Consider the following 115343-nt stretch of genomic DNA (forward strand, 5'->3'; position numbering starts at 1 on the left):
GGCGGCCCGCTGCTGGAACAGGCCGAGCGAGTCACGGTCGCCGTAGTGGAGGTTGCGGAGCGAGGACTCCTGCAGTGCGGTGGCGAGCGCGACGACCCAGCCGTAGACCGGAACGCCCAGTCGTTGGCCGACGGCGATGATGGTCCGCGCGTTGTCGAGCTGCTCGGCGTCCAGCTCGGCGGTGTCGGTGATGGACACCCGCACGGTCGTCGGGCCGCACTGCTGGGTGCTCGTGGTGGAGTCCTCGCTGCCAAGGGGTGCGAGCACCGCGAGCATCGCGGAGCCGATGCCGCCCAACACGGCCAAGGGGAAGAGCAGGATCGCGACCGCCAGCCCGATGACCACGGTCCTCCCCGACGACGCCCTGCCCGTGACGACCGTGGTGCGCACGACCCGGCGTCCCGCCCGTCGGGCGGCCGCCCGGGCGAGTCGTCGGCTCGTTGCCTTGGCGGCGGTGAGGAAGGGTGCCATCAGGGCGCCTCGCTGCGGGGGGTCGAGCGCGACGTCGGGGCGGGGGTGTGAGGGGCGACGCTCGCCGGTGGCCTGGCTGGTGTGCCCAGCGGCTGGCCGGCCTGCCAGCCCGGGGCGGTCACGTCCGGGCTGGGTCCGTCCGCTGTGGCCGACTGCGGTGCGTTGGTCGACGTCGTGGTCGGTGCGGGGGAGGCGCTGGGCGACGGAACGCCGGTGTCGGGGAGAACCTCGGCCACGCGCCATCCCGTGGTGTCGAGGACGAGGTTGCACCGGACGGCGAGGCCGTTGTCGAAGCGCGTCCGGGTCGCGGCGGCGTACGGCGTGGCGGTGACGAGCTCGGGCTGGCCGGTCATGGTGGCGACCGGCAGGTTCGCCGGGTCGGTCTCAGCCAGCCGGGAGGTGAGCCACTCGGTGGCGTACGGGCGGATCCGTTCCCGGCGCTCGTCGGGGGTTCCCGGTCGTTTCCACTCGGTCAGGAAGCGCACGGTCACCTCGAGGATCGCCGCCTTGGTGCGCTCGTCCGGCACGTACGCCACCTCGTCGTCGTGCGCCGGACCCTGCACCGGTGCCGTGGAGGTCGCCGGGCTGCGGAGAGCTCCGGCCGGTTCCGGCGTCCCCTCGACGGACGTCTGCTCCGGTGTCATGACCTCCTGCGGCTTGGCGGACAGATACGTCGTGACGAGGAGCGCGACGACGGACACCACAGCGGCGACGGAGGCCAGCACCGCGGCGATCCGCACACTCCTGTTGTCCATCGATCGCTCCCGTGGGTTCGGACGTCGCGACGCCCGGGCGCTGCTCCCGAGTGTCTCCGAACGCTGCTACCCAAGTGTCTCGAACACGGTACGGGACGTAGCGATCTCGCGGGAGACGTGACGGGCTGTGGCGTGACCGGATGCGTCGACGCGTGCCTCGGTCAGACCAGACGCCGCAGGACGGGCACCTGGCGCAGCACGAACGTCACGACGGCGCACCCCACCACCAACGCGACGATGACGCCGAGGTGGAAGGCGATGTCGACGTACGGGGAGGCGAACTCCGGTTGGTCGCGGCGCACCAGGAGCTCGAGGGGGAGCGGGTGCAGCAAGAAGACGCCGAACGTGAGGTCGGCGTAGCGTCGTACCCGAGGAGTCACCCACCACGGCCGTCCAGCGGCCGATGAGGCGGGACGCGCGGTGTCAGGCTGCGCGGTGCCAGGGCGTGCGGGCACCGTCGCGGTGCCGAGGTCGTGGTCGCCGAAGACCGCGCGCAGGAAGAACGCCATCGCGATGCTCGCCACCACGATGGTGGGGGCGTGGTAGTCGTAGAGGATCCGGCCGTGCTGGACCCCGAGCGCGCCGAACATCCACCACGTGCCGACGTGGACGGTCACGGTGGTGCCGACGAACACCGCCGCCGCGCCGAGCGCCACGGTCCGGCGGGGCCAGGGCAGGCGGGTCGTCGCGACGACGTAGCCGGCTAGGTAGTAGCCGAGGAACGGCACGAAGTAGCTGAAGGCGTTGAAGCCGCCACCGCCCATGTAGAAGTGCTGGATCTTGTCGAGGCTGGACAGGCCGAGCAGGCACACGGTGGCGGCCAGCACCATGCGACGGTCGGCCGCGGCGACGAAGGTCCGCAGGAACGGCGTCACGAGGTAGAGACCGGCGACGACATACAGGAAGTACAAGTGGTAGTACGGCTTCCCCCACAGGAAGCCTTGGACGAACAGGTACGGCGTGATCGGCCGGCCGTGGGTCCACGCGTCGAAGACGAGGTAGCCGCAGGTCCACACCACCAGCGGGATGGCGACGCGGGATGCCCGTCGCCGGTAGAAGTCGCGGAGGCGCTCCCCTGGCCGCGGCCGTAGCAGGACGGCCCCGGAGACCATGAGGAACAGGGGGACGCTGAACCGGCTGGCCGCCTGCAGGAACGTGCCGAAGTGCCATTGCCGTGCGGTGACCGTACCCCACTCGAGGGTGAGGTGGGAGTACACGTGAATGGTGACGACCCCGACGATGGCCACGATGCGCGCCCAGGACAGCCAGGGCACGTGGCCGGTGGTCGTGTGGCCGAGGTTCGCGCGTTCGATCGGGCCGGCCGCTCGTGCCGTGGCGCCGGTGGGACCGCCGGACCGTGACCGCGTACGCGCCATCGCCCGCCCGTCACGAGGAGGATGACCGACGTCGCTGGGCGAGCGCTTCGCGCATGACCAGCGCGACGAAGGTGATGTTGCCCAGGACGTAGCGGCGGAGGAGCCGGCGCGGTTCCTGGCGCATCCGGTGCAGCCACTCCAGGCCGGCCTTCTGCATCCACAACGGCGCTCTCGTCACCTCGCCGGCGACGACGTCGAAGGAGCCGCCCACCCCGACCGCGAGGGGCACGTTCAGCTCGTACAGATGGCGGTGGAGGAAGCGCTCCTTGCGGGGGGTCGGCAGGCCGACGAACAACAGGTCCGGCCGGGCGCGAGCCACCTCCTCGACGACGGCGGGTTCCTCCTCCTCGGTCCAGTAACCGTCGCGTGCCCCGACGATGTCGACACCCTGGGACCGCGCCACCTCGGCCGCCTTCAGAACGGTCTGCCGCTTGGACCCGAGGAGGAAGACGCGGTAGCCCTTCGCGGCCGCGACCTCCCACATGCGCAGCATGAAGTCGATACCGGTGACTCGCTCCGGAAGCTGTGGTCCGAGCAGGCGACTCGCCCAGACGACGGACTGGCCGTCAGCGTTGGCGATGGCGCAGGACTCGATGATGTGGCGCAACTCCGGGTCGCGCCTGGCCGCGACGACCTTCGCGGCGTTGATGGCGACGTGCTGGTGGGGCTGGCCTGTGGCGATGAGCTCGCAGGCGGCCGCGATGGACTCCTCCATGGTGAGGATGTCCACCGGAATCCCGCAGATGCGAATCCGCCGAGTGCCTGTCGGGCGCGTGGCGGAATCTCGGGCGCCGGCTTGCCCCGATGCCATCAACCTTCCCTCCCGTACAGGACTTCCCGGCACACCGTGCTCACGGTGCGTCCACGGTGGGTCGTCCTGTGCTCTCCCACGGATGGGACCGTGTGCTCCTCTCCCAGACGCCGACTCGCCCGACTGAGCCGGCGACAAGCATGCCAGGCCGGGACGGGTTGGGTCGACACCGGGACCGCCGTCATCGCCGTGGATCTGCGATCGCCACCTGTGTGCGTACCGAGCTGTGCGTGCTCACCTTACGTGGTGAGCGGTGCGGATGGCTTGGGGAACCCACCCTTGTGTCGCACAATCCGGGCCGTCGCCACCAGGTCACGCCGGAACAGGACGCAGAAGATCGCGAGGTACCCGACGACGCCCACGCCCACCACGATGGGCTGTGGGTCGGCGACGGCGAGCCAACCCAGGCCGACGCTGACGAGCAGACTGAGAACGACACGTGCCGCCGTCGCGGGACGCGGCGGCCCGATGCGGCGGAACGTGATGGTCAACGGTGTCCCGGCCTGGACGAGCATGCCGGCGAGGTAGCCGCACGCGACGCCGACGGCGCCGAGTCGCTCCGCGAGCACGAGCCACGTGACCGCGCCGACGAGGCCCCCGACCGTCGACGCCAACGGCGGGATGCGGGCGAACCGCAGCGGTTGAGCAGACAGGACGTTCACCGAGGGAACCGCCAGGACGTAGAGCAGGACCGCGCCCAGCAGGATGGCGAGGACCGGGCCGCCGCCCTCGTAGGACGGGCCGAACACCAGACGCAGCGCCGGCGTCCCGACGATCGCGGCGACCGTGAGCGCCGGCGCCGCGGCGAGCCACAGCAGCCGCGTGAGCTGCCGGGTGTGCTGAGCGAGCGCCCGATCGTCGCCGCGACCGACGGCCTCGGCCGCGGCCGGGAAGAAGGCCAGGGCGAGGGCGCGCGGGAGGAAGAACGCCGGGCTGACGAGTGCCATCGCCGCCGCGTAGGCGCCAGCGTCACCGCCGTCAGCAGTGTGTCGGGCGACCACCATCGAGATCTGGAAGAAGCCCTGTCCCGCCGCGATACCCAGCGCCGTGAACGCGACGAAGCCGCCGAGCTCAGCACCGACCGGCGGAATCGGACCGGGCACGTGCCGGGGCGTCGACAGCGTGGCGCCGATCGCGAACGCCGCGTACCCGATGACCAGGGGAGCCAGCACCAGGTCCGGCGCCCACCAGACCGCGGCCACGGTGAGGACGAGGATCGCCGTGTCGGCGCACACCTCGAGCACGGCGTACCGATGGGCCAGGTGGAATCCGTAGAGAACCGACTTGGTGTAGGAGTAGGCGCCGTACGCGACGGTGAGCGCGCACACCTCCACCACGCCGTCGTACCCGGTCCCAGGAAGCAGCCAGGGTCCTAGAGCGGCGATGCCGGCCGTCACCGTTCCGGTGCTGAGGATCGTCCAGTGGCGCAGGCGGCGCCGGACGGCGGCGGCCGCGGCGGGCCCCGAGCTGGCGGTGAGGAGGGGCAGGAACTTCGACGCCCCGGCGCCGGTCGCCGCGGCGGTCGCGAACGTGGCGAAGAAGGCCAGCGACACCTGGGCGTTGACCTCGGCCAGCCGCGCCGGGTCGCCGGTCCGGCCGACGAGCGCGGTGTAGATCAGGCGGGTGAGGCCGAGCGCCGCGATCCCCACCATGGACCAGGCCGTACCCCGCAGCAGGCGCCCGACCAGGCGCCGATGCGCCGCCTGGCCAGCCGCACCGGGCAGGGTATCGTTCCGCACTGTCATGTCCACGACCTTGATCCGACCGACCCCCACCGCGCGGGCTGGGGCCCCGCTTCGAGGCACACTCGGGCGTTGAGCGGCGCCTTGCATCATGCCCGAGTGGCCGACCGTGGGCTCACGCCGGTCGCGGGCGGGCGCCGAGGGCGAGCTGGGATTCCGGAGCCACTGTGAAGCCGCACCTGCGCATCGTCGTTGTCACCAACCTGTGGCCCAGCCGACGCCGGCCCGCGTGGGGGTGCTTCGTCGCCAACCGGGTCGAGGCGCTCCGCCAGCTCGGTCACGACGTCGAGGTCGTGGCGGTCGAGGATCACCCGTCGGCCGCTCGCCGGTACGCGAGCCTGCTCGCCGGCGTCGGACGAGCGGCGCTGTCCCGACGTCCTGTGCAGCCGACCGTCGTCGAGGCGCACATCGCCTACCCCACCGGCCCGCTGGCCTGGCCCCTGGCGGTACGGCTGGGAGCACCACTCGTCCTGTTCGCCCATGGCAGTGACGTCCTCCGCCTGCCTGACCGCTCCCCCGTCGACCGTGCGCTGTGCCGCTTCGTCTTCGGTCGAGCCTCGCTCGTCGTCGCCAACAGCACCTTCCTGGCCGGCGAGGTGGAGCGGCGACTGGGTGTCCCACCCGAGCGGGTGGCCTTGGTCTCTCCTGGCATCCGCTACGCCGACTTCGCCGCGGCGCGAGAGGCCGTGAGACGGGAGGACCACCTCCTCTTCGTCGCCAACCTCATCCCGCGCAAGGGCCTGGACGTCCTCCTCGACGCGCTGGCGGAGCTCGGCCGACGGAGCGAGGAGGTCCCGCCGCTGCGCGTCGTGGGTGATGGTCCGGAGCGGGCGACGCTGGAGGAGCAGGCGAGGCGGACGGGTGCGCGGGTGGAGTTCGTCGGGGCTCTCCCGCAGGAGCGTGTCGCGGCGGAGATGGCCGCCGCCGAGATCCTCGTCGTCCCCTCCCGGGAGGAGGCGCTGGGCCTGGCGCCGCTGGAAGCGATGGCGGCCGGCTGCGTTCCCGTGGTGTCTGGGATCGGCGGACTCGCCGAGTCGGTCACCGACGGTGTCACGGGGTTCACGTGTCGCCCTGAGGATCCCGGCGACCTCGCCGACGCGCTGGTGCGAGCGCTCAACGCCGTGCGCGACGCGGACCGCCGTGCCGCTCTGGTCCGCGCGGGTGACGAGGTGGCGCGCCAGCACGACATGGTGGCCGCCGCCGAGCGGACCGTCCATCACTACGTCTCCCTGCTCGGTCTGCCGGCCGCGACCCGCCACCAGGTGGCCGGATGAGCGCGCCGACGCGAGGGACGCCGCTGACGGAGGTGATCCGGCGGGCGACGCCCACGCTGGCGTTGGTGGCGGCGGCCGTGCTGGCGGTGAGCGTGGTCGCCGACATCGCGATGCCGCCCGCCAGGGCCAACCTGCCGTCCACGCTCTACGTCGACCGGCGCATCGGCGCCGACCACCACGATGGGCGGACCCCGGAGACTCCGCTCGCCACGCTCGAGGAGGCGGTCCGTCGGGCCGAGCCCGGCACCACGATTCTCATCACGGGCTACGGCCACCGGCTGGTCTATCCGGGCACCGGCACCAAGTGCCTCACGGTGCGGGGCACGCCGGATCGTCCCGTCGTGATCCGCCGCAACGTCTACACCAACACCCTGAACCCGACCGTCTTCACCACCAACCGGAGGGTGCCCGGACCGTGGCGGCTGGTCGAGGAGGAGAGCGACGGCCGCCAGACCTGGAGCACGCCCTGGCCGAACCACATCCGGCTTTTCGGAGACCCGGATCTCGGGCTGGTGCGCGTCGGCGGGATCGCCATGACCGGCTACCCACGCAGGCCTCCGGACACCGCTGAGGAGGCGTCGTGGTGGGAGCACGGGACGCTGTTCATCCGCACCCGACGCGCGAACCCCAACAACTACCCCGTCTTCGTCAAGGACGGCGACGGCATCTGCCTGTCCGGCCGGTCGCGTCACGTGCGGATCAAGGACATCAAGGTGGCTGGCGCCGTCCACGCGGTGCGTGCCGAGCCGGGCGCGGTCGACATCCGGGTCCAGCACGTGGTGCGGGAGAACGTCCTCGACGCGGACCGGTTGCCTGGCGCGGGCGAGGGGGAGGGGCGGCGATGATCTCCCTCGCCTTCGGGGTCGCCGCGGTGGTGGCGGCGCTGGCGGTGTGGCGGTGGACGCCGACCTTGCGGCGGTGGACGCCCTCGTTCGGCCTGCTCGTCGCTGTCCTCACGGTCGTCCCGCCGCACCAGACTGTGGCGTTCGGCATCGGCGCCGACGACGCCCTGTTCCTGCTGGGTCTCGTCGTGCTGCTGCCGGGCGCGGTGCGGCGGGGGCGCCTGGACCGGGTTCCGTTCGGGCGGACGCTCGTGGTCGGTGTGGGCCTGGTGGCCGCGGGCGCGTGCGTCTCGTCATTCGTCAACGCCGAGACCGTGCCGGAGACGGTGGGGATGCTGCTCCGCGGGCCCGCCCGCGTGCTGCTCTACCTCGTCATGGCCGTCGTCGTGCTGGCGCAGACGCCGCGCGACCTGACCCGGTACGTCGTCGGTCGGGCGCTCGCCGGGGTCGGGATCTTCGAGTCGGCGTTCAGCCTGGTGGCCTACGTCGTCGGCTTCCCCGGCGGCTTCGGTCTGCAGGAGGCGAGCGGCAACACCGCGCTCGTGGGCGAGATCCCAGGTCGGGTGACCGGCACGCTGGACCTGTCACCCAACTTCCTGGGCGCCCTGCTCGTGCTGTCGATCCCCGTCACGTGTGGCATCGCCCTCGACGCGACCTCCACCCGGCACCGGATCGGTTGGCTGGCCGGGGTTGTCGTCCAGGGGATCGCGCTGGTGCTGACGTACACCCGGAGCTCGCTCGCGGTCACCGTCGTCGCCTGCCTCCTGCTGCTCGTCCTCACCCGCCGCTTGGCCGGGCTGGTGGATGTCCTCCGGCAGCGCCGTCGGTGGGCGCTGGCGGGGGGCGCGGTGGCGGCCGTCGGTGTCGCGGCGCTGCTCGTGTGGACACCGCTGCTCGACCGGGTGCTCCATGACCGGACCGACCGCCTGGCTCTGTACACCTCCGCGCTTCGGGTGTTCGCCGACTATCCGCTCACCGGTGTGGGGCCGGGCGAGCAGGCGACGTTCACCGCCGCCGATCCGGAGCGCTACCGCGCGACGTCGTTCGGGGTGGCTGGCAGCAACGCGCACAACACGGTGCTCCTCGCGGCGGCCGAGAACGGCGTCCTCGGTCTGGTCGGAGCGCTCCTGGTGAACGTCGGGCTGGCCGCCGTCGCGATCACGGTCATTCGTCGAGCGCGCGAGCGAGCCGGGCTCGCCCGGGCGGAGCCGCTTGGCATCGGAGTAGCCGTGCTGGCGTTCCTCATCCAAGGAATGGCGAACAACCTCTTCACGGTGACGTTGACCGCGAGCGCTCTCGTCATGCTCGTCGCCGGGTGTGCGCTGCCGTGGCTGGCGGAGGACCCGCGGGTCGAGGAGCCGGTGACCGAGTTGGGTCCCGATCCCCTCGCTCGCCAGATGTGACCTAGACAACACGCGAATCGGTTTCGATCATGGCGTCACCGGACCGATACGTGACGTCACCCACCCGCCGTGTCCTTCGGGCCGACCGGTCTCACGGGCCCTGCAGCAGGGATCGTTGATCCGCGCCGGACGGCGCGACCGGAGCCGGATGCCAGCAGCCTGGCGGCCCGCGCAATCCCTCGAGGAGTGATCGTGATGAGATCACCGGTTCCTCGGTCCAGCCGACGCGATCTGCTCCGGCTCGGCGTCACCACTGCCGTCACGGTGGCGGTGGCCGGGTGTGAGGCGTTGTCCGTCAAGCCGGCCGGGAAGGCTGACAGCGCCTCGCGTTCCGCGGACCGCGCCCTCAAGGAAGCACCGGCGCTCGCCGAACAGGTCAAGGCCGGCGCGCTTCCGCCACGGGCCGAGCGCCTTCCGGTGAAGCCGATGGTCGTCCGGCCCGCCGAGCGCATGGGCAGGTACGGCGGCACCTGGAAGACCATCCTCACCTCTGTCGACGCTGACCCTCACCTGGTCGGGTCGGCAGCGTACGAACCTCTCGTGCGCTGGGACGCCGACCAGCGGAACGTCTCCGCCAACGTCGCGGAGTCGTGGGAGGTGTCACGGGACGGCCGGGCCTACACCTTCGCCCTTCGTGAGGGCATGAAGTGGTCGGACGGCGAGCCCTACACCGCCGACGACCTGCTCTTCGCCTACGACGACGTGTTGAGCGTCAAGGAGCTCTATCCGGTGATGTCGGCGCAGTTCGCTCCGGACGGCGTTCCGGCGAAGCTGGAGAAGCTCGACGACCACACCGTGCGCTTCACCTTCTCCGAGCCGCACGGCTTGTTCCTCGAACAGCTCGCCTCCAACGGTGGGTCGCAGCTGCACACCCTGCCCCGGCACTACCTGGAGCAGTTCCACCTGAAGTACAACCCGGACGCCGACGAGCAGGCCAAGGACGAGGGGTTCGCCGACTGGACGGAGATGTTCCTGGCGAAGGGTGGCACGGGCCCCGGCGAGCTCTCGGCCTGGCAGAACCCCGACCTGCCGTGCATCTTCCCGTGGCGTGTGGTCGAGCCACTGACCGGCAACCGCCTGGTCCTTCGGCGCAACCCCTACTACTGGAAGACCGATCCCGAAGGCCGGCAGCTGCCGTACCTCGACGAGGTGGTCTTCGACATCATCACCGATCCCCAGGTCAGCACCCTCAAGCTCACCGAAGGCGGCTACAGCTTGGTCACCCCGGGCCTCGTGACGTTGCAGAGCAAGCCGGTCTTGGCGGGCGGCCGCGACAAGGGGCGATACCACTTCATCGACATCGTCTCGTCGCGGATGAACGACGCGACGTTCGTCCTCAACCTCACCCACAAGGACCCCGCCATGCGGGCGGTCCTGCAGAACAAGGACTTCCGAATCGCCCTCTCCCACGCGTTGAACCGCGAGGAGCTCATCAAGGTGGTCCTCCTCGGCCAGGGTGAGCCGTGGCAGACCTCGCCGCGTCCGGAGTCCGGGCTCTACCTGGAAGGGCTGGCCACGCAGTACCTCGAGTACGACGTGGCGAAGGCGAACGACCATCTGGACGCGGCCGGCTACCGTCGGCGGGATCGGGACGGGTTCCGGCTGCGTCCGGACGGTCGGCGGCTGGGCTTCACCCTGGAGGTCCGCACGAACTTCAACCCGCTGTGGGCGGACATCGCGCAGTTCGCCTCCCAGTACTGGAAGCAGATCGGCGTGGACGTGCGGGTGAAGATCCAGGACCCCACCCTGTTGTTCACCCGGATCGAGGCCAACGAGCACGACGCGGTCATGGACGACGGTGACGGAGGCCTGCTGCCCTTGCTGACCCCGCAGTGGTATTTCCCGGTCAGCGTCGACGCGGCCTATGCGGTGGAGTGGGGGCGGTGGTACCAGACCGGCGGAACGGCGGGCGTCGAGCCCCCTCCGGGCCCGCGCCGGCAGATGGAGCTCTTCGACGAGATCAAGATCACGCCGGACAAGCGGCGGCGTGAGGAGCTCTTCATGGAGATCCTGCGGATCAGCCAGGAGGAGTTCTACGTCATCGGCACCGCGCTCCCGGCCGCGCGCTACAACGTCGTCCAAGACGGGCTGCGGAATGTCGTGCGATCCATGGTCGACGACTGCTGTGAGCCCGGACCGTCCGGCCCCGAGCAGTACTTCTGGTCTCCGGAAGACCGCTAGGCGTCTCTAGGGGAATCTAGTGCTTTCGCTAGACGGCGCGATACACCGTCATCGACTTCCTCGGGCGAGGCGGCGCTTCCGCGAGGGGGTGGTTCACTCGCCGACTCGACACGCGACTATCCGCTTCTAGCGAAATCTAGGGTTCTCGTTAGATTCGCCCATACTCTCGCAGCGTGGACCCCGTACGAAATCCCTACGCCCCCGGGGCCGGCCAGCGTCCTCCCGAGCTCGCCGGCCGCGACCGTGAGGTACGCCAGTTCGAGGTCGTCCTCGAACGCGTCGCAGCTGGGCGTCCCGAGCGAAGCCTCGTCCTCTCCGGCCTTCGTGGCGTGGGCAAGACCGTTCTGCTCAACGCCATGCGCTCACTCGCGCTCACCCGGGCCTGGGGCACCGGCAAGGTCGAGGCCCGACCGGACCGACCGATCCGGCTTCCGATCGCGCAGGCCCTCCACGCGGCGAGCCGCGAGCTGGCCCCACGCCACCGAGATCCGGACCGAGTCGACGAGTTCCTGGGCGTCCTCAAGGCGTTCGCGCTCCAGACGTCGGCCAACGAGCGCAAGGGAGTCCGCTGGCGACCTCCGTACGACGTCCCGGCCGCGCGCGGCCGGGCCGACTCGGGCGACCTCGAGACCGACCTCATCGAGCTGTTCACCGCCGCGGGAGAGCTCGCGCGTGACCTCGGCGTGGGCATCGCCGTCTTCATCGACGAGATGCAGGACATCCCGTCCGAGGAGCTGGCCGCGCTGTGTGGCGCCTGTCACGAGATCAGCCAGCTCGGCGTGCCCTTCGTGGTGGTGGGTGCGGGCCTCCCGCACCTCCCGACCGCCTTGTCGGCGAGCAAGTCGTACGCGGAACGGCTGTTCCGTTACGTCTCCGTCGGGCGTCTGGACCGGGCGGCGGCCGACCGTGCGCTCACACTCCCCGCGGCCAGCGAGGGGGTGGAGTACGAGCCAGCGGCGCTCGACGCGCTCTACGAGGTCACCGACGGCTACCCCTACTTCATCCAAGCCTTCGGCAAGGCGACCTGGGATGTCGCGCCGAGAAGCCCGATCACCGCCGACGACGTCAAGGTCGCCACACCCGAGGCGGAGGCGGAGCTGGCGGTCGGCTTCTTCGGGTCACGGTACGAACGCGCGACCCCGGCGGAGCGCGACTACATGCGTGCCATGGCGGAGCTGGGGGCCGAGCGCGGGGACGGTCCCGTCGCCACGGGCGATGTCGCCGCGCTGCTCGGTCGCAAGCCACAGAGCCTGTCACCGGCGCGTGACGCCCTCATCAAGAAAGGGCTCGTGTACGCCTCCGAGCGCGGCCACGTCGCGTTCACGGTGCCGCACTTCGGCGCGTTCCTCCGGTCGCAGCCCACGTAGGTGGGCTGGAGAGTGACCGTGACCACCCGTGCGTGGCGGGCTTCAGACGGTGCCCCGGCACAGCCCGGCCTGCGCCGATGGGTAGTGCCGGACAGGTAGGCTCGCGCGCGTCCCGTCCGACTTCGACGATGAAGGCCTTGTCCATGCGCTGTCCACGGTGTGGCTTCCACGGCTCGGCGAGCTCTCATGTCTGCCCTGGTTGTGGACTAGCGCTCGCCGATCCCGGCGAGTCGACACCAAGCGTGCCGGGCACCTGGACCCCGCAGCGCCCGACGTCAGCGCAGGGATCACAGCCGCCAGCCCCTGACTCGTCCGGACAGCCGTCCGGTCCCGGTGAGTCAGCATCTCCCGGCGGGCCGGCGGCATCCGTGGAGGGCGCGACGTACCCCGGTACGGCCGGTACGCCTCGACCGGTGCCGCCGTCGTGGGCTCGCCAGGCGCCGACCCGTGAGTCGCCCCCGTGGTCGGGTTCGGAGGACGCCGCTCCCTGGCAGACGCCACCTCAGTACGCCAGCGGGCGTTGGACGGCTCGTCTCCCGGAGGCGTCGGTGTCGCAGCTGCCGCCCGAGCCACCGCGGCCGCGCACCGTCGTCTCCAGACTTCTCGCGCGCGTGGTGATCGGCGTTCTCGCGCTCGAGGCGGTCGTGGCCGTGGTCTACGGCGTCTTCGCACTAGGGCCTAGGCGCGGCATCTTCGCCGACTTGGCGGCCGCACCTGACGAGGTGACCCGAGAAGCGGCCACCCGAAGCGACGACCTCAACCTGGTGCTCTTCCTGGTCGCCGCCGTGGTCACCGTGGCCGCGGCCGTGCTGACCGGCGTCCTGCTCGTCAAGCTCCGACAGGTCGGGGGTGGGTTCGCGTTGCCCTGGTGGTTGCTCACGGGAGCGGCGTTCGCTGCCATCGCCGTCGCCCTCGGCCTCCACGTGAGCACCGACCCAGGGCAGATCGTCGTCGGTTACGTCATCCTCGGCGGTGGCGCGCTGCTCGTCGCGGTGTCCGCGATCTGGGCAGCCGTCCAAGTTCGCCAGACCACCCGGGAGAGCGTGACGGTGGAGTTGTGATGGCGGGCAGGGATGTCGTCCCGCCTCCGGCTCAGCGCCACGCCAGTCAGGAACGTCAGCGGGGATCGGCTTACCCAATCAACCCAGGCGGGGTCACGAGAACCGACGTCAGACATGGGTAGATCCCGGCCACGAGGTGACCGGGATCTACCCACTGCCGACCGTGCGACCTGGTCACTGAAAGAGCGTGGTGTTGGCCCGCTCGGTCGCGGTGTAGTTCGTCCTGATGTTCTCGACCGCAGCGCCAAGCTGGGCGAGCACATCGTTGAGCTCACCAATGGCCTTCTCCCACTGGGCCTTGGCCTGCCAGTAAGCCTCCCTGGCCTCACCGCTCCACTCGGCGAGCTTCTGCTCGAGCTCCCTCTCGAGGTCGTTGGTCTCGTCCTCGACACCGCGGTAGGCGAGGCGCAGGTTCGCCTGAAGCTGGTCGAGCGCCTCAGCATTCCATCTGGTGAAGTCGGTCATGGATGTGAAACCTCCGTGCGATGGTGGTCGAGTTCAGGGAGGGCCGGATCAGGTGAGGCCGTTGAGCAGCGCGTCGATCTTGTTGACCGCCTCCTGCTGCTGCTCCTCGGTGGCCTCGTAGCTCATCCGAGCGGCGCCCATCTTTTCCCGCAGGTCGTTGAGGGCGTCACAGACCACCTGGAACTTCTCGTCGAAGGTGTCCATGACCCTGCTGAAGGCGTTCGCCGCGTTGCCTTCCCACTGGCCGAGGGCCTCGGACTTGTACTCGCGCAGCTTGCCCTTGATGCCGACGATGACGTCGAAGGCGTCGCCAACTCGCTGCGCGGCCTCCGCCATCGCGGCTCTGTCTTGCTGGGCTGCTCCCACACCTACCTCCTCGTCTCGACCCGGTTGTCCCGGGCGCTGCCTGTCGCGGGACCTGCCTCCGCTTCACAACGTCGGGGTGCCGAATCGCTTGTGACCTGAGTGCCCGTCTGCACGACGGTCGGAGGCCCCTCGCTGGTTGGCACCCAGCGCTGCACCACGCTAACGCGAAACGGGGCGTTCCCGTCAGAGGGATTCACCCCGCCTGTGGATAACTCCCGGTGGGCGTCTCCACACACCGCGATGTTGATCACGATAGGCCCGCGGGACGGGGCACGCCAGGCGGCGAGTCCGCGCAGACACCTGGGGAACGCGCGACCTGCTGGTGAGCTCCCCACGCGGCACGCGCCCGTCCCGCTGGGCACGATTCACTGACGAGAGGGTTCGAACGCCGCCGTGCGGTGCGCCGCTTCCGTGGTGAGCGCCGGCCCTTGGGGGATGAGGCGCAGCATCGACGGCGGCACCAGGAGCGGGTCGACGCCGTTGTAGCCCAGCTTGGCGAGCGTCTGCCGATCGGGCACGGGGTACTTCACGCCGTCTTCGGTGATGAGGAAGTAGCCCTGCGGGTCGAGGTCGCGCCCGGGCAGGAGGCCCACGATGGTGCCCTTCCCCGGCGGGACGAGGACACGGTCGGCCAGACCAACCGTCCCGCCACCGGTGTTGGGGTCGTCGGCCGTGTCCGTCGCGGTCTCCGCGGGTGCCGGAAGCCTGCCGCCGGTGAGGACGGTCACACCCTCCTCGGGGTCCTCGTAGGACAGGCACACCGGCACGCCGTCCGCGCTGCCCAGGTCGACCAGCTCCGGTGGCGTCTCAGGCAGGTCAGGGACGAGCATCGTGGCGGTCTGCGAGCTCGCCTGGTTGACCGCGCTGATCGGGATCTCGGTGGGCTCGGTCTGCACGCGTCCGCCCTCGCGGGCGGTGCCACTCCCCAAGAGCAGGAGCGCCTGCACCTCGGAGATCCTCGAGAAGCCGTCCTCCAGCATCACGAAGTAGGCGTCCGGGCTGGGCGTGTGGAAGACCTGGCCGATCGTCGCGGTGCGACCCTCGATCTGGAAGGGGCTGGGGTTGCCACGCTGGGGGACCACCGGAGCGGCCAGCGGTTGTCCAGCCTCGATCGTGCCGAGCCACATCTCGCTCACGGGGACGGCCGACGACGGCGAAAGGCTCAAGCTGCGCAGAGCGTCCGCGTCAACCTCGAGACGCTTGCCCTTCCACACCAGGTGGGTGGTGCCGTCGGGAGCGCTCACCAAGAGCCCACGGTCCCCGATCGGGTCGGCGTCGAGCTCCTCGTTCGCGGTCCCGATGACGAGGTCGACGCGAAGCCGAGTCTGGTCATCGACCGTGCGAGCCGTGGAGCACACCGTCCACGGCGCGAAAACCAGGTTCTCCTTGTCGGGAACGGAATTGGGAGCCAGCGGGATCCCGACCCGTGGTCCGCGAGGGATCCCCTCGAGCGACTTCTTCGACACCCGGACGACCTTCACCGGACCGTCCAGGATGAGCTGCGCCGAGGTGTAGTTGAGCACCTGGACGAGGACCATGTCCTTCTCGTCGCGCTCACCCGTGAGGCCAGCTGGCGGCTCCGGCGTCGCGGGCTGGTCGCCGCCGGACGCGAGCTGAGACTTCGGCAGGTAGAGGTAGGCGGCGTTGGTCTCCTTCTCGACGATGAGCGCGTTCGGCTCGTTCTTCCACCTGGTGGCGTTCGTGTCGGCGAGCCACCCATACAACGCGACCCCGGCACAGGCCAGCGCGCCGACCATGGCGCCGGCGAACGTCGCGGTGGAGACTCGGCGCATGGGCTGCTCGAGCGACTCCGGTTCACTGCCGAGCATCGCGGCGAGAATCCGGCGCAAGAGGTAGCGATACGCCTGCAGTTGGTCGCGTCGGGTTTGCATCGTCGTCCCTCGTGGTCGCGATCTGGATCCGGCCGCGGTGGTGTCGGGGCGGTCGGATCGCGGCGCCGGGCATCGCCGGCGCCGGCGGGGCGCCGGACGGCGACACTACGATATGCCGGCGAGCCGGATGCCGGGCTCGTGCCGCCGTCGCGATTGTGGCGTCGCCGGCAACGCACCGGAGCCCGGTCGACGGGAGGAGAGCCATGGCCGCCGTGCGGGAGCAGCCGATCAGCGCGCCACCGCGCCGCCCAGGCGCCCAGGCACGCGCGACGCAGGCGAGCGCCCGGCCGCGCCGAGCTCCGGCCCGCTTGGTCCGCACCTACCCTGGCGCTCACCTCGGTCCCGTGCCGGTCGCGCCGTTGGTGGCGTGGCAAGTCGGACTCGGCCTCGTCGCGGTGGGCCTGAGCACCGGCGGGTGGGTGCTGGTCACGAGCGTCGTCGTCCTCCTGGTCATCGCCGTCCTCACCGTCGTGTGGTGGAACGGGCGTCCTCTCTGGAGGTGGCTGCGGGTCTGGCTCGCGTTCCGCGCGCGCAACACGAGGGCGACGGTCGCGCCTCCGCACGACCCGGGCCTCGCCCCGCTGCGGGAGTGGCTCCCCCACTTCGAGCTCGCCTCGCTCCCGGGCCGCCGTGGTGGGCGTCCGGTCGGTGTCGCGCATGACGGCTCCGGCTACGTCGTTCTGCTCGGACCCGACCGTGAGGACCTGATCGCGTCCGCCGACCCGGTGGCCATCCCGCTGGGTGCTCTCGCCACGCTCGCCGAGGCGGAGGGCGTGCGGTTGGCGTCCGCTCAGGTCGTGATGCGGGTGCTGCCTGCTCCCGCGCCCTCCCTGGGTCCCTACGGCGCCCAGCTCGGGAGCTCGTATTACGAGATCAGCCAGGGCATCACCCCAGCGGTCATGTCGTGGTGGGTCGCGCTGCGCCTCGAGCCAGGGCGGGGTGGCACGGCGGCGACGCTGGACGGCGACACGGTCGACGCCGTCCGTCGCGCGCTGCGCGCCATCGCCGGGCGGGCCACCAAGGTCTTGTCGTCGTCCGGCCTGCCGTGCCGTCCGTTGGAGGAGAGCGAGCTGCGCGACGTCCTCACCCTCACGTTGAACGTCGACCCGCACTACACGCCGATGTCCCGTCGTGAGCGTCGAACGGCTGAGACCTGGCGTGGATGGAGCTGCGATGGCGTGGCTCACGTCGCCGGCTGGGTGCGGGGCGTGCCCCAGACGGGCCTGCCCGCTCTGTCGAAGGTCCTCGCCGCCATGGCAGGCTTGCCCGTCCTCTCCGCCACGGCCTCGCTGACGTTGACGTGGACGCCGGAGAACACCGTGCGCTGCTCGTCGTTCGTCCGGGTGACCGCGGAGAACGCCAAGACCGCCCGGAGATCGTTCCACGAGCTGTCCAGACTGGCAGGCAGGAGCAAGGTCGGGCTCCTCCGCCTGGACGGTGAGCAGCTCCCGGGTGTGCTCGCGACGGTTCCGCTGGGCGGAGGTGCCCTGTGAACCTCCTGCCGCGGGTGCAAGCGCACGAGACGCATGCGCAGGAGCTCGCCGACACGAGTCTGGTTCTCCCGCCGTCTGGTCTCGTCCTGGGCTCGGGGCAGTCCGGCGCGCTCGTCGTCCGCCTGTTCCGGAGCGACCCCGTCCGGATGTGCGTGGTGTCGCCCGGCCGGCTCGCGCAGCTCATCGCCTTCCGGGCGGTCGCAGTGGGCGCGCATGTGACGGTCGTCACCGACGCGGTCGCGGCGTGGAGCCGACTGGTGCAGGCGGTGCCGCGCGGTCCGGCCTGGCTCACGGTGCTGCCGACGGGCGCACGAGTGAACGCCACCGGCAGCGTGGCTCGGCCCTCCCTCGTGGTCGACGCGACTCGTGACCATCAGGCGCTGCCGCGGTGGGAGCAGGGCGACTGGCAGACGTTCGTCTGCGTCCAGTCCGACTTGGCGCCCGCCGATGAGGCCCGGCTGCGCTCCTACGACCTCCTGGTCACCCAAAGGTTGTCGAGTCAGGCCGCCGACGTGGCCCGGCGGGGTTTCGGGTTGGCCAAGGACCGTGCCGCGTGGCTCACGCAGATGCCGCCGGACGTGCTCGCGGTCGCCGCCGCGGGACAGCTCGCGTTCGGTCGGCTCGGCCTCAGCACGCTGGAGCAGCGCCTGTTCGGTCCTCTGGGATGAGCGGGCTGCTCGCTCACCCGAACAGCTCGAGGATGGCTCGGTAGACGCCCACGGCCCCCAGGGTGAGAGGCACGACGCCCAGCAGGACGAGCACCTCGAAGATGTCGGTGGCCCGGCCCCAGTAGGGCGACAGCCGTCGACCCGGCATGCTCACCGCCCAGACGGCCAGGCTCGCGGCAACCACCAGGCACGGCAGGCCCACCGCGAGCACCACGAGCAGCACGTTGTCGAGGTTCGCGAGCCGGAAGACCACGAGCACCGAGATGAGGGCACCGCCGCCGACGAGCCAGCGACGGTGTGTCCGACCACGGAAGTGCCTGGAGCGGAGGAACAGCGCCAGCGCCGTCACCGCGGTCAAGGACAGCCCGAACCAGCCCGGCTCCCCCGACAGGTAGAGCGATCCCACGACACAGACGGTCGTGGACGCGGCGACGAGTGCGGCCATCAGTCGATCGGCGGTGATGGCCTGCTGGAGCACGGTCGGGCCGGGCAGCACGTCGGTCTGTCGGCGGAGGTCTTCGGAGCTGGTGGGCAGCTGGGGGAGGGGGAGCTGCGCCAGGCGGGCGCACCACGTGGGCAGGAACGGGACGACCGCGAGCGCCACGGCGACGGCGACCGCCGCGGCGGCCGACGCGGTGACGTCTTCCAGCACCAAGACAGCTGTGGTGGCGAGCATCCCGACGAGGCACGCTGCCGCCGCGCCGAAGAACCCGTCCCAGCCGTGCTGGACGGCCAGGCCGGCGAGCGCCGACATCACGAACATGAGGCCGAAGGCCATGAGCAGCTGGGCGGCACCGAACGAGCTGATGCCACCGTCGCCACCGAGCGCGACCAGGCCACCGACGCCGGCGTAGGCGACCGCCGCCGCGCCGAGCAGGACGCCCACCCGCCCGTGACCGAACGCTCGCGACATGGCGGCGGCACCGCCGAGCAAGCCCACCGCGCCGACGAGCGAGACGATGGTCGGCAGCAGCCAGGGCGGACCGCTCCAGAGGATCGTCAGAGTGCCGAGCAGGAAGAACAGGCCTCCCACGGCGAGCGCCGCGCTCCGCGCATCGGATGGCTCCCAGGCCGCGCGTCGCTCACGGGTGGCGACCGCGATGGCGTCCGCGACGTCATCGAACGAGAACTCCGGGATCGACAGCTCGCGGTGACGGAGGTGTAGCACGTCACCGTCCCGGATGCCGAGGCTGGACAGCCGCTGGGACGGGTCGAAGGGCTCCTCCCCTAGGCGCTGCAGCACCCATCCACCGCGCAGGAACGCGGGGTCGTCAGGGCTCTCGCCGGCGTACCGGAGAAGAGTGGGGAGTAGGTCCGCCAGCGGGGTGTCGGTGGGAAGGGCGAGATCCATCCGAGTGCGCGGTGCGACGACCGTGACGCGGCACAACTCGACACCGCTGTTGACCTCCACGGTTGATCTCCTCGTCCGGCTCGAGCACTCTGATGGAACCCGGAGACTACCGACTTCCGGGAAGGCACGGGGTCGTGCCACATCGTTAGCATTCTCCGGAGCCTCCGTGGGCGGGGTCGTGGCCGGGTCAGCGTTTCGATCACTCACCGCGGAGGCGGGAAGCCGGGGTCCAGCCGGCCGAGGTAGGACTGGCACAGGTACTCAAGTGACCTCGTCCGACGCTGGGTGCCGCGAGGGCGGCCAGCCGTGGGTGAGGGACGAGGCCGGCCTCGAACGTCGGTCCTCGTCCGGCCGTCGAAAGGCGGGCCACCGCAGAGGAGGAACAGCCGCGTGAGCACGGTGCTCTACCGCCGACCAGGCCGCAAGCCGCCACCGGCGATGCCCAAGGGGGAGATCCTCTTCGAGGCGCCGCCGGAGCTGCCCGAGGTCACCCCGGGCAGTGCCATGCAGCGCTTGTTCGGTCTCCTTCCGATGCTGGGTGGCGCCGCCGTCATGGCGTTCATCATGTCGAGCGGAGGCGGCCAGGGCATCCGCATGATCATGAGCGCCACGATGGCCGTCTCCATGCTCGGGATGTACCTGAGCCAGCTGAGCGGTGGCGGCAGGGGCGGTGAGCGCAAGCACCAGGTCGACGCGAGTCGTCGGGACTACCTGCGCTACCTCAAGCAGGTCCGCAAGCGAGTGCAGACCGCGGCGAGCCGCCAGCGCGAGGCCCTTGAGTGGCGCTACCCCGATCCCGACTCCCTGTGGGTGCTCCCCCTCAGCCGTCGCCTGTGGGAGCGGCGCCCGGTCGACAACGACTTCGGCCACGTCCGCCTGGCTCGTGGGTCGCAGCGCTTCGTCCTCAAGCTCATCGCTCCCGAGACCAAGCCGGTCGAGGACCTCGAGCCGGTCGCCGCCGGCGCGCTGCGGAGGTTCATCCAGACTCACCGCACGGTCCGGGACGTGCCCATCGCGGTGAACCTTCGGGCGTTCGCGCACGTCCGTCTCGACGGCGACCCGGAGGCTATCCGGTCCTTGATGCGGGCGATGCTCGCCCACCTTGCGGCGTTCCACGCGCCCCACGAGCTGATGGTGGCCATGTGTCTGGCGCCGGACCGGCGCGCGGAATGGGACTGGGTCAAGTGGCTCCCGCACGCGTTGCATCCCACCCACACGGACGGCGCGGGCCACGTCCGCCTCGTCGGCTCGTCGCTGTCGGACCTCGAGCGTCTGCTCGCCGACCAGCTCGGCAACCGTCCCTTCTTCGCCCCCAATGCCAAGCCACTCACCGACCAGCCGCACGTCGTCGTCATCGTGGACGGCGGCCACGTCAGCCACGACTCCAAGCTGCTCAACGCTCCGCCCCAGGGTGTCACCCTGGTCGACCTCACCGGCAACGCCGTGCGCCGGCCCGGTGACGGCGTCATGCGGTTGCGGGTCACCAGTGACGAGGTCTTCCACATCAGCGTCGACCGGGATGGTTCGGAGCGGGAGACGCTGCTCGGTCGGCCGGACAAGCTGACGGTGCTGCAGTCCGAGGCGTTCGCCCGTCAGCTCGCGCCCCTGCGGTCGACCACCCGGGCGGGTGGAGGGGCTGCGGCCACCGAGGCGGAGGAGGTCGAGGAGAAGCCCCAGTACGAACTGGAGTTGATGAGCCTCCTCGGCATCCCCGACGCCTACAACCTCGACCCAGAGGTGATCTGGAAGCCGCGGCCGCGACACGAGCGGCTGCGGATCCCGTTCGGGCTCACCCCGGACGGTCAGCCGGTCGAGCTCGACATCAAGGAGTCCGCGCAAGGAGGCATGGGCCCCCACGGCCTCGTGATCGGCGCCACCGGTTCCGGTAAGTCGGAGGTGCTGCGCACGCTCGTGCTCGGCATGGCGGTGACGCACTCGCCCGACGTCCTCAACTTCGTCCTCGTCGACTTCAAGGGTGGTGCGACGTTCCTGGGGCTGGACAGCCTCCCGCACGTCTCGGCGGTCATCACGAACCTCGAGGAGGAGCTCATCCTCGTCGACCGGATGCAGGACGCGCTCGCCGGTGAGATGAACCGGCGGCAGGAGCTGCTCCGGCACGCCGGCAACTACGGATCCCTCCGCGACTACGAGGAGGACCGGGCCAAGGGCAAGCCGCTCGACCCGCTGCCGTCGTTGTGGATCGTGGTCGACGAGTTCAGCGAGCTGCTCTCGGCCAAGCCCGAGTTCATCGAGCTGTTCGTGATGATCGGGCGGTTGGGTCGAAGCCTCGGCGTCCACCTCTTGTTGGCGTCGCAGCGTCTGGAGGCGGGGCGCCTGCGCGGCCTGGACACGCACCTGTCCTACCGCATCGGTCTGCGGACCTTCTCAGCCGCCGAGAGCCGGGCCGTCCTCGGTGTCCCCGACGCCTACGAGCTGCCGCGCGAGCCTGGTGGTGGTTACCTCAAGGTGGGCACTGAGGACCTCGTTCGCTTCAAGGCGTGCTACGTCGGTGGCATCTACCAGCCGCCGAGCGTCCGGGCCGCGCAGAAGAAGCGGCCGGCCAAGCCCGGCGAGAAGCGCTGGGTTCCCCAGATCACGGCGTACACGACGGACTACGTCGAACCCACCATCGTCGAGGTGCCACCCGAGCCCGAGCCCCAGGCGCCAGTCCAGGCTCAGCCGGACGGTCGTGAGCCCAAGGTCTTGGTCGACCTCGTCGTCGAGCAGCTCCAGCGTCTGGGACGAGCCGCCCACCAGGTCTGGCTGCCACCGCTGAACGAGCCTCCCACGATCGACCAGCTGCTACCCGGCCCGCTGGAGGTCACCGAGGAGCACGGGCTCACCGTCGCGTGGGAGGGGCGTGGTCGGCTGCAGGCGCCGGTGGCGCTCGTCGACAAGCCGTACCACCAGCGGCGTGACCCGCTGTGGCTGGACCTGTCCGGCGCGGGCGGGCACGTGGCCATCGTGGGTGGACCGCAGAGCGGTAAGAGCACCGCGCTCCGGACCCTCATCACGGCGTTGGCGCTCACGCACCGGCCGGACGAGGTGCAGTTCTACTGCCTCGACTTCGGTGGCGGTACTCTCCCCGGCCTGCTCGGCCTGCCCCACGTCGGTGGGGTCGCGACCCGGCTGGACGCGGACGCGATCCGGCGAACCGTGGGTGAGATGACGACCCTGCTGGAGCAGCGCGAGCGCGCCTTCACCGAAGCCGGCATCGACTCGATCGCGACGTACCGGCGACTGCGCCGCGAGGGCAGGATCCCGCCCGACCGGTTCGCCCCCGACGTCTTCCTCGTCGTGGACGGCTGGGGCACGGTTCGGTCCGACTACGAGGCCATCGAGAACCAGATCACCCAGCTCGCCGCGCGTGGTCTCGGCTTCGGCATTCACGTCGTGGCGACGGCGAACAAGTGGTCGGAGTTCAGGATGGCCATCAAGGACCTCATCCAGACCCGACTCGAGCTCAAGCTCGGTGACCCGTACGACTCCGAGATCGACCGGAGGGTCGCGGCCAACGTGCCGGCCAACCGGCCCGGTCGCGGTCTCTCGCCGGACAAGCTGCACTTCCTCACCGCGCTTCCGCGCATCGACGGTGTCACCAGCGCCGACGACCTCGCCGACGGTGTCAAGGCGATGTGTGAGGCGGTGTCGAAAGCCTGGCGTGGGGAGCCGGCGCCGCCGGTGCGGCTGCTCCCCGAGCACCTGCCGTTCCACACCCTGCCGACGCCGGGATCCGACCCGCTCCCCGGTGTCCCGATCGGGATCGACGAGGACGAGCTGGCGCCGGTCTACCTCAACTTCGACGAGGAGCCACACTTCGTCGTGTTCGGGGCGACCGAGTGCGGCAAGTCCAACTTGCTCGAGATCATCGCGAAGGGGATCGTCGCCCGTAAGGACCCGAAGGAAGCGCGGATCATCATCGTCGACTACCAGCGGTCGTTGCTCGACGCCGTGAAGGGGGACCACCTCATCGGGTTCGCGCCGTCCTCGGACGCCGCGACGTCGCTGCTCAGGGACACCGCGGCGGCGTTGCGCAAGCGGCTGCCCGGCCCGGACGTCACACCCGAACAGCTCCGCAACCGAAGCTGGTGGCAGGGTGCTGAGCTCTACCTCATCGTCGACGACTACGAGCTCGTCGCCACGTCGAGTGGGAACCCACTGGCGCCCATCGCCGATCTCGTGAGCCAGGCCCGCGACATCGGCTTGCACGTCATCATCGCCCGTGGGTTCGGTGGCGCCGGACGAGCGATGTACGACCCGGTGATCCAGCGGATCCGCGACATGGGCAACCCGGGCCTCATCATGTCCGGGAACAAGGACGAGGGCCAGCTCTGGGGTGGTGTCCGCGGCAAGCCGCTGCCACCGGGCCGGGGCACGCTCGTGAGTCGACGCCTCGGTACCAAGCTCATCCAGACCGCCGAGATCATCCGCGACGGCAGCGTCTGAGTCGCGAGTCTTCCTCGAGGCTCGTGAGTCGGTCGACCGCCGCGGCTGACCTAGGCGGTGGGCTCGGGCGGGACGGCGCCAGGGCGCCAGCGCCGTTCCCGTCCCCGCCGGTAGATGGCCACCCCGCCGAGCACCACGGCGACGAACCCCACAGCACCACCGGCGACGCTGAGCGCGACGACGCGAGGCAGCGGGTCAGGTGCGGGCGGCGCCGCGATCGGCGCGATGCCGGGCTCCTGGCGAGGGGTGGGCAGCGTGGCCCCTTCCGGCAGGATGGCCGTCAACGCCTCCGTCGGATTGACGACACCCCAGCCGTACCGGGGGTCGGGGAGGTCGAGGCCTGGATGGTCGGCGGTCAGCTGCAGCCGACGCTTCACCTCGATCGGGCTGAGCTCCGTGCCGAACCGTTCCAGCAGGAGTGCCGCGACGCCGGAGACGAACGGCGCTGCGAAGCTCGTGCCCTGCTGGTTCGTCAGGTGGCCCAGTCGCGGAGCGGTGCTCACCACCCCGTCCCCGGGCGCGACCACCGTGATGGGGACCGACGTGGTCGTGAAGTCGGTGGCCTGGCCAGCCTGGTCGACAGCTCCGACGACGATGAGGCCCTCGAAGCCCTCCTCAGCGGCGAACGCCGCGGGCCAGGTCGGCGCGTTGCCGGCCTGGCCGCCGGTGTTGCCGGCCGCCGTCACCACCACGACGCCCTTGCGAAGCGCGTAGCGCACGGCATCGCGGAGGGTTCCGCGTGGGCTCATGGTGACGACGGAGACGTTGATGATGTCGGCGCCTTGGTCGACCGCCCAGTAGATGCCCGCCGCGAGCTGGTCCGCCGAGCCCGACTCGCTTCCCGACGAGACACGGACGGGCAGGATCCGCGCGTGCGGCGCCACACCGAGGAACCGGAGGTCGGGGAACTCGCGGCCGGCGATGATGCCCGCCACGACGGTGCCGTGGCCGTCGCAGTCTCTCGTCGGCGGGACGGCGTCGTCTTCCAGCGAGACGAAGCTCGCGGGCGTCATGTCGGGGTCGAGCTTGCCAGCGAGCTGTGGGTTCTCCACGTCGACCCCGGTGTCGACGACCGCGACGGTGACCCCGCGGCCGGTGGCGAAGGCGTGGGCGCGGTGGAGCTGGAGACGGGTCTGCTGCCAGGGGGTTCGCCGGAAAGTGGGTTGGGCCCGTTGGTTACGGCAGAACCCGGTGAGCAGCGCGGGGTTGGTGGGGGTCAGCGCGGGACGGTTGTAGGAGTCGGAAGGGCTGGGATCCGGGCGGCTGGCGGGCTCGTCGGGCGTCGTGGTCCCGTCGGGGGCGGGGTCGTCGAAGGATGCCGTGACGAGCGACCGGTCGTGCGTCGCACCTGCGGCGGCGTCCGCGGCGACGGTGAGGGCTGGGCGTTCAGCAGGACGGTGGCTCGCCGCGACGGGACGGGCGAGGCCGGAGTCGGCCACCGATGGGCCGGTGTGCGGCTGTACGGAGAGCAATCCTGTGACTGGGACCAGCCCCAGCAGCATCCCTGTCGCTCGCGTGACCGCTCGCCTCGACCACCTCACGGTGTGCGAGAGTACCGGCAATGGGAGGATAGATCGGGTCCGAAGCCCGGCGTGCTCGCCTCCGTCGTCGGGTTCACCGAGCGCTCGTGCGTGCCGAACGACGCTCCCTGGGCGTGGGGAAGGGGTTTCCCGACGGACGACCCAGGGAAGCAGATCGTCGTGCGTGGAGCGCAGGCGGGGTGGAGCGGGGCGAGCGGAGGTCGAAGGAGAAGGCGTGACGGTGGCCCAGGTCGAGAGCTCGGCGGCCGCGACTGTCTTGGAGCTGCCCTTCGAGGTGGGCAGTGCGCGGACGGCGCGGCGTCGGCTCGAAGCCGACCTACGTGAAGCGGGCACATCTGACGACGATGCCCACGACGCCTTGCTGGTGTTGAGCGAGCTCGTGGGCAACGCGCTCCGCCACGCACGTCCTCTGCCGGCGGGAACCCTCCGGGTGGCGTGGACTCGAGAGCGGGACGGTCTGGAGATCTCCGTGACCGATGGCGGTGGGCCCACCCATCCGCGCATGCTCGACCTGCCTCCGTCCGCCCTCGGTGGGCGTGGTCTCGCCATCGTCGACGAGCTGTCGAGCGCGTGGGGCGTGCGCCGTGACGGCGAGTCCACCACCGTCTACGCGATCCTTCCGCTTCGCTCGTCGGAGTGAGCGGGCCGTCTAGGCAAGCGGTTCCCCGTGGCCGGTCCGGCACGATGGAGTCATGGCACCCGCGCAGTCTCCTGAGCAGGGGCGACGGCCAGTCCTCCTCTACGACGGTGACTGCGGTTTCTGCACCTGGTCCGCGGAGCTGCTCGACCGGTGGGTGGGGACGTCCGCGACGCTGATTCCCTGGCAGCTGGCTGATCACGCCGCCTTGGGAACGACGCCGAGCCGCGCTGAGCGCGAGGTGCTCTGGGTCGGAACGGATGGTCGAGTCGAGGGCGGCGTGGCGGCGGTCGCGCGGGTGCTGCGGACGGGTCGTCGTGGTTGGCGCCCGCTGGGCGTGCTGCTGTCCCTCCCACCGGTTCGATGGCTGGGCTCCGGGCTCTATTGGCTCATCGCCCGCAACCGACACCGGCTGCCTGGAGGTACGCCGGCGTGTGCGCTACCGGTGGAGAGGCGCCCCGGTGGCGACCGCGGAGAAGGTCGCTGAGGTGGTCGCCCCCCGCGGACGGCCGACGGCCTCGTGCGGCGTGGCGCGCACGAGGCGAGAGGGTCGCCGCACACACTGTGGTGAACCACGGTCGCGCGATGTGAGAGGCCAGGATGCCCGGTTCGCCCCCGTAGGGAACGTTTCGCCGGGTCGCGACGTCTACGGAGTGACCGCCGCTCCAGGGTGCCCTCCCGCGGCACGACGCCCTCTCGGTGCCACTGTGGTGAGTCAACGGAAGGGATCACGTCCCATGACTGGCACGCTCCCGGCCAGCGTGACGGGCTCGGTGGCCCGCTGGGCCGGCCTGGCCAGGGCCTACGACGTTCCCTGGACCGACCTGCTCCTCCTGGCGCTCAACGTCCACGGTCTCCGGTCAGCGGTCGGATCGCGAGTTCGGGTCCTTCTCCGGGTGCACGGTGACGAGGAGCCCCGGCTCGTCGTCGTCCCGTCCGGCCGTGCCAGCTCGCCGTTCGAGCTCGTCGGTGACACCTTGGTCGTGGACGGACAGCCGGTGGCGACGGTGGAGCGGCGGGTGAACGACGATGCGGTGGCCGGCTACCTCCGGTGCTGGGACGGGCGGCGGTGGCGTGCGGCCACCTTGAATCCGAACTCGCGCAGCCGTTGCACCGGCTGTGCCTTCTGCCCGACGGCGCTCGAAGATGCCGTCGATCCCCGCCTTCGGCTCGACGACGAGATCGCCGCGCTGCTCGCCGCGCTCGCGACGGAACTCCCCGAAGGGGGATCCCTCACCGACCTGGAAGACATCACGATCTCAACGGGGTGCTTCCACACCGAAGCGGCGGCGTTGGACCACCTGCGCACGGTACGTCGGGTGCTGACCGAGCACGGCTTGCATCCCCGGATCGGGCTGCTCACCTCGGTGGTGAGGAGCACGGAGGCGTTCGAGCGGATCGCTGAGGAGGTCGCGCCGTTCGTGCTGCACCTCACCGCGGAGTGCGTGTCCCGGCGGGACATCCTGCTCAAGACCAGCAAGGCGAGCCTGCGGCCGGAGCAGATGCCGGACCTGCTCGCGCGTGCTCGGGGCGCCGGACTCGACACGTCGTTCACCTACATCGTCGGTCTGGACCCGTACGAGCAGATGCGGGACTTCCTGCGCGAGCTCCTGCCGCACGTCACGGTGTTCCCGTCGGTGCAGGTGTACCAGTCCCACACGGCGCTCATGGACCTGCTGCGCGCGCCCGGCGCGGATGACCTCGGCTACTACGTGCGCATCCGGCGTGATCTGGAGGAGTGCGCGGCACCGCTCGGCCTGGTCCCCGAACGATGGCGCTGCTACCGACCGCTGTGGTACACGACCTTCGCGGGCGCGGCCTTGACGGGGCCGTGCCGGTAAGGGGCCGGCTGTGAGCGGGGCGCCGGTGAGGACGGAGGCGACGTCCGTCGGGGAGGTGTCGACCGCACCCCACCGGCAAGAGCACCGCCGACGAGAGACGTCCACGGTGGTCGTGCACGGTCACCGATACGACGACGTCCGTCTGGGCGACGAGGGTGCGCGGGCCTACGTGCTCGAGGAGCGGCTCGTCGGCTACGACAGCTACCAGGTCGCGGAGCTGGCGCTTGCGGACGGTACGACCGTCGTGCGGGTCCGTGTCCTCACGCTCGACGACGTGACGACCGTGTGGCCCTTGGCCGGTGAGCCGAGCCTGCCGGACCGTTGGGAGGGTCGGCTCCTCCTGCGCTCGCGGGAACGTGGCGGGAGAGTGCCGCCCGACCTCGCGAGCGCCCTCGACGCCGCTGGCCTCGACCTCGCGGTGCTCGATGCCGCACAGCGCCGACACCTCGTGGGCTTCGTGTCCGAGGCGCATCCTGGACCGACTCGGGACGCCCGCCTCGCCGTCGCCGTGGCCGCTGTCGCCGCCGCCCAGCGTCGTGGCCGAGGTTCGGCCTAGCGGCTGACGAGCTCGAAGGACACCGCGAGCCGACCGGAGAACCGGGGCGCGACCGCTCGCGCGAAACCGAGGAGCAGGTCGCGGGCGTACTCGTGTGGGTCCTGGTCGGTGAGCCCGGCGATGTAGGCGCGGTGCTCGGCGAGCGAGGCGATGCCGCGCTCGAGTGTGTCGGTCACGTCCACCGCGTGGGTCGCTCGCGGTGAGGCGGCCACCGCGACCCAGCGAACACCATTCCACGGCTCGAGGCCACGGTCGGCGAGCTCAGGGAAGATCCATCGGTTGCCCGCGTCGCCCACGGCGTCGAGCGTGGCGCGACCTACCGCCCGGTGGTCGGGGGTGTTCCACCCGCCGGGCTCCCAGGTGTCGTGGTAGTTGAGGGTGAGGACGAGCTCCGGGCGATGCCGGCGGATGGCGGCGGCCAGGTCCCGGCGGAGCTGGAGCGATTCCTCGATCACGCCGTCCCGATAGTCGAGGAACTCGACCGAGTCCACGCCGACGACGGCCGCGCTGGCCCGCTGCTCTCGCTCGCGCACAGGAGCGGCCTGCTCGGGTGGTATCCCGTCGATGCCGGCCTCGCCTCGGGTGACGAGCAGGTAGGCGACGTCCTTGCCGGCCGCCGTCCAGGACGCGATCGCCGCCGCCGCGCCGTACTCCAGGTCATCGGGGTGGGCGACGATGGCCAAGCAGCGCTGCCAGTCGTCCGGCATGGGTGCGAGCGGCTGGTCGGTCATGGGACTCCTCACTCTGCGATAGCTGTCCACGATGGCTGTCACTCTGGGCAGGCGCCGCGGCGGCGTGGCCGCCGCTCCATCCTCGCGGACGCTTCGGTCACTCACGGCGCCACACGAGTCCGCAGGAGACCTCGCTGCGGCCGCCCAGACCCCATGAAAGGTCATGTCCTCTGTCCTCCGATGTCCTCCGAGCAGACGCGGCGAGCTGGGGAGCCTGCCAGAGCGGTGGCGATACTGGGACGCCGTGTGGTCTTTCGAGGCGGCCGCCGTCGAGCACTGGCGCGCACGGTGGACGTCGTCGGACTGGGCGCGCCGGACGGAGCGGGACGACGCCGAGCCGTGGGCGATGCCGCTCGTCGTCCGGGTCGAGAAGACCACGCCGCCGGACCACTGGCGTGCCCTCGACGCCGCCGCGCTCAGCGTCGTCCGGCTGCTCTCGCACCCCCACACCGCACCAGGTCGGCCCTGGCACACCCCGCTTGCCCGCTGGATGGATGGTCGCATCCGCAAGGTCGTCCGCCGGGCGCGGGGAGTGCGGTGGCGGGACGTCGAGGCCCTGCCGGGCGTCACCGTCGAGGTGAACGGAGCGCAGGTGCGGGCTCTGCTGCCGCACCCAGTCCGGCAGGCGCCGTTGGAGGTCGCGAAGCTCCAGGTCGCGGGTCTGGACCTGGCGGCCGATCCGGAGCGCCAGCCCGGTCCGTTCCCGCCTTCCACGTCGGGCCCGGTCCTCACGATCCTCCTCGCACCGGACCTTCGCCTCTCGACCGGCAAGGCGTGCGCGCAGGTCGGTCACGCGGCACAGCTCGCGCTGCTGCACCTCGACCAGGCGCTCTCCTGGGCCGCAGCCGACTTCCCGGTTCGCATCGTCGAGTCCACACCCGACCAGTGGGCGTGGGTGACGCGTCACGTGGCCGCCGTCGTCGTGCGGGACGCCGGCTACACCGAAGTGACTCCCGGGACCCAGACCTGCGCCGCCACGTTCGCCGCTCCGCCACACGTGTGACGGACCTCACCGCGGCTCGCCTCTGCTTGCGCGCCTCCTCCGTGAGTGACCGGACGGTGGGGCCGTGGCGCGGGCTCTCGTCGCCGGAACTCCAGCACGGCCGGAACAGTCCAGCGACTGGAACAGTCCAGGACGGCCGGAACAGGTCGGCCATCGACGGAACCCACCCCGTGCGAGCACTCGCCGCGCGTATGGTCTACTTAGGTAAGGCTTACTTACGTCAGACCGCCGAGGGATGGAGCCGGGTGCGTATGACCGTCACGACTGAGAGGGCGCCGTCGAGGCCAGTACGCCAGCGACCGGCTCCTGAGATGGCGTTCTTTCGGACCCACGTCCGCGCGGTCCAGCGACTCAACCCCCACCTGGCTCGCATCACCCTGGCCGGCGAGGACCTCACCGGCTTCGTGAGCGACGGGCCCGACCAGCGGATCAAGATCTTCCTCCCGCGCGAGGGCCAGCCCGACCCGGTTCCGCTCGCGCGGCCGCCGGCCGACTGGTACTCCATCTACCGCGCGATGCCGCTGGAGGTTCGCCCGTACATCCGCACCTACACGATCCGGCGGCACCGTCCGGAGGTCGGCGAGGTCGACATCGACTTCGTGCTGCACGGTGACGAAGGTCCGGGCAGTCGCTGGGCGATGCGTGCCAAGCCCGGCGACCCGCTGCTCTTCTTCGGCCCGTGGGCCGACTACGAGCCGACCTTCGGCACGGACTGGCAGCTCATCGCCGGGGACGAGACCGCTCTGCCGGCGATCGGCGCGATCCTCGAGTCGCTGCCGGCCGGAACCCGGGCGCTGGTGTTCGTCGAGGTGCCGGACGAGAGCGCCCGCCAGTGGATCGAGACGCGCGGCGACGTGACGCTCACGTGGCTCTACCGTGACCACGCAGTGCCGGGCGCACAGCCGCTCCTCGACGCTGTCCGGGCCGCGACCTTCCCCGCCGGCCGTCCCTACGTGTGGCTTGGCGGTGAGTCGTCGATGGTGCGCTCACTGCGTCGGCACCTCGTCAACGAGCGCGGCGTCGCCCGCCACGACCTGTACTTCGCGGGGTACTGGCGTCGTGGGCGTACCGAGGACGACGCGTACGCCGAGTACGACGCTCGGACGGCCCGACGTTCCTGACCGCGCTCAGGGTGCGCCGGTCGGCTCCGCCGGGAGCCGGCGACAAACCCGGGGCACGCCTGAGGCTCCGCTGGTCGAGCGGCCGCGGCTATCTCCGGTGGAGGGCGAGCCATTCCGCGAAGGTCGTCGTGCCCAGGCGCGCGTTCGGGCCGGGCGTCAGCGAGGTGTCGGCCAGCTCGGTTCCGAAGTAGCGGGCATGCTCGTCGTCGACGACCTCGCGCGGGTCGTCGGCGATGGCGAGGACGCGGCGGATCAGCTCGGCGAACGGGATCTTCTCCGGCCCGGCGATCTCGATGACTCCGTTCACTGGATGCGAGACGGCGACGTCGGTCACCGCGGTGGCGACGTCCCTGGCCGCGATCGGCTGGAGCTTGGCCGTCGGAACGCGCACGGTGTCGCCCTCGGTGGCCGCGTCGGCGGTGGCGCGCATGAACTCGAAGAACTGGGTGGAGCGAACGATCGTGTACGGCCGGGAGGCCCTGCGGATCAGCTCCTCCTGTACGAGCTTGGCGCGCATGTATCCGCTGTCGGGTACCCGGTCGGCGCCGACGACGGTGAGCGCGACGTGGTGCCCGACGTCTGCCCGCTCCTCGGCCTCGAGCAGGTTTCGGCCGGAAGTCTCGAAGAACTCGAGCACCGCGGCGTCGTCGAAAGACGGCGAATTGGTCACGTCAACGACGACGTGCGCACCCGTGAGCGCTGCATCCAGGCCTTCACCGGAGATGGTGTTGACCCCGGTGTTCGGTGAGGCGGGCACGGCCTCGTGACCTCGCGCGCACAGGTTCTCGACGACGTGCCGGCCGATGAGCCCAGTCCCACCAATGATGACGATTCTCATGTCTGACCATCAACTTGTGTGATGTGACAACCCGCGTGGTGTGACAACCCGCGTGGTGTGACAACCTGCGTGGTGTGGCAATCCCGTGCGTGGCGGAACCCACGTCACGCGTCGGATGGGGTGTTGCCTTCCACGCCATCACCGGGTGCTCGAGCCCGCCCAGGGGATTTGTGCCCGACCTCGCGTGCGAATAGCCGATCTGCGGATGGCTCATGCCGATGGCTGACGTGCGGATGGGTGGTGCGTCGGTCGTGGCTCCTGTCCGGGTCAGGGAGCGGATGACTCCACGGAGCCTTGGGAGAGCAGCCAGGCCAGGGCGGTGCGCAAATCCTCGGGCGACCGGTAGACCACGCCGGTCATGCCCAGCGTCCGGGCGGCCTCGACGTTCTCGGCGCTGTCGTCCACGAACAGGCAGCGGTCAGGCGTCACTCCCAGACGTTCGGCCGCGTGTCGCATCACCCGGACGTCGGGTTTGCAGACGCCGAGCCGTGCGGTGTTGACGACGGCGTCCACCGCGTCGAGGAGGCCGAGCGAGGCCAGGTCGTGCTCCAACCGGGTGGTCGCGTTGGACACCAGGGCGACCGGCACGTGTCGCCGAGCAGCCGTGAGCAGGTCGAGGACGGTGTGGTCGACCTCGCCGACGAGGGCCGACCAGTCCTTGACCAGTCGTCGCGCGCGGTCGAGCGAGCCGCAGGGTGTGGCGAGGTCGTAGGCGACCGACTCCCGCCACTCCTCGTCCGTCACCTGGCCCGTGATCGCCGGGTACAACCGGTGGGGAGCGAACGCGTGGGCGGCGAGCGTACCCGCTGGGAGTCCGTACGCCGCGTCGAGCTGTTCCATCCCGTCGCCCCACAGGCGCACGACGCCGTCGACGTCACACAGGATCGCGTCGAACGATCGGGACGAGCGGGCGGCCATAGTCGACATCCTGTCAGCTGACGAGACGGTCGCTGCCGTCCGGTGACGGACACGGTCCGTGGAAGTCACGGGACTCAGTGGAAGTCGCGAGACATGGTGCGGATCGTGAGCGGCAGTCGGGCGAACTTCTCGGCGACGAGGTTGGTGACGCCTTCGGCGCGCTCGAGCCGCCCGCGCACGAGCAGGGCTGGTGACTCGCGGGCGATCCGCCGGTGCCGCTCCCACACCGCCGCCGGGCAGATGACGTTGATCATGCCGGTCTCGTCCTCGAGGTTGAGGAACGTCACCCCGCCCGCGGTCGCGGGGCGCTGTCGGTGAGTGACCACGCCACCGACCACGATGCGGCGGCCGTTGTCGATGGTGCGCAGGCGCTCGGCCGGGACAACCCCCATCGCGTCGAGCTTGTCGCGGACGTGGCGCGTGGGGTAGTCGTCGGGGGAGATGCCGGTGGCCCACAGGTCCGCCATGACCCGTTCGGCTGGGCTCATCTCCGGGAGCAGCGGCACCTGTCCGTGGATCTCATCCGAGCTCGCTGGCCTTGAGATCGTCGTCTCTGAGGCCGCCGACGCTGAGCCCGTTGCGTTGGTGCTGCGCGAGGGAAGGCTGCGCGAGGGAAGGCTGCGCGAGGGAAGGCTGCGCGAGGGAAGGCTGCGCGAGGGAAGGTGGTCCGGGCGTTCTTGCGCGGCGCTGCCCGCGAGCCACAGCGCCTCCCGACGGGACAGGCCGAAGCAGCTGAACGCCCCAGCGGTCGCCAGCGCCTCCATCTGGGCGGTGGTGAGCCCCACCCGTCGCGCCAGGTCCGCCAGATCAGCGTAGGGGCCGTGGGTCTCCCGCTCGGTGACGATCCGTGTCGCGAGCTCCTCGCCGATCGACCGGATGCCCGCGAGGCCCAGACGGACGGCGAACCGGCCGTCGCGGCGGTGCCGCGCGTCGTCCGCCGGCGCGTCGGGGTCGAACGGACCGGGCGGCGGCTGCTGCTCCGCCAGGCAGGCGGGGTCGCCGGTCGGCTCCAGCCGGTGAGGGCAGTCGCCCGAGGCGCCGACCGGGCCGTCGAGAGGTTCCAGATCGGCGTGGACGCCGGAGGCGTGGAGGTCGGCGTGGCGGACCTCCACCCCGTGCCGCCGGGCGTCGGCGACCAAGGTCTGCGGGGAGTAGAAGCCCATCGGCTGGGCGCGCAGCAGCGCGGTCAAGAACACCGCCGGATAGTGCAGCTTGAACCACGCGCTCGCGTAGACGAGCAGAGCGAAGCTGATCGAGTGGCTCTCCGCGAACCCGAAGTCGGCGAACGCCTCGATCTTCTCGTAGATCATGTCGGCGGTCTCGCCGGTGATGCCGCGCGCGGCCATGCCGGCGTACAGCTTCTCCTTCAAGGTGGAGATCTTCTCCAGCCCGCGCTTGGAGCCCATCGCCCGCCGCAACAGGTCGGCGTCGTCGGCGCTGCACCCGCCGACCTCCATCGCGATCTGCATGAGCTGTTCTTGGAAGAGGGGAACGCCGAGAGTGCGTTCCAACACGGGCGCGAGCGTGGGGTGGGGCGGTGTGGGCGGCTCCTTGCCCAGCTTGCGGCGGATGTAGGGGTGGACGGCGCCGCCTTGGATGGGGCCGGGCCGGATGAGCGCGATCTCGATGACGAGGTCGTAGAACCGACGAGGGCGGAGCCGGGGCAACGTGGCCATCTGGGCGCGGCTCTCCACCTGGAACACCCCGACCGAGTCGGCGCGGCACAGCATGTCGTAGACGCCCGGCTCCTCCTTGGGGATGGTGGCGAGCGACCAGTCCTCGCCCAGGTGCCGTCGGATGCCGTCCATCGTGTACTTGAGGACGGCCAGCATCCCCAGCCCCAGCAAGTCGAACTTGACGAGACCCATCCAAGCGCAGTCGTCCTTGTCCCATTGGAGGACCGTGCGCCCCGGCATCCGACCGTGCTCGATGGGACAGACCTCGCCGACGGGGCGGTCGGTCAGCACCATGCCCCCGGAGTGGATACCGAGGTGGCGGGGAAACGTCAGCAGCTGCTCGGCGAGCTCCACCACCGGTCGGGGGATGTCGCTCTCCACGGTCGCGACCGAGCCCCACGCGTCGACCTGCTTGGACCAGGCGTCCTGCTGCCCGGTGCTGTACCCGAGCGCCTTCGCCATGTCCCGCACCGCGAGCTTGGGGCGGTAGGTGATGACGTTGGCGACCTGCGCGGCGTTGTACCGGCCGTACTTCTCGTAGACGTACTGGATGACCTCCTCGCGACGGTCGGCGTCGAAGTCGACGTCGATGTCGGGCTCCTCGTCCCGCGTGGCGGACAGGAAGCGTTCGAACGGCAGGTCGTAGAAGATGGCGTCGACCGCGGTGATACCGAGGACGTAGCACACCGCGGAGTTGGCCGCCGATCCCCTGCCCTGGCAGAGGATTCCCCGGCTCCGCGCGAACTCGACGATGTCGTGGACGATGAGGAAGTAGCCGGGGAAGTCCTTCTCCTCGATGACCCGGAGCTCCTTCTCCAGCCTGGCGTACGCAGCTTCGCGGAGCTCGCCCTGGTAGGAGCCGTAGACGCGCTCGGCGCCCCGGTACACCAGCTCCCGCAGCCAGCTCATCGGCGTGTGGCCCTCGGGAACCTCCTGCCGGGGCAGTCGTGGCGAGGCCTTGCGCAGCGGGAACGCCAAGGCTCGCGCGTACTCCACGGTGCGCGCCACCGCGCCGGGGTAGCGGGCGAACCGCGCGGCCATCTCTGCGCCCGACCGCAGGTGCGCGGTCCCGGCGGCGGGCAGCCATCCGTCCATCTCGTCGAGGCTGCGCCGGGCGCGGACGGCGGCGAGCGCGGTGGCCAGCCGTCGACGGTCGGGGGTGGCGTAGTGGACGTTGTTGGTGGCGACGACGGGAAGCCCGCGTGACCGGGCCAGCTCCGCCAAGGCGTCGTTGCGTTGGGTGTCGTGGGGGTAGCCGTGGTCGATGAGCTCGACCACCACCTGGTCGCGGCCGAACAGCGCCACCAGTCGGTCCAGCTCACGGCCGGCGGCCCGCATGCCGTCGCTGCCGTTGGTCTCCAGGGCCCACGGGACCAGCCCTTTCCGGCAGCCGGTGAGAACCAGCCACTCCCCGTTCGCCTGGGCGGCGAGCTCCTCGAGGTCGTAGACGGGTCGCCCCTTCTCCCCTCCGCGCAGCTGGGCCGTGGTGATCGCGCCCGCCAGACGGTGGTAGCCCTCCTCCCCGCGGGCGAGGACCAGCAGGTGGTGGCCTTCGGGGTCGGCGACGCCGCTCTGCGGCTTGGACAGGCCGAGCGACAACTCGGCGCCGAAGACCGTGGCCAGGTCGGTCACCTCCGCGGCCTCGGCCATCCGGACCACGCCGTAGAGGCCGTCGTGGTCGGTGAGAGCCAGCGCCTGCAGGCCGAGTCGCACCGCCTCCTCGACGAGCTCCTCGGGGTGGCTGGCGCCGTCGAGGAAGCTGAAGTTGGAGTGGCAGTGCAGCTCGGCGTACGGGACGACCGGGCCGGGCGGGCGTCGCGGACGCAGCTCCGGCGGCGGGTCGTACGGCGGGCGGACCGAGCTCCACGCCGGGCTGTCGCCGCCGTCGGCGTCCGGAGGCGGGCCGCCTGGTCGGCGTCCGGACAGCTTGCGCTCCAGCTCCGACCACGGGATCGGCGGGTTACGCCATCCCATCGACCTCACCTCCCGTCGACGGGGTGAGCCGCTCGCCGCGGGTCAGCCGCTCAGTCATAGCGAGCCTCGATCCACCACCGGCCCTTCTCGTGGAGAAGGACGTAGGCGTTTCCCGTGGCGCACGCGACCTGGAACCGGGCGTACCGGCGGGCGGTCGCGGGATCCCACCACCGTTCCTCGACCGGCCAAGGGCCGGCCCAGCCGACGACGGGTTCCCGCTCCGTGCCGTTCCGGACCAGGAGCTGGCACGGTGCCGACATGCCGTACCGGTCGTCGAGCGTCACCACCTGGCCGGTCGCGTCCAGCACGTCGACCGGCTCCGGCTCGGGCAGGACCGTGGCGGGGGCCGGAGGCGGAAGGTGTCCCGGCCACGGTTCGTCGGTGGGCCGCGCGGGGGTGGCGTCGTCTCCCCACGGCACCAAGGTGACGCGCTCGGCTGGTGCTCGCCCGCCGGAGAGGACGGCGGTCACCACCGCCTCGTGCCCCAGCATGCTCTGGATCCGGGTGAAGGCCCGGTGGATGCGTTCGTCCGGCGCCTGGTCTCCCCACAAGCCGTCCTGGTAGGCCCCGGTGGGGGCCACCTCGTCGGGGATCAGGTCGACCCGGACGACGCCTGAGGTCAGCTCCTCGGCCGGGCCGTCGCTGGTCGTGCGGGTGCCTTGGAGCTGCCAGCGCACCCGGTCGACGACGTCCGCGGCGGTGAACCACCGGGGGTGGCGCCACCGCCGGCCGCGGGGTTCGTCGTCCTCGGTCCGGATCTCGACGCGGAGACAGGCGCAGACCAGGTCGCGCTCGGCGAGGCCGTGGACGAGCCGCTCGGCCGCCTCACGGATCCCGAAGGCCACCTGGTCGACGCGTTCCAGTGGCGGCTCGAAGGTCGCGGATGTCGCCAGCTCCGGCGGTGGGCGGCGGGTGGCCAGCGGTCGGTCGTCGCGGCCGGACGCGAGCCGGTGGGCGGCCGCGCCGACGGTGCCGAACCGCGTCACGACCTGGCTGAACGGCAGGGCGGCGAACGCGCCGAGGGTGCGAATACCCAAGCGCCGCAGCAGGTCGATGAGGTCGGAGCGGTCCACGTCGGCCTGGCCTGGGAGGCGCCCCTCGCGGAGGGCGTCGATCGGGAGCGGGGCCAGGCAGCGAGCGGACTCGCCGGGCGGGAACGCCAGGACCGTCTCGCCGGCCTGCTCAGCCAGCCGGGCCGCCTGCTCGGCCGCGAACGGACCGTCGGCGATTCCCACGACGCAGCCGAATCCCGCGTCGCTCAGGCGGTCGTGCAGGACCTGGGCGAAGGTCAGCTCGCCCTTGGCCAGGTCGGATCCGCCGTAGTAGCGACTCGGCCCTCGGGCGCCGACCGCGCAGATGCCCGGCCGGATGATCTCCACGCCGGGCGCGAGCTCCTCGACGAGCGTGACCACCGGCTCGAAGACGCGGGCGTCCACGGCCGGGTCGTAGGGCAGCGTCACCAGCTCGGGGCAGCGGGCCTGCGCCTCCCTGACCCGCAGGCCACGCCGGACGCCGTCCCGACGGGCGGTCGCGGAGCAGGCGAGGACTCGACCGCGGTCGAGGACGGCGAGGGGGACGTCCTCGGGGTGACCGGCCTCGCGTGCGGCGGCGGTCACCGGCCAGTCGGGGCACCACACCACGACGGTTCGAGTCATCCCGCCCGCACCTCCAGGGCGTCGACCCGCCCGGTGAACGGCAGGACGGGCGCCGAGACCGAGGGTGGGCTCTCCGCGTGGACGCACCGTGCGTCCGTGTCGTCTGCCGGCGCCGCCTGCGCAAGGGAGCGGACCTGGCCGTCCCTGTCCGGCAGCCACAGCCGGGTCGCTCGCCGGCGACCGCCGGTGCCGCGTCCGACCGCCTCGACGGTGGCCTCGCGGGCGGTCAGCTGTCCGTGGCCGGCGCCCAGCCCGTGCCAGCGGCTCGACGTGACCGTGAGCCGCAGCTCGCACCCGGACCAGTCGGAGCCGTGGACGAGGAGGACCGCGCCGCGTTCGCGGACTCGGGCGGCCAGCCGGCGCGCCTCGGCGTCGTAGGCGGGGCTGGGTGGATGGACGACCACCAGGTCGAGGACGTCGACCAAGGTCGCGACCACGGTGAGCCAGTGGCGTCCGGGGGAGGGCACCAGCACCAGCCGGGTGAGGTCGACGCCCGTCGCGGCGGCGGCCTCCGCGCCCAGGCCGGGCAGCCCGACGACTCCACACCATGAGCCGGCCTGGGAGGGTCCGGCCAGGAGGGCCAGGGTGAGCGTGGTCGACACCTGGACGACGTAGCTCGCTCCCCGTCGGAGGCCGCCCTCCGGCAGCACATCGGCGAACGCGGCCAGTGCGGGGAGGGTGGGGACGATCGCGGTCGCCGCGGTCGGCATGGCGGCGAGCTCGGCTCGTAGCTCTGCGAGCACGGCGGCTCGGTCGGCCACGGAGACACGTCCCGCTCGGTCGGTCAGGCGAGCCACACCTCGACTCCCACGGCCGGTGGGTGGGACGTCCGCCGTGTCGGTCGTGTCGGTGGGCGGACCTACCCTGTCGGTCCGACGCCCTCGGATCGCGGCATGGGACATCGCGGCATGGGACATCGCGGCATGGGACAAGGCCCTCGCGGTGTCGGTACGCGAGGCGGCCGCCTCGGCGTCTCGGTGAGGCGGGACGACGTCCAGGGGGCGTACCCGCGACGAACCGACCACCGTTCGATGGTCGAACACATGTTCGAGATTGTCAACTGGCTCGAGGTCCTCGACCCTCCTGACCTGGGCCGACAAACCCGGCGAACGAGGCACTCACCATCTGGGCGGGGGCGGGCGTGAGCCAGCGGTCTATGGTCACCACCATGAGCCATCGCGACCTCGACGCGCCGGCCGACACCGGCTCGTCGGCCGACGACGGGGCGGCCGCCCCCACCGACGTGCCGCCAACCGTCGAGTCCGGCGGCACCTACGACGTCAGGGACGATCCCGGCTACCTCGATCTCGGGTATGGGCGGCTCGACACCGACCGGCTCGCCCGGACCGGTGATCCTGAGGTCATCTACGGCGCCGGCAAGACGCCTGAGCAGGTGGTCGAGCTGCTGCGACGACTGCGACAGGCGCATCCGAGCCGGGCGGCGCTGGCGACCCGGCTCGGGCCGGAGGCGCTGGCCGCCGTCCGTGCGACGTTTCCGGAGGCGTCGATCAGCGAGGACGCCGGCGTGGTGACGGTCGGACCACTGCCGCAGGCCAGGGGCCTGGTGTGCGTGGTCTCGGCGGGGACGTCGGACGCCCGGGTGGCCACGGAGGCGGCGGTCACCGCCCGCGCGTTCGGCGCCGGTGTCCGCCAGATCAGCGACGTGGGGGTGGCGGGCATCCATCGGTTGCTCGCCGTGAAGGACGAGCTCGACCAGGCTGACTGCCTGGTCGTGGTGGCCGGGATGGAGGGCGCGTTGCCGTCCGTCGTCGGTGGGCTCACCGGTGTCCCGCTCGTCGCGGTGCCGACGAGCGTGGGGTACGGCGCGTCGTTCGGAGGCTTGGCGGCGCTGCTCGCGATGTTGAACTCCTGCGCGCCAGGCGTGGTCGTCACGAATATCGACAACGGATTCGGCGCGGGCGTCTTCGCCGCGCGAGTGGCGCGTCGGGCCCGCCGAGATGGAGGAGCGCGGTGATCAACCCTCTACGCGGCTGGCGGGGCCGGCGGATCGCCTGGCTGGACTGTGGCTCGGGCGCCAGCGGTGACATGCTGCTCGGGGCGCTGGTGTCGGCGGGTGTCCCGCTCGAGGTGCTCACCGAGGCGGTCGACGCCGCCGCACCGGAGGGCGTCGAGGTCACGGCCGCGCTCGTGACGCGCAACGGCCTCGCCGCCACGCTGGTCTCGGTCGAGGGCACGGATTCCACCCACGAGCGCACGTGGCGGGAGATCCGAGCCCTGCTCGAGGCCGCCGAGCTGGACGACCGTGTGCGCGAGCGTGCGTTGGAGACGTTTCGGCGGCTCGCCGAGGCGGAGGCGAGGGTGCACGCCACGAGCCCGGACGAGGTCCATTTCCACGAGGTGGGCGCGCTCGACGCCATCGCGGACGTCGTGGGAGTCTGCGCGGGCCTGGCCTACCTGGAGGTGGACGAGATCTACGCCTCGCCTGTCGCGGTCGGCTCGGGCTACGTCCGCACCGCACACGGCCGGCTGCCCGTGCCGGTGCCCGCCGTCGTGGAGCTGCTCGCCGCGGCGGGAGCGCCGTCGTATGCCGGCGAGAGTGACGGGACGCCTGCCGGTGAGCTGTGCACGCCGACGGGTGCGGCGTTGCTGGCGACCCACGTGACTCGCTGGGGGGCCCAGCCGCTGATGCGTGTCCGCGCGCACGGGGTCGGCGCCGGGACGAGGGACACGCCGGGGCGGGCGAACGTCGTCCGTCTCCTCCTCGGCGAGCCCGTCAACGACGTCCCGAGCTCTCGCCGCGACGCCTCGCCGTCGAACGAGGTGGCTGGCGGGCGTGAGAGGTCACCCGCGACCACGAGCCAGGTCGTCGTCGAGACCAACGTGGACGACCTCGACCCACGGATCTGGCCAGCGGTGCTGCACCGGCTTCTCGCGGCGGGCGCCGCCGACGCGTGGCTGACCCCGATCCTGATGAAGAAGGGCCGGCCCGCGCATACGCTCGCGGTTCTCGTCGACCCGGATCTCGTCGACGAGGTGTGTCGCGTCATCTTCACCGAGACGTCGGCGATCGGGGTCCGCAGCTATCCGGTGGTCAAGCAGCCGCTGGAACGCGTGACAAGGACGGTCGCGCTGCCGGACGGACTGGTCCGGGTCAAGGTCGCCTCGTACGACGGCAAGGTCGTCAACGTCCAGCCGGAGTACGACGACGTCGTCGCGCTCGCCGAGCGGACCGGACGTCCTGTCAAGGATGTCTTGACCGAGGCGCACGCGCGCGCGAGAGACGACGCGGAGATCTAGTCCATCGAGCGCGACGAGTAGCGAGTGCGAAGGCCAGGCGAGCGAGGAACGGCCCGGAAGGGGCTCGTCCCTCCGGGCCGCTCGACCGTTCTTCCGCGCCGGGCGGGGCGCCTCACTCGTAGAGGACGGCCTGAATCTCCTCGTCGTCGATGTTGGACTTGTCGTACCAGTAGAAACCGGTGTCGATCGTCTTCGGCAGCTGCTCGCCGTTGATCGCCTTGACGGCGGCCTTGACGGTCTCGTAGCCGATTCCGATCGGGTTCTGGGTGATGGCGCCGGCCATCGTGCCGTCCTTGATCGCGTCGATCTGCGCCTTCCCGGAGTCGAAGCCGATCACGACGATCTCGCCGGCCTTTCCGAGTTCCCTCACCGCGTTGATGACGCCGATCGCCGAGCCCTCGTTGGCTCCGAAGATGCCGGCGATGTCGGGGTTCCCCTCGATGATGGCTCGGGTGAGGTTGGTCGACTCGAGGTGGTCGCCGCCGCCGTACTGGACGGGCAGGATCTCCACGTCGGGCGCGTTCTCCTTGATGTACTCAATGAACCCGTCGCGACGTTCGACGCCGGTCACGCTGGTCTGGTCGTGGACGACGAGCGCGACCTTTCCTTTCCCACCGATCAGCTCGACCATGTGCTCGGCCGCGAGCGCCGCGGCCGCTCGGTTGTTCGTGGCGGCGGTCGTGAGCGGAACGTCGCTGTCGACTCCGGAGTCGAACGCGATCACCGGGATGTCGCGACGCTTCGCCTCTTCCATCAAAGGTGCGGCGGCCTGGCTGTCAAGCGCGGCGAATCCGATGGCGTCCGGTTTGCGGTCGAGAGCCGCTTGCAGCATGTCGATCTGCTGGGCCACCTCCGACTCGGAGTCGGGGCCCTCGAAGGTGACCTCGACGTCGAACTCCTCCGCCGCCTTCTCAGCGCCCTGGCGGACGGCCTGCCAGAACTGGTGCTGGAAGCCCTTCGAGACAAGGGCGATGGTGGGTCGGTCGCCGCCCGAGCCGCCCGAACCACCTCCCGGCGTGTCGCCTGACCCGCCGCATGCGGTGGCGATGAGAAGCGCCGCTGCCATCACGCCAATGAGGCCTGGACCGCGCTTCCTCATGGGATCCTCCGTGGTGGTGAAAACGTGGTAGGTGTCGCGGTGCTGTGGTGTCAGGTGCTGGCTCGACCGCGACGCAGGATGTCGGTGTAGACCGCCAGCAGGATGACGATGCCGATGATGACGGTCTGCCATTCCGGCTCGACGGACATGATGCGAAGGCCGTTGGTGACCGTGCCAACGATCAACGCCCCGATCAGAGTGCCGAGGATGCTGCCCTTGCCGCCCTGCAACGACGTTCCCCCGATGACGACGGCCGCGATGGCCTGCAGCTCGTAGCCCACGCCGAGCGCGGGTTGGGCGGAGTTGAGTCGGGCGGCGAGGACGAGACCGGCGACTCCCATGAACGCGCCGGAGAGCGTGTAGACGGCGATCTTCCACCTCCGGACGTTGACGCCGGAGATCTTCGCCGCCTCCTCGTTGCTGCCGATCGCGAAGGTGTAGCGGCCGAGCAGCGTCTTGTTGAGGACGATCGCCGCGATGACGGTGAGGACGAACAGGATGAGCACGCCGTTGGGCAGCCAGGGGATGAGCGTGCCTCGAGCGATACCGGTGAATCCCGCGACCTCACTGAAGTAGATCGGCGCGGCGCCGGAGATGACCAGCGCCAGGCCTTCGGCGATCAGCATGGTCGCGAGCGTGGCGATGAACGGCGGGATCCCGAGAAACGCGATCGTGGTGCCGTTGATGAAGCCGATGAGGGCACCACTGAGGATCCCGCAGAGGACGCCGACGGGCAGCGGCAGGCCAAGGTGGACGAGGAAGATCCCGGTGAGCACGGCTGTCAGCGTCATGCCGGTGCCCAGGGACAGCTCGATGCCGCCCGTGATGATGACGAAGGTGGTCCCCAGCGCGAGGATGCCGACCACCGTCGTCGACTCGAGGATGCCGGTCAGGTTGGACCGACTCGAGAAGTGAGGGTTGACGACGGAGAAGAAGATGACGATGACGAGCAGACTCGCGAACGCGAGAAGCTGTTGGAACTGCCGTCGCACCAGCGACGGGGTGAGCTCGAGCCACCGGTGCGGCGCCGCCAGGTAGGACCGGGGTGATGTCGACGAAGCCGAGGTGGCCGTCTCCTTCGTCGCCGGCGCGTCGCTGACCCGTCTCATACCGCGATGCCTCCGTGAGCACCGGCCTGCGTGGCGTAGGCCATGATCGTCTCTTGGTCCGCGTCGGCGTTGTCGAGGATGCCGGTGACCCGACCCTCGCACATGACGACGATGCGGTGGGCGAGCCGGAGAACCTCCGGCAGCTCGGACGAGATCATGATGATCGACTTGCCCTGCTCCGCCAGGCTCGTCAGGAGCTCGTAAATCTCCTCTTTCGCGCCGACGTCGATGCCGCGAGTGGGTTCGTCCACGAGGAGGATGTCGCAGTCCTTGGCGAGCCACCGGGCGAGGACGACCTTCTGCTGGTTGCCGCCGGACAACGCTTGGGTCTGCTGGCGTACGGACGTCGCCTTGACGCGCAGCGACCGCACGTAGTCCTCCGAGACCTCTCGGATGCGCTTGTCCCGAACCAGGCCGAGCGGCCCGGTGAACGACGGGAGCGAGGACAACGCGACGTTGAGGGTGATGTCTTGGTCGAGCAACAGACCGAAGCGCTTACGGTCCTCGGACAGGTACCCCATGCCGAGGCGAGCGGCATCGGCGGGGCTCTTGATCCTCACCCGGCGTCCACGCAGGTAGATCTCGCCGCGCTCGATCGGATCGATTCCGCACAACGCCCGCGCGACCTCGGTGCGCCCCGCGCCCATGAGCCCGGCGAAGCCGAGGATCTCGCCTTCTCGCACGTCGAAGCTGACGTCGCGCAGCAGGTCCTTCGTGGTGAGTCCACGAACCTCGAGGACCGTCGGACGTTGTCGGGTGGACCGTGCGGGCCGCGTCTGGTGGGTGATCTCGCGGCCCACCATGAGCGCGATCACCCGACGGACATCGGCGTCCGCGGTCGGCATGGTCGCGATGTACTCACCGTCGCGCAGGACGGTGATGCGGTCGGAGATCTCGCGCAGCTCTTCCAGTCGGTGCGAGATGTAGATGATGCCGGTGCCTCGCCGCTTCAGGTCGCGGATGATGCGAAACAACACCCGCGTCTCCTGCTCGGTGAGCGCCGCTGTGGGCTCATCCATGACGAGGATGCGGGCGTCGAACGACAGCGCTTTGGCGATCTCGACGACCTGTTGCTGAGCGACCACGAGGTCGCCGACCTTGGTCCGCGGATCGAGATAGATACCGAGCTGGTCGAAGAGCTGAGCGGCGCGGCGGTTGAGGTCCTTGTTGTCGACGAACGCCCACCAGCGGCGCTTCTCACGTCCGATGAAGATGTTCTCGGCGATGGTGAGGTCGGGCATCAGCGACAGCTCTTGGTGGATGACGCTGATGCCGAGCGCCTGCGCGGTCTGTGGTCCGTCGATGTCGACGGGCTTTCCGTCGATGAGGATCGTGCCGGCGTCCTTGGCGTAGACGCCGGTGAGGATCTTCATGAGGGTCGACTTCCCCGCGCCGTTCTCGCCGACCAGCGCGTGGACCTCGCCGGCGTGAAGGTCCAGCGACACGTTCGACAGCGCCCGGACCCCGGGGAAGCTCTTGCTGATCCCCTCAAGCCTGAGCAGCTGGTCGGTCACGTCGCTCCAGTCCGTCGTCAAGAGGTGAGGCGCATGCGTCGTCGGCGAGGAAGGAAGGCGACGCGGACGGCGTACGGCGGCTCGATCGTAGCGACGCCCACGTGTTCGATGTCAACGTTCCACGATCGCCCTACGTGGCCAAAAGCTGCAAGGAGGTAGTCGCGTCCTCCACGGCGCGGCTATGGAGTGAATCTATGGGTCGACGCAGGATGGCCGTCCTCGGCTTGGCCGCGCTGTGCGTGTCGTTCGGTATCTCGGACGTCGATATCGCGGAAGCCCATGGTGGTGGAGGATCGACAGGCGTGGTCGCGTCCGCGCTCGCCGAGCGGACGACACCGGCGTACCGTCTCTGGTACACCCAGCCGGCGACGAGCTGGGAGCGTGAAGGCCTGCCGGTCGGCAACGGCTCGCTGGGCGGCGTGGTCTTCGGCGGCGTCAACGTCGAACGCCTGCAGTTCAACGAGAAGACGCTGTGGACGGGCGGGCCGGCGCCCGGCCGCGAGTACACCAACGGCAACTGGACCTCGCCACGTCCCGGCGCCTTGGCAGAGGCCCGTCGTCTCATCGACGAGCAGGTGCAGGTCGATCCCGAACGGATCACGGAATTGCTTGGCCAGCCGAAGGTCGGCTACGGCTCGTACACCACCTTCGGCGAGATTCGCCTGGACTTCGGCGACCTCGGACCGGTGCGCGACTACGTCCGGGACCTGACCTTGGACGAGGGGATCGCCTCGGTCAGCTTCGAGGCCGGCGGGGTGCGGTACCGGCGGGAGTTCTTCGCCAGCTATCCGGACCAGGTTCTGGTCACCCGCCTCACCGCCGACCAGCCCGGCGCGCTGACCTTCACCCTCAGCCAGACGGTCCCGGAAGGTCGCGGCAACACCCAGGTCACGCGAGACGGCGCCCGGCTCACGGTTGCGGGAAACCTCGACGACAACGGATTGCGGTTCGAGTCCCAGCTGCACGTCACCGCCGAGGGCGGCACGGTCAGCGGCACCGCCAGCACGGTCACGGTGACTGGCGCGGACGCGGTGACCATCGTCCTGGCCGCCGGTACCGACTACGCGGACGAGTACCCGACGTACCGGGGTGAGGACCCGCACGCGCGAGTGACCGCGACCGTCGACGCCGCGGCCGCCAAGCCGTACGCCGAGCTGCGGGCGGCGCACGTGGCCGACGTCGTGGCGCTCTTCGACCGCTTCCACCTCGACCTCGGCCAAGAGCTCCCTGACATCCCCACCGACGAGCTGCTGCGTCGGTACGGCGAGGGGACACTCGAGCCTGCGCACGCCCGCTACCTCGAGGCCTTGTACACCCAGTACGGCCGCTACCTGCTCATCGGCTCGTCGCGACCTGGGTCGCTGCCGGCGAACCTCCAGGGCGTCTGGGCCGAGGGGGTCTCGAACCCGTGGGGCGCGGACTACCACGTGAACATCAACCTGCAGATGAACTACTGGCTGGCGGAGGTGACCAACCTCGCCGAGACCACGCCGCCGCTGCACGAGTTCATCGACGCCCTGCGCGCGCCCGGGAGGGTCAGTGCGCGGGAGATGTTCGGCGCCGACGGCTGGGTCGTCCAGAACGAGACCAACCCGTTCGGCTACACCGGGGTCCACGACTGGTCGACCTCGTTCTGGTTCCCCGAGGCGGGCGCGTGGCTCACGCGCCACCTGTGGGAGCACTACCTGTTCACGCTGGACCGCGACTTCCTCGCCGACCGGGCCTATCCGGTGATGAAGGAGACCGCAAAGTTCTGGCTCGACTTCCTCGTCGAGGATCCCCGGGACGGCACCCTGGTCGTCTCGCCCAGCTACTCGCCCGAGCACGGCCCCTACACCGCGGGGGCGTCGATGTCGCAGCAGATCGTGTGGGACCTGCTGACCAACACCATCGCCGCGAGCGAGGAGCTCGGCGTCGACGAGGAGTTCCGCGAGCGGCTGAGAAAGACCCGGGACCGGCTGGACCCCGGCTTGCGAATCGGGTCGTGGGGGCAGCTGCAGGAGTGGAAGATCGACAACGACGACCCGACCAACGACCATCGCCACGTCTCGCACCTGTACGCGCTGCACCCCGGCAACCAGATCTCGCCCCGGACCACGCCGGAGTACGCCGAGGCGGCGCGGGTCTCGCTGCGGGCACGCGGTGACGGCGGCACCGGCTGGAGCAAGGCCTGGAAGATCAACTTCTGGGCCCGCCTGCTGGACGGCGACCACGCCCACACGATGCTGCGCGAGCAGCTCACCCATTCGACGCTGCCGAACCTGTGGGACACCCACCCGCCGTTCCAGATCGACGGCAACTTCGGCGGTACCGCCGGCGTCGCGGAGATGTTGGTGCAAAGTCACCTTGACGCCATCGACGTGCTGCCCGCGCTGCCACGCGTCTGGCGGAACGGCAGCGTCGACGGGCTCCGGGCGCGGGGCGCGTTCACGGTCGGGGTGACCTGGCGCGAGGGCGCGGTGACCGAGGTCCGCCTCCGGTCGGACAAGGGTCGGGACGCCGTGTTGCGCCACGAGGCCTTCCGCGGTCCGGTGCGGGTGTACGGGGCGGATGGCCGTCCTGCGCCGTTCCGCGTCGAAGGTGACCGGATCGTGCTGCCGACGAAGGCGGGCGCGAGCTATCGGATCGTTCCGCAGGCGGTCATCGCGACCGACGCGCCGGTGGAGGTCGTCCGGCCTGGCTCGCCGATCTCGGTCGATGTCACCGTGACGGCCAACGACCGGCGGGCCGTGCCGGCGACCCGGGTGTGGCTGGACACACCCGAGGGCTGGTCGGTGTCGGACACCGTCCAGCTCCCGCCGGTCCGGTCCGGGCGCTCGGCGACCGCGTCGTTCACGGTCGACCTGCCGGCCGACGTCGCGGACGGGACGTACGCGCTGACCGCGCGGGTCGCGTCCGACGACTGGACCGTGTCGAGCCGTGTCGTCGTCGACGTCGCGCGGGAGAACCTCGCCCTCGGCAAGGCGACGACGCAGTCGAGCACGGCCTTCGATGGTGAGGCGGCACGTGCCGTCGACGGGAACACCAGTGGTGTGTGGAGCGCGGGCTCGGTGACCCACACTGACTTCGAGCCCGAGGCATGGTGGCAGGTCGACCTCGGCGCCGTCACGGAGGTCGACGAGATCCGGGTGTGGAACCGGACGGACTGCTGCGCCGAGCGGTTGACGGACTTCTACGTCCACGTGTCCGACCGGCCGTTCGCGTCGACGTCCCTGGCGGAGACCCTGGCCGATCCGGACGTGTGGTCGTACCACCACGAGGGCACGGCCGGAACACCCAGCGTCGTGGAGGTCGGCAGGACTGGCCGGTACGTCCGGGTCCAGCTGGCCGGCGACAACGCGCTCTCGCTCGCGGAGGTCCAGGTCTACGGCGCATGAGCCGGTGAGCCGAGGGACCGCGTGCGAACCTCACGAACACCAGCACTTCGGGAGCACGGTCCGCGAGCACGCTCGCCTCGCAAAGTTGTGGGCCCCACCACGCGGTTGGTGGGGCCCACGTCAGGACAGCCGGCGCTCGCGCTGGCCTAGCGGAGGCGGACGAGCGCCTGCACCGGCCAGTGGTCGGAGGGGGTGTGTCCGTCACGGCTCCAGGTGTTGATGCCGATCTTGGAGACGCTCACCTGCGGCGTGACGAGGATCCAGTCGATCCGGTCGCCGCCCTCGACGGGCGTGGTGTTCCAGGAGTTGAACGTGTTGTACTCCGGGGTGAGTCGCTCGCTCGCACCCTCCCATGTGTCGACGAGCCCGCCTTCGGTGAGGATCTGGTACGACGCCGAGACGCCGGCCGTGCTGTTGAAGTCGCCGGTGACGATGACGGGCACGTCGAACTCGGCGACCACGTCCCGGACCATCTCGGCGCTGCGCTGACGCGAGTTCTCCGACTGGTGGTCGAAGTGGGTGTTGAGGTGCACGAACTCGCGTCCGGTCTTGAGGTCGTGGAAGCGCACCCACGTGAGCATGCGAATGACGGTGTTACCCCAGGTCGCCGAGCCGATGAGCCGCGGCGTGTCGGACAGCCACAGGTGGTCGTAGGCGACGGGTTGCAGGCGGTTGGTGTCGAAGTAGATCACCATGCCCTCGCCTTGGCTGCCGCCGTTGCGGAACAGGTGGATGAAGTCGTAGAAGGGCGGCAGCTCGTCGCGGATCTGCCGCGCCTGGTGGTAGAGGCCCTCCTGCGTCCCGAGGATCGTGGGGCGTTCCCGGCGCAGCTGCTCGGCGATCAGCGGCAGCCGCTCCGGCCACGAGTCCGGTGACGGGTCAGGCCGGTCGTATCGGATGTTGTACGTCATCACGTGGATGTCGTCGCCACGCGCGGGACCGATGAGCGGCGCCTCCGCCGCGTGGGCGGTGCGGGTGAACACACCGGAGACGATCGGGACGGCCCCGAGGGTCAATCCTGCGGTGAGAAGCGTGCGACGGCGCATGTCATCGGACACGGGAAACCTCCTTGCGGGGATGGCCGTCCCGGAGAGTAGAGAAGCCGCACGATCATGACGAGGCCTGTCGACGGCCGGTTGGGGTCAGATCGGTGAACCCTCGGTGTCGATGGGCGGGCGTGCTGCCGAGGAAGCTGACGACGCAGAGGCGGGTCGGCCCTGCAGGCACCGTCGAGGTGTCGTCAACCCTGCCTTGCGATCGTGGTCGTTTCCGGCATCGGCCACGGTGTGGTGGTGGACGGGTCCCATCGGGGGACCGGCGGGGCCCCTTCGGAGGACGACCGAAGGGACCCCGCCTCCCGATGGTCCGGTCGGTGCGAACCGGGCTAGGAACCGACGCGCGACTCGACGGGCAGGCCGGCCGCAACCCAGTCCTGGATGCCCTCGCGATACTTGCGCACGTTGCGGTAGCCAAGCTGCTCGAGCTTGGTGGCCACCGCCTGGCTGTTGCCGCACGCGGCGTTGGCGCAGTACGTCACGATCGCCGCGGCTCGGTCGGGGAGGAGCTCGGCGGCCCTGGTCGCGACGTCGGCCTCGACCAGGTTGATGGCCCCGGGCAGGTGCTGCTTCGCGTAGTACTCGGCGGGGAGGGTGTCGACGACGATCACTGTGCCGGCGGTGATCGCGGCCTGGAGCTCCTCGCGACTGATGAGTGCGGTCATGGTCCTTCCTTTCAGGTCAGGCGCGCCGGCGTCGGCCGACCGAGAGGCGTCGCTCGTCCGGCCGAACCGGACTACAGTCCTGTTCGACATGAGAGATAAAGGCGGACCACAGTCCGGTTATTCCCAGGACGTAGAGCTCCTCTCGATCGGCACCGAGCCGCGGAAGGAGCGGGCCGACGCAGCCCGGAACCGGGCCAGGATCCTCGCCGCCGCCGCGCGGCTCTTCGCCGTCCACGGCGTCGCGGCCGTCTCCATGGACCAGATCGCGGCCGAGGCCGGCGTCGGCAAGGGCACTCTCTTCCGTCGGTTCGGCGACAAGGCCGGGCTTGCGGTCGCCCTCCTCGACCAGCGCGAACGCGACCTGCAAGACGCGATCCTCAGCGGGCCGCCACCGCTCGGACCGGGCGCGCCACCGCTCGAGCGGCTCGTGGCGTTCCTCCGGGCGTATGCCGAGTTCCTCGACGAGAACCTGGAGCTCATCCACCTCTCGGAGACGGCGAGCCCGGGGGCCCGCTACCGCATCGGGGCGTACCGGCTGTGGCATCGCCACGTCGCTCTCCAGATCGCCGCGGCGCGGGACGACCTCGACGCCGAGTACCTGGCGCACGTCCTCCTCGCCCCGCTCGCCGCCGACCAGCGCAAGGCCCTGCGGGAGGAGTTCACGCTCAGCCGAGTCCAGGACGGCCTCGCCGGCGCCGCGCGCGCGATCGTCGAACAGCCGACCACCGGCCGACGTCGTCCGTCGTCCTCCCGGCGACAGCGCTCGTCGAGCCGTGGTCGCCAGGGCCGCTCGTCCACCCGACGAGGCGGCTCCTAGCGGCAAGGCCTCGAAGGTTCGACCGGCGCTTCCCAGCGTTCGTCCCGCGCGGGGGTCGCCAGACCGGCGCCACCGCTAGTCGGCTGGGGCCGGTGGCGCGGTTCGGTAGAGGCCGACGAACCCGATGCGCGGTGTTGCCCGAGCCTGGAGGACGTGGATGCGAAGTCTATCCGTGGTGATCGGCTCGTCCAGGACGAGGATCCGGCTGTAGCCGATCGTCGTCGCGGTCCGCGGTCCGCTCGTGGACGTCAAGCGGAGCCAGTCCGTTCCGTCCCAGGCCTCGACGACGAACTGCTCAACCTGCTGACCACGGGTGATGTCCTCACCGAGCCGTATCTGATCGAACGTCCGCGTCCCGGGCAGCCGAATCTCGACCGTGCCGGTGGTCGCCTTGCGTGGGGGCGACCAGGCGGTCGTCATGTCGTCGTCGGTCAGCAGCTCGATGAGCTTCCGGTCGCTCGGGGACGGCTCGGGATCGTTCGGCTGGCGTTCCAGCAGATTCGTCGCGTACGTGGCGCGGATGGCGGCGCCGAACGACCGCAGGACCGCCACGTCGTCCTCGTGCACGACACCGTCCGGCGTCGGTGGCACGTTGAGGAGCAGGACCGCGTTACGGCCGACGGACTGCTGGTAGGTCCGGACCAGGTCCTCGGCGCTCTTCGGCCGCTCCGTCGGGTGGAAGAACCACCCAGGCCGGATCGAGGTGTCGGCCTCGGCCGGGTACCACTGGAGGAACCGCACCCGTGGGTCGGCGAGCACGTGGCGGGACCCGATGTCCTCGGCCATGGCACCACCCGCGATGAGCCCTTCGTTGTGGGCGGTGTCGGGGTCACCGGTCATCGGGACGACGCTCCACTCGGTCGTCCGCGCGACGCCCGCCTCGTTCCCGACCCAGCGGGTTCCCTGCGGACCCGCGAAGACCAGCGTGTTCGGCGAGAGCTGTTTGATGAGCCAGAACCACGTCGTGAAGTCGTAGTCCTGGGTGATGCCCGAGCCGGACCACGGGTTGGCGCCGTCCAGCCACAGCTCGTCGATCGGGCCGTACTCGGTGAAGATCTCGTAGAGCTGGTTGAGGTAGTAGGCGTCGTAGTCGTTGACGGTCACCCGGAACGACGGCAGCTCGCCGGAGGCGACCTTCTCGGCTCGGTCGTCGTTGGGCACCAGCGTCGGGATGATGCGCGGCTTGGGCTCGCTGCCGTTGCCGAAGCGGCCCAGCCCGGCCGGGGGCGCCGGTGCGTCCTCGAGCGTGGCTCGCTCGGCGGCGTTGCGCTGGTCGGCCGGCTTGGCCTCGATCATCGGGATGTAGGTGTTCTTGTGCCACTCGTGTGGCAGCTCGGCGCCGTCGGAGGGCGAGAGATAGACCCCCACGCGCAAGCCTCTCGCGCGGGCGGCGTCGACGTAGCGACGCAGGATGTCGCCGTCCGGGTTGACGCATCCGACGTCGCGGACCTGCCAGTACGCGTCACCCAGCCCTTCGCGACGTCGCTCCTCGGCCCGCGCGCGGGCGGCGCGCACGGCGTCGGCGTCCTCGCAGCCGTCGAGACGCACCCACCACGGGCTGGCGATGACGGAGTGGGGCGTGTAGCGGGTGGGGTAGAGGACGAAACCGTCGTGGTGCTTGGCGGTGAGCATGGCCAAGCCCGCACCCATGTCCACGAAGCTGTCCATCCACTGGTCGACGTCGATCCGAATCGGCGCGAACCGCTCCTCCTTCTCCATGCCGGAGCCCCACTCCCGGTTGGTGAACGTGTTCATGCCGACGTGGGTGAAGCCGGTGACCTCGAGCCGCTGCCAGTCCAGGTGTCGCCGCTCCGGAACGATGGCGGACGCCTTGGCCAGGACGCGGTCGAAGCCATCGCACTCGAGGACCGGGAGGACGGGCGCGGGACGAATCGCGGACCGACAATCGGGGCTTGCCATGGGCGCCTCCACCTGGTGCGACGACGGGGACCCGGCATTCTCCGCCGCCGAGGGGGACGCCGCGCTCGAGGGTGCCGTGGCCAGCACCGACACCGTCAACGTCACGGCTGCGGCGACAGCGGGTGCGGTTCTCCGCGATCGGGCGGGGGTGTGGCCTCGTCGCGAGACCCCGTGGTGCCAGAAGCGAACCGCAGGATTCCAGGACGCGGGTGCGGACGCGGGCTCAGGCATCGTCGACTCCCCTTCGACGTGTGGCGCCTGTTGGCTCGTGAGCATGGTCGTGGCTCGTGAGCATGGTCGTCTGACTCGCGCTCGGAAAGGAACGTCCTGGCCTGGAACGGAACTGGCCTGCAAAGGACCGGTCTCCGAGAAACCGCGCAGAAGCCGGCCACGAAGAGGAACGACCCGGCACGGACCTCCCGGGAGCCGACCTGGACAGCATGACGTCGGCCACTTACGGAACAGAGCGGTGCTCGTCCTCGACAACGATTCCGGGCGTGACTTAGCTGGCACACGGTCGACGCGCGGCTGGTGCGAGGAGGGGGCGATGAAGGTCGTACGTCGGACGTTCGTGGTGGTCGCTGCCTTCCTGCTGCTCCTCGCGACACCCGTGGGCGTGGCGAGCGCCACCGCCCCCAACCCACCGCCCCAGGTGATTCCGTCCCTCACGAACTGGTCCGGCGGCCAGGGTACGGTCACGCTGTCCACGCGTACGCGCATCCTCGTCCAGCCGCGCGCCGTCCGGGTCCACCAGGACGCTCTCGAGTTCGCCCGGGAGCTCGAGGAGCGCACCGGCCACCGGCCTAGGGTCGTGCGCGGCCTGGCCGCGGCGAGGCCCGGCGACCTGGTGCTCGAGGTGGACCCGCAGCGACACGACCTGGGCGGTGAAGGCTACGACCTCCACATCGACGACGTCGTCCACGTCACCGGTGCCACGCCGACCGGCGTGTTCTACGGCACCCGCACCATCCTCCAGGTCCTCGCCACGACGGACGCCCTCCCGCGTGGTCGCACGATCGACGTCCCGACCTACCCGGAGCGGGGTGTGGGTGTCTGCGCGTGCTACATCCACGTCTCGATGGCGTGGTTCGAGCGCCTGATGAGGGACATGGCCTACCTCAAGCTCAACCAGCTCTGGATCGAGGCGAAGGTCAAGAGCGACCGGTACCCGGGAACGGTGTTCTGGGGCTACTACACCAAGGACGAGGTGCGGCGGCTGTCGGCTCTGGCGCGGAAGTACCACATCACCCTGGTGCCGGAGATCAACTCGCCCGGCCACATCGACCCCTACCTGGAGAACTATCCCGAGCTGCAGCTCGTCGACCGCTACGGCAACCGGCAGCCGTCACGGCTCGACATCACCAAGCCGGAGGCGTTCGACTTCCTCACCGGTCTCATCGACGAGGCGCTCGAGGTGTGGGACACGCCGTACTGGCACATGGGCGCGGACGAGTACATGCTCGGCTCGGCGTACGAGGACTATCCCCACATCCTCGAGTACGCCCGCGAGAAGTTCGGCCCCGACGCGACACCCCAGGACGCGTTCGTCGACTTCATCAACCGGGTGAACGCGCACGTCAAGAGCAAGGGCAAGACCCTGCGCATCTGGAACGACGGTCTCGCGGGCGAGAACACGATTCCGCTGGACCCGGACATCGTCGTCGAGCACTGGGACGGCCGCTCCCACATCCTGCGTCCGTCGCAGTTGCTCGAGGCCGGCCACCGGGTCATGAACTCCTCGTACGCGCTGTACCTCGTGCGGGGCGGCTTCCAGACCGACACCCGGCAGCTGTATGAGACCGACTGGACGCCGCTGCGCTTCGAGAACGAGACGCTGACTGCACGACACCCCGATCTTACCGGCGCCAAGATCACGATGTGGCCCGACAACGGTCGGGGGCACACGGAGAACGAGGTCGAGGTCCAGGCGTTCATGCCGCTGCGCCACCTCGCGCTGACCACGTGGGGCGGGCCGAAGCCGACCGACTCGTACGACGAGTTCGTGGCGCTGGCCGAGGCGATCGGTCACGCGCCGGGCTGGGAGAACATCGACCGTCAGCCACTGCCCGCGGGCACCTACGCGTTCGTGGACGTGACGCCGAAGGGAGCCCGTGACGTTCCGCCAGGCGGCGACCGGCTGGCCCCCCTGGCGGCGGAGCCAGGGGCGGCCGCCGGCTTCGTCGCCGGATCCTCCGCGACGTGGGACCTGCTGCCCACCTCGGACGGCTACTACCGCCTCCGGTCGACGGGGACCGACGTGTGCCTGACGATCGAGGAGGGGCGACGGTACCTCAACGTGCCGCTCGAGGCTGGCGCGCCGTTCACGCTCATCGAATGCTCGACGGCCGCGTCGCAGAAGACCCAGCGCTGGCAGCTGGTCCCTGGTCCGGGCGGGGCCGTTCGACTGGTCAACGCCGTCTCCCAGCTGCCGGTGACCCGAGGGGAGGCGGACGTCGCCGTGCAGATGCCGCCCGACGAGCGCACGCCGGCGCTGTTCACGGCTGTCCCTCTTGACTGAGGGGCTGTCCTTCTCGACCGAGCGACCCTCTCCCCTGTCTCCCCCGCAGACTCCCTCCCCTCCAGACTCCCCTGGAGAGGCCGCCGACCGCGGGTGCGCGAGCCAGGGCGTCGGTGGGCGCGAGCGGTCAGGGCAGGCTCGCGCCGGAGGTCTGGCGCTGGCGGGCGGACAGGATGCGCCGCGCCACCTGCCCCGCTCGCGCCCCGTAGCTCCCGCCGTACATCGCCGCGTGCGCCAGCAGCGGGTGCAGGTGGTGGATGAGCAACCGGTCCCGCCAGCCGTCGGCGAGAGGGTAGACCTCCTGGTACGCCGCGAGGAGTCGGTCGAGGTGCGGCGCGCCGAACAGGACGAGCGTGGCCAGGTCGCTCTCCCGATGTCCGCCGTACGCGGCCGGGTCCACCAGACGAGGGACGCCATCGGGCGACCAGATGATGTTGCCGGACCAGAGGTCGCCATGGATGCGTGCGGGCGGCTCCGGTGGTCCGGCGAGCTCGTCGAGGTGGTCCAGCACTCCGCAGATCGCGTTGGCGTCGCCGGCGTCGAGGCGGCCTCGGTTGAACGCCATCCGCAAGTACGGCTCCACCCGGTAGCGACCGTAGAACTCCGGCCACCGCTCGCTGGGCGCGTTGGGTTGCGGCAGAGGGCCGATGAAGCCGTCGACCTCCGCGCCGAACGTCGGCGCCCCGGCGAGGTGGGTGTGAGCCAGCGCTCGACCCAGCCGCTCGGCGGCCTCCGGTGTCGGGCGCCCGGTCTCCACCCAGCTCAGGACCAGACACTCCCGGTCGTACCCCAGGACCTCTGGGACCGCGGCGGCGTCCTCTCCGGCCGCGCGAAGCCAGGCGAGGTTGCGGGCTTCGGTCGCGAAGAAGCTCTCAGGGGCGCCAGGCCGGGTCTTGACGAAGACGCTACGCCCGTCGCCGAGACGGACGCGGGTCGCGACACAGAGGTTGCCACCGGCTACCGGGCTGGTCGCGATGACCGCGGTGCCGAGGAGACCTTCCACGTGGTACGCGATGCTTGCCTGCCGAGCCATTCGTCGATAGTAGGTCGCTCGGTCACAAAATGTGCAGTTTTGATATCTCTATGTGATTACGAGTGGGTCTCTCGGCGTGTCCGGTCGCGACGGGTCGGCCCTAGTCCTCGTCTTCAGTCCTCGTCTTCCTCGCCGAGGATGCGCAGGATCCGTGTGCGCGTCTCTCGGAGGATCTGCGCGATCCGCCGGAGCTGCGCCTCGTTGGCGCCCTGGGCGGCGCTCATCGCGGTCACCATCAGGCTCATGCCCGCCGCGCGCAGCTCCGCCCACGGCGAGTCGGCCGGCTCCGTCAGGTCCTCCCACGGGGCGGCCCCACCGCGCGCGTCGACCTCAGCGCGGCCCGCGTCGGTGAGCGAGTACACCTTCTTGCCGTCCCGCTCGGTGGCCGTCACCAGGCCTTCGTCCTCCAAGAGCTGGAGGGTCGGGTAGATCGATCCGGGACTGGGCCGCCAGATACCTCCCGTGCGGTCACGCAGCTCCCGGATCATCTCGTAGCCGTGCATCGGCTGGTCGCTCTCGGCGAGGAGGTGGAGGATCGCCGCGCGGATGTCGCCGCGGCGAGCCCGAGGACCGCGTCGGAAGCCATGGGGGCCGAACCACGCTCCCCAGCCGCCCCAGGAACCGGCGCCACCCCACGGGGCGCCCCAGGGACCGAACCCGCCGGCGTGCGGACCTCCGCTGTGGAACCGGCGGCGGTGTGCCCGGAACCCCCGCCCGCCCGTGGGCCCCGCGGTGCTCTCGAACGTCCGCCAGAGGGCGTGCGGGAGCGCGCCTAGCAGGCGCCCGAACGGCCACGTGTGCCTCGGTGACCCGAACGGCGATGTCCCGAACAGCGGTGTCCCGGACGGTGATGTGTGGTGTGCTCTCACGCTCGCACACTCCTCCCTCGCGCTTGACGATGCTTCACGATACCTTGACGATGCTTCACGATATATCGCCGATACAGCGTCGACAAGGGTGTCGCGAGGCGACAGGGGCGAGCGGAGCTGAGGCGAGCGCGAGGCAGTGGTGCGGTGGCGAGACAGCGGCGTGCGAGGCCGAGGGATCAGTTCGCGGGTGCAGGAAGTCGCGGGTGCCGGAAACCGGGGTGGTCGGCGGGGAGCGAGCGCCGGACGACCCACGCACTGACCGCCACACACGCGGCCACGAGCGGCCAGCTCAGCGCGACCCGGGCGATGCCAAGCGCGACCACGGCGTTCGCCGCGTACAAGACCCCGAACACCACCACCCGGACGGTGTACTGGCAGACCCACACCCAGGACGCGCGGCAGTACGCGCGGAGCAGGTCCGGGTCCCTGCGCCAGCGAGTTCGCTGCCCAAGGGCCGCGCCCACCACGACGCCGAGGAGGGGCCAGCGGACCACGATGCTGACGGCCCAGGCCAGGGCGCTCGCCGCGTTGCTCGCGAGCTGGACCAGGAAGAAGTCGACTGCCCGACCGGTTCGAAGGGCGACGGTGGCCGCGACCGCCACGCCGAGCAGCCCGAGGAGGACCGCGCGAGGGCGGGTGCCGCGCAGCAGGCGGTATCCGGCGAGGAGGACGGCCACCGCGATCGCGGCGCCGGCGCCGGCGCCGATGGAATGACCGGACACGAGCCAACCCACGACGAACGCGACCGGTGGCAGAGTGGCGTCGGTGGACGCCCGCCAGCCGCCGAGCAGCTGCGACAGCGACTCCGGGCCGGTCGTCTCCGGACGGGACTGCTCGAGGTCAGGCACGTGCACGGCACTTAGCCTGCCCTAACCAGCGTCGGGGTGGAGAGGGCTTCGGCGGCCGGTGGTTGTGGTATGGCCCACCCCGGCGCCTCGTAACCTCTCGGTTACGCGGTAACCCTAAGGTGAAGCCATGACCGCACCTGGACCTCGCCTGCGACGCGCCCTCGAGGGCATCCCGTCGTACAAGCCAGGCCGTTCGGCGACGTCGGCGACGGGGCGGCCGACGTACAAGCTCTCCAGCAACGAGTACCCTTTCCCGCCGCCGCCCGAGCTGGTCGACGCCGTTCGTCGAGCGGCGGAGACGATCAACCGCTACCCCGACCTGACCTCCGGACGACTGGTGGCGAAGCTCTCCGAGCGGTTGGGGGTTCCGACGAGCCACCTGGCCGTCGGCACCGGCTCGGTCGCCCTCCTCTACCACCTGCTGCACGCGGTCTGCGAGCCCGGCGACGAGGTGATCTACGCCTGGCGCTCGTTCGAGGCGTACCCGGTCGCCGCACAGGTGGCCGGCGCCACCAGGATCGAGGTGCCACTGACCCCGGATGCCCGGCTCGACCTCGACGCCATGGCGGAGCGGGTCACCGATCGGACGCGTGCGATTCTCGTCTGCACGCCGAACAACCCGACCGGTCCGGTCGTCCATCACGACGAGCTTGCGGCGTTCCTCGCGCGAGTGCCCACGGACGTTCTCGTCCTCGTCGACGAGGCCTACCTGGAGTTCGTCCGCGACCCGAACGCCGCTGACGCGCTCGCCCTCTATCGCGAGCACCCCAACGTCTGCCTGCTCCGGACCTTCTCCAAGGCCTACTGCCTGGCCAACCTGCGGGTCGGGTACGCGATCGCGCACGAGCCGGTGGCCGACGCGCTGCGCGCGTGCGCGCCGCCGTTCGCGGTCTCGTCGCTGGCCGAGGAGGCGGCGCTGGCGGCGCTGGCCTGCGAGGACGTCCTGCTGGCGGCGGTGGAGCGACTGGTCGAGGAACGGCGCAGGGTCGCCGTGGCGCTCCGCGAGTACGGCTTCGACGTCCCCGCCACCGAGGCCAACTTCGTCTGGCTTCCCTTGGGCGACGAGGCGGAGGTGTTCGCCGCCGCGTGCGAGGCGGAAGGCGTCATCGTGCGCACGTTCGCCGGAGACGGCTGTCGGATCAGCATCGGCGAGCAGAAGGCGAACGACCTCGTGCTCGAAGTGGCGGCCCGGTGGGCCTCGAGTCGCGGACTCTCCTCCCGCGACCACCGCTGAGGGTGCTGCTGGCGCGGAGCCGTGCCGAAAGGGAACCGCTGGCGTTGCGTCCAGCCGCCGCGCCGTCATTGCCGGTTATGGCCACCGCAGCCAGCTCCCGAGATCGACGCGAGCGTTCAGCCCGGGGGATGCCACCGTTACGCTTCCCGCCATGACGCTCCTCGGGCAGCTCCTGCGGGGAACCCTCGTGGGTGTGGGCCTTGTCCTCCAAGCACTCGTGGGCCTCGACGTGTCCGGCGTCGAGCTCGGCCCCCTCGACCTCAACGACGACCAGCTCCCCCTCTTCCCCTGGATCGGGCTGGGCTTCCAGCTGTCGGCTGTCGCGCTCGCCGTCGGCGCGGTCGCGCGCGTGCAGGCCGCGATGGTCGAGGAGGAGGACGACGAGACGATCGGTGACGTCCAGCGCGACGACAGACGCGCGCGTGGTCGGGTCGAGACCGAGTTCCCGGGCCGGAGCGAGGTGCCGACCCGGACTGAGACGACGGGTCGCACTGACCGGCCGGGCGGTGCTGAGCTGGCAGGCGGCGCTGACGTGACGAGCGGCATGGCAGGCCGCACGGAGATGCCGGGCTACGGCGGTCTCGCCGGCGATGACCCGCACGGTGAGGGCTACCACACCACGCGCTGGCACGACTACCCGCCCCACCGGGCCCACGAGGAGTCGTCGGAGCCGGCCACCGAGCGCCCCGCAGGCTATCCGATGGAATCCGCGTACCAAGGGATGGAACCGTACTCCGGCGCGCAGCAGAGCGGTTCCAGTCACCGGGGGATCGATCCGACGGTGGCCGATCCCGCGTCGGCGGATCCCACGAGAAGCGATCCCACCCAGGATCTGCACCGCCCGTCCGAAGCCGATCCGTGGTCTCAGCGGTTCCCCGGCCCGGAGCACGCCTCGTTCGACGATCACACGCCCTATCCGCAGGCCTACGACTATCCACGAGACGAGGATCGTCTGTCAGGACCCGACCACTATCTGTCGACGCCTGGCCACCTGTCGCCATCCGACCACTCCCGCAGGGATCCGTCGTCCCCTCGGCCAGACCACTACTCGGCACCAGACCGCTACTCGGCGTCAGACCGTTACCCGACACCAGACCGCTACCCGGCATCAGACCACAGCGCGGCACCGGAGCAACGGTCCGAGCAGTGGCCCCCCTCACCACGTGGCCGCCGTGCGCTGCCCGGGCAATCGGGTCTGCCTTCGCAGGAGAACCAGCCACGCTGGCCCGGTGACCAGTCGTTCCAGTGACCGGATCCGGTCTTCCGGCGCTTGGGCGTGGCCGCTCATTGGCCGTGGCCACTTACGGATGGCTGGATCCTCGCTCATCGGCCGTATTCGATTGACGCAAAGCCTTACCCTGGACGAGGTCATCGTTGACCTGGCCGGATTGTGGGGAGGCCTTCACGCGATCCGGCGGAGCTTCCCGCGTGTCCTTCGGTCGATACCTCGGTGAGGAGTGGCCTACTCGACCATGCCATCAGATACCTCGGCGGTTGCCGCCCAGCAGGACTCTGAGACGTCCAGTCATCAACCTCGGTTCCATCGCCTTCACGCTCTGTGGAGGTTGCGCTCCTACCTTCGGCCGTACGTAGGCCGGCTGATCTTCATGCTCTTCGCCGCCCTCGCGGGGGTGGGCGCGAGCCTGGCGATCCCCCTCGTGATCCGAGAGATCATCGACGGTCCCATCGCCCACCGAGACAGCAAGGGTCTGGTGCTGTTGGGACTGCTCGCGATCTTCCTCGGTGTCACCGAGGCGTTCCTCATCCTGGTTCGGCGCTGGATCCAGTCTCGTGCCGTCCTCGGCCTGGAGACGAAGATCCGCGACGACCTCTACGAGCACCTGCAACGACTGCCGATGGCGTTCCACGGTGGCTGGCAGAGCGGTCAGCTGCTCTCCCGCGCCACCACGGACCTGTCGGTCATCCGACGCTTCCTCGGCTTCGGCCTGCTCTTCCTCATCACCAACGTCGTGCAGCTGACCACGGTCACCGTGCTGTTGCTGCGCATGTACTGGCCGCTGGGGCTCGTCGTGGCGGCCTCGGCCGTGCCGATCATCATGCTGTCGCTGCGCTTCGAGAAGCGCTACATCCGCATCTCGCGGCAGGTCCAGGACGAGCAGGGTGACCTGGCGACCGTCATCGAGGAGAGCGCCGTCGGCATCCGGGCGATCAAGTCCTTCGGACGCCGGCACTACATCTTCGACATCTTCGATGAAGGCGCCCGGCAGGTCTACGCCACCTCGATGGAGAAGGTTCGCCTGTCCTCCAGGTTCTGGACGTTCCTGGGCTTCGTGCCCAACGTCACCCTGGCGATCGTGCTCCTCCTCGGCGCGGTCGCCGTGGGCTGGGGGTCGCTGACGCTCGGCACGCTCGTCGCCTTCACCACGCTCATGCTCCAGCTCGTCTGGCCCATCGCGTCGCTCGGCCACATCCTCGCCATGGCTCAGGAGGCCATGACGGCTGCCGAGCGGGTCATGGAGGTGCTCGACACCAAGCCGACGATCACGAGCGGCTCGCTCGAGCTCGCCAACCCCAAGGGTCACCTGCGGTTCGAGGGAGTGAGCTTCCGGTTCCCCGACGACGACACCGACGTCTTGCGCGACGTCTGGCTCGACGTCCGCCCGGGCGAGACGGTGGCCATCGTCGGAGCCACCGGATCCGGCAAGACGACACTCACCGCGCTGGTTCCTCGGCTGTTCGACGTCACCGGCGGTCGCATCACGATCGACGGTCATGACATCCGTGACCTGACCCTGCCGTGCCTCCGGTCGATCGTCGCGACGGCGTTCGAGGAACCCACGCTGTTCTCCATGAGCGTCCGGGAGAACCTCACCCTCGGTCGCCCCGACGCGACGGACGAGGAGATCCGCGAGGCGCTCGAGGTGGCCCAGGCGACGTTCGTCTACGACCTGCCGTGGGGGCTGGACACCCGGATCGGTGAGCAGGGCATGGCGTTGTCGGGTGGCCAGCGCCAGCGGCTGGCGCTCGCGCGTGCCGTCCTGACCAAACCGAAGATCCTCGTGCTCGACGACACGCTGTCCGCGCTCGACGTCGAGACGGAGGCGCTCGTCGAGCAGGCGCTCCGTCACGTGCTCGAGTCGGCGACCGGGATCGTCGTCGCCCACCGGGCGTCGACGGTGCTGCTGGCGGACAAGGTGGCGCTGTTGCAGAACGGCACGATCACGCACGTCGGCACGCACCACGAGCTGCTGGAGAAGGTTCCGCAGTACCGCGAGCTGCTCGCCCAGGATGCCGACCTCGACGCGGAGGAGGTGCTGTCGTGACGACCTCCTCCACCTCGACCGCTCCTGCCGAGCCCAAGGACGGGGTTCGGGACCCCCGCACCGCCAAGGGCGGTGTGGACACCCGCGACTGGCGAGGAGTCGCCGCGGAGCAGCACGACGACGTTCCCGAGAAGGCGTCGCTGTTCCTGCGGGAACGCTCGCGGCGGCTGCTCGGGGACCTGCTCCGGCCGCACAAGAAGGTGCTCCTCTGGCTGGTCGCGATCGTCATCGCCGAGAACGGCCTTCGGCTGGCGATCCCGTACCTGGTCAAGGTCGGCATCGACCGGGGCATCCCACCTTTGATCGCGAACGAGGGCGCGACCACGCTCTTCACCGTGGTCGCCGCGATCGTGGTGGCGGCGGTCGGCCAAGCCGCGACGCGGCAAGCCTTCCTCCAGCTGTCCGGTCGGATCGGCCAGGACATCCTGCTGGAGCTGCGGCGTCGGGTCTTCAACCACTTCCAGAAGCTGTCGCTCGGCTTCCACGAGAAGTACACGTCTGGCCGGGTGGTTTCCCGGCTGACCTCCGACATCGACGCCATCTACGAGCTGTTGCAGTCGGGGTTCGACGGGCTCGTCAGCGCGGTGCTCACGCTCGTGGGTACCGCGATCCTGCTGCTCTTCCTCGACGTGCACCTGGGTCTCGTGGCGCTCGTGCCCATCCCGATCCTGCTCGTCTTCACGCAGTGGTTCCGGCGGCAGTCGAGCATCGCCTACCGCCGGACCCGGGAGACGGTCGCGGCCGTCATCGTCCACTTCGTCGAGTCGATGACGGGTATCCGGGCCGTGCAGGCCTTCCGGCGCGAGCCGCGCAACCAGGAGATCTTCGAGGAGCTGAACATCGCCTACCGCGACGCCAACATGCGGGGCATGCGGCTCGTGGCGGTGTTCATGCCGGGCGTCAAGGTCATCGGCAACCTCACCGTCGCCGCGATCATGTTGTACGGCGGATGGCTGGCGTTCCACGACGAGGTGACCGTCGGTGTGCTCGCCGCCTTCCTGCTGTACCTGCGGCAGTTCTACGAGCCGATGCAGGAGATCAGCCAGTTCTACAACACCTTCCAGTCGGCCAGCGCCGCGCTGGAGAAGCTGTCGGGTGTCCTGGAGGAGGAGCCCGACGTGCCCGAGCCGGCCAAGCCGGTGCCGCTCCGTCACCCGCGCGGTGAGGTCCGCTTCGAAGGTGTCGCGTTCGGGTATCGCCGGCAGCCGGCCGACCGCAAGCAGGCCGAGGCCTCGGACCAGTCCGAGGAGCCGCAGCTGGTCCTACCGCGTCTCGACCTCCGGATTCCCGCTGGTCAGACGGTCGCCCTCGTCGGCGCGACCGGTGCGGGCAAGACGACGCTGGCCAAGCTGCTCGCCCGGTTCTACGACCCGTTGGAGGGTCGGGTCACGCTCGACGGGGTGGACCTGCGGGACCTCGACGAGGCGACCCTGCGCCGCGCGGTGGTGATGGTGACGCAGGAGAACTTCCTGTTCAGCGGCACCGTGGCGGACAACATTCGGTTCGGTCGTCCGGACGCGTCGAGGAAGGAGATCATCGCCGCCGCCCAGGCGATCGGTGCGCATGAGTTCATCTCGGCGTTGCCGCAGGGGTACGACACCGAGGTGGGCAAGCGCGGTGGTCGGCTCTCCGCCGGCCAGCGTCAGCTCGTGGCCTTCGCCCGTGCCTTCCTCGCCAATCCGGCGGTGCTCATCCTCGACGAGGCGACGTCGAGTCTCGACGTGCCCAGTGAGCGGCTGGTCCAGCGCGCCCTGCGTACGATCCTGGCCGAGCGGACGGCGTTGATCATCGCGCACCGGCTCTCGACGGTGGAGATCGCCGACCGGGTGCTGGTGATGGAGCGCGGTCGGATCGTCGAGGACGGTCCACCCGACCAGCTCATCGCTCGAGCCGGCCGGTTCGCCGACCTGCACCGGGCCTGGTTGGACAGCCTGGCCTGAGCCGGCTCACCGTCGAACGAGGCTGGCGGGGGCTCGAGCAGCGTGGACGGTGTGGGACGGAGACAGCCTCCGTCCCACACCGTCGCCTCCGTCCCGCACCTTCCCTCGTGTCTCAGCTCGCGACGGTGCGTGTTCCAGTCCGCGACGTCCAGTCGGCGACTGTGTACGGTGCGCGACTCGTCCTGTACTCGGCGCCACTTTTCTTTGCTGTTGCGTGACGGTTGACTCGCCGAAATGGACAAATCCGACGCCAGGGTGGCATGCTCGCAACGGGCTTGAGTACCGTCGACGAGCAACTAGCCCGTCCAGGGGTCTGGTCGGACGAGGCATGCCGTGCGGTGGGGGGTGCCGATCCGTGCAGGGTCGGCCGTCGGTCCAGTAACGTCCGGCCCGCCCGCGGTGGGAGGACCCACCCGGGTGTCACCGCATGAGGTGGACGGCCCCGAGTGCTCCGCCGTGACTGGCGTCGATGTCGACGTGTGGTGCGCGACAAGAACGACGAGGGAGCCCGTGCCGGCCGTACGTGCGCAGAAGCTCTACAAGCTGTTCGGTCGCCGCGCTGACGAGGCCGTGCGACTGCTGGAGCAAGGAGCCGATCGCGAGGCGGTCCGCAAGCTAGGCGTGACCCCGGCCGTGATCGACGCGTCCTTCGAGGTCGAGGATGGCGAGATCTTCGTCGTCATGGGCCTGTCCGGATCCGGCAAGTCCACCTTGCTCCGGATGCTCAACGGTCTCCTGCGACCGACGTCGGGTGAGGTCCACATCGACGGAACACGGCTGACCGGGCTGTCGGCGAAAGCGCTGCGGTCCCTGCGCCAGCAGAAGGTCAGCATGGTGTTCCAGCACTTCGCGCTGCTGCCGCATCGCACGGTCGGGGAGAACGCCGCGTACGGCCTGGAGGTGCAGCGCGTCCCGAAGGCCGAACGCGAGGAGCGCGCGCGGAAGGCGCTGGACCTCGTGGGCTTGGGTGCGTGGGCCGATCACCTGCCGACGCAGCTCTCCGGCGGTATGCGGCAACGTGTGGGGCTCGCCCGCGCGCTCGCGGCGGGAACGGACGTGCTCTTGATGGACGAGGCGTTCAGCGCGCTCGACCCGTTGATTCGCCGTGAGATGCAGGACCAGCTGCTCGAGCTGCAGTCACGGCTGGGCAAGACGATCGTCTTCATCACCCACGACCTCAACGAGGCGATGCGGCTGGGGGATCGCATCGCGATGATGCGAGACGGACGCATCGTCCAGATCGGCACCGCCGAGGAGATCCTCCAGGACCCGGCCAACGACTACGTCGCGCAGTTCGTGCAAGACGTCGACCGGTCGCGGGTGCTCACCGCGAGCGCGGTGATGGAGCAGCCGGTCGCTGTGGTGGGGGCGCGCTCTGGACCACGCCAGGCGTTGCGCAGCATGCGTGAGCACCAAGTGGGCGCGGCGTTCGTGGTCGACCGCGAACGCCGATTGCTCGGCGCCGTTCGTGACGACGCCACCGCCGACGCACTACGACGTGGTGAGGAGTCGTTGGCCAGCCTGCTCGACGACCACGAGGTGGTGACGGTCAGCCCCGACACGCTCGTGGCCGACCTGCTGACGCCGTCGGCCGAGTGTCCGGTCCCGTTGGCCGTCGTCGACGACGAGAACCGATTGCTCGGCGTCGTGCCGCGCGCGACCCTGCTCGCCGCCCTGGGCAACGGCGGCAGCGCCGAGTCGCGTGGCGGCGACGTCCGTGGGGAGGACACGCGGCGCTCCGCTTCGGCGGCTCCACCACCGGAGTCGTCGGCCGACCTGGAACCGTCCAGCCGTGGCGCCCAGTTGGCGACCGAGCGCTCCGCGGTGACGGAGGTCGACGACGTGGAGGAGGTGAAGCCGTGAACGGCCAGCTGGAGATTCCGCAGATCCCGGTGGGAAAGGCCTTCGCGGCTTCGGTCGACTGGCTCACCCAGAATCTCGGCTTCGCCTTCGACCTGATCGGCGGGGCCCTGGGGACCGCGGTCGGCGCGTTGGCGGACTTCCTCGCCGCGCCGGTCATCGCCGGCTTGGCATTGGTGTTCGGCTTGCTCGGCCTGGCGTTGCGGGGACCGAAGGTCGGGGCCGTGGCGTTCGCGGTCGCGCTCGGCGCGGGCTACCTCGCGGCGATCACCCAGGTGCCACCCTCGCTCGTGCTGACCCTCGCGTTCGCCGTCATCGGCCTGGCGTTGCGGGGGTGGAAGTTCGGCCTCTTCTCGCTCGTGGCGTTCGGCCTGATCGACGCCATGGGCGAGTGGCAAGCCGCGATGGAGACGCTGGCGTTGGTCCTCGTGGCGAGCCTGGTCGCGGTCATCCTGGCGATCCCGATCGGCATCGCCGCAGGGCGGAACGACGCGATCAGCCGCGTGGTCCGCCCGGTGCTGGACTTCCTGCAGACCATGCCGGCGTTCGTCTACCTCATTCCGGCGATCTTCGTCTTCAGTGTCGGCGTGGTTCCCGGTGTGGTCGCCACCGTGGTCTTCTCCGTGGCGCCGGGAGTCCGGCTGACCGAGCTCGGCATCCGGCAGGTCGACCACGAGGTCGTCGAAGCCGGTGAGGCGTTCGGTGCCTCGCCGTGGAAGATCCTTCGCGGCATCCAACTGCCGTTGGCCTTGCCCACGATCATGGCGGGCGTCAACCAGATCATCATGCTGGCCCTGTCCATGGTCGTCATCGCCGGCCTGGTCGGCGGCGGTGGCCTCGGCAGCGCGGTCTACACCGCGATCTCGACCGTCGACGTCGCAGCCGGGTTCGAGGCCGGTCTGGCGGTCGTCATCCTCGCTGTCTACCTCGACCGGTTGACCGCCGCGTTGACGAACCGCTCGGCGGTGGTGCGCGCCCAGGCCGCCGCAAGCGTCAATTGACAATCGGCGCGGTCGTCGTCGATTCGCTCCTCGGGCGAACGAGCCGCGCCTTCATACCGGGCTTTGACCGAAGCATCCGAGCCGTTGCCGGACGACACTGATCGGTCTGGCACGACACCGGAGGCTGCTGAGCCGCCGCCGCGTTCCTGACCTGGCGGTTCGGGTTCCTGACCAGGTGGTTCGGGCAGCTCCCCAACCCAGAAAGGACGGTAACCGTGCGACGAAGCGGTCCCTTCCGAGCACTGGCCGCGCTGGTGGCGGCGCTGCTGGCGATGCTGCTGGCGAGCTGCGGCACGATCGGTGGAACCGGTGACGGTGGATCCCGGTCGACCGAGACCTCGACGAGCACTCCCAACGACGGCGAGGGCGCGAAGAAGAAGATTCGCATCGGCTGGATTCCGTGGGACGAGGACATCGTCCTCAGCCACCTGTGGAAGCAGGTCCTGGAGGACAAGGGCTACGAGGTCGAGCTCGTCCAGCTCGACGCCGGCCCTCTGTTCGCCGGCCTGGCCAAGGGTGACATCGACGTGTTCCTCGACGGCTGGCTGCCCATCACCCATCAGACGTACTGGGAGCAGTACGGCGACAAGCTCGAGGACCTCGGCGTGTGGTACGACAACGCCAAGCTCGCCTTGACAGTCCCCGACTACGTGCAGGGCATCGAGTCGATCGAGGACCTGAAGGGCAAGGGCAGCCAGTTCGGCGGCAAGATCATCGGCATCGAGGCGGGCGCCGGCATCACCCGAGTCACCGAGCAGGAGGCGCTCCCGGGTTACGGCCTGGAAGGGGAGTACCAGCTCACCAAGTCCTCGACTCCGGCGATGCTGGCGGAGCTGGAGAAGGCGGTGAAGGCCGAGAAGCCCGTCGTCGTCACGCTGTGGCGGCCGCACTGGGCCTACGCCAGCTTCCCGCTCCGTGACCTCGAGGACCCCAAGGGCGCGATGGGCGAGGTCGAGGAGATCCACACGATCGCCCGCGCGGGATTCAGCGAGGACTTCCCTGAGGTCGCCGAGTGGCTGTCGAGCTTCACCATGGACGACCAGGCCCTCGGCGAGCTCGAGGACGTCGCGCTCAACCAGTACAAGGGCAAGGAGGCCGAGGGGGTCTCGGTCTGGATGGAGCAGAACGCGGATCTCGTTGCCTCGCTGACCTCCTAGGCCGTGTGCGGCCGGCGGCATGGTCCGCCGGTTGATGAGGAACGGCCGAAGCGGCGCCCGGCGTCGATGGCCCTGTGCCGATGGCACGGTGTCCATGGGCCTGTCCATGGCACGGTGTCCATGGCACCGTGCCATCGCCCCGGGCGCCGAGCCGTTCGTGGGTCGCTCGTCACCTCGGTCTCCTCACCGCCCTTCCTGTGAGCCAGCACCGCGTGGCCGAGGGCGGACGCCCCGCGAGGGAACGGGCGGCCAGGTCCGGCCCTCCGGACGGCTGTCGTCGTCTCCGCTGCGACAGTGGGCGGGGGTGCTCCCCCGGGGGTAGGTAACCGTTGCGAGAGGCGGGGGAGACGGGTGAAGGACGACGTGTCGTGCTCGGCGCTCTCAGCGACGCTGCACGAGCCGCTCGCCGGGACGGCGGCCCGGGCGCTCACCTGGCTGTGCATCGAGCAGCCTGGTCCGTACGGCGCTGACGCCCTGGTCGAGAGCCACCTGGACCGGGCAGTGGGCGCGGAGTTGGTCCGCCGGGCGACGGGGACCGGGGTGCGGATCCAGTTGATTCGCCGACCTGGCCGACACGCGGACGACCATCGGCCGCTTCGGCGACGAGTGATCCTCGCGCACACCCGTCCAGGCGCGACCTGGCTCCGGAGCGCCGAGATCGCCGACCTCGCCACGCTGCTGGACCTCGACCTCGCGGCCGCCGGTGCTGGGGACGACCAGGGTTTCGGTCATGCGGACACCCGTCCGACCTTGCTGGTGTGCACCAACGGGCGCCGCGACGTGTGCTGTGCGCTGCGCGGTCGGCCGATCGCGGAGGCGCTGGTCGCGCGAAGCTCGGCGCCGGTGTGGGAGACGACCCACACCGGTGGCCACCGGTTCGCGCCGACAGCCGTGCTGTTGCCGTGGGGCTACGCGTATGGGCGCCTCGACGTGGACTTCTGCACTCTCCTCCTGGCCCGGAGCGCGACAGGCCAGGTGGTCAGCGGGCGGTGTCGAGGCAGGTCGACCTGGTCGCCACCGGGTCAGGTCGCCGAGCTCGCGGTACGCGAGCGGCTCTCCGCTCCAGCCGGCCCTGACGAGCTCACCGTGGCCGCGGAGCGCTGGGACGGGTCGGACTGGGAAGCGCGGGTGACCGCGACGTCGGGTCGTGCGTGGCTGGTGCGTGGGTGCGAGCGGCAGCTGACACCGGCGCGGCGGACGAGCTGTGTGAAGGCGCCGGTGCGACCGGCCGCGCAGGTGGTCACCGACGTGCGGGAGGTGGAGACCTCGACGGGCCGGCGCTGACGTCACGGCGAGCCCTGGACGTGCCGGACGGCTCGCGCAGCCCGGCAACGCGCGACTAGAACAACGCCGCCTCCAGGGTGGTCCGGTGCGCCGCCACCCAGCAGTAGGCGTCCTGAATCGTCGCCACGTGCCCTTCCTCGACCAGCCGACGCATGGTCGGCTCGCCCTCCCGTGCTCGCGCCTCGATGGTCTGCCAGCACTGGTCTTGACGCCACAGGATCGTCTCGACCAGCGCACGACGATCCCGGATGGTGAGCCCGTAGGCGTCGGCGATCGTCCGAAGCAAGGAGGCGGGTCCTGTCGGGTTGGCGCTGGTTCCCAGACGCAGGAACCGCCAGCACAGGTACGCCACGTCGTGGACGCGACGGCCGGGTGCCGCGTCGTCCCAGTCGAGGAAGGCGTACGGACGTAACCGGCCTCCCTCGTCGCGGTAGACGGTGTTCTCGGGTGAGACCGCGTTGTGGCAGACCACCTCCTGGTCCCCGGCGAGCCAGGAGCCCGCGGTGAGGTCATGGAGCTGGCGGACCAGTCGTGCGACGCGCGCCAGGCTCTCCTCCGACCAGACGTCCGGAGGCTGCGCCGGCTCTCGGGCCACGTGGCCGGGGAGATAGCTGAGGATCTCGCGGCCCTCGTCGTCGGTGCCGAGATACCGCGGCGCCCCCGGCCAGCCGTGGCGAGCGAGGAGGCGCAGGACGTCGTGGACGTAGGCCGCGCGTGCCGGCATGGGACGTCGTACGGTGTCGCCGACCCGGACGACACGGTGGCGACGGCCGCCCAGGACCAACTCCTCCCGCATGCACTAAGAGTGCCTGAACGTGTCGTTATTGCTAAGCCTGTCGTGCGTCGCGCCGTTCACATGTCATGGGGCGAGGGCCCGCTGGCCCGCGGGAGTCGTCGGCGAAGGCGACAGGCCGGACGGCCGCGGGATCGTCCAGGCGAAAGACTGGGTGCGGGTCGGCCGAGCGGGGCAAGCTGAGGGCATGACCGAGGCGTTCATCTTCGATGCCGTCCGCACACCCCGGGGACGCGGCAAGCGGGGGGCCCTCCACAGCGTGAAGCCGGTGGCGCTGGCGGCCGGCGTCCTGGACGCTCTCCGGGAACGCGCCGACCTCGACACCGCGCGCGTCGACGACGTCCTGTTGGGCATCGTCACCCCGGTCGGCGAGCAGGGCGGCGACCTGGCCCGGGCGGCCGTCCTCATGGCCGGGTGGGATATCAGCGTTCCCGGCACCCAGCTCAACCGCTTCTGTGCCTCCGGGCTCGAAGCGGTCAACCTCGCCGCCCAGAAGGTGCGGTCCGGGTACGACGACCTCGTCGTGGCCGGCGGGGTGGAGTCGATGTCGCGGGTGCCGATGGGCTCCGACGGCGGCCCGTGGATGATCGACCCCGAGACCAGCCTGAAGACCGGCTTCATCCCGCAAGGGGTGAGCGCCGACCTCATCGCCACGCTCGAGGGCTTCTCGCGACTCGACGTGGACACCTACGCCTGGGAGTCGCAGCAGCGGGCGACCCAGGCCCGCGACAAGGGCTACTTCGATCGTTCCCTGGTCCCGGTCGTCGACCAGAACGGCACCGTGCTGCTCGACGCGGACGAGGCGATCCGGCCCGACACGACGGTGGCCGGACTCGCGGAGCTCAAGCCCAGCTTCGCCGAGCTCGGCGCCATGGGCTTCGACGCGGTGGCGATCGACCGGTACCCGATGGTGGAGCGGATCAACCACGTCCACACGGCGGGGAACTCCTCGCAGATCGTCGACGGCGCGGCGGCTGTGCTGATCGGCAACGAGCGGGTCGGTGCCGACCTTGGCCTGGCGCCGAGAGCTCGGATCGTGAGCACCGCGGCCGTGGGCACCGATCCGACGATCATGCTCCTCGGTCCGGGCCCAGCCGCGCGGAAGGCGCTGGCCAAGGCCGGCCTGACAGTCGGCGACATCGACCTGTTCGAGGTGAACGAGGCGTTCGCGGCGGTGGTCCTGCGCTTCATGCGCGAGCTCGGGGTCCCGCACGACATCGTCAACGTCAACGGCGGCGCGATCGCGCTCGGCCATCCGCTCGGCGCGACCGGCGCGATGCTGCTGGGCACCTTGCTCGACGAGCTCGAGCGCCGTGACCTGCGCCGCGGCCTGGTCACCTTGTGCGTCGGCGGTGGCATGGGCGTGGCCACGATCATCGAGCGAGTCTGAGCACCCCTCACCGGCGCGCTCGCCGCGTGCCTACCCGCAGACCGGCCTCACTCGACCTTGACGAGGACGGGCGCCGTCGTCTCGACTTTCGCCTTGCCCGCCGCGTCCACCTCCACGGTCAACGGGTGGCCTGCCACGCGCAGCCCGGTGACTCGCAGCGGGAACCACGCCGAGAACTCCGGCGCCGGCGCCACCCGCAGCTCACCGGCCGGAACGTCGACCTCCAGACCGAGCGCGGCCTGCAACAGCGCGATCGCCGCCGCGGCCGACCACGCCTGTGGGCGGCACGACGCTGGGTAGGCCAGGACCGGCTGGCCGGTTCGGCCGTCGGTGCCAGCGAAGAGCTCCGGGAGCCGAAACGCGAACTCCGGCGCCGCGCGGACGAGTCCGGTGGCCAGCGCCGCCGCCTGCGCGGTGTGTCCCTCGCGGACGAGTCCGAGAATCGCGATCGCCGTGTCGTGCGGCCACACCGACCCGGCGTGGTAGCCGAGGGGGTGGAAGCCAGCCGCGTCGGAGCTCATCGTGCGGAGACCGTAGCCCGAGTCCAGATCCGGCTGCCCGATGCGGGCCGCGACGTCAGCGGCCTCCTGCGGGTCGAGCAGACCGGTCGCCAGCAGGTGGCCGAGGTTGGATGTCGCGGTCCCGACGGGCGCCTTGCTGCCGTCGAGCGCGAGGGCGGGGAACCGTCCCCGGGCGTCGGTGACCCAGAACGTCATGCGGAAGCGCTCCCGCAAGGCTCGCGCCCACTCGCGCAGCTCGTCCCCGCCGTCCAGGCCGAAGGCGTCGAGCAGGGCGGCGCCGTCGAGGGCGGCCTCGTGCGCGTACGCCTGCGCCTCGCTGAGCGCGATCGGTGCCGTGGCGATCCGTCCGTCCGGGAACTGGATGGAGTCGCCGGAATCCTTCCAGCCTTGGTTGGCCAGCCCTTGCCCCGTCTCGTCGAGGTACTCCAGAAGTCCGTCGCCGTCGGAGTCGGCGTAGCGGAGCAGCCAGTCGAGCGCCGCCCGAAGGGGATCGAGCAGGGCGGCCACGTCGTCTCGCGCCATACCCCACCGCCACGCGTCGTGCAGCAGGGAGATCCACAGGGCCGTGGCGTCGATGGTGCCGAAGTAGACCGGCGGCAGGCTGCCCTGGTCGGAGAGTTTGACCGAGGCCGTGCGCACCTCGTGGAGGATCTTGCCGGGCGCCTCCGCTGTCGTGATGTCGTGGACGGTTCCCTGGCGGCGAGCGAGGGTTCGCAGGGTGCCGCGGGCGAGGTCCGTCCCCAGCGGCAACGTGAATCGCGCCGCCCAGAGCGAGTCACGCCCGAACAGCGTGAAGTACCACGGGCTGCCGGCGGCGAAGAAGACGTCCTCGGGCGCGGCGGGGTCAGCGAGGGTGAGCGCCCTCAGGTCGTCGACGCTGCGCGTGATGAGGCGGCTCAGGTCCGTTGGCCCCGTCACGGTCACGGTGTCCCAGCCAGGACCGTCCGCCGCGAGGAAGAAGGCGGTGTCCCGCGGCTGCTCACCCGTGACATCGACGAGGGGCTCGGTCTGGAGCGCGACGCGCGCGGTCCAGGCGACCCGCGCGGGAACGGTGATCGCCCAGGTGAACACCGCCGCGCCGTCCGGTTGCAGGGTGGGGACCGGTCCCGACGGAACGGACGTCGACGCGACAGCCGCCATGCTGTCGCTGGGGTCGACTTCCTCCACCCGGACCGTCACCCGGTCGTGGTCGTCGGCCCAGACCGTGGTGCCTTGGCCGGTCGTCACGGGCGGGACGGGCGCGGTCTGCTCACCGCGGCGGAGTGCGTTCATCGTGGCGAAGTCGGAGGCGATCCGAACGCGAACGGTGGCCGTGATCGCCGACCGCGACGCGTTGGCCAGGGTGAGCCGCTCGGTGATCCCATCGGCGCTGACGCGACGCTCTCGCTCCAACCTCACCTGGGGGTCGGCGCCGTCACCTCCGAGGTGTCGAACCACGCCGACGAACCTGGCGGTGCGAGCGTCGATGATGGTGTGACCGACGGACACGGGCTCCCGGCCGTCGACGTCCACCACCAGCTCCGACAGGATCCGGCGGTCGTGTCGGAGCACGCCTTCGATACCACCTGGCCGAATCTGGCCATCCATACCGGACAGGGCGACCGTTGGCGCGTGCACGCAGGTGACAAGGTCGTGCAGGAAGGGTGCGCCCACCGAGGGCTCCTCTCTCGCGTCGCTTCGTCGGTCGCTTCGTCGTTCTACGCCGAGACGTCGACGCGTTGACACGTCAGTCTGGCAAGGAGTCGAAGCGACGGCATGGGAAAAGGGGTGGGGAGGGACATTGGACTAACAGGCTTGGGCCTGGTGGATCAGGAGAAGGTTATGCAAGCGGTGCGGTACGACAAGAGTGCCGACGGTGTGGCGATCCTCACCTTGGACCAGCCGGGCCGGTCGACCAACGTCATGAACACAGCGTACGTCCAGGCGATGGGGTCGGCCATCGACCAGCTCGAGCGAGAGCGTTCCCAGATCCGAGGGGTGGTCATCACCTCCGCGAAGGAGACGTTCTTCGCCGGGGGTGACCTCGAGATGTTGCTCGGCGTGACGAGGGATGACCTCCCCGAGTTCGGTCGCTTCCTGGGCAGCGTCAAGAGTCAGTTGCGTCGGCTGGAGCGCCTCGGGCGTCCGGTCGTGGCGGCCCTCACCGGCTCGGCGCTCGGCGCCGGTCTGGAGATCGCGCTCGCGTGCCGACACAGGGTGGCGCTGGACGAGCCCAGCGTGAGGTTCGGTTTCCCTGAGGTGACTCTGGGCCTGCTGCCCGGGGCGGGAGGGATTGTCCGCTCCGTCCGGTTGCTCGGTCTTCGAGCCGCGCTGCCGCTGCTCGTCGAGGGCACGCACCTGGATCCCCAGGCCGCTCTGCGCGCCGGGATCGTCGACGAGCTCGCCAGCAGCCGAGAGGACGTCATGGAGCGTGCGCTGGCGTGGGTGCGCTCCGATCCCGACCCAACCCAGCCGTGGGATCGGCCCGACTACACGATTCCGGGCCTGGCGCCTGGCGCGCGAGGCTACGCAGAGCTCTCGGTGGCGCCAGCCATGCTCACCAGCCGCACCCACGGGGCCTACCCCGCGCCGGAGCGCATCCTCGCCGCGGCGGTGGAGGGACTCTTCGTCGACGTGGACACGGCGTTCGAGATCGAGACGCGGTACTTCCTCGAGCTCGTGACCAGCCAGGTGGCCAAGAACATGATCGGCACCCTGTGGTTCGGGCGTCAGGAGGTGCTGCGCGGAGCGTCCCGGCCCAGCGGCTACGAACGCCGGTCGGTGCGCCGGCTGGGTGTCCTGGGCGCCGGCATGATGGGCTCCGGCATCTCCTACGTCAGCGCTCGCGCCGGCGTCGACGTCGTGCTCAAGGACGTCTCCACCCAGGCGGCCGAGTCCGGCAAGGCCCGGATCGCGTCGCTGCTGGACGAGCGCCGGTCGGCTGAGCGGAATGACGTGCTCGGTCGTATCACGCCCACGGACAGGGACGCTGACCTCGCCGGTGCCGAGCTCGTCATCGAGGCCGTCTTCGAGGACCGGGACCTCAAGCATCGCGTGCTCGCTGGCGCTGAGCGAATCGTCGGGCCGGACGCTGTCCTGGCGTCCAACACCTCGACTCTCCCCATCGATGGGCTGGCCGACGCTCTCGCCGACCCGAGTCGGTTCGTGGGCCTGCACTTCTTCTCGCCGGTGCATCGCATGCAGCTGGTGGAGATCATTCGCGGCCGGCGGACGTCGGAGGAGACCTTGGCGCGCGCGTTCGACTTCGCGCGCCAGATCGGCAAGCTGCCCATCCTGGTCAACGACAGCCGAGGCTTCTTCACCTCCCGAGTCTTCGGCGCCTACCTCACCGAGGGCATCGCCATGGTCGTCGAAGGCGTCCCGCCGGCGATGGTGGAGAACCTCGCGCGCACGGCGGGTTTCCCCGTGGGCCCGCTCGCCGTCGCCGACGAGGTGAGCCTGGCGCTCGTGTCGCGCATCCGGGCGCAGGAGGTCGCTGACCTGGCGGCTGAGGGGAGGACGCCGCCCGAGCATCCGGCCTACGCGGTCATCGACCGAATGGTCCACGAGTTGGGCCGGCCGGGGAAGGCGGCTGGCGCCGGCTTCTACGACTATCCCGCGGTGGATCCCACCGGTCGCTCACCGGGGGGCAACGGACAGAGCGCGGCGACGGCCAACGGCTCGAAGCGGTTGTGGCCGGAGCTGTCCCAGCGGTTCGCTGTGGGGTCGGGTGACGTGCCCCGGGAGGACATCGTCGATCGGCTGCTGTTCATCCAGGCGATCGAGACGCTGCGCTGCCTGGACGAGGGCGTGGTGACCTCGCCGCGCGACGCCAACATCGGCAGTGTGTTCGGCATCGGCTTCCCCGCCTGGACGGGTGGCGCCGCGCAGTTCGTCCGGGCCGTTGGCGGTCCCGCGGTGTTCAACCACCGTGCCCAGGAGCTGGCGCGGCGGTACGGGGAGCGGTTCGAACCACCCGCTGTCCGGGTCTGAGGTGATCAGGCCCACGGGCTTGAGTGTGCGAGATCAAGGTTGTGGGCTTGACTGAGCCGGTAGCGTGAGGCGTGCCTCAACCGCAGCAGGGACGCCAGGAGGGCTCGCATGCTGGTCCTGACGATCGACCAGCGAGACAGTCGCCACGACCTGGACCGGGTCGAGGAACTGCTTCGTCGCCTCAAGAGCCGACCCGAGGTCGGACGCCTGGTGCGACCGTTCGAGCGCACCGCCGGCGACGAGGTGCAAGGACTTCTCGACCGACCGGACGACGCGGTCGCTGTGATCCTGGACCTGGTGCGCGCCGGCACCTGGTACGTCGGCGTCGGCCTCGGCGCCGTCCGCCAGCCGGTGCCCCCGAGCGTGCGAGCGGCGAGCGGCCCGGCGTTCGTCCACGCACGCGAAGCGGTTCAGCGGGCCAAGGCGAGCGCCTCTCGGTTGGCCGTGGTCGGACCCGATCCCGTGTCGGCGAGCGACGCGGAGGCGTTGCTGGCACTCTTGGCGGCGGTGATCCAACGCCGAAGCCCTCAGGGGTGGGAGGTGGCCGACCTCATGGAACGCGGACTCACCCAGAAGGAGGTCGCGACGCGTCTGGGCATCAGCCCGCAGGCCGTGAGTCAGCGGCTGCGGGCGGCCCTGTGGCACGAGGAGCACCGGGCCCGGCCCCTCGCGGGCCGCCTGCTGGCGTGGGCCGACCGATGACCGGGCTCAGTCTCGTCGTCCTCACCGTGCTGTTCGCCGCGAGTCTGGCCAGTTGGCACCCTGACATCTCGGCGCGGCTCGAACGTGAGCCGTGGTGGCTCGTGGCCGGTGCGCCAGCGGCCGCCCTCGGCCTCGCCGCCGCCCTCATGGCGAGCGGATCCGGCGACGCGGGCGGATGGGTGCGTGGAACGGTGTTCGTCCTCACCGTCGGCGTGTCCGTCGCCGGCGGACGCGCGGTGACTCTCGCCGTCCTGCGCGGCGCGGAGGGGTCGGGTGTCCCCAACGTCCTCGATCCCGCGGAGCATCCTCAGCGGGGTGAGGACGGGTCTGGAACCGACGGCGCGGCCACGGGTCCATCGCCGGCGGCGGTCGCCCCGCCGAGCGAGGGAGCCGACACCCCGGCCGGCGACACTCCGGCAGCCCAGGGACTGGCGGAGAAGCTGGCGGAGAATGGTCGGACCCGTGTCGCGACGTCCGAGGCGAGCTCGCCGGTGCGCGACGACGCGACGCTCGCCGTGCGCCCCTCGACGCGGGACCAGACCCAGGCCGCTCACGGCGACACGACCGTGCTCAAGGGCGGCACCTGGATCGGAGCGCTCGAGCGGGCCGCCGTCACCGCGTCCCTCCTGACTGGCCTGACCGAGGGCATCGTCGTCGTCCTCGCGGTCAAAGGTCTCGGTCGGTACCCCGAGCTCCGCGCGCCCGGCGCCGCCGAGCGGTTCATCATCGGCACCTTCACCAGCCTCCTCTGGGCCGCGTCCGCCGCGGGTGTGGGCCTGCTCGCCGGCTGACCGGTCCCGCCGTTCAGGCGCCGACACTGAGGGAATGCCGACGCTGAGGGAATGCTGACGCTGAGGGAATGCTGACGTGTGGCAAGAGAGTCTTGCCACACGTGTGAGCTGAAGTGGGTGAGGCGTGCCTGGACCGTTGCGGGGCCTCCGGGTGGTGGAGATCGCGAGCCTGGCGCCCGGTCCCTTCGCCGCGACCGTCCTGTCCGACCTCGGTGCCGAGGTGGTGCGCGTCGATCGGCCGCCACAGGACTCCTCGACGTCCGAGGACGTCCCGACGACACGGAAGTCGATGAGCGGGGTGGTCTCCTCGACGACCCCCTCGACGACGCAGAGATCCTCGAGAGCCCAGACCTCCCTGACGGTACCGCCATCGTCGCCCGTGGATGTGGGGTGGCTCGACCCGCTCGGCCGAGGCCGTCGATCCGTCGCCGTCGACCTCAAGCACCCGCGCGGTCCGGAGACGGTCCTGCGCCTGGTCGAGAGGGCCGACGTCCTCATCGAGGGCTTCCGCCCTGGAGTCTGCGAGCGGTTAGGCATCGGCCCGGCCGATTGCCTCGCCCGGAACCCACGCCTCGTCTACGCCCGGATCACCGGGTGGGGACAGGACGGTCCGCTCGCCCACACCGCGGGGCACGACATCAACTACCTCGCCCTGGCGGGCGCCTTGGCGCCGCTCGGGCCCGCGGATCGGCCGCCGATCCCCCCGCTCAACTACGTCGCCGACTTCGGTGGTGGAGGCATGCTCGCGGTCGTCGGAATCCTCGCGGCGCTGTGGGAACGCGAGCGTTCCGGGCGTGGGCAGGTCGTCGACGCGGCGATGGTGGACGGCGTGGCATTGCTGACCGCCCACCTGCGCGGTCTCCGGGCCACCGGAGGCTGGAGGGACGGGCGGGGAGAGAACCTCCTCGACGGGGGCGCGCCGTTCTACCGAACGTATGCCTGCGCCGACGGCCGGTACGTCGCCGTGGGCAGCCTGGAACCGGCGTTCTACGCCGCTCTCCTGCAGGGTCTCGGGCTGGCGGCGGAAGACCTACCTGACCAATACGACCGGTCGGGCTGGCCGCTCCTGCACCGGCGATTCGCCGAGGTGTTCGCGACGAAGACGCGGCAGGAGTGGGTCGAGCGATTCGACGGCACCGACGCCTGCGTCGTGCCCGTCCTCGACCTGGACGAGGCGCCACACCACCCCCACCTCGCCGCTCGGCGCACGTTCGTCGAGGTCGACGGCGTGCGCCAACCCGGCGTTGCCCCGCGCCTGTCCCGCACGCCGGGCAGGATCGCTGGACCGGCGCCGTACGCTGGCCAGCACTCGCGGACAGCCCTGCTCGACTGGGGCTTCAGTCCCGCCGAGGTCGACGAGCTCCTGCGGACCAAGGCCGTCGTCGACCGGCCGGCACGCCCGGCGTCGCCGTCGCCGGCGCGGCGATGGCCGGAATGAGACATCCGTTCAAGAAATCGGGCGTACGACTAACTGTGGGAGCCGTACACCAAACAGCTCCAACGAACGGTGGATTCCGACATGGTGTCACGCCGGGAGCCCGGCCGATCCTGAACGCAAGTTCCATGGCGGGTCTGTGGGACGACCGGCGAAACGGCACGTCACACCAGTGGGCGGGGACGACGGCCACGCCGTTGGCCGGAGCCGGACGGACGCCGGATCGGGTGCAGAGGCGGGGTGCGGTGAGTACGTTGGTTGCACGACTACGACACGCGGTGTCGCGGTCGTGCGCAACGGCTCGTTCGCGCCCACCGGTGGCGACGACGCCGAGGCGCCGGACTCCGGCCTGGTGGCGGTGATCCCGCCGCCAATGGATCGAAGGAGTGCACGGTGACGACCGCAGGGACGTTCGGGTCGCGCTGGCCCGGGGAGGACGACGGCACCGACTTCGTTCAGCTGCTCACTCCCGAAGGCGAACGTCGCGAGCATCCCGACTACGCCTTCGACCTTGACGACGAAGCCATCAAGGGCTTCTACCGTGACATGGCCTTGAATCGCCGGATCGATGCCGAGGCCATTGCCCTCCAGCGGCAGGGTGAGCTCGGTCTGTGGGCGTCCCTGCTCGGTCAGGAGGCTGCTCAGGTCGGCTCCGGTCGGGCGACCCGACCCCAGGACTTCATCTTCCCCACGTACCGCGAGCACGCGGTCGCGTGGTGTCGAGGCGTCGATCCGCTGGCGCTGGTTAGTCTGTTCCGCGGCGTCGACCACGGCGGCTGGGATCCGACGGCGACGAACTTCCACCTCTACACGATCGTCATCGGGGCGCAGACCCTGCACGCCACGGGCTACGCGATGGGCGTCCAGCGCGACGGCTGCGTCGGCACCGGGGATCCGGACCGTGACACCGCCGTCATGGCCTACCTCGGCGACGGCGCGAGCGCGCAAGGCGACGTGAACGAGGCGTTCATCTGGTCGTCGGTGTTCAACGCGCCGGTGGTGTTCTTCCTGCAGAACAACCAGTGGGCGATCTCCGCTCCCAGCGAGAAGCAGTCCCGCATCCCGCTGTATCGCCGGGCGAGCGGCTTCGGCTTCCCGGGCGTGCGAGTGGACGGCAATGACGTCCTGGCCTGCTACGCGGTCACCAAAGCGGCGCTGCAGCAGGCTCGGGACGGCGGTGGGCCCACGCTGATCGAGGCCTTCACGTACCGGATGGGGGCGCACACGACCACCGACGACCCCACCCGGTACCGCCTCCCCGAGGAGCTGGAGCACTGGCGGCGGCTCGATCCGTTGGCTCGGGTCGAGACGTACCTGCGCCGCGCCGGCGTCGCGGACGACGACTTCTTCGCCGGCGTCGAACGGGAGGCGAACGAGCTGGCCGAGCGTCTGCGTACCGGCACCCGGGCGATGCCCGAGCCGGACCTGGCACACATCTTCGACCTCGTCTACGCCGAGGAGCAGCCCGAACTTCGAGCGCAGCTCGAGGCGTTCCAGGCCTATCGCGCGTCCTTCCTGACGCAGGACGCCGCCGGAGTGGAGGTGACCCGATGACCGTGCTCACCCTCGCCAAGGGGTTGAACGCCGGGCTACGGCGAGCCATGGAGGCCGACCCGAGGGTCATCGTGATGGGCGAGGACGTCGGCAAGCTCGGCGGCGTCTTCCGGGTGACGGACGGTCTGCAGAAGGACTTCGGCGAGGACCGGGTCATCGACACTCCGCTGGCGGAGTCGGGGATCATCGGCACCGCTATCGGCTTGGCCATGCGCGGCTACCGGCCCGTGTGCGAGATCCAGTTCGACGGCTTCGTCTATCCCGCCTACGACCAGATCGTCAGCCAGGTCGCCAAGATGCACCTGCGCTCCCAAGGCAAGGTCCGGATGCCGGTGGTGATTCGGATCCCGTTCGGCGGCGGGATCGGTGCCGTCGAGCACCACTCCGAATCGCCCGAGGCGTACTTCGTCCACACGCCTGGGCTCAAGGTGGTCGCGTGCGCCAATCCCAGTGACGCGTACTGGATGATCCAGCAGGCGATCGCCAGCGACGACCCCATCATCTTCTTCGAGCCCAAGCGTCGCTACTACGAGAAAGCCGAGGTTGACACCTCGCTGTCGGCGCCTCCGTACCCGTTGCACAAGTCCCGGGTCGTGCAGGAGGGCACCGACGTGACGCTCCTGGCCTACGGGCCGATGGTCCGCACCTGCCTGGACGCCGCGGAAGCCGCCGCCGAGGAGGGACGCAGCCTCGCCGTCGTCGACCTGCGCAGCTTGTCTCCTCTCGATCTCGAACCGGTCTACGAGCTTGTCCGTCGCACTGGTCGGGTGATCGCCGTGCACGAGGCCCCGATCACCGGTGGCCTCGCCGCGGAGATCGCGGCGCGCGTCATGGAGGAATGCTTCTACTACTTGGAGGCTCCGCCGCTGCGCGTCGCGGGGTACGACATGCCGTATCCGGTGGCCCGGGCGGAGGAGGACTACCTGCCCGACCTGGACCGGATTCTCGACGCGGTCGATCGAGTCCTGGCCTACTGAGGGGAAGCGTCATGGCGCAGGCGTACGACTTCAAGCTGCCGGACGTCGGAGAGGGTCTGGTCGAGGCCGAGATCGTGGCGTGGCGGGTGGCGCCCGGGGACACGGTGGCGGTCAACGACGTGCTGGTCGAGGTCGAGACCGCCAAGAGCGTGGTGGAGTTGCCCTCCCCGTGGGCCGGGACGGTCCAGGAGCTGCTCGTCGCCGAAGGGCAGGTCGTGCCGGTCGGGACACCGATCATCCGGGTGGCGGTCGAGCAGGCGGCGCCCAACGGCGCGGCGACGGGGGGAAGGCCGGCCGAGGACGCGGGTGCTGGCGCGTCGACGGGCGCGACCGGTGCCGCGGCCGAGGGGAGTACCGCGACGCTCGTCGGATACGGTCCGCGGGCTGGTCGGGTGCGTCGGCGGCCGCGGCGGACGTCCCCGGCGACTGGCGGTGCCGCTGGCGACGCCGCTGGTCCTCTCTCGGTGCCCGAGCACGCTCCCTCGGTGCCGGACCAGCGGAGCGCCTCGACGAGCGCCGGACTGGCGCGAGCGAAGCCACCGGTCCGCAAGCTGGCCAAGGATCTCGGTGTCGACCTGCGCGCGGTCCCCGGGACCGGCCCCGACGGCACGGTGACGCGCGACGACGTCGAGGCGTACGCCGCACGTGCCGCGGCAGCCGGCACGCAGGCGGCGCCCGTCGGCGTGCCCGTCGAAGAGCCGGGCGGTGAGGACGTCGTTGGTGCGGGTGTCATCGGGGGCCGTCGGGCAGGCGCCCGGGAGACGCGGGTGCCGATCCGTGGGATCCGTCGGGCCACGGCACAGGCGGTCACCCAGAGCGCATTCAGCGCTCCACACGCCACCGAGTGGGTGACGGTCGACGTGACCGGGACGATGGACCTGCTCGCGTCCTTGAAGGAGCGGCGTGAGTTCGCCGACACCAGACTCACTCCCCTCGTGGTGGCGGCGAAGGCGGCCCTGTTGGCGTTGCGACGGACGCCCGAGCTCAACGCCACGTGGGACGACGGCACGAGTGAGATCGTGCTCAAGCACTATGTCAACCTCGGCATCGCGGTGGCGACGGCTCGCGGCCTCGTCGTCCCCAACATCAAGGACGCCGACCAGATGACGTTGGTCGAGCTCGCCGAGGCTCTCAGTGCCCTCACCTCGGCGGCTCGGGAGGGTCGGACCCCGCCCGCCGACATGGTGGGGACGTCGTTCACCATCACCAACATCGGCGTGTTCGGGGTGGACGGCGGTACTCCCATCCTCAATCCGGGTGAGTCGGGGATCCTCGCGATCGGCGCGATTCGACAGCGGCCGTGGGTCGTCGACGGTGAGGTGGTCCCGCGGTGGGTCACCACGCTGTCGTTGTCGTTCGACCACCGAATCGTGGACGGTGAGCAGGCCTCGCGGTTCCTCGTGGACGTGGCGGGCATCTTGGAGAACCCGGCGAACGCCCTGCTGTTGGCGTGAGCTCTCGTCCTCTCAGCCGGAAGCGATCCACCGACAGATCGCTCCACCGACATGTGTGGCGCCGACTCCGGCCGCCCGACCGAGACGCGATCAGCCGTCGACGACCACATCCGGCCACATCCGCCCGCTGCACGTGATATCGGGACAGATGCGGCGACGCGGACGATGAGTGCATGTCATCATGCGCCCACGCATGTCAACCTGGAGGTGATACCCGTGCGCCGGCGACAGACAGCGTGGTTGGCGGCGGTCGGAGCGGTGGTCCTCCTGTCGTGGCAAGCCCAGCTCGCTCACGCGGCGGAGAACCCCACGGACTCCGCACGGCCGGACTCCGGTCGCCACTGTGTGGTCGGTCTCCACGCCGCCCAGCTCGGTGCTGCCACGGAGCCGCAAGCCACCGAGCCCGCCTGCTTCGACACGTTCGCGGAGGCGATCGACTTCGCGACCGGCGGTCGAGTCAGGCTGCCGAAAGACGCCACGCAGGTGAGTGAGCGGCAGCTCCTGGCCGCTGGCGCGATCTCCACGGCGCGAGCGCCCGTGGCACGGCCTTTGGTCGGCATCGAGTACCAGCACACCAACTTCGGCGGGGCGTCTCTCACTCTGTACGGCGCCAGCGGAACGGGGTGCTACGCCGGCACGTGGTACGGGTTCCCCGACCTGGCGTCGCTCGACTTCGACAACCGCATTTCCTCGGGGAGGACCTACTCCAACTGCATCGGCAAGCACCACGACGGCACGAACTACACGGGCACCTACACCTACTGCGAGACGAGCTGCTCCACGCTCGGCTCGATGAACGACCGCACCTCCTCCATCAAGTTCTTCTGACGGCTGGAGGGTCTTTCGGTCGTCGCACGTGTGGCGTCCGGTGAGGCAGACGGCGTCGGGTTGTCCGACGAGCGGCTGACACCGGGCTCCTCCAGCGGAAGGTCCCATGGCCGCGCTGCCGCCCGGGGGCAGCGCGGCCATCCATCCCGTTCGGACCATCCCGTCGGGGTGGCTACCTCGTGAGCGTTCGGGGAAGGCCTAGGCGTTCACAGGTCGCGGGGTCACCTGGGAACACCGCTGCGACACCCTCGTCGAGGGTGCACGCCACGAGGTTGGGGACCGGCGATTGGCCTGCGGCGCCGGGCCGTGCGGCCCGGTCGCCGTGGGAGGGGAGGAGGCCGTCTCGCCAGGCCTGTGCGCATGCCGACACCGGGTCCTCGATGGGGACGGTCCCGCTGTCGGCTTCGTTGTCACCAGCTCGCATGTCGCGCGCGACCGCGATCCGGGTGACCTCGACGGGGTCGGCGTCGAGGTCGGCGTGGGCATAGCAGAGAACGCTCGTCTGGTCCTCCGCCGGTTTGAAGGCGACGTACGCGGTCGCCACGCCTCCGGCCACCACCAGGGCCGTTGTTCCAGTTCCGACGACGATGCCCTGCCACGACCGTCGCCACCAAGGGCGGGTCGACTTACGAACCTGTTCCTCGAGAAGCTGACGGACGGCACCGCGGCGCTCACGCCCCATAGGCCGAGGTGGTGGGATGTCGTCGATCTCAGTCATTGCTTAGCCCCCGTTCGTTCTGGTGGCCGGTTGCGCGGCGAGCGCTCTCGCCGAGCGCGGGGTGGGCGCGGGACCCCCCGTTCGCCCCGCGTCCACCCCGAGTTCGGCGAGTCGACGAAGGTGTTCGCGAGCGCGCGAGAGCCGGGACCGCACCGTGCCGACGGGGACTCCGAGAGCCACCGCGGCGTCGGTGTAGCTGAGACCGGCCCAGACGCACAGCGCGAGCACGTCCTGCTCGTCGGGCAGCAGGCGGCTGAAGACCTGCAGGATCCGCCGCATGGTCCGTTCGTCGTCGACCCGCGACACCGCCTCCTCCGCAGGATCGGGTGTGACGACGGCCGGCGGGAGCTTGGCGAGCAGGCGACGGTGCCGTCGCAGGCTGCGATCGCGGTTGCGAACGACGTTGTTCGCCACGGCGAGCAGCCAGGGCAGGATCGACTCACCGCTGAGTGACACCTCGCGCCGTCGGCGCCAGGCCTCGAGGAAGACCACCGAGGTGAGATCTTCGGCCGCTTCCCAGGAGCCGGTCCGGCGGAAGCAGTGGTTGTAGACGGCGTCGCTGTGTCGCTCGAAGAGCGTGCCGAACGCTGACGGGTCACCCTTGGCGGCGGCCCTCCACAGGTCGCCGTCGGACAGATCGGCCGTCTCGAGTCGATCCACACCCGGTGTATGTCCGGACCAGCGCCGAAGTTCCGTGCCTCTCGGGGAAAAAGTGTGTGACACGCGCCACACAGTTGTCAGATGATCGCGGAGGAGAGTCTCGGCGCTCCGGCGAGGAGCCCCGCCAGGTCGGCAAACGTGCAGGTCAGAGCGCTTGTCCGAGGCTCTGCCCCAAGCTGACCAGCGAACGGCCGGTGTGCGCCGCGCGAACGAGGAGCGGACTTGGCCGATACCGGCCGCTGGGATACGCGCGGGCCAGCGCGGACAGCACCTCGACCACCAGGTCCGGGCCGATGCGATCCCCCCAAGCAAGGGGCCCGCGGGGGTACCCGGTCCCGAGCCGCATCGCGGTGTCGACGTCCGCGGCGCTCGCCTCACGCCGACTCACCAGGTCGACGGCCTCGTTGACGAGCATGCACAAGGTGCGGGCGACGATGAGTCCCGGCACGTCGTCGATGACGCTGACCGTGAGGCCAGCCGCCTGGAACAACCCGATCGCCTCGTCCAGGGTGGCAGGTTCGCACGTGTCGCTCGGGGCGAGACAGACGCGGGTCGCGGTGGCCGGGTCGCCCACCCAGTCCAGCGCCACGGCGTCACCGTCGAAGGTGGCGGGTTCGCCAACCGTCTCCAGGACGAGACCGCCGCTGGGTAGCTCGATGCCGTACGCAAGCTCGCCCTCGACGGTGTTCGTCTGGAAGGCGGCGTACCTCGACCTCTGGGGCGGCGCGCCACCCGCCTCGACCTCACTGGGCGCCTCGACGTCCGTGGGTGCCGCGACCTCGCCGGCCGAGGACGCGCTGGCACCGTCCCCACGAGGCACGGGCTCGCGAGGCGGGCCATCGCCCGACGGTGCGTCACCCTGGTCGCCCGCGGGGCTCGGGGGATGGTCGTCGCGCCCGTGCTGAGGGCGGGCCCGAATGCCGGCGGGTCCCGTGTCGTACCGCTCGACGCTCACGCCCGCGTCCGCGATCCGGTCGAGGAGGCCGTAGCAGACAGCGAACCCGCCGTGGTACACGACCCGCTCGGGTGCCGGACGGGGCTTCGCCGTGTGGGCGGCGGGCAGGTCCGAGCCGTCGTACGTGTACCAGCCCCGACCCGACTTGCGGCCGAGCCAGCCGGCGTCCACCAGCCGCTGTTGCGTGACGGAGGGGGAGTAGCGGGGGTCGCCGAAGGTCTGTTCCCAGATCGAGCGTGCCACCGCGAGGTCGACGTCGTTGCCGACCAGGTCGGCGAGCGCGAACGGGCCCATGGGGAATCCCGCGGCTTCGGTGAGGACCGCGTCGATCGTGGCGCAGTCGGCGCCACCTTCCTCCAAGACGGCCATCGCCTCGCCGTAGAAGGGGCGGGCGATCCGGTTGGCGACGAATCCAGGAGTGGAGGCGCAGCGGACGGGCGTCTTGCCCCACGCCCGCGCGGTCTGGACGACTGTCTCGACGACCTCGGGGTCCGTCGCCGCGCCGGCGGGCACCTCGACGAGCGCCATGAGCGGCGCCGGGTTGAAGAAGTGCATGCCGGTGACCCGCTGCGGTCGCCGGAGTCCCGCGGCGATGGCCGTGATCGACAGCGTCGACGTGTTGGTGGCGAGGATGGTGTCGTCCGCGCAGACCTGCTCCAAGGCGGCGAAGAGCTCCCGCTTGGCCTGCAGGTGCTCGACCACGGCCTCGATGACCAGGCCCACGCCGGCCAGGTCGGCCAACGTGTCGACGGCGCGCAGGCGATCCTTGGCGCGTCGCGCCTCGGCGGAGTCCATGCGGTTCTTGGCCACGAGACGGTCGAGTCGCGCGTGGATCCGCTCCACCCCGCGAGCCGCCGCGCCCTCCTGGATGTCGTACAGGCGAACCTCGTGGCCGGCGACGAGGGCAACCTGGGCGATGCCTGTGCCCATGGTGCCCGCACCGACGACACCGACGGGCGAGGAAAGGGGAAGTCCCGGCATGCTCCTCATCCTCGCCGACCACGCCCGAGCGTGCGCGGCGACGCGACGGTGCACAGCCACGCCGGTCCGTCAGCGAGCCCCGAGGGTCTCGCACCTCGCACAGGGTCTTCCGGCGAACCGGAGCGGCTGCCCGCCGTCGTCACGACAAGCCAGTCGTCACGGCAAGCCAACGGTGACGTCCGTCGGACGCGGGGTAGAAGAGTCGCGGGGTGGAAGACAGGTGAGCGGTGAGACCGCCCCGCCGGAGTGTGAGGACGGCCCGCCGGAGTGTGAGGACGAAAGGGAGCGCCGTGTCACCCGGAGCTTTCGAGGGGGCGTCCGGAACACCTCGGTGGACGTCGATCTGGCCGTGGCCGAAGTCCATGGACGGCGTCATTGCGGCGCCTGAGGTCTTCCGCGTCCTCTTCGAGAACGACCGGGTCCGCGTGGTCGAGGTCCACATCGAGGCGGGGCAGCGGGTCGCGGAGCACACGCACCGCCGGCCGAGCGTCGTGGTCGTGGAGCAGCCGGCGAGGCTGCGCTACCACGCCGACGTCCACTTCGCCGGTGACGTCGAGCCGGTGGCCATGGCCGGGGACCACTCCGTGGGTGACTCCCCTGGCGAGGCGGTCGCAGGTCTGCTCTGGTCGGACCCGGTGGGTCCGCACGTGGTGGAGAACGTCGACGACCACGCGTTCCACGCCGTTCGGATCGAGCTGAAGGACGTCCCCGGTGAGACCGCGCGCCGGCACGAGGCCGAGGTTTGATGTGCGACCGAGCTCTAAGCTGAAGGCGACGGCGGCCGTCTGGTCGCGTCGTTCGATCGCGCGCATCGCGCCACGTGTTCGGTGAGCGGAGGCCCACTATGGAGAAGCGACGGCTCGGACGCCTGGGACACCAGAGCAGCGTCCTCATCTACGGCGCGGCTGCCTTGGCCGAGGTCTCCCAGGAGGTGGCCGACCAGTCCATCCAGCAGGCCCTCGACGCCGGCATCAACCACTTCGACACGGCGGCGAGCTACGGCGAGTCGGAGCTGCGGCTCGGTCCCTGGATGCCGCGGATCCGGGACCGCATCTTCCTCGCCACCAAGACGGGTGAGCGGGAGCGGGAGGCCGCCTGGCGTCAGATCAACACCTCGCTCGAGCGCCTGCAGACCGACCGCGTGGACCTCATCCAGCTGCACGCGGTCGGCGACCTCGACGAGCTCGACAAGGTGACCGGCAAGGGCGGGGCGCTCGAGGCGGCGATTCGAGCTCGGGACGAAGGGCTCGTGGGTGCGATCGGCATCACCGGCCACGGGCACGAGGCGCCGGCGACCCACCTGGAGGCGCTGCGGCGGTTCCCGTTCGACACCGTCCTCACGCCCCTCAACTACGCGCTCGCCCGGGATCCGGAGTACTACAACGCCTGGCAGGAGCTGGCGGACGAGTGCCAGCGCGTCGACGCCGGGTTGATGATCATCAAGACGATCGCGCGCCGGACCTGGCCGGAGGAGGAGCACCGGTACACGACGTGGTACGAGCCGCTGGACGAGCAGGAGGCCGTCACCGCGGCGCTGGCCTGGGTGCTCTCCCATCCCCAGGTCACGGGGATCGCCACGGCGGGCGAGGTGCGGCTGCTCGGCATGCTCATCCAAGCCGAGAAGGACCGCGCGGACTGGACACCGGAGCGCGTTCAGCAGACGCTCGACTCGATCACGTCGTACTCGTCGCCGTTCGTGGCGATGCCTGCCTGAGGAATGCCTGCCTGACGAGTGCCGACCCGGGGAGGCTACTCGCAGCTGCCCGGGTCGGTGATCTGCGACTGCCTGATGATCTCGTCTAGCAGGTCGGTGGTGGCGTCGATGTCCCTGTCCTGGGCGGAACCCGCCGGTGAGTAGGTGAGGGTGACGAGCTGGGTTCCTTCCTCGAACATCGTGGCCAGGCGCCATTCGGTGCCGCGCCGGACCGCAAGGCGGCCGACCACGAGGCCGGTCCTCGTCGCGTCGACGGAGACGTCGTCGCCCTCGTCGCCCTGGACCAGCGTGCGAAGCTCGGACTCGGACGCCGGTGCCTCCTCGCCGGTGAGGTAGGTGCCCGTCACACGGAGACCGCCACCCCCCGTGGTCTCCGGCAAGGTGACCGCCCATCCGTCTCGGCTGCGGGTGGCCTGCCAGGAGGTGGGCAAGCCGAGCTGGACGACAGCGCAGGTCACTTGGAGACCACCGGTGGTGGTGTCGGAGTCCGACGACGCCTCACTGGGTTCGGTCGCCTGGGCCGTGCGGGGTGGCGGATCGGTCGGTGGCAGCTTCTTCAGGCTCGTCGGGTGGATCTGCTGGTTGCCGCAGCCGCTGGCGAGGAGGAGCAGGACACCCACGGCGAGGACGCGGGTCAGCGGTCCGCGCCCAATCCGACGTGTGCTGCTCGACATAGCGCGCCCCTCCCGATGTGCGATCGTGGCCAGGCGGCACTGTAGTCCGCGACGGGTGGTCGGGTTCGGTGGTGTCGGACCCACTCCCGCCCGCGGGGCCACGACGCCGACGTGTCAGCCCCCAACCCGTCGCGCCAGGTCCGCGAGGGCCGCCTCGAAGAGCGGCTCGGCGTCGCCGACCGCGTGGGCCAGGTGGCCGAACACTTCCATGGAGACCAGACCGTAGAGCCGAGTCCAGAACTCCAGCAGGACCGCGACGGCTTGGATGGGTGGCTCGCCGACGTCCAGCCCCACGTGGGCGGCCTTCGCGAGCAGCTGGTCTCGGTAGCCGCGCAGCTCGTCGCGAAGCCGCGGGGGCAGGTCGTCGTCGGGTGCGACGGGGAACGGTCGGGCGGCCCACAAACGCAGCAGCGTCTCCTCGAACACCCAGGCGAGCTCCAGCTCGGCGGCGCACACCTCGTCGTCGGTCGCGCTGCTCGCGGTGAGGAGGACGCGGCGGCCGGCGGGATGGGCGAAGGCGAGGTTGAACTCCTCGCGATGGTCGAGCGACCACTGGCGAAACCGCCGGCAGACGCCCAGCGCACGTTCGAGCGGGTCGGGGCCGAGCGTCTCGCGGTACTTGACCAGCTCGGTCGCCAGTTCCCGCGTGACCGACGCACAGGCGAGGTCGAGGAGACCGGAGCGTCCGTCCACATAGCGGTAGAGAGCGGGCGGTGTCACACCGAGCCGCTCGGCGACCGCTGCCATGGTGACGGCTGGTGCGCCTTCCGCGACGAGCAGGTCGCGCGTGACGGTGCCGATCTCGGTGAGCAGCTCCTCACGGCGTTGGTCTCGTCGGCTCAGCCGCGGGATGGCGTCCTCGGTGTCCTTCATGTCGTCGCGCTCTGCTGTCCTGGGGCAGCCCTGCCTCGTGGTCTGCCGTCCGGGCTTCGTGGTCCGTTCCTGGTCGTCACCCGTTCTTCGCTCCCGGATTCTCGCTCCCGGAAATGGTCTTCGAGCGTCGGAACGGTCTGCGAGCTTCGGGGGCTGACTCGTCCCGCCCCTCGATCGGGAGCTGTCCCGTGCGGTCCGCGAACCTCCCGTTGTTACGATCCTTAACAAAGTTTCGCATCGTAACGGTTGTCGAATAGTCGAAGGATGGCGATGCTCGCACGCTGGGCGGCTGTGGTCGTACGACGGCCGTGGTGGGTCCTCGGAGTCGCGTTCCTCCTCGCCGCGGTGGCCGGAACGGCGACGTCGGGTTTGACTGGCCGACTCGAGCAGGGCGGCTACGAGGTACCCGGGAGCGAGTCGGTGCGAGCGGCGGACCTCGCCGGCGAGGCTCTCAAGGACCGGCGCTCCGATGCCCTGGCCGTCTACACCGTGCCCCGAGGTCGCTCGGTCGACGAACCCGAGATCGTCGACGCCGTCCAAGCCGCCCTCCGCGAGCTGCCGCCGTCGGACGTCGCGGCGACCACCGGGTGGTGGGAGCAGCCCACCCTGCGCTCGGCCGATGGGCGGACCGGCGTGGTCTCGATCCGGCTGCGCGCCGACGAGCGGAGCGAGCAGCTGAGCGCGTGGCACGAGGTCGAGCAGCGCCTCCGCGGCGACGACGCTCGCGGGGCCGCGCACGGCGTGGACGGGCTCACCCTGCGCTTCAGCGGCTGGGCGCCGCTGGGTGCCGAGGTCAACGGCCAGACCGAGGCCGACCTGGTGCGGGCCGAGATGGTGTCGTTCCCCGTGCTGCTCGTCCTCCTGGTCGTGGTCTTCGGTGGGCTCGTGGCCGCTGGCCTGCCGTTGGTCGTGGGCGCAGTGGGGATCGTCGGGGCGCTGGGCGTGCTGTGGATCCTGTCCGGGATCACCGAGGTCTCGGTGTTCGCCATGAACGTCGTCACCCTGCTCGGTCTCGGTCTCGCCATCGACTACGGGCTGTTCGTCGTCAGCAGGTTCCGTGAGGAGCTGCGGCGTCGGACCGCGGCTCGGGCTGAGGCCAACGGCGCCGGCCCGTCCCGTGCCACCCGACGAGAGGTCGCCGAGGCCGTGACCATCGCGATGCGCACCGCCGGTCGCACCGTGCTGGTCTCCGGGCTCACCGTGGCGGCGGCGTTGTCCGGCCTCTTGGTCTTCCCGCACGGGTTCCTGCGGTCCATCGGCATGGGTGGGATCGCCGCGGTGGTGGTGGCCGCGATCGCGGCGCTCACCGTCCTGCCGGCGTTGCTCACCCTGTTGGGCTCTCGCGTCGACGCGTTGGCGTTCCGCCGCCAGCGACCCGAGACGTCGGAGGCACCGGCCGACGAGCGGGGATGGGGACGCGTCGGACGGGCCGTCATGCGTCGTCCCGCGATCGTCACCGTGGTCGTCGTCGGCGCGCTCGTGTTGGTGGGTACGCCGTTCCTGCGGGCCGAGTTCGCCGACTTCGACGCCTCGGTGCTCCCCAAGGACAACGAGGTCCGGCTCGCGACCGAGCACGTGCGCGAGCAGCTACCAGCGGTCGCGACGGACGGCGCGCAGGTGGTCCTCGTGGGCCGGGACGGTCAGGCGCCCGACGAGGCGGTCGTGCAGGCGTTCGCCGCCCAGGTCGCCGAGGTTCCCGGTGTCACCGGAGTCGCTCCCGCGGGGGCCAGTGGTGACGTGGTGGTCCTCGCCGTCCAGGTGGAGGACGACCCGCAGGGCGGTCCCCCGCGCGAGACCGTCACGAAGCTGCGTGACCTCCCGGAGCCCCGAGGAGTGGACGTCCTCGTGGGTGGCTCGACCGCCGCGCTCATGGACTCCCTCGACGCGATCGGTTCACGGCTTCCCTGGATGGTGGCTGTGCTGGCCGGCGCGGTGCTGGTCCTCCTCTTCCTGGCGTTCGGGTCGATCATCGTGCCCGTCAAGGCGGTCCTGCTCTCCGCCCTCTCGCTCACCGCGTCGTTCGGTGCGGTGATCTGGATCTTCCAAGACGGGCACCTGGCCGGTCCGCTCGGTGTGGAGCCGGGACCGATCGAGCCTTCCCTCCCCGTCCTCATGCTGGCCGTGCTCTTCGGTCTGTCCACCGACTACGAGCTCTTCCTGCTGTCGCGGATCGCCGAAGGCGTCCGCGCCGGACAGACGCCGAAGGACGCGGTGGTGCGCGGGCTCCGGCACACCGGCGGGCTCATCACCGCCGCCGCGCTCCTCCTCGCCGTCGTCGTGGGCGCCTTCGCGTCGAGCGGCCTGCAGTTCATGAAGCTGCTGGGGATCGGCATGCTCATCGCCATCGCCGTCGACGCGACGATCGTCCGAGGCCTGCTCGTCCCGGCGATCTTGGCCTTGCTCGGACGAGCCGCGTGGTGGGCCCCGCGACCGCTCGCTCGGCTGGCCGCGTCGGTGTCCCTCGAGCCGGACCAGTCACCCCGGCCCACGGGGGCCGGCGTGTCGGAGATGCCAGAGCCGGTCGGACCTCACCAGGGGTCGGAGTCCTGACGATATGGGGGCATCCTCGTCCTCCACAGGCCATCCAGAGACCTGTCCACAGTCCACAGGCTTGTCCACAGATGTGGATCGAACAGGTGTACGACACTGAGGCCTGTCGTCTCCGGTGACGCTGGGTAGGACCGCCGGTAGCATCGCTGGTATGAAGGTGAGTGTCAGCCTCCCGAAGGAGGACGTCGACTTCGTCGACGAGTACGCCGCCCGGGAAGGGCTGCCCTCCCGGTCCTCGGTCATCCACGAGGCGCTGCGGCTGCTGCGGCTCAGCGACCTCGAGCGCGACTACACGCGAGCCTGGGAGGAGTGGGAGAGCTCGCCCGAGGCCGACGGTTGGGACAACGACGGTTGGGACAACACCGTCGGCGACGGTCTCGATGCGTCGCGGTGACATCTACCTCGTCGACCTCGAGCCCTCGCGAGGGTCGGAGGCGAACAAGAAGCGTCCAGCGGTCATCGTGAGCAACGACGCCGCGAACCGCGCGGCCGAGAAGACCGGCCGCGGCGTCGTCACCGTCGTCCCCATCACCTCCAACATCGCGCGGGTCTACCCGTTCCAGGTGTTCATCCCCGCCTCCGGCTCCGGCCTCCACGCCGACTCCAAGGCTCAGGCGGAGCAGATCCGATCGATCTCCGTCGAGCGTCTCACGCGTCGGATCGGCAGCCTGCCCGCGCCGGTGCTGCGCGAGCTCGACAGCGCTCTGCGCACGCACCTCGCCCTGTGATCCGGGAGTCGCTGGTGACCTAGGCGGCCCAGACGGTCTTGATGTTGCAGAACTCCCGGATCCCGGCGGTCGACAGCTCACGTCCGAAGCCGGAGCGCTTCACGCCACCGAACGGCAGCTGCGGGTACGAGGTGACCATGCCGTTGAGGAACACCAAGCCCGCTTCGAGGTCACGGACGAATCTCCGTTGCTCGTGCTCGTCCCGGGTCCAGGCGTTCGCGCCCAGGCCGTACGGCGTGGCGTTCGCCAGGGCGATCGCCTCGTCGAGGGAGCGGACGCGGTAGAGCTGGGCGACCGGCCCGAAGACCTCCTCGTGGTAGATCCGCATCGCCGGGGTCACGTCGGCGAGGACGGTGGGTGGATACCACCAGCCGGGCTGGTCGGGCGTCTGTCCGCCGCAGAGGACCTTCGCGCCCCGGCCCACCGCCTCGGCGACCTGCTTCTCCACCGTGTCGCGACCGGACTCGGTCGCCAGTGGTCCGACGTCGGTCAGCTCGTCCGTCGGATCGCCGACGCGCAACGCTGACATCCGGTCCACGAACCGTTCGGCGAACTCGTCGTAGCACTCCTCGTGCACGATGAAGCGCTTGGCAGCGATACAGCTCTGTCCGTTGTTCTGACACCGTGCCCGGACACCGACCTCGACAGCCTGGTCCAGCTGCGCCGACGGCATCACGATGAACGGGTCGGAGCCTCCGAGCTCCAGGACGGTCTTCTTCACCTTGCTGCCGGCGATCGTCGCCACCGAGGCGCCGGCAGCGTCGCTTCCGGTGAGGGTGACGGCCCGCACCCGACGGTCGTCCAGGATGTCCGCGACCGCAGTGGCGGGAACCAGCAGAGCCGAGAAGGTGCCCGCGGGAAAGCCGGCCCGGTCGAAGAGCCGGTCGAGGTAGAGGGCGGTGCGCGGAACGTTCGACGCGTGCTTGAGCAGCCCGGTGTTGCCGGCCATCAACGCGGGTGCCGCGAACCGGATGACCTGCCAGACCGGGAAGTTCCACGGCATCACGGCGAGGATGGGGCCCAACGGCTGATAGGTCACGTACGCGCGGGTGGCCCCGACGTCGTAGGGCTCGTCGAGCGGCTCGTCGGCGAGGAAGCTCTCGGCGTGGGCGGCGAAGAAGCGGAGGGCGACGGCGCACTTGGTGATCTCGGCGCGGGCCTCCTTGGCGGTCTTGCCCATCTCGGTCGTCACCGTGGCGGCGAGCTCCTCCACCTCGGTGTCGAGGAGGTCGGCCGCGGCTCGGGTCCATTTGGCGCGCGTCTCGAAGGTCGTCGTCCGCAGGTCGTGGAAGGACTCGGCGGCCTGGATGATCCGACGCTCCACCTCCTCGGAGGAGTAGGGGTCGAACCGCTGCAGCGTCTGTCCGGTGGCGGGGTTGATGGTCGCGATGGTCATGGTTCGCCCCTCTCGGACGGCGGGCGTCCCCTTCCCCCCATCGTCGCGCGGAGCACTGCGTCGGACGACCGGTCGGACGACCTGACGCACCGCGTCGCTGGCTGCCGGACGCGGCCAACAGGTGATCTTTACAACGTTGAGCGCCGCGAATAGAACACAGCGGACACGGCTCGCGGGGCTGGCGCGGTCACGTCCGAGCGGCCACCAGGCGAGCTGGACGGCGGATCGAAGGAGATCGTCATGCGCACCAGTCGGCGGACCCACGGTCTGCTCGTGGCCGGCGTCCTCGGCGCCGCGCTCGTCGGGGCCAATCTCGCCGCGCCACCGACGGCGGCGGCACCCAGGCCTCCGGCGACGTCGGAGCCGTCAGCGACCTCGGGGCCCCGAGCGACGTACACGAACCACGTCACCCAGGGCTACTCCATCGACTTCCCTGACCCGGCGGTCATCCGCGGCAAGGACGGTCGCTGGTACGCCTACGCCACGGGCGGGCCGTTCGACGAGCAGGGGGAGCGATCGTCGTCGTACAAGATCGCGGTGTCGGACGACCTCGTGCACTGGGAGGACGCCGGACCGGTCTTCCCGGAAGGTCGTCGTCCGACCTGGGCGGCTCCGGGCACCGGTTTCTGGGCACCGGATATCCGCTACCTCAACGGCCAGTACCTGCTCTACTTCACGGTTCCCGACACGACGACGAGCAGCCAGGGCTTCGACCCCGCGATCGGCGTCGCCACCGCGCCGACGCCGGCGGGTCCGTGGACGCCGTCGGAGGAGCCGCTGATTCCCGCCAAGCCGCTCGGTGACGGCTACGACACGGTCATCGACCCGGCGATGTTCACCGACACCGACGGCACCCACTACCTGTACTACGGCGGGTACGGCACCGGCATCTGGGTGGTGAAGCTGTCCCCGGACGGGCTGCGTGCCGTCTCGGAACCCGTCCACGTGGCCTCGTCGCGCTACGAGGGGCCGAACGTCGTCAAGCGCGGTCGCTACTACTACCTGTTCGCGTCGTCGGCCAACTGCTGCGCCGGCCCGACCACCGGCTACACCGTCTTCGTCGGTCGGTCGACGAGCCCGCTCGGTCCGTTCGTCGACCGGCTCGGCGTTCCCATGCTCGCCAGCCGGTCCGGTGGGACACCGGTGATCGCGCCCAACGGCAACAAGTGGATCGGCACCGGCCACCACTCCGCCCTCCTCGACCTGAGCGGCGAGATGTACATGGCCTACCACGCGATCGACCGCAACGACCCGTGGCTCGACGTCCAGCCCGGCTTCACGATGCGGCCCATGAACATCGACCGGCTCGACTGGATCGACGGCTGGCCGATCGTGCGGGCCGGGCTGGGGGCGTCGGAGGATCCGCAGCCGGCGCCGATCACCCGAGGTGAGGTGGACGACCGGTTCGAGGACGCGTGGGCGACCGAGCGGACCTTCACCGCGGTCACCGGAACGCTGACGGTGGAGGGACCCGACGACGCCTCCGACTCGGGCCACTACGCCCGACTCGGCGGCGACGCCACCCTCGCGGTCACCAAGGTGCTGGGTCGCCCCGACGTCCGGGTCGAGGCCGACGTGCGGTCTGAGCGCGGCAGCGTCGGCGTGGCCGCCCGCGTCCACGGCACGGATGGCGTGTGGGCGGTCATCGACGCGGAGCGGCGGGAGCTGGTGCTCGAGGCTCGGAAGGGTGCGAGCGTCTGGCGGCGGAGCGCCCCGTTGCCTGCGGGATACGACGTCAGTGCCTGGCATGTCGTGGCGCTGGAGGCGCGGGGGAGGACGGTGACGGCCGACGTGACCGACGCACGGCTGAGCGATCCGTGGGCGACGGTCACCCTCGAGCTCCCGGCGGCGCTGCACCGGAGTGGCCGGGCGGGTCTGGTCGCCACCGGTGGTGGCGAGGCCGACAACTTCTCCGCGAACCGGCTGTACCAGCCGGTGACCCGGACCGTGCCCACGCCCCGCGTGGGTCCGGCGGACCCGGCCTACTCCGACGAGTTCGACGACGGACTCGACGGCAACTGGACCTGGGTGCGCGAGGACACCGCCGCGACCGTCGAAGACGGCCAGCTGGTGTGGCCGACGCAGACCGCCGACCTCGTGGGCACCGGAACGCCCGGACTCCTGCTGCGGTCGTCCATGCCGGACGGCGACTACGCGGTGGAGACGAAGCTGAGCATCGACCTCGGCGAGGACACGGTGCGCAACTACCAGCAGGCGGGTCTCATCGTCTACGTCAACGACGACGAGTTCCTCCGCTTCGACGTCGTCGCCGTGGGCCCGACCCGCATCACGGAGTTCGGCAAGGAGACGGTGCTGCTGGACCGCCGGTCGTGGGGCGGTGGGCTCGCCGGCGCACCCGGTGAGACGACGTGGCTGCGGCTGGTCCACACCCGGCACCCGACGACCAACGAGCACCTGTTCCGCGCCGCCTCCAGCACCGACGGCAAGCGGTGGACGTGGGGTCTCACCTGGACGCTGCCGGCGGACGCCGAGCCAAGGATCGGGCTGGTGTCACATGGCTCGACGCCGGAGACGACGGAGCAGTTCGGGCCGGCGGTCGCGCGGTTCGACTACTTCCGGGTCTCGCCACTGCGGTGAGTCCGTCGTGCCCCCACGCCGCGGGTGCTCTCGCCGGCGTGGGGGCACAGCAGTCGACGGTGAGGAGAGGAGAGTTCCGGTGAGCGCGTGGGAACCTGGCCCCGTCTACGCGGGCAACTTCCCCGACCCGTTCGTCCTCAAGGCTCCCGACGGCGCGGATGCCAGGTTCTACGCCTACGCGACGAACGGAGAGCTCGGCAACGTCCAGGTTCTCGCGTCCGACGACCTGCGGTCGTGGCGAGAGGTCGGCGACGGCATGCCGGAACTGGCCGCGTGGGTGGAGCCGGGCCGGACCTGGGCGCCGGAGGTGCTCCTCGTGCCGGACGGTCGCTTCGCGCTCTACTACACGGCGCGTCAGCGGTCCGTCGGTCGGCAGGCGATCGGCGTGGCCGTGGCGTCGTCACCGGAGGGCCCGTTCGTCGACAGCTCCGGCTCCCCGCTGATCAGCCAGCCCGAGGAGGGAGGATCGATCGACGCGAGCCCGTTCCGTGACGAGGACGGCACGACCTACCTGCTGTGGAAGAACGACGGCAACGCCGTCGGCCTTCCCACCTGGATCTACCTGCAGCGGCTCGCACCGGGCGACCCCACATCCCTCACCGGCGAGCCGGTCCGCCTCCTGCGCAACGACCAGCCGTGGGAGGGTCCGCTGGTGGAGGGTCCGTTCCTGTGGCGACGTGACGATCGCTACTACCTCTTCTACTCGGGAAACATGTTCGACCGGGCCGCCTACGGCGAGGGCTACGCCGTGGGGTCCGGCCCACTCGGCCCCTTCGTCAAGGCCGCGGAGAACCCCATCCTGGCCAGCCGAGACGACGTCGCCGGACCGGGCCACGCCTCGATGGTCGAGCACGCCGGTCGCACCTGGCTCGCCTACCACGGCTGGGTGCCGGGACGCGTGGGCCAGCCGCCGGGCCGGCAATTCTGGATCGACGAGGTCACCTGGGAGGACGACCGCCCGGTCGTCGTCCCAGGCCCGCGTGGATAGACGCCCGCAGGCCGCACCCCGACCGCTAGAACGCGTCCTCGGGCAGCGCCATGAGGTCGTTCGTCGTGCGCTCCACGATGGCACGCTCGACGGCGAGGCGCGGGAGGACCTCCGCGCAGAACCACCGGGCAGCGGCGACCTTGCCGGCGTAGAACCCGTCGTCGCGGCTGCCGTCACGCAGCCGGGCCAGCGCGACCTCGGCCTTGCGTAGCAGCAGCCAGGCGCAGACCAAGTCCCCCATGGCGAGCAGCAGCCGAGTGGTGTGCTGTCCCGCCTTGTAGATGGAGGTGGGGTCTCCGGCGTCTCCGCGGGCCTTCGCGGTGTAGTCCACCATCGCCGTGACCATGCCTTGCACGTGCTCGAGCGCCTGGCCGAGCAGTGCACGTTCGGACGCCAGGTCTGGGGTGCCGGTCTCGTCCTTGACGAACGCCATGATCTCCCCGGCTAGTCGGCGGAGCGCCCGCCCGTCGTCCCGCACGATCTTGCGGAAGAACAGGTCGAGGCCCTGGATCGCGGTCGTCCCCTCGTAGAGCGTGTCGATCTTGGCGTCGCGGACGTACTGCTCGAGCGGGTAGTCCGCCAGGAACCCGGAACCGCCCAAGGTCTGCAGGGACTCGGTGCCGAGCAGGACCCACGCCCGCTCCGAGCCGTACCCCTTGACCAGGGGGAGCAGCAGGTCGTTGAGCCGCTCGGCGTCAGCGTCGACGGTGCCGGCGTACTCGGCGAGCTCGACGGCGTCCTGCACGCTCGCGGTGTAGAGGACCAGGGCGCGCAGCCCTTCCGCGTAGGCCTTCTGCGTCATGAGCGACCGCCGGACGTCGGGGTGGTGGATGATCGTCACCCGGGGCGCGGTCGCATCGCCCATCCGGGTGAGGTCCGCACCCTGCACCCGTTGCTTGGCGAACTCGAGCGCGGTGAGGTAGCCGCTGGACAAGGTGGCGATCGCCTTCGTGCCGACCAGCATCCGGGCGTACTCGATGACCTGGAACATCTGCCGGATGCCGTCGTGGACGTCACCGAGCAGCGTGCCTACGGCGGGGTTCGCCGGGTCGGCCCCGAAGGTGAGCTCGCAGGTGGCGGAGACCTTCAGGCCCATCTTGTGCTCGATGTTGGTGGCCTCGACGCCGTTGCGCGCGCCGAGCTCACCGGTCTCGAGGTCGACGTGGTACTTCGGGACGATGAAGAGCGAGAGTCCCTTGGAGCCGGGGCCGCCGGCGCCTTCGACGCCGACGGGCCGGGCGAGCACGAGGTGAATGATGTTCTCGGTCAGGTCGTGCTCGCCGCCGCTGATGAAGCGCTTGACGCCCTCGATGTGCCAGGTTCCGTCTGGCTGGGGGTAGGCGCGGGTCCGCCCGGCACCCACGTCGGAGCCGGCGTCGGGCTCGGTGAGCACCATGGTCCCGGCCCAGCGGCGCTCGACCATGAGCTGGGCGAGCCGTCGCTGGGCGGGTGTGCCGTTCCGCCAGATCGTCGTCGCGAACCGCGGTCCCGCCGCGTACATGAAGACAGCTGGGTTGGCGCCCATGACCAGCTCCGACACCGCCCATCGCAGGGAGGGCGGACAGGGCTGGCCGCCTAGCTCCGGCGCGATGTCGAGGCGCCACCACTCCGCGTCCACCCAGGCCTGGAAGCTCTTCCGGAAGGACTCGCCGACGTGGACGCTCCGCGTCGCCGGGTCGTAGACCGGCGGCGTGCGGTCGCCGTCGGCGAAGGACGCCGCCACCTCGTGGCGGACGAGTCGGTCGACCTCGGCGAGGATGCTGCGCGCGGTCTCCACGTCGATGTCGGCGTACGGACCGGTGCCGAGGACGGCGTCTCGACCGAGGACGTCGAAGAGCGTGAACTCGATGTCACGGACGTTGCTCTTGTAGTGGCTCACGGCGGCTCCTTCGGGAGAGGTCCGGGAGGGCGACGCCGGTCGGGCGCAGGCTCTGCCGCGCGAGCCGGTCGACCGAAAGCTACCTGCCGGTAACCTTTGCTCGCTCATGGTGCGCCGCCGCTCCCGAGTAAGACAAGTCGGACGTCCGTGTGACCCTGGTCACCCTCGTTCACCGGACGGCTGCGGCGGCTCGGCGCCGGAGGCCGGGGCGTCCGGCGACGAGGCCACGCACCGCGCGGCCCACCATGCGCGGGTCCATGTCGCCGAAGAGGATGTGCTGGAGCATGAAGCCCGGAAGGAGGCTAGGCAGGACGGGCCCTACCTCCTCGGCGGGAACGTCCGGACTGATCTCGCCGCGTCGCTGGTAGACGCGGACGAGCTGGATCGCGAGGCCCCGGACGGCCGTCGCCACCTCACGCAGCTGCGCCGCCAGGTCCGGCGGCCGCACCGCCTCACCCCAGACCTGAACGGTGATTCGTGGCAGGCCGTACTCGGCGTCCATGCGTTGAATCGCGAGGCAGAGCTGCACCGTCCGCCCTCTGAGGGGTGTCCGCCTGTTCGGCACCGTCCGACGTTCCTCGCCTCGGCGCGGACACCTGCGCGGTGTCCGCGCCGACCGCTAGGGTGACCGCCATGTCTGAGGTAGCCGAGCGTTACACCAGGATCGCCGCCGGTTTCACCGCCCGCGTCGAGGGTCTCGCTCCTGACCAGTGGTCCTCCCCGACGCCCTGTTCGGAGTGGGCCGTCCGGGATCTCGTCGTCCACGTGGTCGAGACGCACTGGCGGATGATCGCCCTGGTCGACGGCACCGATCCGGACCGCGCGGATCTCGGCGGTGATCTGGTGCAGCAATGGCGGCAAGCGCGGGACGCGGTCACCGAGGCGCTCGGCGATCCGGCGCGCGCGACCAAGGTCGTGCGTGGGCTGTTCGGCGAGCAGCCGTTCGAGGAGCTCGTCAGCGGCCTGCTGTGTGGCGACACGCTCATCCACACCTGGGACCTCGCCAGGGCGACCGGTCAGGACGAGCGGCTCGACCCAGGCGCGGTGGCGGCGTGCGCGGCGTTCCTCGCCCCCCTCGACGAGCGGATGCGGAGCCCGGGTGGGTTCGGCCCGAAGATCACACCCGCGCCGGACGCGGACGAGCAGACGAGGCTGCTCAACTTCTGCGGTCGCGTCGTCTGACGGTGACTGGCCGTCCGCGGTCGACGACGAAGGCGCGGGCGCGGGGCTCCGCGGCGGCGCCGTGGTCGCTACGCTGACGTGCGGTCCACAGCTTCCACACCCGGACAGGAACGACGACGCCATGCGCCATCTGGGTCAGATCACCGTCTTCTCGGGAAGCGCGCACCGCCAACTCGCCGAGGAAATCTGTGCCGTCCTGGGTGTGGAGCTCTCACCCGCCCACATCCAACGGTTCAGCAACGACTGCCTGCAGGTGCAGCTCCAGGCGAACTGCCGCCAACGTGACGTCTACATCGTCCAGCCGCTCGTGCCGCCGGTGCAGGAGCACCTCATGGAGCTGCTGCTCATGCTGGACGCGGCGCGTGGGGCGTCCGCCGCCCAGATCACGGCGGTGATCCCGTTCTACGCCTACGCCCGGTCCGACAAGAAGGACGCGCCGCGCATCTCCATCGCGGGTCGACTGGTCGCTGACCTGCTCGCCACAGCCGGGGCGAGCCGGGTGCTCACGATGGCGTTGCACGCGCCCCAGGTCCACGGCTTCTTCAGCGTCCCGGTCGACCACCTCACCGCGATCGCCGAGCTCGCCAAGCACTTCGTCGGGCGCGACCTCAGCAACACCGTCGTCGTCTCGCCCGATCTCGGCAACGCCAAGCCGGCGACGCAGTTCGCTCGGATCCTCAACCTTCCCGTCGCGGCCGGCAGCAAGCAGCGCATCGCCGACGACCGGGTCGTCATCGACGCCATCGTCGGGGATGTCCGCAACAAGAACGTCATCATCTTGGACGACGAGATCGCCACCGCCGGATCGATCATTGAGCTGCTCGAACGCCTACGTGAGCACCGGGTCCAGCGCGTCTCGCTGGCCTGCACCCACGGTCTGTTCACCGGCAAAGCCGTCCAACGCTTGGCCGCCCAGGCCGACGTGGAAGAGATCGTCATGACCAACACCGTCCCCTTGTCAGAGGACAAGGTTCTCCCGACGATGCGGGTAAGGTCGGTCGCGCCGCTGTTCGCCGAGGCGATCAAACGCATCCATCTGGGGGAGTCGGTGAGCAGTCTGTTCGTCAACCCTTCGGTGGAGAGGTGAGGCAATGCGCGGACGCGTTTTCCTCGCCGGTGGCGGAGGGCCCGCGCACTCTCGTCCACTCGACGTGGAATTCGCCAGAGCGGTCGGCCCAGGGCCGCTGTCGTACTGGCCGGTAGCCTTCGACTCCCGCGTCCACAACTACGACGAGTGCCTGGCCTGGTTCCGCCGCCTCTACGAGCCGCTGGGAGTGCGCGCCATCACCATGTGGACGGGGGAGAGCCCCCTCGACCTGACCGGTGTCCGCGGTGTCTACATCGGAGGCGGGAACACCTATCGGCTCGCTTCCGTCGTCCACCGCTGGCGCATGCTCGACCGGCTGCGTGACTTCGTGGCCTCCGGGGGTGTCGTGTTCGGCGACAGCGCGGGTGCGGCACTGCTCGGCGCGGACATCACCACCACCGCCCACCTCGATCGCAACGAGGTGGGACTCGACGACACCCGCGGCGCCGACCTCGTCTGCGGCCACGGCGTCTTCGTCCACCACCGCGACAACGATCTGCCCCGCGAGCACGTCTGGTCCGCGACATACGGCCGACCGGTGATCGCCTTGACCGAGCGGGCGAACGCCATCGTGTCAGGACACGCCGTCACGGCCGTCGGCTTCGACCCGCTCATCCTCGTGCATGGCGGGACGCGTCGTCTCCTGGCGCCTGGGGCGACGACGTACAACAACCCGGCCTCCGTGTAGGGGAGTGCGGCGTCGCAAGGGGACCAGGCGAGTGGCCAGGGGACCCGTCACTCGCCGCCTTCCTGAGGGCGGGCGCGTCCGAGCCGGCCGCGTCAAGCTCAGCTTTCCGGGGAAGACCGTTACCATCCTTTGACCATCGTGTCCGGTCTTGGCCAGTGTCGACGGAGCTGAGTGGATCTTGTTTGTCGTAGGCCTCGCCCAGGTACGCCGCCGGCTGAGCGCACGCCTCGCGAGGCACCCACGCCTCCGCGCTGCGAGCCACCGCGCGCGCCACGCGCTGAGCGCCCCCGCCAAGTGGCGTCAGGCTCGGCGCGTGGCTCGCGCGCGAGCGAGGCTGGTTCCCTCACCGGTCTTCGTGATCTGTCCCGTGCGGTCGGGCTCGACTCTCCTCCGGGTGATCCTCAACTCCCACCCCCACATCTGTGCTCCGCACGAGCTCCACCTGAGGTTCACGCGGGTGGAGCTCCAGAAGCACTACGCGGAGATCGCGATGAAGGAGCTCGGGCTGGATCTCGATGAGCTCGAGCACATGCTCTGGGACCGCGTCCTCCACTACGAACTGGTCCGCAGCGGCAAACGCATCATCGTCGACAAGACCCCTGGCAACGCGACCTTCTACGAACGCTTGCGTACCTGCTGGCCACAGGCCCGGTTCATCTTCCTGCTCCGTCACCCGGCGTCCATCGTGGCGTCTCTCATGGAGACACGGGCGGACCGAGAGCTCGAGCCAACCATTCGTGAGGCACTCCAGTACATGGAGGGTGTCGAAGCCGCTCGACGAAGCGTGCCCGGCCTCGTCGTTCGTTACGAGCAGCTCACCGGCGACCCGGTCGCCACCACCAAGCAGATCTGCTCCTTCCTCGGCGTGCGCTGGGATCCCCGCATGCTCGAGTACGGCCGACATCACCACGGGCCCTTCCGTGCGGGGATCGGCGACTGGACCAGCAAGATCCGGACCGGGAGTATCCAGAAGCCGCGACCCCTGCCCGAACCTCACGAGGTCCACGAGATGCTTCGGCCGCTCGCCAAGGCGTGGGGCTATCTTTCCTGACGCTTCGTCGAGCCGTGTGGTGAGCTTCGTGGGCATCGCCAGCTTGACGGGCTGCAAGACATGCCGCTGGCAGGACGCTTTCGCCGCCTCGTGGCGCGAGACCTTGCGGGTGAAGGCTCATTCGCAGGACGTTGACCGGAGGTTCAGGGGCCCGGCAGGGCCCCGGCGACCGCCGGAGTCCAACCCGGCCTCCCGTCTTACTCACCAGACGCACCGTGGTGATGACCACGACCATCACCCCTTCGCCGACGCGCGACGTCGTTGGGATCGACTGCTCGTGTGGTGGAGTCTCCCGAGACGACCACGAACTGACCCATGAGGCCTTCGTCCTCGTGCAGGAGCAGGTGGCAGTGGTACATCAGCGGGAAGTCCGCGTCGACGTAGTCCTCGAACTTCAACGCGATCCGGTAGTCACGACGTGGCTCGAGGTAGATCGTGTCCTTTCGTCCAGCAAGCTCCGGCGGTGGCGGCTGGTCGTCGATGGTGAGCACCCGGAACTGCACGTCGTGAACGTGGAAGTTGTGCGGGACGAGGTCGTCGTTGCGGACCTCCCACACCTCAGGGACGCCGACGGGAACCACCTCGTCGATGCGCTCCATGTCCATCCGCTTGCCGTTGATCTGGCGGTCCTGCAGGACGAAACGTCGGGTGACCCGACCGCCCGGTGGAACGTCCGGCTCGGGCAACCGGGCGAGGACGCCTGGCACCGGCGGGGATGGCGCGAGGACCCTGGCCGCTCGTAGCTCCAGGACGTCGAACGAGTCGTTGCCGCCGAAGGCGAACGGAGCCGCCACCGAGCCGAGGTCCGGCTCGTAGGAACGCAGGTGCACCACGCTCTGCGGTTCCATCGTGACCACGATCTCGGCCCGCTCTCCTGGTGACAGTCGGATCCGCTTCGTTTCGTACGGTGCCGCGAGCAGGCCGCCGTCCGTGCCCACCAACAGGAAGCTCCGGTCGTCGTCGAACCCGAACGCATACGTCCTGGCGGTCGAGGCGTTGAGGAGGCGAAGTCGTACCCGTTCGGTCGTCACCTCGTGGTACGGCGCGTAGGTTCCGTTCACCACGACGGTGGAGCCGAGCAGGCCCACCTCGTTGCCGTCGTCCTCGTCATCGAGACGACCGTCACGGTGGAACTTCTTGTCCTGCACGATGACGGGGACGTCGTCGACGCCGTAGTTCGATGGCAGCCCTTCGACCTCCGCCGAAGGGTCGTCGAGGAGAAAGAGACCTCCTAGGCCCCGGTAGACATGCTTCTCGGTCTGTCCATGGGGATGCGGGTGGTACCACAAGGTGGCCGCGGGCTGGTCGATCGTCCAGGTGGGCCGCCACGTGCTGCCCGGCGCGACCGGCTGGTGTGGACCGCCATCCATCCTCGCAGGTAGGTGCATGCCGTGCCAGTGCACGGTGGTCGGCTCCGCCAGCCCATTGGTGACCTCGATGGCGACTCGTTCTCCGCGTCTCGCCCGAAGCGTCGGCCCAAGGTAGCTCCCGTTGAAGCCCCAGGTCGTGGTTGTGAGCCCTGGGAGGAGCTCGGTGCGTCCTTCCTGGGCGACGAGCCTGAACACTCGTGTCCCGTCGCTGTCGACGGACGACCTGGCGAGCGGCGGAATGGCAAGACGGCGGTCGAACTGTTTCGGTTGCGTGACCGGTGAGACCGACGTGTCGCAACCCTCGATCAGCGTCGCGGTCGCGAGCACGAGAGTCGAGGCGAGGAAGGTTCGACGTCTCATGCCCGCCGTCCGAGCAGACGTTGCACGCCTGAGGCCGCGACACCCGCGAACGCCCCCAGGACGGCCGACCGGCCAACCTCGATCACGCTGGCCACGACGAAAATCGGAGGGCTGAACCCGGGCCCGCCGAAGACCAGGCGAAGGACCATCAGGAAGAGCCCGTAGACCACACCAGCGAGCGTGAGGGTCAGCACCGGTCGCGGAACCCGGAACATGCCCACGCCACCGATCCACAGGACCGCCACGAGGAGAAGCAGGACCAGCGCGGTCGCTGCTTCGCCCAGGGCCGCGGAGACGTGGGTGAGCTCGGCGAGCGGCCAGAGGAGCGCCAACGACCCGAGGCCGACGACCAGCGGCCAACTCACCGGAGGTTCCGGTGGATCCGGGCGTTCGTGGCGATGTCCGGCATTCGAGCCGGGTGAGATCGGAACGTTGCTGTTGTCGTCCATGCCAGTGACGCTAGGAAGCGCGGCGCACCACGACATCGGTCTCCGATCGTCTGTGGTGTCGCTCTGGAGCGACATCGCTCATCGCCTGGACGCGACAGTCCTGGCGCCGGACAGTCCCTACGCTGGGTGTGTGCCCCAGCCAGCCGCCCCCGCCGCCCCGGCTCACCGGGCAGAGGGAGCCGATCCTCGCCTGGTCGAGATCAGCCTCGCGCTCGGGATAGCGCTCGCCGTGGCGGTGGCGATCGCCGCTGATCTGGAGAACACGGGCGCAGCGCGCCCGGGCGCCTACCTTTTCGCGATCGGCTTCGGGGCGTTGATGCTCGTGCGACGACGAGCCCCCCGGGTCGTCCTGATCCTGACCATCGTCGCGATCTTCACGTACTACGTCTTCGACTTTCCCCCTATCGGCATCGCGCTTCCGGCCGTCGCCGCCCTCTACTCGGCGGCGGAGGCGGGTCATCCTCGCTCCGCCCTCGTTGGTGGAGCGGTGCTCACCGGCGTGGCCGCGGTCGCTCGGATCGACGAAGGGCTACCGGCGGCGTACGTCGTGAGCTACGAGTTCCTCACCAACGTGGCGCTGGTCGCCGCCGCCATCGCGTTGGGCGTCAGCGTGCGGTCCCGACGCGAGACGCGGCAGCACCAGGCCCGGCTGCGCATGCTCTCCGTCGCCGAGCAGCAGCGTGCGGCTGAGCATCGGATCATCGCCGAGCGGATGCGGATCGCCCGGGACCTTCACGATCTGGTCGGCCACTCCATGTCCGTCATCGCTGTCCACGGCAACGTGGCGGCCGAGGCGATCGGTGTCGACGATGCCGCCGCGATGCGTGCTGTGGAGCAGATCCGGCAGATCACGGGCAGGACCATGCGGGAGCTGCGGGCGACGGTGAAAGTGCTGCGCACACCCGCGCTGGAGGAGACCTCACGGGGTGCCGTGGGACTGTCCGGGGTGCCGCGCTTGGCCCACTCGATCGCCTCCTCGAGGGAGCTCGTCTCCCACAGCCAGTAGCCGGCGATCAGCTCCTTGGTCTCCGCGAACGGGCCATCGATGACGGTGCGCTTGTCCCCGTCGAACCGCACCCTGGCGCCCTTGGAGCTGGGCTGCAGCCCATCCCCGGCAAGGAGGACGCCGGCCTTGACGAGCTCCTCGTTGTACTTGCCCATCGCCTCCAACATCTCCTGGCTGGGCAGCACGCCGGCCTCGGTCTCCTCGGTGGCCTTGATCAGAACCATGAATCGCATCTGATGCCTCCGTCTCGGTCCCGGCTCACCGCTTCGGTGGCCGTGTCATCGCCTTGATGACGAACGACGCCCGGTCAGATCGACATCTCGTCCGAGAAAGTTCCGCGACGTGAACGCAGCCGTACCGTGCTCCCGGGACCGTCGCGATCACGATCTCGGACGCTCTCGGGGCGGATCCGCTTGGTTGCGGACGGTGCCGCGAGCGGACGACCGTCCGTATCCCACGGGCGAGAAGCTCCGGTCGTCGTCGAGGTCCTCGCGGTGACCAGCGGCGCGGGTGCGGAGTCCGGCACCGTCGGAGCTGCGCTCTACGCTGCCCGACATGGCTTCTCTGTCTTGGCTGCGCCGACAGGCCGTGGGTTGGTCGTTGGTGCGGAACGCGAGCCTCGCCGAGACGATGGACCGCGTCGGCTTCGTCCAGGCCGACCCGATCCGCGCCCCCGCACCGGCGCAGGATCTGATCCTCCGCCAGCGGGTGTCCGGCTACCGGGCCGGTGACCTCGACCGGGCGTACCCGACGTTGCCGCTGGAGGAGGACTACGTCTACGCGTACGGGTTCGTCACCCGCCCGCTGCGTCGCTTCCTGCACCCGCGCCCGACCGACGACGGCGACGGGCCATACCAGCCTCGCGGGCTCGCCGCGGAGGTGCTGGCGTTCGTCCGCGAGCACGGAGTCACCCATCCGCGCAGCCTGTGGGAGGCGTTCGGGCGGACCCGCGTGGTCAACGGCTGGGGCGGACAGTCCGCGGCGACCACTCGCGTACTGGAGGAGCTGCACTACTACGGGCTCGTGCGGGTGGCGCGCCGGGAGAACGGAGTGCGCCTCTACGAGCCGGCGCCGCCGCTCGACGACCCGCTGGACGTGTCGGAGCGGGCCCGCGAGGTGGCGCTGCTCATCGCCCGCGTCCTCGCCCCGGTGCCGGAGGCGAGCCTGCGCGCGGCGCTGCCGCGCCGCCTGTCCCGCGCGGCCGGCGGGCGCGGCGCGGTGGTGCGCGGGCTGCTCGCCACCGGCGCGCTCGCGGCGACCGAGGTGGACGGGGTCCGCTACCTGTGGCCGGTCGACCTCGCGCCGGCGGAGGGGGAGCCGGAAGAGCGGGTCCGGCTGCTGGCGCCGTTCGACCCGGTGGTGTGGGACCGCCGCCGGTTCGAACACCTGTGGGGTTGGGCGTACCGGTTCGAGGCGTACACGCCGCCCGCGAAGCGGCGGCTCGGCTACTACGCGCTACCGCTGCTGTGGCGGGACCGGGTCATCGGCTGGGCCAACTGCGCGCGGGACCCGGAGGGCCGGCTGACCGTGGAGACCGGGTATGTCGACGGGCCGCCGAAGGCCCGCAGGTTCGCGGTGGCGCTTGGCGCCGAGATCGCCAGGCTGGAGACCTTCCTCACGCCGCGCGGCGGGCGGACGGTGAGTCGGCGGCCGGTGCCGCGCGCGGCGAGCGCCGCCACCCCGACGCCGGTCCGGTAGGGCGGTGTCCACCTGCTGTGGCGGGCGGACCGCCCCGCCGCCCGCCGCCACGTCGGTTCTCGTCGTCCTCGCGCCTGATGCCGTCGCGACCGCACGCCGGACCACTTCGTCGCGGAGAGGGATCACGAGACGGGCACCCGCCTCGGGGTGCGGGACCTGACGAGCAGGAAGACGCCGACGCAACTCGCCCAGATCAGGAACGGGAAGGCGGCGACGCGCTCCATCGCACCCACCCCGATACCCAGGGGCTGCTGGGTGAGGAACAGCACCGAGCCGGCGAGCGCGACGACGGCCGCGACCAGCGTCAGCGGCCGGATCTCCCCGAGCACGGTCCCGGCGGGCGCGAACGCCGCCAGCGGCAGTCCGATGTTGCCCAGCACCAGGATCAGCAGCGCGGCGAGGAAGTGCAGGTTCTCGTTGACGTCGGCGGGATACGCGCCCGCGAGGGCATAGCCGACCGCGGCGAGCAGGAACAGCCACGCGGCCACCCGCGGGGCCGCGCCGTGACAAAGCAGCCGCCAGGCGAGCACGAACCCCACGATGAGCAGCAGCGCGGTGAGCACGAACGAGGCGTTCATCAACGGATGCCAGGGCGAGCAGACGTACCGCGGCCGGGTGGTGTCCCAGACACCACAGTGGACGTTGCCGAGGTCGCTGATGTTGTGCGTGGCCCAGCTGAACGGCGGGTTACGCCAGCCGAGCGCGGTGACCACGTTCGCGAGGAGGAACAGCGGTGCGGCCGCGGTCAGGCACAGCGCACCGATCCTGGCCGGACGTGGCAGTGTCGTCGGACGTGAGAGTGTCGTGGACAGCGTCATGCGGGGGGATCAGACCACCCGCACCGCACGCCACGCACGACGTCTAGGCGGCCTCTTCGGGGTAGGGCTAGCCCTACCCCGGGTTCGGTGGGTGGTCGTAGTGACGGGTATGCCCCGCGCCCGGTTGGGTGTGCCGCATGTCGAATCGACGCGGCGTGATCGCCTTTCTCCTCCTCACCCTCGGAATCAGCTGGTCATCGTGGTTCGTCGAACGGCTCGTCTTCGGCTGGTCGCTGGTCAATCCGTTGGCCCAGCTCCCCGGCGCGTTCGCCCCCGCCGTCGCCGCGGTGGTCGTCCGCCAGTGGATCACCCGGGAAGGCTTCGGCGACGCGGCGTTCGCCCCGAAGTTCCGGGCGGCGTGGCGGTGGTACCTGGTGGCGTGGCTCGGCCCTCTCGCCGTCACCGCGGCCGGGCTCGCGATCGCCGCCGGGCTCGGGCGCTGGCGGCCGGACCTTTCACCCCTGGGTGGCCTTGTTGTCATCCTGCCGATCCTCACGATCGTCCTGGTCCCGGTGTACTGGGGCGAGGAGTTCGGCTGGACCGGCTACCTGCGGGCACGCCTCCTTCCCGGCAGGCCGCTGGCCGCTGTCCTCGTCACCGGGTTGATTTGGGGCGTCTGGCACGTCCCGCTGGCGTTCCTGGGCTACATCGAGTTCTCCAACAACCTGGTGGCGCTGCCCGTCTGGACCGTGTTCTTCGTCCTGCAGCAGATCCCGTTGAGCTGGCTGTACCTCGCGAGCAAGACAGTCTGGGTCCCGTCGCTGGCCCACGCGGGGAACAACATGGTGATCGGGCTGATCACCGAAGTGCTCCTGGTCGAGCACGGCGACCTCGACACCGTGTCGGTCATGTTCGTTCTGTCAGTGCCGCTCGGGATCGCCGCCCTGTTCATGGTCCGCGGTCGGCTCCTGGGGCGCCGCGCGTCGGCGGAGTCGGCGCACGCCCACCACACCTCGACCATGGCACCGACGCGTGACGTCGTGTCGTCGATCCGGTGACGAGCAGCGGAACGGGGGCAGGACATGACCACGGAGCAACGCACGACGGCACCTGAACACCCTCGGCACCTGCTGGCGGCTCTGGGGCGGCGCGGCTACCTGATCTCGTCGTGGCCGTGGCGGTCACTGGCGTACCTCGTCAGCACCGTCCCGCTCGCCGCCGTGCTCGGCTTCGGCCTGGTGACGGTGGTGTTGCCCTGGTACGCCGTCGCCCAGCGAATCGTCACCGACCGCCCGGTGCCCGGGCTCCTCATCTTGCTCCTACCCGCCGGGCTCGCGGTCGCCGCAACGGTCGGCGTGCCGCTGTCGATAGGGCTGGCGGCGCTGGAACGCCGTCGGCTCGGCATCGTCGACCACCGGCCGGTCGTCTCCGGGCACCGGTTCGTCGCCAACGATGTGGTCCAGTGGCTGCGGACACGACTCACCGAAGGCGCCACGTGGCGGGAGGTGGCGTACGCGGTGTTCCTCGCCACCGCGGTGCCCGTGGTGTACGCGGCGCTGGGGCTGCTGATGGCCTTGAACGTGACGCTCCTGGCCGGCCCGTGGCTTGCCGGTTCCGAGGTCGGGCCGGTCGCGATCGGGATCGCCGAGATCGACAGCGCGCGGCAGGCCCTGCCGTACGCGATCCTCGGCGTGGCCATGCTGCCGCTGTGGCCGTACCTGCTCGGTGTGGTCGTGGTGGGGCAGGCGGCGGTGGCGCGGGCGCTGCTCGACAGCGGCCTCGACTCACCGGCGGTGCGGGAGGTGGCGCGGTCCCGCGCCAGGCTGGTCGACGCGTACGAGGCGGAGCGGCGGCGCATCGAGCGGGACCTGCACGACCACGCTCAGCACCGGCTGACCAGCCTTGCTTTGCAGCTGGGCATGGCGAAGCTGGACGTGCCAGCGGACTCCCCGGCCGCGGCCGCGGTCGAACGCGCCCACGAGCAGGCGAAGGAGCTCATGGTCGTCCTGCGCGACATCGTCCGCGGAATTCACCCGCGGGCCCTCACTGACCTGGGGCTGCTCGGCGCCGTGCGGGAACTGGCCGCGCAGCTGCCCCTTCCGGTGACGGTCACCGCGGACCCGCCCGAGCTCGGGCGGATGCCCGAGCGGGTCGAGAGCACCGCGTACCTGGTCGTCTCCGAGGCGCTGACCAACGTCGTCAAGCACAGCCGGGCCGCGAGCGCCGAGGTCAGTCTCGCCCGTACGAGTAACCTCCTCGTCGTGCAGGTCCGCGACAACGGCTCGGGCGGGGCTGACCCGGCGCGGGGCACCGGCCTGACCGGGCTCGCGGACCGGGTCGCCGCCGCGGGTGGGCGGTTGCTGCTGTCCAGCCCCGCCGGTGGTCCCACCGTGGTGCGGGCGGAGGTGCCGTGTCCGTCGTGACCCGCGTCGTGCTCGCCGAGGACGGTGTGCTGCTGCGGGAAGGACTCGTCGGCGTGCTGCCGCGGTTCGGCTTCGAGGTCGTCGCCGCGGTCGGCAGCGCGCCGGAGCTGGTCGGCGCGGTCACCGCAGACCAGCCGGACCTCGTCGTCACCGACATCCGCATGCCGCCGCACCACGCCGACGACGGCCTGCGGGCCGCCATCGCGCTCCGCGAGCAGCGTCCCGGTCTGCCCGTCGTCGTGCTCAGCCAGTACGTCCGCCAGGAGTGGGCGGCCGCGCTGCTGCGCTCGGGCAACGGCCGGGGCATCGGTTACCTGCTCAAGGACCGGGTCGTCGACATCGAGGAGTTCGTCGCCACGCTGCGCGTCGTGGCCGGGGGTGGCACCATGCTCGACCCGGAGGTCGTGCGGCAACTGCTCCAGCGTCCCAGCGATCCGCTCGCAGCGCTGTCCAACCGGGAGCGGGAGGTCCTCGCACTCGTCGCCGAGGGCCACTCGAACGCCGCGATCGCCAGGCGGTTGTTCGTGACGGAGGCCGCCGTCGGCAAGCACATCGGAAACATCTTCACCAAGCTCGGCCTGCCGCCTACCGACGACACCAACCGCCGGGTCCTCGCCGTCCTCACCTACCTGCGCGCGAACAAGTAGGCCGCGCGAACAAGCAGGAGGGGACTCTCTCGATCCCTCGGTGCCGGGTGTCGCTTGGATGCCCTCACCCCACCCGTCACGGGCAGGTGGGGTGTGCTTCCGGGTGGTGTCGGCTTCGCTCATCGGTAGGTTCGGTCCGTGACCGTGCTGCGTTCGGTGCTCTTGTTCGCGCTCGCGGCCTTGGCCGAGATCGGGGGAGCGTGGTTGGTGTGGCAAGGCTGGCGGGAGCACCGAGGAGTGCTGTGGATCGCGGCCGGCGTCCTCGCCTTGGGCGCGTACGGCTTCGTGGCCACGTTCCAGCCCGATCCCCACTTCGGCCGGATCCTCGCCGCGTACGGCGGCGTCTTCGTCGCGGGCTCCTTGGCGTGGGGCGTGGTCGTCGACAAGTTCCGTCCGGATCGCTGGGACCTGATCGGCGCCGGGCTGTGTCTGCTCGGTGTGGCCGTCATCATGTACGCCCCTCGCGGCTGACCGCGGCCCTCGCGGCTGTCCGTGCGCGCCGACGCGGAACGCGCACCCAGGCCAACACTCCACCGACTCGATCCGTCGTCTCCGGTGACGGCAGCCGCGGACCTTGACCGAGCCGGAGGGTTCATGAGCGACTTTCGACTGCAGGAGTACGTGACGTCACGACTGGTCAAGCGGCATCGCGCGGACGCCCCGAGCTGCCTCACCGCCGAGCGGACCCTCACCGCCGAGCGGACACGGTTTCAGCCGGCCGGGCTGGCGCGCCGTCCGTGGCCCGTCGAGGCGGTGCGGTCGCTCCGGAGAGAATGCGCGCGGCTCCTGTACGCACTCGCCGACCGCGTCGCGCCCCCGCCGAGCCGTGCCACCGTCGCGCGGGGACCGCAGGCCCGATCGCGATGGCCCTGACGCCTTCCGCGCTGGCCGGTGAGGGAGGTCACGAACCCGGGTGCGCGACCGGGCGTCAGAGCTCGACCACGGCGTGCACCGGCCAGTGGTCGGACGCCCAGCGCCCGTCGAGGGTGAAGGTGTTGATCGCGGCCGCCCGGACGTGGATCCCGGGGCGCACCAAGATCCAGTCGATGCGGTCGCCGTCCACCTGAGGTGGTCGGTAGCCGTGGAACGTCGCGTACGCCGGGGTCAGCTGCTTCTCCGCGGCGGTCCACGTGTCGACCAGGCCGGCAGCTCCGACGAGCGTGTCGTACGGGACCGATGCTTGCGCCGGGACGTTG

General features: G+C 70.5%; 94 protein-coding genes and 1 pseudogene (2 of these 95 cut by a window edge). 55 read left to right on the plus strand and 40 right to left on the minus strand.

Annotation, left to right across the window (positions count from 1 at the left end):
• From DFJ64_RS09685 to DFJ64_RS09705, 5 genes are all read right to left on the minus strand, one after another.
• On the minus strand, positions 1-471 hold the start of the coding sequence (locus DFJ64_RS09685; protein ID WP_115850172.1) for a M23 family metallopeptidase. 1080 nt of this gene lie to the left of the window's left edge; 471 of the gene's 1551 nt are visible here — the first part of the coding sequence; it begins with the start codon at positions 469-471; the stop codon falls past the left edge of the window.
• Positions 471-1226, minus strand: coding sequence for a hypothetical protein (locus DFJ64_RS09690; protein WP_115850173.1), 756 nt, complete (start codon positions 1224-1226; stop codon positions 471-473). The genes DFJ64_RS09685 and DFJ64_RS09690 overlap by 1 nt, the downstream gene beginning before the upstream one ends.
• A 161-nt stretch (positions 1227-1387) precedes the next feature.
• On the minus strand, positions 1388-2500 hold the full coding sequence (locus tag DFJ64_RS09695; RefSeq protein ID WP_170152565.1) for an acyltransferase: 1113 nt from the start codon (positions 2498-2500) through the stop codon (positions 1388-1390).
• Between the two features lie 112 nt (positions 2501-2612).
• Complete coding sequence (locus DFJ64_RS09700; protein WP_115850175.1) at positions 2613-3413, minus strand: WecB/TagA/CpsF family glycosyltransferase; 801 nt, start codon at positions 3411-3413, stop codon at positions 2613-2615.
• Positions 3414-3652: 239 nt separating this feature from the next.
• Positions 3653-5158 carry a lipopolysaccharide biosynthesis protein gene (locus tag DFJ64_RS09705; protein ID WP_147304661.1) on the minus strand — a complete coding sequence of 502 codons (1506 nt, stop codon included), beginning with the start codon at positions 5156-5158 and terminating at the stop codon, positions 3653-3655.
• A 164-nt stretch (positions 5159-5322) separates the two neighbouring features.
• Between DFJ64_RS09705 and DFJ64_RS09710 the strand changes: the two genes are divergently transcribed.
• The 6 genes from DFJ64_RS09710 (at position 5323) to DFJ64_RS09735 (ending at position 13283) form a co-directional block, all read left to right on the plus strand.
• Complete coding sequence (locus tag DFJ64_RS09710) at positions 5323-6429, plus strand: glycosyltransferase (protein WP_115850177.1); 1107 nt, start codon at positions 5323-5325, stop codon at positions 6427-6429.
• Positions 6426-7274: a hypothetical protein gene (locus DFJ64_RS09715; protein WP_115850178.1), complete on the plus strand. Its 849-nt coding sequence runs from the start codon at positions 6426-6428 to the stop codon at positions 7272-7274. Before DFJ64_RS09710 ends, DFJ64_RS09715 begins: the two co-directional genes overlap by 4 nt.
• Positions 7271-8674, plus strand: a complete 1404-nt coding sequence (locus DFJ64_RS09720; RefSeq protein ID WP_115850179.1) for an O-antigen ligase family protein — start codon at positions 7271-7273, stop codon at positions 8672-8674. Before DFJ64_RS09715 ends, DFJ64_RS09720 begins: the two co-directional genes overlap by 4 nt.
• Positions 8675-8869: 195 nt before the next feature.
• Positions 8870-10855 carry an ABC transporter substrate-binding protein gene (locus DFJ64_RS09725; RefSeq protein ID WP_147304662.1) on the plus strand — a complete coding sequence of 662 codons (1986 nt, stop codon included), beginning with the start codon at positions 8870-8872 and terminating at the stop codon, positions 10853-10855.
• A gap of 173 nt (positions 10856-11028) precedes the next feature.
• Positions 11029-12222, plus strand: coding sequence for an AAA family ATPase (locus DFJ64_RS09730; RefSeq protein WP_115850181.1), 1194 nt, complete (start codon positions 11029-11031; stop codon positions 12220-12222).
• A 548-nt stretch (positions 12223-12770) separates the two neighbouring features.
• Positions 12771-13283: a hypothetical protein gene (locus tag DFJ64_RS09735; RefSeq protein ID WP_147304663.1), complete on the plus strand. Its 513-nt coding sequence runs from the start codon at positions 12771-12773 to the stop codon at positions 13281-13283.
• Between the two features lie 174 nt (positions 13284-13457).
• On the opposite strand, the gene DFJ64_RS09740 is transcribed toward DFJ64_RS09735, so the two are convergent.
• The 3 genes from DFJ64_RS09740 to eccB all read right to left on the minus strand — a co-directional run bounded on the left by DFJ64_RS09740 (position 13458) and on the right by eccB (position 16006).
• Positions 13458-13748: a WXG100 family type VII secretion target gene (locus DFJ64_RS09740; RefSeq protein WP_115850183.1), complete on the minus strand. Its 291-nt coding sequence runs from the start codon at positions 13746-13748 to the stop codon at positions 13458-13460.
• 48 nt (positions 13749-13796) lie between these two features.
• The gene (locus tag DFJ64_RS09745) at positions 13797-14114 is read right to left on the minus strand and encodes a WXG100 family type VII secretion target (RefSeq protein ID WP_147304664.1); all 318 of its coding nucleotides are present in this window, start codon (positions 14112-14114) and stop codon (positions 13797-13799) included.
• 365 nt (positions 14115-14479) lie between these two features.
• Complete coding sequence (gene eccB, locus DFJ64_RS09750) at positions 14480-16006, minus strand: type VII secretion protein EccB (protein WP_115850185.1); 1527 nt, start codon at positions 16004-16006, stop codon at positions 14480-14482.
• A gap of 203 nt (positions 16007-16209) precedes the next feature.
• On the opposite strand from eccB, the gene eccE reads away from it, so the two are divergent.
• Both eccE and DFJ64_RS09760 read left to right on the plus strand, forming a co-directional pair.
• On the plus strand, positions 16210-17499 hold the full coding sequence (gene eccE, locus DFJ64_RS09755; protein WP_115850186.1) for a type VII secretion protein EccE: 1290 nt from the start codon (positions 16210-16212) through the stop codon (positions 17497-17499).
• Positions 17496-18167: a hypothetical protein gene (locus tag DFJ64_RS09760; RefSeq protein WP_115850187.1), complete on the plus strand. Its 672-nt coding sequence runs from the start codon at positions 17496-17498 to the stop codon at positions 18165-18167. The genes eccE and DFJ64_RS09760 overlap by 4 nt, the downstream gene beginning before the upstream one ends.
• A 13-nt stretch (positions 18168-18180) precedes the next feature.
• On the opposite strand, the gene eccD is transcribed toward DFJ64_RS09760, so the two are convergent.
• On the minus strand, positions 18181-19578 hold the full coding sequence (gene eccD / locus DFJ64_RS09765) for a type VII secretion integral membrane protein EccD (protein ID WP_115850188.1): 1398 nt from the start codon (positions 19576-19578) through the stop codon (positions 18181-18183).
• A gap of 330 nt (positions 19579-19908) precedes the next feature.
• Here eccD and eccCa point away from each other — a divergent pair, with 330 nt between their 5' ends.
• Entirely contained in the window at positions 19909-23964 is a 4056-nt protein-coding gene (eccCa, locus tag DFJ64_RS09770) for a type VII secretion protein EccCa (RefSeq protein WP_115850189.1), read from the plus strand.
• A 50-nt stretch (positions 23965-24014) separates the two neighbouring features.
• Here the strand turns inward: eccCa and mycP are convergent, their stop codons facing one another.
• Complete coding sequence (gene mycP / locus DFJ64_RS09775; protein WP_170152566.1) at positions 24015-25403, minus strand: type VII secretion-associated serine protease mycosin; 1389 nt, start codon at positions 25401-25403, stop codon at positions 24015-24017.
• 316 nt (positions 25404-25719) lie between these two features.
• Here mycP and DFJ64_RS09780 point away from each other — a divergent pair, with 316 nt between their 5' ends.
• From DFJ64_RS09780 to DFJ64_RS09795, 4 genes are all read left to right on the plus strand, one after another.
• Positions 25720-26145 (plus strand): ATP-binding protein, encoded by a 426-nt coding sequence (locus DFJ64_RS09780; protein ID WP_115850191.1) that lies wholly within the window; start codon positions 25720-25722, stop codon positions 26143-26145.
• Between the two features lie 52 nt (positions 26146-26197).
• Positions 26198-26629, plus strand: a complete 432-nt coding sequence (locus DFJ64_RS09785) for a thiol-disulfide oxidoreductase DCC family protein (RefSeq protein ID WP_115850192.1) — start codon at positions 26198-26200, stop codon at positions 26627-26629.
• A 250-nt stretch (positions 26630-26879) separates the two neighbouring features.
• Positions 26880-27983, plus strand: coding sequence for a hypothetical protein (locus DFJ64_RS09790; protein WP_115850193.1), 1104 nt, complete (start codon positions 26880-26882; stop codon positions 27981-27983).
• Between the two features lie 112 nt (positions 27984-28095).
• Positions 28096-28539 (plus strand): hypothetical protein, encoded by a 444-nt coding sequence (locus DFJ64_RS09795; RefSeq protein WP_147304666.1) that lies wholly within the window; start codon positions 28096-28098, stop codon positions 28537-28539.
• On the opposite strand, the gene DFJ64_RS09800 is transcribed toward DFJ64_RS09795, so the two are convergent.
• Positions 28536-29270, minus strand: coding sequence for a PIG-L deacetylase family protein (locus tag DFJ64_RS09800; RefSeq protein ID WP_115850195.1), 735 nt, complete (start codon positions 29268-29270; stop codon positions 28536-28538). The two genes, DFJ64_RS09795 and DFJ64_RS09800, sit on opposite strands and share 4 nt — an antisense overlap.
• Before the next feature lie 244 nt (positions 29271-29514).
• Between DFJ64_RS09800 and DFJ64_RS09805 the strand changes: the two genes are divergently transcribed.
• Positions 29515-30273, plus strand: coding sequence for a peptidyl-tRNA hydrolase (locus DFJ64_RS09805; RefSeq protein WP_211310555.1), 759 nt, complete (start codon positions 29515-29517; stop codon positions 30271-30273).
• Between the two features lie 311 nt (positions 30274-30584).
• Entirely contained in the window at positions 30585-31394 is an 810-nt protein-coding gene (locus DFJ64_RS09810; RefSeq protein ID WP_115850196.1) for a siderophore-interacting protein, read from the plus strand.
• 88 nt (positions 31395-31482) lie between these two features.
• On the opposite strand, the gene DFJ64_RS09815 is transcribed toward DFJ64_RS09810, so the two are convergent.
• The 5 genes from DFJ64_RS09815 to DFJ64_RS09835 form a co-directional block, all read right to left on the minus strand.
• Complete coding sequence (locus DFJ64_RS09815) at positions 31483-32232, minus strand: SDR family oxidoreductase (RefSeq protein ID WP_115850197.1); 750 nt, start codon at positions 32230-32232, stop codon at positions 31483-31485.
• Positions 32233-32499: 267 nt separating this feature from the next.
• A complete protein-coding gene (locus DFJ64_RS09820; RefSeq protein WP_115850198.1) occupies positions 32500-33150 on the minus strand; it encodes an HAD-IA family hydrolase in 651 nt (216 codons plus the stop codon).
• Between the two features lie 74 nt (positions 33151-33224).
• Entirely contained in the window at positions 33225-36800 is a 3576-nt protein-coding gene (locus DFJ64_RS09825) for an error-prone DNA polymerase (RefSeq protein ID WP_115850199.1), read from the minus strand.
• 50 nt (positions 36801-36850) lie between these two features.
• A complete protein-coding gene (locus DFJ64_RS09830) occupies positions 36851-38455 on the minus strand; it encodes a DNA polymerase Y family protein (RefSeq protein WP_115850200.1) in 1605 nt (534 codons plus the stop codon).
• Positions 38452-39216, minus strand: a complete 765-nt coding sequence (locus DFJ64_RS09835) for a hypothetical protein (RefSeq protein WP_147304667.1) — start codon at positions 39214-39216, stop codon at positions 38452-38454. Before DFJ64_RS09835 ends, DFJ64_RS09830 begins: the two co-directional genes overlap by 4 nt.
• A 407-nt stretch (positions 39217-39623) precedes the next feature.
• Between DFJ64_RS09835 and larB the strand changes: the two genes are divergently transcribed.
• Both larB and larC read left to right on the plus strand, forming a co-directional pair.
• Positions 39624-40430, plus strand: coding sequence for a nickel pincer cofactor biosynthesis protein LarB (gene larB, locus DFJ64_RS09840; RefSeq protein WP_115851955.1), 807 nt, complete (start codon positions 39624-39626; stop codon positions 40428-40430).
• The gene (larC, locus tag DFJ64_RS09845) at positions 40427-41713 is read left to right on the plus strand and encodes a nickel pincer cofactor biosynthesis protein LarC (RefSeq protein ID WP_245941043.1); all 1287 of its coding nucleotides are present in this window, start codon (positions 40427-40429) and stop codon (positions 41711-41713) included. Before larB ends, larC begins: the two co-directional genes overlap by 4 nt.
• Positions 41714-41825: 112 nt before the next feature.
• On the opposite strand, the gene DFJ64_RS09850 is transcribed toward larC, so the two are convergent.
• The 3 genes from DFJ64_RS09850 to DFJ64_RS09860 form a co-directional block, all read right to left on the minus strand.
• Positions 41826-42779: an ABC transporter substrate-binding protein gene (locus DFJ64_RS09850; protein ID WP_245941044.1), complete on the minus strand. Its 954-nt coding sequence runs from the start codon at positions 42777-42779 to the stop codon at positions 41826-41828.
• 83 nt (positions 42780-42862) lie between these two features.
• Positions 42863-43921 (minus strand): ABC transporter permease, encoded by a 1059-nt coding sequence (locus DFJ64_RS09855; RefSeq protein ID WP_115850203.1) that lies wholly within the window; start codon positions 43919-43921, stop codon positions 42863-42865.
• Positions 43918-45435, minus strand: a complete 1518-nt coding sequence (locus DFJ64_RS09860) for a sugar ABC transporter ATP-binding protein (protein WP_115851957.1) — start codon at positions 45433-45435, stop codon at positions 43918-43920. The genes DFJ64_RS09855 and DFJ64_RS09860 overlap by 4 nt, the downstream gene beginning before the upstream one ends.
• A gap of 194 nt (positions 45436-45629) precedes the next feature.
• Between DFJ64_RS09860 and DFJ64_RS09865 the strand changes: the two genes are divergently transcribed.
• Positions 45630-48812 (plus strand): glycosyl hydrolase family 95 catalytic domain-containing protein, encoded by a 3183-nt coding sequence (locus tag DFJ64_RS09865; protein WP_115850204.1) that lies wholly within the window; start codon positions 45630-45632, stop codon positions 48810-48812.
• A gap of 146 nt (positions 48813-48958) precedes the next feature.
• Here DFJ64_RS09865 and DFJ64_RS09870 read toward each other — a convergent pair whose 3' ends face one another.
• Both DFJ64_RS09870 and DFJ64_RS09875 read right to left on the minus strand, forming a co-directional pair.
• Complete coding sequence (locus DFJ64_RS09870; protein WP_245941045.1) at positions 48959-49870, minus strand: endonuclease/exonuclease/phosphatase family protein; 912 nt, start codon at positions 49868-49870, stop codon at positions 48959-48961.
• 326 nt (positions 49871-50196) lie between these two features.
• Positions 50197-50532 carry a rhodanese-like domain-containing protein gene (locus DFJ64_RS09875; RefSeq protein WP_115850205.1) on the minus strand — a complete coding sequence of 112 codons (336 nt, stop codon included), beginning with the start codon at positions 50530-50532 and terminating at the stop codon, positions 50197-50199.
• Between the two features lie 88 nt (positions 50533-50620).
• Here DFJ64_RS09875 and DFJ64_RS09880 point away from each other — a divergent pair, with 88 nt between their 5' ends.
• Positions 50621-51349 (plus strand): TetR/AcrR family transcriptional regulator, encoded by a 729-nt coding sequence (locus DFJ64_RS09880; RefSeq protein WP_115851959.1) that lies wholly within the window; start codon positions 50621-50623, stop codon positions 51347-51349.
• Positions 51350-51424: 75 nt separating this feature from the next.
• Here DFJ64_RS09880 and DFJ64_RS09885 read toward each other — a convergent pair whose 3' ends face one another.
• Positions 51425-53269: an alpha-L-fucosidase gene (locus DFJ64_RS09885; RefSeq protein WP_115850206.1), complete on the minus strand. Its 1845-nt coding sequence runs from the start codon at positions 53267-53269 to the stop codon at positions 51425-51427.
• A 547-nt stretch (positions 53270-53816) separates the two neighbouring features.
• On the opposite strand from DFJ64_RS09885, the gene DFJ64_RS09890 reads away from it, so the two are divergent.
• A complete protein-coding gene (locus tag DFJ64_RS09890; protein ID WP_115850207.1) occupies positions 53817-55787 on the plus strand; it encodes a family 20 glycosylhydrolase in 1971 nt (656 codons plus the stop codon).
• A 127-nt stretch (positions 55788-55914) separates the two neighbouring features.
• On the opposite strand, the gene DFJ64_RS09895 is transcribed toward DFJ64_RS09890, so the two are convergent.
• The 3 genes from DFJ64_RS09895 to DFJ64_RS09905 form a co-directional block, all read right to left on the minus strand.
• On the minus strand, positions 55915-56820 hold the full coding sequence (locus DFJ64_RS09895) for a fructosamine kinase family protein (protein WP_115850208.1): 906 nt from the start codon (positions 56818-56820) through the stop codon (positions 55915-55917).
• 113 nt (positions 56821-56933) lie between these two features.
• The gene (locus DFJ64_RS19895; protein WP_245941046.1) at positions 56934-57689 is read right to left on the minus strand and encodes a PadR family transcriptional regulator; all 756 of its coding nucleotides are present in this window, start codon (positions 57687-57689) and stop codon (positions 56934-56936) included.
• 176 nt (positions 57690-57865) lie between these two features.
• Positions 57866-58543: a DUF3159 domain-containing protein gene (locus DFJ64_RS09905; protein WP_245941047.1), complete on the minus strand. Its 678-nt coding sequence runs from the start codon at positions 58541-58543 to the stop codon at positions 57866-57868.
• A gap of 121 nt (positions 58544-58664) precedes the next feature.
• Here DFJ64_RS09905 and hisC point away from each other — a divergent pair, with 121 nt between their 5' ends.
• The 8 genes from hisC to DFJ64_RS09945 all read left to right on the plus strand — a co-directional run bounded on the left by hisC (position 58665) and on the right by DFJ64_RS09945 (position 70297).
• The gene (gene hisC / locus DFJ64_RS09910) at positions 58665-59771 is read left to right on the plus strand and encodes a histidinol-phosphate transaminase (protein WP_115850209.1); all 1107 of its coding nucleotides are present in this window, start codon (positions 58665-58667) and stop codon (positions 59769-59771) included.
• Positions 59772-59922: 151 nt separating this feature from the next.
• Positions 59923-61020: a chromosomal replication initiator protein DnaA gene (locus DFJ64_RS09915; protein ID WP_115850210.1), complete on the plus strand. Its 1098-nt coding sequence runs from the start codon at positions 59923-59925 to the stop codon at positions 61018-61020.
• A gap of 316 nt (positions 61021-61336) precedes the next feature.
• On the plus strand, positions 61337-63055 hold the full coding sequence (locus DFJ64_RS09920) for an ABC transporter ATP-binding protein (protein ID WP_425452186.1): 1719 nt from the start codon (positions 61337-61339) through the stop codon (positions 63053-63055).
• Entirely contained in the window at positions 63052-64995 is a 1944-nt protein-coding gene (locus DFJ64_RS09925) for an ABC transporter ATP-binding protein (RefSeq protein WP_211310556.1), read from the plus strand. Before DFJ64_RS09920 ends, DFJ64_RS09925 begins: the two co-directional genes overlap by 4 nt.
• A 510-nt stretch (positions 64996-65505) precedes the next feature.
• The gene (locus DFJ64_RS09930) at positions 65506-66858 is read left to right on the plus strand and encodes a quaternary amine ABC transporter ATP-binding protein (RefSeq protein ID WP_115850211.1); all 1353 of its coding nucleotides are present in this window, start codon (positions 65506-65508) and stop codon (positions 66856-66858) included.
• Positions 66855-67856: an ABC transporter permease gene (locus tag DFJ64_RS09935; RefSeq protein ID WP_115850212.1), complete on the plus strand. Its 1002-nt coding sequence runs from the start codon at positions 66855-66857 to the stop codon at positions 67854-67856. Before DFJ64_RS09930 ends, DFJ64_RS09935 begins: the two co-directional genes overlap by 4 nt.
• Positions 67857-68071: 215 nt before the next feature.
• Positions 68072-69013 carry a glycine betaine ABC transporter substrate-binding protein gene (locus DFJ64_RS09940; RefSeq protein ID WP_115850213.1) on the plus strand — a complete coding sequence of 314 codons (942 nt, stop codon included), beginning with the start codon at positions 68072-68074 and terminating at the stop codon, positions 69011-69013.
• A 351-nt stretch (positions 69014-69364) separates the two neighbouring features.
• Positions 69365-70297, plus strand: coding sequence for a ferredoxin family protein (locus tag DFJ64_RS09945; protein WP_115850214.1), 933 nt, complete (start codon positions 69365-69367; stop codon positions 70295-70297).
• Between the two features lie 55 nt (positions 70298-70352).
• On the opposite strand, the gene DFJ64_RS09950 is transcribed toward DFJ64_RS09945, so the two are convergent.
• Positions 70353-71093, minus strand: coding sequence for a phosphotransferase (locus tag DFJ64_RS09950; protein ID WP_115850215.1), 741 nt, complete (start codon positions 71091-71093; stop codon positions 70353-70355).
• Positions 71094-71277: 184 nt separating this feature from the next.
• On the opposite strand from DFJ64_RS09950, the gene DFJ64_RS09955 reads away from it, so the two are divergent.
• Positions 71278-72480 (plus strand): acetyl-CoA C-acetyltransferase, encoded by a 1203-nt coding sequence (locus DFJ64_RS09955; RefSeq protein ID WP_115850216.1) that lies wholly within the window; start codon positions 71278-71280, stop codon positions 72478-72480.
• Between the two features lie 47 nt (positions 72481-72527).
• Here the strand turns inward: DFJ64_RS09955 and DFJ64_RS09960 are convergent, their stop codons facing one another.
• Entirely contained in the window at positions 72528-74654 is a 2127-nt protein-coding gene (locus DFJ64_RS09960; RefSeq protein WP_245941048.1) for a glycogen debranching N-terminal domain-containing protein, read from the minus strand.
• A gap of 168 nt (positions 74655-74822) precedes the next feature.
• Here DFJ64_RS09960 and DFJ64_RS09965 point away from each other — a divergent pair, with 168 nt between their 5' ends.
• From DFJ64_RS09965 to DFJ64_RS10000, 8 genes are all read left to right on the plus strand, one after another.
• Positions 74823-76973 (plus strand): 3-hydroxyacyl-CoA dehydrogenase NAD-binding domain-containing protein, encoded by a 2151-nt coding sequence (locus DFJ64_RS09965; protein WP_170152567.1) that lies wholly within the window; start codon positions 74823-74825, stop codon positions 76971-76973.
• A gap of 108 nt (positions 76974-77081) precedes the next feature.
• Positions 77082-77675 (plus strand): SatD family protein, encoded by a 594-nt coding sequence (locus DFJ64_RS09970; RefSeq protein ID WP_115850218.1) that lies wholly within the window; start codon positions 77082-77084, stop codon positions 77673-77675.
• Positions 77672-78466: a hypothetical protein gene (locus DFJ64_RS19685; RefSeq protein ID WP_211310557.1), complete on the plus strand. Its 795-nt coding sequence runs from the start codon at positions 77672-77674 to the stop codon at positions 78464-78466. Before DFJ64_RS09970 ends, DFJ64_RS19685 begins: the two co-directional genes overlap by 4 nt.
• Positions 78467-78590: 124 nt before the next feature.
• On the plus strand, positions 78591-79904 hold the full coding sequence (locus DFJ64_RS09980; RefSeq protein ID WP_115850219.1) for a CaiB/BaiF CoA transferase family protein: 1314 nt from the start codon (positions 78591-78593) through the stop codon (positions 79902-79904).
• 390 nt (positions 79905-80294) lie between these two features.
• Positions 80295-81455 carry a pyruvate dehydrogenase (acetyl-transferring) E1 component subunit alpha gene (gene pdhA, locus DFJ64_RS09985; RefSeq protein WP_115850220.1) on the plus strand — a complete coding sequence of 387 codons (1161 nt, stop codon included), beginning with the start codon at positions 80295-80297 and terminating at the stop codon, positions 81453-81455.
• Entirely contained in the window at positions 81452-82432 is a 981-nt protein-coding gene (locus DFJ64_RS09990) for an alpha-ketoacid dehydrogenase subunit beta (protein WP_115850221.1), read from the plus strand. The genes pdhA and DFJ64_RS09990 overlap by 4 nt, the downstream gene beginning before the upstream one ends.
• An 11-nt stretch (positions 82433-82443) precedes the next feature.
• Positions 82444-83886, plus strand: coding sequence for a dihydrolipoamide acetyltransferase family protein (locus tag DFJ64_RS09995; protein WP_115850222.1), 1443 nt, complete (start codon positions 82444-82446; stop codon positions 83884-83886).
• A gap of 216 nt (positions 83887-84102) precedes the next feature.
• A complete protein-coding gene (locus tag DFJ64_RS10000) occupies positions 84103-84714 on the plus strand; it encodes a hypothetical protein (protein ID WP_115850223.1) in 612 nt (203 codons plus the stop codon).
• 172 nt (positions 84715-84886) lie between these two features.
• On the opposite strand, the gene DFJ64_RS10005 is transcribed toward DFJ64_RS10000, so the two are convergent.
• From DFJ64_RS10005 to DFJ64_RS19900, 3 genes are all read right to left on the minus strand, one after another.
• Complete coding sequence (locus tag DFJ64_RS10005; RefSeq protein ID WP_147304668.1) at positions 84887-85258, minus strand: hypothetical protein; 372 nt, start codon at positions 85256-85258, stop codon at positions 84887-84889.
• Positions 85259-85435: 177 nt separating this feature from the next.
• Positions 85436-86092 carry an RNA polymerase sigma factor gene (locus DFJ64_RS10010; RefSeq protein WP_115850225.1) on the minus strand — a complete coding sequence of 219 codons (657 nt, stop codon included), beginning with the start codon at positions 86090-86092 and terminating at the stop codon, positions 85436-85438.
• A 145-nt stretch (positions 86093-86237) separates the two neighbouring features.
• The gene (locus DFJ64_RS19900) at positions 86238-88028 is read right to left on the minus strand and encodes a 3-hydroxyacyl-CoA dehydrogenase NAD-binding domain-containing protein (protein WP_245941049.1); all 1791 of its coding nucleotides are present in this window, start codon (positions 88026-88028) and stop codon (positions 86238-86240) included.
• 362 nt (positions 88029-88390) lie between these two features.
• Here DFJ64_RS19900 and DFJ64_RS10030 point away from each other — a divergent pair, with 362 nt between their 5' ends.
• Positions 88391-88774 carry a cupin domain-containing protein gene (locus DFJ64_RS10030; protein ID WP_115850227.1) on the plus strand — a complete coding sequence of 128 codons (384 nt, stop codon included), beginning with the start codon at positions 88391-88393 and terminating at the stop codon, positions 88772-88774.
• 98 nt (positions 88775-88872) lie between these two features.
• Positions 88873-89742, plus strand: a complete 870-nt coding sequence (locus DFJ64_RS10035) for an aldo/keto reductase (protein WP_115850228.1) — start codon at positions 88873-88875, stop codon at positions 89740-89742.
• 35 nt (positions 89743-89777) lie between these two features.
• Here the strand turns inward: DFJ64_RS10035 and DFJ64_RS10040 are convergent, their stop codons facing one another.
• Both DFJ64_RS10040 and DFJ64_RS10045 read right to left on the minus strand, forming a co-directional pair.
• Positions 89778-90416: a hypothetical protein gene (locus DFJ64_RS10040; RefSeq protein ID WP_115850229.1), complete on the minus strand. Its 639-nt coding sequence runs from the start codon at positions 90414-90416 to the stop codon at positions 89778-89780.
• A 114-nt stretch (positions 90417-90530) separates the two neighbouring features.
• Positions 90531-91289 (minus strand): TetR/AcrR family transcriptional regulator, encoded by a 759-nt coding sequence (locus DFJ64_RS10045; RefSeq protein WP_115850230.1) that lies wholly within the window; start codon positions 91287-91289, stop codon positions 90531-90533.
• A 264-nt stretch (positions 91290-91553) separates the two neighbouring features.
• Here DFJ64_RS10045 and DFJ64_RS10050 point away from each other — a divergent pair, with 264 nt between their 5' ends.
• The 3 genes from DFJ64_RS10050 (at position 91554) to DFJ64_RS10060 (ending at position 94567) form a co-directional block, all read left to right on the plus strand.
• Positions 91554-93839, plus strand: coding sequence for an MMPL family transporter (locus tag DFJ64_RS10050; protein WP_115850231.1), 2286 nt, complete (start codon positions 91554-91556; stop codon positions 93837-93839).
• 151 nt (positions 93840-93990) lie between these two features.
• Positions 93991-94233: a ribbon-helix-helix domain-containing protein gene (locus tag DFJ64_RS10055; protein WP_115850232.1), complete on the plus strand. Its 243-nt coding sequence runs from the start codon at positions 93991-93993 to the stop codon at positions 94231-94233.
• Positions 94220-94567 (plus strand): type II toxin-antitoxin system PemK/MazF family toxin, encoded by a 348-nt coding sequence (locus DFJ64_RS10060; protein WP_115850233.1) that lies wholly within the window; start codon positions 94220-94222, stop codon positions 94565-94567. The genes DFJ64_RS10055 and DFJ64_RS10060 overlap by 14 nt, the downstream gene beginning before the upstream one ends.
• A 19-nt stretch (positions 94568-94586) precedes the next feature.
• Here the strand turns inward: DFJ64_RS10060 and DFJ64_RS10065 are convergent, their stop codons facing one another.
• Complete coding sequence (locus tag DFJ64_RS10065) at positions 94587-95963, minus strand: NADP-dependent succinic semialdehyde dehydrogenase (RefSeq protein ID WP_115850234.1); 1377 nt, start codon at positions 95961-95963, stop codon at positions 94587-94589.
• A 240-nt stretch (positions 95964-96203) separates the two neighbouring features.
• On the opposite strand from DFJ64_RS10065, the gene DFJ64_RS10070 reads away from it, so the two are divergent.
• Both DFJ64_RS10070 and DFJ64_RS10075 read left to right on the plus strand, forming a co-directional pair.
• Positions 96204-98561: a glycoside hydrolase family 43 protein gene (locus DFJ64_RS10070; protein WP_115850235.1), complete on the plus strand. Its 2358-nt coding sequence runs from the start codon at positions 96204-96206 to the stop codon at positions 98559-98561.
• 79 nt (positions 98562-98640) lie between these two features.
• Positions 98641-99549, plus strand: coding sequence for a glycoside hydrolase family 43 protein (locus DFJ64_RS10075; RefSeq protein WP_211310558.1), 909 nt, complete (start codon positions 98641-98643; stop codon positions 99547-99549).
• 25 nt (positions 99550-99574) lie between these two features.
• Here the strand turns inward: DFJ64_RS10075 and DFJ64_RS10080 are convergent, their stop codons facing one another.
• A complete protein-coding gene (locus tag DFJ64_RS10080; RefSeq protein ID WP_115850237.1) occupies positions 99575-101428 on the minus strand; it encodes an acyl-CoA dehydrogenase in 1854 nt (617 codons plus the stop codon).
• A gap of 169 nt (positions 101429-101597) precedes the next feature.
• Positions 101598-101930 (minus strand): TetR family transcriptional regulator C-terminal domain-containing protein, encoded by a 333-nt coding sequence (locus tag DFJ64_RS10085; protein WP_147304669.1) that lies wholly within the window; start codon positions 101928-101930, stop codon positions 101598-101600.
• Positions 101931-102061: 131 nt separating this feature from the next.
• Here DFJ64_RS10085 and DFJ64_RS10090 point away from each other — a divergent pair, with 131 nt between their 5' ends.
• The 4 genes from DFJ64_RS10090 (at position 102062) to DFJ64_RS10105 (ending at position 105436) form a co-directional block, all read left to right on the plus strand.
• Complete coding sequence (locus DFJ64_RS10090; protein ID WP_115851965.1) at positions 102062-102610, plus strand: TIGR03086 family metal-binding protein; 549 nt, start codon at positions 102062-102064, stop codon at positions 102608-102610.
• Positions 102611-102740: 130 nt separating this feature from the next.
• On the plus strand, positions 102741-103697 hold the full coding sequence (locus DFJ64_RS10095; protein WP_115851966.1) for a ribose-phosphate diphosphokinase: 957 nt from the start codon (positions 102741-102743) through the stop codon (positions 103695-103697).
• Between the two features lie 4 nt (positions 103698-103701).
• A complete protein-coding gene (locus tag DFJ64_RS10100) occupies positions 103702-104385 on the plus strand; it encodes a Type 1 glutamine amidotransferase-like domain-containing protein (protein WP_115850239.1) in 684 nt (227 codons plus the stop codon).
• 313 nt (positions 104386-104698) lie between these two features.
• On the plus strand, positions 104699-105436 hold the full coding sequence (locus DFJ64_RS10105) for a sulfotransferase family protein (protein ID WP_245941050.1): 738 nt from the start codon (positions 104699-104701) through the stop codon (positions 105434-105436).
• 197 nt (positions 105437-105633) lie between these two features.
• Here the strand turns inward: DFJ64_RS10105 and DFJ64_RS10110 are convergent, their stop codons facing one another.
• Together DFJ64_RS10110 and DFJ64_RS10115 are read right to left on the minus strand one after the other, a co-directional pair.
• A complete protein-coding gene (locus DFJ64_RS10110) occupies positions 105634-107166 on the minus strand; it encodes a multicopper oxidase family protein (RefSeq protein ID WP_115850240.1) in 1533 nt (510 codons plus the stop codon).
• Entirely contained in the window at positions 107163-107615 is a 453-nt protein-coding gene (locus tag DFJ64_RS10115) for a hypothetical protein (protein WP_115850241.1), read from the minus strand. Before DFJ64_RS10115 ends, DFJ64_RS10110 begins: the two co-directional genes overlap by 4 nt.
• Positions 107616-107745: 130 nt before the next feature.
• Here DFJ64_RS10115 and DFJ64_RS10120 point away from each other — a divergent pair, with 130 nt between their 5' ends.
• Positions 107746-108621 (plus strand): sensor histidine kinase, encoded by an 876-nt coding sequence (locus DFJ64_RS10120; RefSeq protein ID WP_115851968.1) that lies wholly within the window; start codon positions 107746-107748, stop codon positions 108619-108621.
• Positions 108622-108626: 5 nt separating this feature from the next.
• Here DFJ64_RS10120 and DFJ64_RS10125 read toward each other — a convergent pair.
• A pseudogene (locus DFJ64_RS10125) lies at positions 108627-108854 on the minus strand (YciI family protein); the annotation flags it as partial.
• A gap of 322 nt (positions 108855-109176) precedes the next feature.
• Between DFJ64_RS10125 and DFJ64_RS10130 the strand changes: the two are divergent.
• Positions 109177-110319: a DNA glycosylase AlkZ-like family protein gene (locus DFJ64_RS10130; RefSeq protein WP_211310559.1), complete on the plus strand. Its 1143-nt coding sequence runs from the start codon at positions 109177-109179 to the stop codon at positions 110317-110319.
• 122 nt (positions 110320-110441) lie between these two features.
• Here DFJ64_RS10130 and DFJ64_RS10135 read toward each other — a convergent pair whose 3' ends face one another.
• Positions 110442-111137: a DUF998 domain-containing protein gene (locus DFJ64_RS10135; RefSeq protein ID WP_115850242.1), complete on the minus strand. Its 696-nt coding sequence runs from the start codon at positions 111135-111137 to the stop codon at positions 110442-110444.
• 137 nt (positions 111138-111274) lie between these two features.
• Here DFJ64_RS10135 and DFJ64_RS10140 point away from each other — a divergent pair, with 137 nt between their 5' ends.
• The 5 genes from DFJ64_RS10140 (at position 111275) to DFJ64_RS10160 (ending at position 115020) form a co-directional block, all read left to right on the plus strand.
• On the plus strand, positions 111275-112135 hold the full coding sequence (locus DFJ64_RS10140; RefSeq protein WP_115850243.1) for a CPBP family intramembrane glutamic endopeptidase: 861 nt from the start codon (positions 111275-111277) through the stop codon (positions 112133-112135).
• A 24-nt stretch (positions 112136-112159) separates the two neighbouring features.
• On the plus strand, positions 112160-113500 hold the full coding sequence (locus DFJ64_RS10145) for a sensor histidine kinase (protein ID WP_115850244.1): 1341 nt from the start codon (positions 112160-112162) through the stop codon (positions 113498-113500).
• Positions 113488-114147: a response regulator transcription factor gene (locus DFJ64_RS10150; protein WP_115850245.1), complete on the plus strand. Its 660-nt coding sequence runs from the start codon at positions 113488-113490 to the stop codon at positions 114145-114147. The genes DFJ64_RS10145 and DFJ64_RS10150 overlap by 13 nt, the downstream gene beginning before the upstream one ends.
• A 138-nt stretch (positions 114148-114285) precedes the next feature.
• A complete protein-coding gene (locus tag DFJ64_RS10155) occupies positions 114286-114618 on the plus strand; it encodes a YnfA family protein (RefSeq protein ID WP_115850246.1) in 333 nt (110 codons plus the stop codon).
• Between the two features lie 123 nt (positions 114619-114741).
• Complete coding sequence (locus DFJ64_RS10160) at positions 114742-115020, plus strand: hypothetical protein (protein WP_147304670.1); 279 nt, start codon at positions 114742-114744, stop codon at positions 115018-115020.
• Positions 115021-115075: 55 nt separating this feature from the next.
• Here DFJ64_RS10160 and DFJ64_RS10165 read toward each other — a convergent pair whose 3' ends face one another.
• Positions 115076-115343 carry the 3' portion of an endonuclease/exonuclease/phosphatase family protein gene (locus DFJ64_RS10165; RefSeq protein ID WP_245941051.1) on the minus strand. Its footprint extends 560 nt past the window's final position, so only the last 268 of its 828 coding nucleotides appear in the window; its start codon lies off the right edge, out of view; the stop codon is at positions 115076-115078.

This window comes from Thermasporomyces composti, assembly GCF_003386795.1.
Taxonomy (GTDB): domain Bacteria; phylum Actinomycetota; class Actinomycetes; order Propionibacteriales; family Actinopolymorphaceae; genus Thermasporomyces; species Thermasporomyces composti.

Excerpts from the sequence above, each read along its gene's own strand:
- DFJ64_RS09690 (WP_115850173.1), bottom strand. The coding sequence starts at position 1,226 with ATGGACAACAGGAGTGTGCGGATCGCCGCGGTGCTGGCCTCCGTCGCC.
- DFJ64_RS09700 (WP_115850175.1), bottom strand. The coding sequence starts at position 3,413 with ATGGCATCGGGGCAAGCCGGCGCCCGAGATTCCGCCACGCGCCCGACA.
- DFJ64_RS09705 (WP_147304661.1), bottom strand. The coding sequence starts at position 5,158 with ATGACAGTGCGGAACGATACCCTGCCCGGTGCGGCTGGCCAGGCGGCG.
- DFJ64_RS09715 (WP_115850178.1), top strand. The coding sequence starts at position 6,426 with ATGAGCGCGCCGACGCGAGGGACGCCGCTGACGGAGGTGATCCGGCGG.
- DFJ64_RS09720 (WP_115850179.1), top strand. The coding sequence starts at position 7,271 with ATGATCTCCCTCGCCTTCGGGGTCGCCGCGGTGGTGGCGGCGCTGGCG.
- DFJ64_RS09725 (WP_147304662.1), top strand. The coding sequence starts at position 8,870 with ATGAGATCACCGGTTCCTCGGTCCAGCCGACGCGATCTGCTCCGGCTC.
- DFJ64_RS09740 (WP_115850183.1), bottom strand. The coding sequence starts at position 13,748 with ATGACCGACTTCACCAGATGGAATGCTGAGGCGCTCGACCAGCTTCAG.
- eccB (WP_115850185.1), bottom strand. The coding sequence starts at position 16,006 with ATGCAAACCCGACGCGACCAACTGCAGGCGTATCGCTACCTCTTGCGC.
- eccE (WP_115850186.1), top strand. The coding sequence starts at position 16,210 with ATGGCCGCCGTGCGGGAGCAGCCGATCAGCGCGCCACCGCGCCGCCCA.
- DFJ64_RS09785 (WP_115850192.1), top strand. The coding sequence starts at position 26,198 with ATGGCACCCGCGCAGTCTCCTGAGCAGGGGCGACGGCCAGTCCTCCTC.
- DFJ64_RS09790 (WP_115850193.1), top strand. The coding sequence starts at position 26,880 with ATGACTGGCACGCTCCCGGCCAGCGTGACGGGCTCGGTGGCCCGCTGG.
- DFJ64_RS09800 (WP_115850195.1), bottom strand. The coding sequence starts at position 29,270 with ATGACCGACCAGCCGCTCGCACCCATGCCGGACGACTGGCAGCGCTGC.
- DFJ64_RS09810 (WP_115850196.1), top strand. The coding sequence starts at position 30,585 with ATGGCGTTCTTTCGGACCCACGTCCGCGCGGTCCAGCGACTCAACCCC.
- DFJ64_RS09815 (WP_115850197.1), bottom strand. The coding sequence starts at position 32,232 with ATGAGAATCGTCATCATTGGTGGGACTGGGCTCATCGGCCGGCACGTC.
- DFJ64_RS09820 (WP_115850198.1), bottom strand. The coding sequence starts at position 33,150 with ATGGCCGCCCGCTCGTCCCGATCGTTCGACGCGATCCTGTGTGACGTC.
- DFJ64_RS09825 (WP_115850199.1), bottom strand. The coding sequence starts at position 36,800 with ATGGGATGGCGTAACCCGCCGATCCCGTGGTCGGAGCTGGAGCGCAAG.
- DFJ64_RS09830 (WP_115850200.1), bottom strand. The coding sequence starts at position 38,455 with ATGACTCGAACCGTCGTGGTGTGGTGCCCCGACTGGCCGGTGACCGCC.
- larB (WP_115851955.1), top strand. The coding sequence starts at position 39,624 with ATGAGCCATCGCGACCTCGACGCGCCGGCCGACACCGGCTCGTCGGCC.
- DFJ64_RS09850 (WP_245941044.1), bottom strand. The coding sequence starts at position 42,779 with ATGGCAGCGGCGCTTCTCATCGCCACCGCATGCGGCGGGTCAGGCGAC.
- DFJ64_RS09855 (WP_115850203.1), bottom strand. The coding sequence starts at position 43,921 with ATGAGACGGGTCAGCGACGCGCCGGCGACGAAGGAGACGGCCACCTCG.
- DFJ64_RS09865 (WP_115850204.1), top strand. The coding sequence starts at position 45,630 with ATGGGTCGACGCAGGATGGCCGTCCTCGGCTTGGCCGCGCTGTGCGTG.
- DFJ64_RS09875 (WP_115850205.1), bottom strand. The coding sequence starts at position 50,532 with ATGACCGCACTCATCAGTCGCGAGGAGCTCCAGGCCGCGATCACCGCC.
- DFJ64_RS09880 (WP_115851959.1), top strand. The coding sequence starts at position 50,621 with ATGAGAGATAAAGGCGGACCACAGTCCGGTTATTCCCAGGACGTAGAG.
- DFJ64_RS09885 (WP_115850206.1), bottom strand. The coding sequence starts at position 53,269 with ATGGCAAGCCCCGATTGTCGGTCCGCGATTCGTCCCGCGCCCGTCCTC.
- DFJ64_RS09890 (WP_115850207.1), top strand. The coding sequence starts at position 53,817 with ATGAAGGTCGTACGTCGGACGTTCGTGGTGGTCGCTGCCTTCCTGCTG.
- DFJ64_RS09895 (WP_115850208.1), bottom strand. The coding sequence starts at position 56,820 with ATGGCTCGGCAGGCAAGCATCGCGTACCACGTGGAAGGTCTCCTCGGC.
- hisC (WP_115850209.1), top strand. The coding sequence starts at position 58,665 with ATGACCGCACCTGGACCTCGCCTGCGACGCGCCCTCGAGGGCATCCCG.
- DFJ64_RS09915 (WP_115850210.1), top strand. The coding sequence starts at position 59,923 with ATGACGCTCCTCGGGCAGCTCCTGCGGGGAACCCTCGTGGGTGTGGGC.
- DFJ64_RS09950 (WP_115850215.1), bottom strand. The coding sequence starts at position 71,093 with ATGCGGGAGGAGTTGGTCCTGGGCGGCCGTCGCCACCGTGTCGTCCGG.
- DFJ64_RS09955 (WP_115850216.1), top strand. The coding sequence starts at position 71,278 with ATGACCGAGGCGTTCATCTTCGATGCCGTCCGCACACCCCGGGGACGC.
- DFJ64_RS09965 (WP_170152567.1), top strand. The coding sequence starts at position 74,823 with ATGCAAGCGGTGCGGTACGACAAGAGTGCCGACGGTGTGGCGATCCTC.
- DFJ64_RS09970 (WP_115850218.1), top strand. The coding sequence starts at position 77,082 with ATGCTGGTCCTGACGATCGACCAGCGAGACAGTCGCCACGACCTGGAC.
- DFJ64_RS19685 (WP_211310557.1), top strand. The coding sequence starts at position 77,672 with ATGACCGGGCTCAGTCTCGTCGTCCTCACCGTGCTGTTCGCCGCGAGT.
- DFJ64_RS09990 (WP_115850221.1), top strand. The coding sequence starts at position 81,452 with ATGACCGTGCTCACCCTCGCCAAGGGGTTGAACGCCGGGCTACGGCGA.
- DFJ64_RS09995 (WP_115850222.1), top strand. The coding sequence starts at position 82,444 with ATGGCGCAGGCGTACGACTTCAAGCTGCCGGACGTCGGAGAGGGTCTG.
- DFJ64_RS19900 (WP_245941049.1), bottom strand. The coding sequence starts at position 88,028 with ATGCCGGGACTTCCCCTTTCCTCGCCCGTCGGTGTCGTCGGTGCGGGC.
- DFJ64_RS10030 (WP_115850227.1), top strand. The coding sequence starts at position 88,391 with ATGGACGGCGTCATTGCGGCGCCTGAGGTCTTCCGCGTCCTCTTCGAG.
- DFJ64_RS10035 (WP_115850228.1), top strand. The coding sequence starts at position 88,873 with ATGGAGAAGCGACGGCTCGGACGCCTGGGACACCAGAGCAGCGTCCTC.
- DFJ64_RS10040 (WP_115850229.1), bottom strand. The coding sequence starts at position 90,416 with ATGTCGAGCAGCACACGTCGGATTGGGCGCGGACCGCTGACCCGCGTC.
- DFJ64_RS10045 (WP_115850230.1), bottom strand. The coding sequence starts at position 91,289 with ATGAAGGACACCGAGGACGCCATCCCGCGGCTGAGCCGACGAGACCAA.
- DFJ64_RS10050 (WP_115850231.1), top strand. The coding sequence starts at position 91,554 with ATGGCGATGCTCGCACGCTGGGCGGCTGTGGTCGTACGACGGCCGTGG.
- DFJ64_RS10055 (WP_115850232.1), top strand. The coding sequence starts at position 93,991 with ATGAAGGTGAGTGTCAGCCTCCCGAAGGAGGACGTCGACTTCGTCGAC.
- DFJ64_RS10060 (WP_115850233.1), top strand. The coding sequence starts at position 94,220 with ATGCGTCGCGGTGACATCTACCTCGTCGACCTCGAGCCCTCGCGAGGG.
- DFJ64_RS10065 (WP_115850234.1), bottom strand. The coding sequence starts at position 95,963 with ATGACCATCGCGACCATCAACCCCGCCACCGGACAGACGCTGCAGCGG.
- DFJ64_RS10070 (WP_115850235.1), top strand. The coding sequence starts at position 96,204 with ATGCGCACCAGTCGGCGGACCCACGGTCTGCTCGTGGCCGGCGTCCTC.
- DFJ64_RS10085 (WP_147304669.1), bottom strand. The coding sequence starts at position 101,930 with ATGGACGCCGAGTACGGCCTGCCACGAATCACCGTTCAGGTCTGGGGT.
- DFJ64_RS10090 (WP_115851965.1), top strand. The coding sequence starts at position 102,062 with ATGTCTGAGGTAGCCGAGCGTTACACCAGGATCGCCGCCGGTTTCACC.
- DFJ64_RS10100 (WP_115850239.1), top strand. The coding sequence starts at position 103,702 with ATGCGCGGACGCGTTTTCCTCGCCGGTGGCGGAGGGCCCGCGCACTCT.
- DFJ64_RS10110 (WP_115850240.1), bottom strand. The coding sequence starts at position 107,166 with ATGAGACGTCGAACCTTCCTCGCCTCGACTCTCGTGCTCGCGACCGCG.
- DFJ64_RS10115 (WP_115850241.1), bottom strand. The coding sequence starts at position 107,615 with ATGGACGACAACAGCAACGTTCCGATCTCACCCGGCTCGAATGCCGGA.
- DFJ64_RS10130 (WP_211310559.1), top strand. The coding sequence starts at position 109,177 with ATGGCTTCTCTGTCTTGGCTGCGCCGACAGGCCGTGGGTTGGTCGTTG.
- DFJ64_RS10135 (WP_115850242.1), bottom strand. The coding sequence starts at position 111,137 with ATGACGCTGTCCACGACACTCTCACGTCCGACGACACTGCCACGTCCG.
- DFJ64_RS10140 (WP_115850243.1), top strand. The coding sequence starts at position 111,275 with ATGTCGAATCGACGCGGCGTGATCGCCTTTCTCCTCCTCACCCTCGGA.
- DFJ64_RS10145 (WP_115850244.1), top strand. The coding sequence starts at position 112,160 with ATGACCACGGAGCAACGCACGACGGCACCTGAACACCCTCGGCACCTG.
- DFJ64_RS10160 (WP_147304670.1), top strand. The coding sequence starts at position 114,742 with ATGAGCGACTTTCGACTGCAGGAGTACGTGACGTCACGACTGGTCAAG.